Annotated in this window: 96 protein-coding genes, 4 tRNA genes, 1 pseudogene and 1 other annotated feature (1 of these 102 only partly in view); of the genes and pseudogenes, 42 read left to right on the top strand and 59 right to left on the bottom strand. The window is 55.1% G+C overall.

Going from position 1 to position 101,040, the window contains the following annotated elements:
- Positions 1–323: 323 nt before the first annotated feature.
- From clpB to rluD, 3 genes are all read right to left on the bottom strand, one after another.
- On the bottom strand, positions 324–2,897 hold the full coding sequence (clpB, locus tag ACUTQW_RS14955; RefSeq protein WP_006323719.1) for an ATP-dependent chaperone ClpB: 2,574 nt from the start codon (positions 2,895–2,897) through the stop codon (positions 324–326).
- Between the two features lie 130 nt (positions 2,898–3,027).
- Positions 3,028–3,759, bottom strand: a complete 732-nt coding sequence (yfiH, locus tag ACUTQW_RS14950) for a purine nucleoside phosphorylase YfiH (RefSeq protein WP_235196054.1) — start codon at positions 3,757–3,759, stop codon at positions 3,028–3,030.
- The gene (gene rluD, locus ACUTQW_RS14945) at positions 3,759–4,736 is read right to left on the bottom strand and encodes a 23S rRNA pseudouridine(1911/1915/1917) synthase RluD (RefSeq protein WP_004950391.1); all 978 of its coding nucleotides are present in this window, start codon (positions 4,734–4,736) and stop codon (positions 3,759–3,761) included. The genes yfiH and rluD overlap by 1 nt, the downstream gene beginning before the upstream one ends.
- A 131-nt stretch (positions 4,737–4,867) precedes the next feature.
- Here rluD and bamD point away from each other — a divergent pair, with 131 nt between their 5' ends.
- The 4 genes from bamD (at position 4,868) to pheA (ending at position 7,702) form a co-directional block, all read left to right on the top strand.
- Positions 4,868–5,599: an outer membrane protein assembly factor BamD gene (gene bamD, locus ACUTQW_RS14940; RefSeq protein ID WP_006323718.1), complete on the top strand. Its 732-nt coding sequence runs from the start codon at positions 4,868–4,870 to the stop codon at positions 5,597–5,599.
- Positions 5,600–5,912: 313 nt separating this feature from the next.
- A complete protein-coding gene (gene raiA / locus ACUTQW_RS14935) occupies positions 5,913–6,254 on the top strand; it encodes a ribosome-associated translation inhibitor RaiA (protein ID WP_004950387.1) in 342 nt (113 codons plus the stop codon).
- A 123-nt stretch (positions 6,255–6,377) separates the two neighbouring features.
- Positions 6,378–6,503, top strand: a sequence feature (Phe leader region).
- On the top strand, positions 6,379–6,426 hold the full coding sequence (locus ACUTQW_RS14930; protein WP_193378397.1) for a hypothetical protein: 48 nt from the start codon (positions 6,379–6,381) through the stop codon (positions 6,424–6,426). It overlaps the preceding feature by 48 nt.
- Positions 6,504–6,544: 41 nt before the next feature.
- A complete protein-coding gene (gene pheA, locus ACUTQW_RS14925; protein WP_004950385.1) occupies positions 6,545–7,702 on the top strand; it encodes a bifunctional chorismate mutase/prephenate dehydratase in 1,158 nt (385 codons plus the stop codon).
- 40 nt (positions 7,703–7,742) lie between these two features.
- Here the strand turns inward: pheA and tyrA are convergent, their stop codons facing one another.
- Entirely contained in the window at positions 7,743–8,864 is a 1,122-nt protein-coding gene (gene tyrA, locus ACUTQW_RS14920; RefSeq protein WP_020438487.1) for a bifunctional chorismate mutase/prephenate dehydrogenase, read from the bottom strand.
- 6 nt (positions 8,865–8,870) lie between these two features.
- Positions 8,871–9,944 (bottom strand): 3-deoxy-7-phosphoheptulonate synthase, encoded by a 1,074-nt coding sequence (locus ACUTQW_RS14915; protein WP_006323715.1) that lies wholly within the window; start codon positions 9,942–9,944, stop codon positions 8,871–8,873.
- Positions 9,945–10,509: 565 nt separating this feature from the next.
- Between ACUTQW_RS14915 and ACUTQW_RS14910 the strand changes: the two genes are divergently transcribed.
- Complete coding sequence (locus ACUTQW_RS14910; RefSeq protein WP_004950379.1) at positions 10,510–11,274, top strand: DUF481 domain-containing protein; 765 nt, start codon at positions 10,510–10,512, stop codon at positions 11,272–11,274.
- Between the two features lie 46 nt (positions 11,275–11,320).
- On the opposite strand, the gene ACUTQW_RS14905 is transcribed toward ACUTQW_RS14910, so the two are convergent.
- Positions 11,321–12,217, bottom strand: a complete 897-nt coding sequence (locus ACUTQW_RS14905; protein WP_006323712.1) for a phage repressor protein CI — start codon at positions 12,215–12,217, stop codon at positions 11,321–11,323.
- 229 nt (positions 12,218–12,446) lie between these two features.
- Here ACUTQW_RS14905 and ACUTQW_RS14900 point away from each other — a divergent pair, with 229 nt between their 5' ends.
- From ACUTQW_RS14900 to ACUTQW_RS14790, 23 genes are all read left to right on the top strand, one after another.
- Positions 12,447–12,755: a hypothetical protein gene (locus ACUTQW_RS14900; protein WP_006323711.1), complete on the top strand. Its 309-nt coding sequence runs from the start codon at positions 12,447–12,449 to the stop codon at positions 12,753–12,755.
- A 75-nt stretch (positions 12,756–12,830) separates the two neighbouring features.
- Positions 12,831–13,052, top strand: coding sequence for a TraR/DksA C4-type zinc finger protein (locus ACUTQW_RS14895; protein WP_020438486.1), 222 nt, complete (start codon positions 12,831–12,833; stop codon positions 13,050–13,052).
- A gap of 339 nt (positions 13,053–13,391) precedes the next feature.
- Complete coding sequence (locus ACUTQW_RS14890; protein WP_006323709.1) at positions 13,392–13,577, top strand: hypothetical protein; 186 nt, start codon at positions 13,392–13,394, stop codon at positions 13,575–13,577.
- 206 nt (positions 13,578–13,783) lie between these two features.
- On the top strand, positions 13,784–13,987 hold the full coding sequence (locus tag ACUTQW_RS14885) for a tail protein X (protein ID WP_037430256.1): 204 nt from the start codon (positions 13,784–13,786) through the stop codon (positions 13,985–13,987).
- A 3-nt stretch (positions 13,988–13,990) separates the two neighbouring features.
- The gene (locus tag ACUTQW_RS14880) at positions 13,991–14,209 is read left to right on the top strand and encodes an HP1 family phage holin (protein WP_006323707.1); all 219 of its coding nucleotides are present in this window, start codon (positions 13,991–13,993) and stop codon (positions 14,207–14,209) included.
- Complete coding sequence (locus ACUTQW_RS14875) at positions 14,193–14,705, top strand: lysozyme (protein WP_020438484.1); 513 nt, start codon at positions 14,193–14,195, stop codon at positions 14,703–14,705. The genes ACUTQW_RS14880 and ACUTQW_RS14875 overlap by 17 nt, the downstream gene beginning before the upstream one ends.
- Positions 14,706–14,774: 69 nt before the next feature.
- Positions 14,775–15,239, top strand: coding sequence for a phage tail protein (locus ACUTQW_RS14870; protein ID WP_006323705.1), 465 nt, complete (start codon positions 14,775–14,777; stop codon positions 15,237–15,239).
- Positions 15,240–15,327: 88 nt separating this feature from the next.
- Positions 15,328–15,963: a phage baseplate assembly protein V gene (locus tag ACUTQW_RS14865; RefSeq protein WP_006323704.1), complete on the top strand. Its 636-nt coding sequence runs from the start codon at positions 15,328–15,330 to the stop codon at positions 15,961–15,963.
- Positions 15,960–16,310 (top strand): GPW/gp25 family protein, encoded by a 351-nt coding sequence (locus tag ACUTQW_RS14860; RefSeq protein ID WP_235196053.1) that lies wholly within the window; start codon positions 15,960–15,962, stop codon positions 16,308–16,310. The genes ACUTQW_RS14865 and ACUTQW_RS14860 overlap by 4 nt, the downstream gene beginning before the upstream one ends.
- Before the next feature lie 4 nt (positions 16,311–16,314).
- Complete coding sequence (locus ACUTQW_RS14855) at positions 16,315–17,223, top strand: baseplate assembly protein (protein WP_006323702.1); 909 nt, start codon at positions 16,315–16,317, stop codon at positions 17,221–17,223.
- Positions 17,216–17,824, top strand: coding sequence for a phage tail protein I (locus tag ACUTQW_RS14850; RefSeq protein WP_006323701.1), 609 nt, complete (start codon positions 17,216–17,218; stop codon positions 17,822–17,824). Before ACUTQW_RS14855 ends, ACUTQW_RS14850 begins: the two co-directional genes overlap by 8 nt.
- Positions 17,821–19,893 carry a phage tail-collar fiber domain-containing protein gene (locus tag ACUTQW_RS14845; RefSeq protein ID WP_020438483.1) on the top strand — a complete coding sequence of 691 codons (2,073 nt, stop codon included), beginning with the start codon at positions 17,821–17,823 and terminating at the stop codon, positions 19,891–19,893. The genes ACUTQW_RS14850 and ACUTQW_RS14845 overlap by 4 nt, the downstream gene beginning before the upstream one ends.
- The gene (locus tag ACUTQW_RS14840; protein ID WP_144080230.1) at positions 19,890–20,603 is read left to right on the top strand and encodes a hypothetical protein; all 714 of its coding nucleotides are present in this window, start codon (positions 19,890–19,892) and stop codon (positions 20,601–20,603) included. Before ACUTQW_RS14845 ends, ACUTQW_RS14840 begins: the two co-directional genes overlap by 4 nt.
- 36 nt (positions 20,604–20,639) lie before the next feature.
- Positions 20,640–22,103: a phage tail protein gene (locus ACUTQW_RS14835; RefSeq protein ID WP_006323698.1), complete on the top strand. Its 1,464-nt coding sequence runs from the start codon at positions 20,640–20,642 to the stop codon at positions 22,101–22,103.
- Positions 22,100–22,648: a tail fiber assembly protein gene (locus ACUTQW_RS14830; protein WP_006323697.1), complete on the top strand. Its 549-nt coding sequence runs from the start codon at positions 22,100–22,102 to the stop codon at positions 22,646–22,648. Before ACUTQW_RS14835 ends, ACUTQW_RS14830 begins: the two co-directional genes overlap by 4 nt.
- Before the next feature lie 141 nt (positions 22,649–22,789).
- The gene (locus ACUTQW_RS14825; protein ID WP_006323696.1) at positions 22,790–23,959 is read left to right on the top strand and encodes a phage tail sheath protein; all 1,170 of its coding nucleotides are present in this window, start codon (positions 22,790–22,792) and stop codon (positions 23,957–23,959) included.
- Between the two features lie 13 nt (positions 23,960–23,972).
- The gene (locus tag ACUTQW_RS14820; protein ID WP_006323695.1) at positions 23,973–24,482 is read left to right on the top strand and encodes a phage major tail tube protein; all 510 of its coding nucleotides are present in this window, start codon (positions 23,973–23,975) and stop codon (positions 24,480–24,482) included.
- Between the two features lie 63 nt (positions 24,483–24,545).
- The gene (locus tag ACUTQW_RS14815) at positions 24,546–24,833 is read left to right on the top strand and encodes a phage tail assembly protein (RefSeq protein WP_006323694.1); all 288 of its coding nucleotides are present in this window, start codon (positions 24,546–24,548) and stop codon (positions 24,831–24,833) included.
- Positions 24,834–24,853: 20 nt separating this feature from the next.
- On the top strand, positions 24,854–24,988 hold the full coding sequence (locus ACUTQW_RS14810; protein WP_006323693.1) for a GpE family phage tail protein: 135 nt from the start codon (positions 24,854–24,856) through the stop codon (positions 24,986–24,988).
- Entirely contained in the window at positions 24,981–26,978 is a 1,998-nt protein-coding gene (locus ACUTQW_RS14805; RefSeq protein WP_020438480.1) for a phage tail tape measure protein, read from the top strand. Before ACUTQW_RS14810 ends, ACUTQW_RS14805 begins: the two co-directional genes overlap by 8 nt.
- A gap of 16 nt (positions 26,979–26,994) precedes the next feature.
- A complete protein-coding gene (locus tag ACUTQW_RS14800; RefSeq protein WP_006323691.1) occupies positions 26,995–27,459 on the top strand; it encodes a phage tail protein in 465 nt (154 codons plus the stop codon).
- Positions 27,456–28,547: a phage late control D family protein gene (locus ACUTQW_RS14795; protein ID WP_006323690.1), complete on the top strand. Its 1,092-nt coding sequence runs from the start codon at positions 27,456–27,458 to the stop codon at positions 28,545–28,547. The genes ACUTQW_RS14800 and ACUTQW_RS14795 overlap by 4 nt, the downstream gene beginning before the upstream one ends.
- 88 nt (positions 28,548–28,635) lie before the next feature.
- A complete protein-coding gene (locus ACUTQW_RS14790; RefSeq protein ID WP_004950376.1) occupies positions 28,636–28,854 on the top strand; it encodes a DNA-binding transcriptional regulator in 219 nt (72 codons plus the stop codon).
- 162 nt (positions 28,855–29,016) lie between these two features.
- On the opposite strand, the gene rplS is transcribed toward ACUTQW_RS14790, so the two are convergent.
- The 5 genes from rplS to ffh form a co-directional block, all read right to left on the bottom strand.
- The gene (rplS, locus tag ACUTQW_RS14785; protein ID WP_004950372.1) at positions 29,017–29,373 is read right to left on the bottom strand and encodes a 50S ribosomal protein L19; all 357 of its coding nucleotides are present in this window, start codon (positions 29,371–29,373) and stop codon (positions 29,017–29,019) included.
- Positions 29,374–29,427: 54 nt separating this feature from the next.
- Positions 29,428–30,195: a tRNA (guanosine(37)-N1)-methyltransferase TrmD gene (trmD, locus tag ACUTQW_RS14780; protein ID WP_006323688.1), complete on the bottom strand. Its 768-nt coding sequence runs from the start codon at positions 30,193–30,195 to the stop codon at positions 29,428–29,430.
- 52 nt (positions 30,196–30,247) lie between these two features.
- The gene (gene rimM / locus ACUTQW_RS14775) at positions 30,248–30,796 is read right to left on the bottom strand and encodes a ribosome maturation factor RimM (RefSeq protein ID WP_004950368.1); all 549 of its coding nucleotides are present in this window, start codon (positions 30,794–30,796) and stop codon (positions 30,248–30,250) included.
- An 18-nt stretch (positions 30,797–30,814) separates the two neighbouring features.
- Positions 30,815–31,063 (bottom strand): 30S ribosomal protein S16, encoded by a 249-nt coding sequence (gene rpsP / locus ACUTQW_RS14770; RefSeq protein WP_004932501.1) that lies wholly within the window; start codon positions 31,061–31,063, stop codon positions 30,815–30,817.
- Between the two features lie 216 nt (positions 31,064–31,279).
- On the bottom strand, positions 31,280–32,641 hold the full coding sequence (ffh, locus tag ACUTQW_RS14765; protein WP_006323687.1) for a signal recognition particle protein: 1,362 nt from the start codon (positions 32,639–32,641) through the stop codon (positions 31,280–31,282).
- 169 nt (positions 32,642–32,810) lie between these two features.
- Between ffh and ACUTQW_RS14760 the strand changes: the two genes are divergently transcribed.
- Positions 32,811–33,602: a cytochrome C assembly family protein gene (locus ACUTQW_RS14760; RefSeq protein ID WP_006323686.1), complete on the top strand. Its 792-nt coding sequence runs from the start codon at positions 32,811–32,813 to the stop codon at positions 33,600–33,602.
- A gap of 42 nt (positions 33,603–33,644) precedes the next feature.
- Positions 33,645–34,934, top strand: coding sequence for an HlyC/CorC family transporter (locus ACUTQW_RS14755; protein WP_004950356.1), 1,290 nt, complete (start codon positions 33,645–33,647; stop codon positions 34,932–34,934).
- Between the two features lie 69 nt (positions 34,935–35,003).
- On the opposite strand, the gene luxS is transcribed toward ACUTQW_RS14755, so the two are convergent.
- The 13 genes from luxS to pncC form a co-directional block, all read right to left on the bottom strand.
- Positions 35,004–35,519 carry an S-ribosylhomocysteine lyase gene (gene luxS / locus ACUTQW_RS14750; RefSeq protein ID WP_004950350.1) on the bottom strand — a complete coding sequence of 172 codons (516 nt, stop codon included), beginning with the start codon at positions 35,517–35,519 and terminating at the stop codon, positions 35,004–35,006.
- A gap of 166 nt (positions 35,520–35,685) precedes the next feature.
- Complete coding sequence (gene gshA / locus ACUTQW_RS14745; protein ID WP_037432191.1) at positions 35,686–37,248, bottom strand: glutamate--cysteine ligase; 1,563 nt, start codon at positions 37,246–37,248, stop codon at positions 35,686–35,688.
- Between the two features lie 82 nt (positions 37,249–37,330).
- The gene (locus tag ACUTQW_RS14740) at positions 37,331–37,759 is read right to left on the bottom strand and encodes a YqaA family protein (protein ID WP_037432190.1); all 429 of its coding nucleotides are present in this window, start codon (positions 37,757–37,759) and stop codon (positions 37,331–37,333) included.
- A complete protein-coding gene (gene yqaB / locus ACUTQW_RS14735; RefSeq protein ID WP_037432188.1) occupies positions 37,756–38,322 on the bottom strand; it encodes a fructose-1-phosphate/6-phosphogluconate phosphatase in 567 nt (188 codons plus the stop codon). Before yqaB ends, ACUTQW_RS14740 begins: the two co-directional genes overlap by 4 nt.
- Positions 38,323–38,498: 176 nt before the next feature.
- Positions 38,499–38,575 (bottom strand) — tRNA-Arg (locus ACUTQW_RS14730).
- Positions 38,576–38,624: 49 nt separating this feature from the next.
- Positions 38,625–38,701 (bottom strand) — tRNA-Arg (locus tag ACUTQW_RS14725).
- A gap of 60 nt (positions 38,702–38,761) precedes the next feature.
- Positions 38,762–38,838 (bottom strand) — tRNA-Arg (locus tag ACUTQW_RS14720).
- A gap of 3 nt (positions 38,839–38,841) precedes the next feature.
- Positions 38,842–38,934 (bottom strand) — tRNA-Ser (locus ACUTQW_RS14715).
- Between the two features lie 309 nt (positions 38,935–39,243).
- Positions 39,244–39,429: a carbon storage regulator CsrA gene (gene csrA, locus ACUTQW_RS14710; RefSeq protein ID WP_004950328.1), complete on the bottom strand. Its 186-nt coding sequence runs from the start codon at positions 39,427–39,429 to the stop codon at positions 39,244–39,246.
- 252 nt (positions 39,430–39,681) lie between these two features.
- The gene (gene alaS, locus ACUTQW_RS14705; protein ID WP_006323669.1) at positions 39,682–42,309 is read right to left on the bottom strand and encodes an alanine--tRNA ligase; all 2,628 of its coding nucleotides are present in this window, start codon (positions 42,307–42,309) and stop codon (positions 39,682–39,684) included.
- Positions 42,310–42,441: 132 nt separating this feature from the next.
- The gene (gene recX, locus ACUTQW_RS14700; protein ID WP_004950322.1) at positions 42,442–42,948 is read right to left on the bottom strand and encodes a recombination regulator RecX; all 507 of its coding nucleotides are present in this window, start codon (positions 42,946–42,948) and stop codon (positions 42,442–42,444) included.
- A 64-nt stretch (positions 42,949–43,012) separates the two neighbouring features.
- Positions 43,013–44,077, bottom strand: coding sequence for a recombinase RecA (gene recA / locus ACUTQW_RS14695; protein ID WP_235196052.1), 1,065 nt, complete (start codon positions 44,075–44,077; stop codon positions 43,013–43,015).
- 112 nt (positions 44,078–44,189) lie between these two features.
- A complete protein-coding gene (gene pncC / locus ACUTQW_RS14690; protein ID WP_235196051.1) occupies positions 44,190–44,678 on the bottom strand; it encodes a nicotinamide-nucleotide amidase in 489 nt (162 codons plus the stop codon).
- Between the two features lie 254 nt (positions 44,679–44,932).
- Between pncC and ACUTQW_RS14685 the strand changes: the two genes are divergently transcribed.
- Positions 44,933–46,318: an MFS transporter gene (locus ACUTQW_RS14685; protein WP_235196050.1), complete on the top strand. Its 1,386-nt coding sequence runs from the start codon at positions 44,933–44,935 to the stop codon at positions 46,316–46,318.
- 34 nt (positions 46,319–46,352) lie between these two features.
- Here the strand turns inward: ACUTQW_RS14685 and chbG are convergent, their stop codons facing one another.
- The 5 genes from chbG to ACUTQW_RS14660 form a co-directional block, all read right to left on the bottom strand.
- A complete protein-coding gene (gene chbG, locus ACUTQW_RS14680; RefSeq protein WP_235196049.1) occupies positions 46,353–47,114 on the bottom strand; it encodes a chitin disaccharide deacetylase in 762 nt (253 codons plus the stop codon).
- A 152-nt stretch (positions 47,115–47,266) separates the two neighbouring features.
- Positions 47,267–48,130 carry a transcriptional regulator ChbR gene (gene chbR, locus ACUTQW_RS14675; RefSeq protein ID WP_064799519.1) on the bottom strand — a complete coding sequence of 288 codons (864 nt, stop codon included), beginning with the start codon at positions 48,128–48,130 and terminating at the stop codon, positions 47,267–47,269.
- Positions 48,130–49,515 carry a glycoside hydrolase family 1 protein gene (locus tag ACUTQW_RS14670; protein WP_006323654.1) on the bottom strand — a complete coding sequence of 462 codons (1,386 nt, stop codon included), beginning with the start codon at positions 49,513–49,515 and terminating at the stop codon, positions 48,130–48,132. Before ACUTQW_RS14670 ends, chbR begins: the two co-directional genes overlap by 1 nt.
- 48 nt (positions 49,516–49,563) lie before the next feature.
- Positions 49,564–50,925, bottom strand: coding sequence for a PTS N,N'-diacetylchitobiose transporter subunit IIC (gene chbC, locus ACUTQW_RS14665; RefSeq protein WP_013811541.1), 1,362 nt, complete (start codon positions 50,923–50,925; stop codon positions 49,564–49,566).
- An 11-nt stretch (positions 50,926–50,936) separates the two neighbouring features.
- Positions 50,937–51,254: a PTS sugar transporter subunit IIB gene (locus ACUTQW_RS14660; RefSeq protein ID WP_006317708.1), complete on the bottom strand. Its 318-nt coding sequence runs from the start codon at positions 51,252–51,254 to the stop codon at positions 50,937–50,939.
- Between the two features lie 863 nt (positions 51,255–52,117).
- On the opposite strand from ACUTQW_RS14660, the gene mutS reads away from it, so the two are divergent.
- On the top strand, positions 52,118–54,673 hold the full coding sequence (mutS, locus tag ACUTQW_RS14655; protein ID WP_235196048.1) for a DNA mismatch repair protein MutS: 2,556 nt from the start codon (positions 52,118–52,120) through the stop codon (positions 54,671–54,673).
- A gap of 80 nt (positions 54,674–54,753) precedes the next feature.
- On the opposite strand, the gene rpoS is transcribed toward mutS, so the two are convergent.
- The 8 genes from rpoS to ftsB form a co-directional block, all read right to left on the bottom strand.
- On the bottom strand, positions 54,754–55,752 hold the full coding sequence (gene rpoS / locus ACUTQW_RS14650; protein WP_004950287.1) for an RNA polymerase sigma factor RpoS: 999 nt from the start codon (positions 55,750–55,752) through the stop codon (positions 54,754–54,756).
- 54 nt (positions 55,753–55,806) lie between these two features.
- Positions 55,807–56,793 carry a murein hydrolase activator NlpD gene (gene nlpD, locus ACUTQW_RS14645; RefSeq protein WP_006323651.1) on the bottom strand — a complete coding sequence of 329 codons (987 nt, stop codon included), beginning with the start codon at positions 56,791–56,793 and terminating at the stop codon, positions 55,807–55,809.
- 325 nt (positions 56,794–57,118) lie between these two features.
- Positions 57,119–57,745 (bottom strand): protein-L-isoaspartate(D-aspartate) O-methyltransferase, encoded by a 627-nt coding sequence (locus tag ACUTQW_RS14640; protein ID WP_006323650.1) that lies wholly within the window; start codon positions 57,743–57,745, stop codon positions 57,119–57,121.
- On the bottom strand, positions 57,739–58,500 hold the full coding sequence (gene surE, locus ACUTQW_RS14635) for a 5'/3'-nucleotidase SurE (protein ID WP_006323649.1): 762 nt from the start codon (positions 58,498–58,500) through the stop codon (positions 57,739–57,741). The genes ACUTQW_RS14640 and surE overlap by 7 nt, the downstream gene beginning before the upstream one ends.
- Before the next feature lie 249 nt (positions 58,501–58,749).
- Complete coding sequence (truD, locus tag ACUTQW_RS14630; protein WP_006323648.1) at positions 58,750–59,796, bottom strand: tRNA pseudouridine(13) synthase TruD; 1,047 nt, start codon at positions 59,794–59,796, stop codon at positions 58,750–58,752.
- 3 nt (positions 59,797–59,799) lie between these two features.
- Positions 59,800–60,273: a 2-C-methyl-D-erythritol 2,4-cyclodiphosphate synthase gene (gene ispF, locus ACUTQW_RS14625; protein ID WP_004950274.1), complete on the bottom strand. Its 474-nt coding sequence runs from the start codon at positions 60,271–60,273 to the stop codon at positions 59,800–59,802.
- Positions 60,274–60,283: 10 nt separating this feature from the next.
- A complete protein-coding gene (ispD, locus tag ACUTQW_RS14620; RefSeq protein ID WP_006323647.1) occupies positions 60,284–60,991 on the bottom strand; it encodes a 2-C-methyl-D-erythritol 4-phosphate cytidylyltransferase in 708 nt (235 codons plus the stop codon).
- Between the two features lie 3 nt (positions 60,992–60,994).
- Complete coding sequence (gene ftsB, locus ACUTQW_RS14615) at positions 60,995–61,315, bottom strand: cell division protein FtsB (protein ID WP_004950270.1); 321 nt, start codon at positions 61,313–61,315, stop codon at positions 60,995–60,997.
- Between the two features lie 406 nt (positions 61,316–61,721).
- On the opposite strand from ftsB, the gene ACUTQW_RS14610 reads away from it, so the two are divergent.
- The 3 genes from ACUTQW_RS14610 (at position 61,722) to ACUTQW_RS14600 (ending at position 64,018) form a co-directional block, all read left to right on the top strand.
- The gene (locus ACUTQW_RS14610; RefSeq protein ID WP_006323646.1) at positions 61,722–62,492 is read left to right on the top strand and encodes a basic amino acid ABC transporter substrate-binding protein; all 771 of its coding nucleotides are present in this window, start codon (positions 61,722–61,724) and stop codon (positions 62,490–62,492) included.
- 100 nt (positions 62,493–62,592) lie between these two features.
- Positions 62,593–63,312 (top strand): amino acid ABC transporter permease, encoded by a 720-nt coding sequence (locus tag ACUTQW_RS14605; RefSeq protein WP_044033777.1) that lies wholly within the window; start codon positions 62,593–62,595, stop codon positions 63,310–63,312.
- Positions 63,296–64,018, top strand: a complete 723-nt coding sequence (locus tag ACUTQW_RS14600) for an amino acid ABC transporter ATP-binding protein (RefSeq protein ID WP_020438444.1) — start codon at positions 63,296–63,298, stop codon at positions 64,016–64,018. The genes ACUTQW_RS14605 and ACUTQW_RS14600 overlap by 17 nt, the downstream gene beginning before the upstream one ends.
- Before the next feature lie 52 nt (positions 64,019–64,070).
- On the opposite strand, the gene ACUTQW_RS14595 is transcribed toward ACUTQW_RS14600, so the two are convergent.
- From ACUTQW_RS14595 to cysG, 5 genes are all read right to left on the bottom strand, one after another.
- Positions 64,071–64,388: a DUF3561 family protein gene (locus ACUTQW_RS14595; protein ID WP_004950268.1), complete on the bottom strand. Its 318-nt coding sequence runs from the start codon at positions 64,386–64,388 to the stop codon at positions 64,071–64,073.
- Between the two features lie 85 nt (positions 64,389–64,473).
- On the bottom strand, positions 64,474–65,103 hold the full coding sequence (gene cysC / locus ACUTQW_RS14590) for an adenylyl-sulfate kinase (RefSeq protein WP_004950265.1): 630 nt from the start codon (positions 65,101–65,103) through the stop codon (positions 64,474–64,476).
- A gap of 1 nt (position 65,104) precedes the next feature.
- Positions 65,105–66,550, bottom strand: a complete 1,446-nt coding sequence (gene cysN, locus ACUTQW_RS14585) for a sulfate adenylyltransferase subunit CysN (protein ID WP_062869661.1) — start codon at positions 66,548–66,550, stop codon at positions 65,105–65,107.
- Positions 66,551–66,561: 11 nt separating this feature from the next.
- Positions 66,562–67,470 (bottom strand): sulfate adenylyltransferase subunit CysD, encoded by a 909-nt coding sequence (gene cysD, locus ACUTQW_RS14580; RefSeq protein WP_004950261.1) that lies wholly within the window; start codon positions 67,468–67,470, stop codon positions 66,562–66,564.
- A 9-nt stretch (positions 67,471–67,479) separates the two neighbouring features.
- Positions 67,480–68,910: a siroheme synthase CysG gene (gene cysG / locus ACUTQW_RS14575; protein WP_020438442.1), complete on the bottom strand. Its 1,431-nt coding sequence runs from the start codon at positions 68,908–68,910 to the stop codon at positions 67,480–67,482.
- A gap of 260 nt (positions 68,911–69,170) precedes the next feature.
- On the opposite strand from cysG, the gene ACUTQW_RS14570 reads away from it, so the two are divergent.
- The gene (locus ACUTQW_RS14570; RefSeq protein ID WP_006323642.1) at positions 69,171–70,241 is read left to right on the top strand and encodes an aminopeptidase; all 1,071 of its coding nucleotides are present in this window, start codon (positions 69,171–69,173) and stop codon (positions 70,239–70,241) included.
- Positions 70,242–70,304: 63 nt separating this feature from the next.
- Here ACUTQW_RS14570 and ACUTQW_RS14565 read toward each other — a convergent pair whose 3' ends face one another.
- The 3 genes from ACUTQW_RS14565 to cysJ form a co-directional block, all read right to left on the bottom strand.
- Positions 70,305–71,039 carry a phosphoadenylyl-sulfate reductase gene (locus ACUTQW_RS14565; RefSeq protein WP_006323641.1) on the bottom strand — a complete coding sequence of 245 codons (735 nt, stop codon included), beginning with the start codon at positions 71,037–71,039 and terminating at the stop codon, positions 70,305–70,307.
- A gap of 69 nt (positions 71,040–71,108) precedes the next feature.
- On the bottom strand, positions 71,109–72,824 hold the full coding sequence (gene cysI, locus ACUTQW_RS14560; protein WP_004950249.1) for an assimilatory sulfite reductase (NADPH) hemoprotein subunit: 1,716 nt from the start codon (positions 72,822–72,824) through the stop codon (positions 71,109–71,111).
- Positions 72,824–74,623, bottom strand: a complete 1,800-nt coding sequence (gene cysJ, locus ACUTQW_RS14555) for an NADPH-dependent assimilatory sulfite reductase flavoprotein subunit (RefSeq protein WP_006323640.1) — start codon at positions 74,621–74,623, stop codon at positions 72,824–72,826. The genes cysI and cysJ overlap by 1 nt, the downstream gene beginning before the upstream one ends.
- Before the next feature lie 559 nt (positions 74,624–75,182).
- Here cysJ and queD point away from each other — a divergent pair.
- Positions 75,183–75,542 (top strand): 6-carboxytetrahydropterin synthase QueD, encoded by a 360-nt coding sequence (queD, locus tag ACUTQW_RS14550; RefSeq protein ID WP_004950240.1) that lies wholly within the window; start codon positions 75,183–75,185, stop codon positions 75,540–75,542.
- 29 nt (positions 75,543–75,571) lie between these two features.
- On the opposite strand, the gene queE is transcribed toward queD, so the two are convergent.
- Positions 75,572–76,243, bottom strand: a complete 672-nt coding sequence (gene queE, locus ACUTQW_RS14545) for a 7-carboxy-7-deazaguanine synthase QueE (protein WP_004950237.1) — start codon at positions 76,241–76,243, stop codon at positions 75,572–75,574.
- Positions 76,244–76,566: 323 nt separating this feature from the next.
- On the opposite strand from queE, the gene ACUTQW_RS14540 reads away from it, so the two are divergent.
- The 4 genes from ACUTQW_RS14540 (at position 76,567) to ACUTQW_RS14525 (ending at position 83,126) form a co-directional block, all read left to right on the top strand.
- Positions 76,567–77,904, top strand: a complete 1,338-nt coding sequence (locus ACUTQW_RS14540) for an MFS transporter (protein WP_037432173.1) — start codon at positions 76,567–76,569, stop codon at positions 77,902–77,904.
- Positions 77,905–78,349: 445 nt separating this feature from the next.
- On the top strand, positions 78,350–80,041 hold the full coding sequence (hutU, locus tag ACUTQW_RS14535; protein WP_004950232.1) for a urocanate hydratase: 1,692 nt from the start codon (positions 78,350–78,352) through the stop codon (positions 80,039–80,041).
- A complete protein-coding gene (hutH, locus tag ACUTQW_RS14530; protein WP_037432171.1) occupies positions 80,038–81,573 on the top strand; it encodes a histidine ammonia-lyase in 1,536 nt (511 codons plus the stop codon). Before hutU ends, hutH begins: the two co-directional genes overlap by 4 nt.
- Positions 81,574–81,734: 161 nt before the next feature.
- Positions 81,735–83,126, top strand: a complete 1,392-nt coding sequence (locus ACUTQW_RS14525; protein WP_006323637.1) for an amino acid permease — start codon at positions 81,735–81,737, stop codon at positions 83,124–83,126.
- A gap of 30 nt (positions 83,127–83,156) precedes the next feature.
- On the opposite strand, the gene ACUTQW_RS14520 is transcribed toward ACUTQW_RS14525, so the two are convergent.
- The 8 genes and pseudogenes from ACUTQW_RS14520 to rumA all read right to left on the bottom strand — a co-directional run.
- Positions 83,157–84,347 carry a methionine gamma-lyase gene (locus ACUTQW_RS14520; protein WP_064798655.1) on the bottom strand — a complete coding sequence of 397 codons (1,191 nt, stop codon included), beginning with the start codon at positions 84,345–84,347 and terminating at the stop codon, positions 83,157–83,159.
- A 36-nt stretch (positions 84,348–84,383) separates the two neighbouring features.
- Complete coding sequence (locus ACUTQW_RS14515) at positions 84,384–84,764, bottom strand: hypothetical protein (RefSeq protein WP_004950222.1); 381 nt, start codon at positions 84,762–84,764, stop codon at positions 84,384–84,386.
- A gap of 12 nt (positions 84,765–84,776) precedes the next feature.
- The gene (locus tag ACUTQW_RS14510; RefSeq protein ID WP_004950221.1) at positions 84,777–85,967 is read right to left on the bottom strand and encodes an NAD(P)/FAD-dependent oxidoreductase; all 1,191 of its coding nucleotides are present in this window, start codon (positions 85,965–85,967) and stop codon (positions 84,777–84,779) included.
- A 307-nt stretch (positions 85,968–86,274) separates the two neighbouring features.
- Positions 86,275–87,570 (bottom strand): phosphopyruvate hydratase, encoded by a 1,296-nt coding sequence (gene eno / locus ACUTQW_RS14505; protein WP_004950218.1) that lies wholly within the window; start codon positions 87,568–87,570, stop codon positions 86,275–86,277.
- 81 nt (positions 87,571–87,651) lie between these two features.
- Positions 87,652–89,289 carry a glutamine hydrolyzing CTP synthase gene (pyrG, locus tag ACUTQW_RS14500; protein ID WP_004950216.1) on the bottom strand — a complete coding sequence of 546 codons (1,638 nt, stop codon included), beginning with the start codon at positions 89,287–89,289 and terminating at the stop codon, positions 87,652–87,654.
- 378 nt (positions 89,290–89,667) lie between these two features.
- The gene (gene mazG, locus ACUTQW_RS14495; protein WP_004950214.1) at positions 89,668–90,462 is read right to left on the bottom strand and encodes a nucleoside triphosphate pyrophosphohydrolase; all 795 of its coding nucleotides are present in this window, start codon (positions 90,460–90,462) and stop codon (positions 89,668–89,670) included.
- Positions 90,463–90,588: 126 nt separating this feature from the next.
- Positions 90,589–92,820: a GTP diphosphokinase gene (gene relA / locus ACUTQW_RS14490; RefSeq protein ID WP_004950212.1), complete on the bottom strand. Its 2,232-nt coding sequence runs from the start codon at positions 92,818–92,820 to the stop codon at positions 90,589–90,591.
- A gap of 9 nt (positions 92,821–92,829) precedes the next feature.
- Positions 92,830–93,498: pseudogene (gene rumA, locus ACUTQW_RS14485) on the bottom strand (23S rRNA (uracil(1939)-C(5))-methyltransferase RlmD); the annotation flags it as partial.
- Between the two features lie 256 nt (positions 93,499–93,754).
- Here rumA and barA point away from each other — a divergent pair.
- Positions 93,755–96,481, top strand: coding sequence for a two-component sensor histidine kinase BarA (gene barA / locus ACUTQW_RS14480; RefSeq protein WP_037432168.1), 2,727 nt, complete (start codon positions 93,755–93,757; stop codon positions 96,479–96,481).
- Positions 96,482–96,511: 30 nt separating this feature from the next.
- Here barA and ACUTQW_RS14475 read toward each other — a convergent pair whose 3' ends face one another.
- The 5 genes from ACUTQW_RS14475 to ACUTQW_RS14455 form a co-directional block, all read right to left on the bottom strand.
- Positions 96,512–97,651 (bottom strand): glycerate kinase, encoded by a 1,140-nt coding sequence (locus tag ACUTQW_RS14475; protein ID WP_020438439.1) that lies wholly within the window; start codon positions 97,649–97,651, stop codon positions 96,512–96,514.
- Between the two features lie 101 nt (positions 97,652–97,752).
- Positions 97,753–98,676 carry a 2-hydroxy-3-oxopropionate reductase gene (garR, locus tag ACUTQW_RS14470; RefSeq protein ID WP_257784246.1) on the bottom strand — a complete coding sequence of 308 codons (924 nt, stop codon included), beginning with the start codon at positions 98,674–98,676 and terminating at the stop codon, positions 97,753–97,755.
- A complete protein-coding gene (gene garL, locus ACUTQW_RS14465; RefSeq protein WP_020438438.1) occupies positions 98,673–99,443 on the bottom strand; it encodes a 2-dehydro-3-deoxyglucarate aldolase in 771 nt (256 codons plus the stop codon). Before garL ends, garR begins: the two co-directional genes overlap by 4 nt.
- A 42-nt stretch (positions 99,444–99,485) precedes the next feature.
- Positions 99,486–100,826 (bottom strand): glucarate dehydratase, encoded by a 1,341-nt coding sequence (gudD, locus tag ACUTQW_RS14460; RefSeq protein WP_006323623.1) that lies wholly within the window; start codon positions 100,824–100,826, stop codon positions 99,486–99,488.
- A gap of 21 nt (positions 100,827–100,847) precedes the next feature.
- Positions 100,848–101,040 carry the 3' end of an enolase C-terminal domain-like protein gene (locus tag ACUTQW_RS14455; RefSeq protein WP_006323622.1) on the bottom strand. Its footprint extends 1,145 nt past the window's final position, so only the last 193 of its 1,338 coding nucleotides appear in the window; its start codon lies beyond the right edge, outside the window; the stop codon is at positions 100,848–100,850.

Genomic DNA, 101,040 nt, shown 5'->3' with positions numbered 1-101,040 from the left:
TATTACGCTTTTCACCCGAAGAGTCAAGCGTTTATTTCGCTTTTCTCTTACCGACCTGGCGACTGGTTCTCGTTAGAGGAGTCGTTGTTCCCGGTCAGTGGAGGCGCATTATAGGGAGTTCTCAGAAGGCCGCAACCCCTAAATGCAAAAAACCTTTCAAGCGCTCAAACATTAACCAATAATGGCTTTTTAGGATATTTATTAGCCTAAAAAGTGGGATTTTAGGGCTATGGAGGATGTAAATCTCACCAGCCCGGCAAAAAGTAGATAACAAAAAGGGAGCGGTATCCCGCTCCCCATTCTGTTATTACGCTAAATAGCCGTTATTGCCTGGCCACGATATGCTCGTTTTCCACATCCAGCGTAACCAGTTTGCCTGGGATCAGCTTGCCGGAAAGAATTTGCTGCGCCAACGGGTTCTCGATTTCCTGCTGGATAGCGCGTTTCAACGGACGCGCGCCATAAACAGGGTCGTAGCCGGTTTGGCCCAACAGTGCCAATGCCGGTTCGGTCATGGTGACTTCGTAACCACGCTCCTCAAGACGTTTGTACAGACGCGCCAGCTGAATCTTGGCAATCTCGGCAATATGCTTCTGGCCAAGCGGATGGAACACTACCACCTCATCTATACGGTTGATGAATTCCGGACGGAAATGATGAGTAACCATTTCCATAACCGATTCTTTCATCTGCGCATAGTTCATCTGACCAAAGTGTTCCTGTATCAGATCAGACCCAAGGTTAGAGGTCATGATCACCACGGTATTGCGGAAATCAACGGTACGGCCCTGACCATCGGTCAGACGCCCGTCATCCAATACCTGCAGCAGGATGTTGAACACATCCGGGTGCGCTTTCTCCACTTCATCCAGCAGGATCACCGAATAAGGTCGACGGCGCACGGCCTCGGTCAGATAACCGCCCTCTTCATAACCAACGTAGCCCGGAGGTGCGCCCACCAGCCGCGATACCGAATGTTTCTCCATAAACTCGGACATATCGATACGCACCATCGCATCGTCACTGTCGAACAGGAACGACGCCAGCGCTTTGCACAGCTCGGTTTTACCCACCCCGGTAGGGCCAAGGAACAGGAACGAGCCTATCGGCCGGTTAGGGTCGGACAATCCCGCACGGCTGCGGCGGATTGCATTGGATACCGCAGTGACCGCCTCATCCTGGCCAATCACCCGGGAATGCAGCTCCTGCTCCAGACGCAGCAGTTTGTCACGCTCGCCCTCCAACATTCTGGCTACCGGAATACCGGTGGCGCGCGCCAGCACTTCAGCGATTTCCGCGTCAGTCACCCGGTTGCGCAGCAGCTTCATGGTTTTGCCTTCGGCCTGCGTAGCGGCGGCGAGCTGTTTTTCCAACTCAGGGATCTTGCCATACTGCAGTTCGGACATGCGCCCCAGATCGCCGACGCGACGCGCCTGTTCCAAAGTGATCTTGGCCTGCTCCAGTTCCGCCTTTATATTCTGGGTGCCGGAGAGCGAAGCTTTCTCGGCTTTCCACTCTTCTTCCAATTCTGAATATTCGCGCTCTTTCTGCTCCAGCTCGCTGCTGAGCATTTCCAGGCGTTTCTTACTGGCGTCGTCCGACTCTTTGTTCAGCGCCTGCTGTTCCAGTTTGAGCTGAATAATGCGGCGTTCCAACCTGTCGAGCGATTCCGGTTTGGAGTCCATCTGCATACGGATACTTGACGCAGCCTCATCGATCAGATCGATAGCCTTATCCGGCAACTGACGATCGGAGATATAGCGGTGCGACAGCGTGGCCGCAGCAACTATCGCCGGGTCGGTGATCTGCACATGGTGGTGCAGCTCATAACGCTCCTTCAAACCACGCAGAATAGCAATGGTATCTTCGACGCTCGGCTCAGCCACATAGACTTTCTGGAAACGACGTTCAAGCGCCGCATCCTTCTCTATATACTGACGGTATTCGTTCAACGTGGTCGCGCCAACGCAGTGAAGTTCCCCGCGCGCCAACGCAGGTTTAAGCATGTTGCCGGCATCCATTGCGCCATCGGCCTTGCCCGCGCCGACCATAGTGTGCAATTCATCGATAAACAGAATGACGCTGCCTTCCTGTTTTGACAGATCGCTCAGTACGCCTTTCAGTCGCTCTTCAAATTCACCGCGGTATTTAGCCCCGGCGATCAACGCCCCCATGTCGAGGGACAACACGCGTTTGTGCTTCAGGCCTTCCGGCACTTCACCATTAATGATGCGCTGCGCCAGACCTTCGACAATCGCAGTTTTACCCACGCCAGGCTCACCGATCAGCACTGGGTTATTCTTGGTACGACGTTGCAACACCTGAATGGTACGGCGGATCTCTTCGTCACGGCCGATAACCGGGTCAAGCTTGCCCTGTTCGGCGCGCTCGGTCAGATCGATAGTGTATTTCTTCAACGCCTGACGCTGATCTTCAGCACCCTGATCTTCCACGCTGTCACCACCCCGCATTTGCTCAATGGCCTTACTGATTTTATCGGCTGTTGCTCCGGCGGCTTTCAGCAGATCGGTCAAAGTTCCGCGATCTTCAAGCACCGCCAGGACGAACAGTTCGGAAGAAATGAATTTGTCCGCCCGCTTTTGCGCCAGCTTGTCGCACAGGTTCAGAACGCGCACCAACTCATGGGACGGTTGAACGTCGCCACCGGTGCCTTCAACCTGAGGCAGACGAGACAATGCCTGTTCGATTTCGGTGCGCACGCGCCCGCTATCGATACCGGCTGAAGTTAATAATGGACGAACCGTGCCCCCTTCCTGAGTGAGCAGTGCGCTCATCAGATGTAACGGTTCCATAAACTGGTTGTCGTGCCCAAGGGCTAAGGATTGGGCATCGGCGAGGGCAAGCTGGAATTTGTTGGTAAGACGATCCAGACGCATAACACCTCCAATGTAGGTCAAAATTGCTACTGGAGATTAAATGAGGTCATCCCTCAAATTTTCAAGGTTATTTCGACACTATATTATCAGTACAACGTTATGCGTCAGCGGACCGTCCTAATTCAATAGGTTATATCAGCCAGATTAAACTTGCCATACGTCCGGTTATTCCATCGCGTCGATAGGAGAAAAAATGACTGATTTCGCTAACCGTACAGCGATCACCGCCGTAGATCAGTTCTACGCCGGCGCGCTGCAGGCGCTGACGAGCCAGCAGATAGATATCTGCCAGAAACTTATCGCCGTGCGGAGTGAAAGCGGCAGCTGCGACGCTATCCACCGCAATAAATGCGGCGCGGACCTCTGGCCCCACTTCGAACTGCTGCGGACCGATTGCCGGACCAAGCCAGGCGCTGATATGGCCCGGCTCAGCGGTAAATGCCGCCAGAGTCTGTTCCAGCATGCCATTGCAAAGCCCGCGCCAACCGGCGTGGGCAGCGGCGATTTCATCACCGGCATGTGAGCAGAACAACACCGGCAGGCAGTCCGCCGTCATCACTGCGCACACCTGCCCCGGCACATTGCTGTAAACCGCATCCGCACACAGATCGGTTGGGGTTTGCCCATCCAGCCGCACTACGCGGGTACCGTGAACCTGCTCCAGCCAAAGCGGCATCTGCGGCAGGCTCACGCCCGCCGCCAGCCGGTCACGGTTACGCTTCACCGCAGACGCCGCATCCCCGACATGGGTGCCGAGGTTGAGCGAATCATATGGCGGAAGACTAATACCGCCACCACGAGTGGTGCTGCAGGCTTTTACCCCTGCAGGCAACGGCCAATCAGGCAGGATAAAGGAATCCATTACCAATTCATCTGATCTTTGAATTCTTCGGTATCGACCTTCAGCGCGTTAATCAGATCGACCATATCCTGCGGCAACGGCGCATGCCACTCCATCTGGATACCGCTGATTGGATGATACAAACGCAGCATGGTGGCGTGCAGCGCCTGGCGATCGAAACCGCGCAGCGTAGCAATAAATGCCTCCGAAGCGCCTTTCGGCGGACGTGGGCGGCCACCGTAAAGCTGATCGCCTACCAGCGGATGATTGATGTGCGACATATGCACGCGGATCTGGTGGGTACGACCGGTTTCCAGACGCAGACGCAAACGGGTATGCGCACGGAAGTGCTCCATAATGCGGTAATGCGTCACCGCCGGTTTGCCCATCGGGTGCACCGCCATATGCGTGCGCTTGGTGGAGTGGCGTGAGATCGGCTCTTCAACGGTACCACCGGCGGTCATGGTACCAATAGCGACCGCTTCGTATTCACGGGTGATTTCACGTGCCTGCAATGCCTCGACCAGGCGGGTTTGCGCAGGAACGGTTTTCGCCACCACCATCAAGCCTGTAGTGTCTTTGTCCAGACGGTGCACGATGCCGGCACGCGGCACGTCAGCAATTTCCGGGTAGTAATGCAGCAACGCATTGAGCACAGTGCCGTCCGGGTTACCGGCGCCAGGGTGCACAACCAGATCGCGAGGCTTATTGATCACTAAAATATCACTGTCTTCATAGACGATATTCAGTGCGATATCCTGCGGTTCCCAACGGGCCTCTTCTTCTATCTGGGCATCGATGGCGACCGTCTCTCCCCCCAGCACTTTCTCTTTCGGTTTGTTCGTCGTTTTGCCATTAACCTGTACCCGATCATCCAGGATCCATTCTTTTATGCGAGATCGCGAATAATCAGGGAACAATTCGGCCAAAGCCTGATCTAAACGTTGTCCGAGTTGAGATTCGGCCACCGTTGCGGTGAGTTGTACTTGTTGTGCCATATGCAGCTTCTTCGTTAACGTTGGGTTTTCACGGCGATGCCGTTTAATATAATGTGCTATTGTACCTGGTCTTTGTCGGGAGCTTAACGGACAGTCTCCCGGAATAACACCCTGAGGATAATCAAAACGTCATGACGCGTATGAAATATCTGGTGGCGGCAGCCACGTTGAGCCTGGCGCTGGCAGGTTGCTCCACATCCAAGGATGCGGTTCCCGACAACCCACCTTCGGAAATCTATGCTACTGCCCAGCAAAAACTGCAGGACGGTAACTTTAAGGGCGCGATTACGCAACTCGAAGCGTTAGATAACCGCTATCCTTTCGGGCCGTACTCCCAGCAGGTTCAGTTGGACCTGATTTATGCCTATTATAAATCTGCCGATTTACCGCTGGCTCAGGCGTCTATCGATCGTTTCATGCGTTTGAACCCAACGCACCCGAACATCGACTACGTGATGTACATGCGTGGTCTGACCGATATGGCGCTGGATGACAGTGCGTTGCAAGGCTTCTTCGGGGTCGATCGTTCAGACCGCGATCCACAGCATGCTCGCGCTGCTTTTCGCGATTTCAGCCAGCTGATTCAGCAATACCCGACCAGCCAGTATGTAACCGATGCCAACAAGCGTCTGGTGTATCTGAAAGACCGCCTGGCCAAATATGAGCTTTCGGTGGTGGAATACTACACTAAACGCGGTGCTTACGTCGCGGTCGTTAATCGTGCCGATCAGATGTTGCGTGAATATCCGGATACCCAGGCCACGCGCGACGCCTTACCCCTGATGGAAAACGCTTACAAACAGCTGCAATTGAGCGGCCAGGCCGACAAAGTGGCCAAAGTGATTGCCGCCAATCCGTCATAAGCGGATTAGCGATGGCAGAAAAGCAAAACGGCAGCTTCGGCTGCCGTTTTTATTTGCTGCGGATTTGGTCATGATTTGAAAAATACACAAGCAAAAACACGGCATTAGCAAGATTGCACAACCGCTTATCCGTTCAATAATGCGCGTTCTGCCCGCAAGACTCAAGCGTTAGATGACCGATTCAAATGCTGAATCACAGATTGAACTAACTTTGCAAAAAGTGACAAAAAAACGTGATTTTCATCACGCATTTAAGCAAAAAGCGCGGTATGCTGGGCTCATCCAAGACGGAAAGACAGAAGAGGTAAGTTATATGACATTGAACATTACCAGCAAACAAATGGATATCACTCCCGCAATCCGCAGTCACGTCGAAGACCGTCTCACCAAACTGGAAAAATGGCAGGCCCAGCTGATTAACCCGCATATTGTTTTATCCAAAGAACCTAAAGGGTTTGTAGCAGACGCCACCATTACCACCCCTAACGGCCCGCTGGTCGCCAGCGCAAAACATGAAGACATGTATACCGCCGTTAACGATCTGATCGCCAAGCTGGAGCGTCAGTTGAATAAGGTGCAGCACAAAGGCGAAGCACGCCGCGCCGCCGCCAGTGTGAAAGACATCGTTCCGGAAGTTGAGCCGGAACAGGAATAACCGTTTAGCGGCTATTTCACTTCAAACGCGCCTGAGGGCGCGTTTTTTGTCTGGGGTTTTTATTGACAGAGATAAAAGCCTGCGGTTACTTTAAAACCTGTCTCACGCCTATTTTGGATAACGCATGGCCCGCAAACCGTTTTTCTTCGCATTCTTTTTTACCTTCCCCTGATTGGGAGGCGTTTCGTCGTGTGATAAAGAATGCGAAGACGAACAGCAAAGCCTCCTGAAACAGGGGGCTTTTTTTATGGCTATTTACGACGTATAAAAATACAAGGCAGAAGCTGATTATGACTGACAACCCATTACTCGTGCTGCGCGAACGCATCAGCGCATTGGATCTCAAACTGCTGGCCCTGCTGGCGGAGCGCCGTGAGCTGGCGGTGGAGGTCGGGAAAACCAAATTGCATTCCCATCGTCCCATCCGCGATAAAGAACGCGAGCGAGATCTGCTGGATGCGTTAATCGCCGCCGCCAAACCCTACGATCTCGACGGTTTTTACGTAACCCGCCTGTTCCAGCTGATTATCGAAGACTCGGTATTGACCCAGCAAGCGCTGTTGCAGCATCAGCTTAATCAAATCAGCCAACATTCGGCCCGCATTGCCTTCCTCGGGCCGAAAGGATCTTATTCGCACCTGGCCGCGCGCCAATACGCCGCCCGCCACTTCGACCAACTGATTGAGTGTGGTTGCCATAAATTCCAGGACATTTTCACCCAGGTCGAAACCGGTCAGGCGGATTACGCCATCCTGCCGATTGAAAATACCAGTTCCGGCTCGATCAACGACGTCTACGATCTGCTGCAACACACCAGCTTGTCGATCGTCGGCGAACTGACCAATCCTATCGATCACTGTGTCCTGGTAGCTGGCGACACCGACCTGAACCAGATCGAAACCGTGTACAGCCACCCGCAGCCGTTCCAACAGTGCAGCCAGTTCATTAACCGCTACCCGCACTGGAAAATCGAGTACTGCGAAAGCACCGCGGCGGCAATGGAAAAAGTCGCCAAGCTAAACTCACCGAAAGCTGCGGCATTGGGCAGCGAGGCTGGCGGCGCGCTGTATGGTCTGCAGGTACTGGAACACAACCTGGCGAACCAGCAGCAGAACATTACCCGCTTCATCGTGTTGGCGCGCAAGGCTATCGAGGTGTCGGAACAAGTACCGGCCAAAACCACGCTGATTATGGCCACCGGCCAGCAGTCAGGCGCGCTGGTTGAAGCGCTGCTGGTGTTACGTGACAACGGCATCATCATGACCAAACTGGAGTCCCGTCCAATTAACGGCAATCCATGGGAAGAGATGTTTTATATCGATGTGCAGGCGAACCTGCGTTCTGAAGCGATGCAAAAAGCCTTGAAAGATCTGACGCCGATTACCCGTTCGCTGAAAGTACTCGGCTGCTATCCCAGCGACAGCGTGGTACCGGTCAATCCGTCCTGAATGAAATAAAAAAGGGTTCGGCTAGCCGAACCCTGATAACTTATTGCCGACTGTCGTTCGCCTGCCGCAGCAGCGAACGGCTTTCCACCAGGAAGCGTTGGGCGTAATCGCCAAACCAGTCTTCCACCTTCTGGAAGCTCTGGATAAACGCCTGTTTATCCCCGTGTTCCAGTAGCTTTATCGCCTCGCCAAAACGCTGGTAGTAGCGTTTAATCAGCGCAATGTTCTCTTCCGACGACATGATGATATCCGCATACAACTGCGGATCCTGAGCAAACAGTCGCCCGACCATCGCCAGTTCCAGCCGGTAGATTGGCGAAGAAAGCGCCAGCAGTTGTTCCAATTGAACGTTCTCTTCCGCCAAATGCAGCCCATAGGCAAAAGTCGCGAAATGGCGTAGCGCCTGGATAAACGCCATATTCTGATCGTGCTCAACTGCGCTGATGCGGTGTAAACGAGCGCCCCACACCTGCAACTGCTCCAGCAACCACTGATAGGCTTCCGGTTGGCGTCCATCGCAATACACCACGACCTGCTTGGCCACGCTGCCTACATCCGGCCCGAACATCGGGTGCAGTCCCACCACCGGGCCACCATGTGCCGCAAGCATGGCATTCAGCGGACGATTTTTTACCGAAGCCAGATCGACAAGAATACAATCCGCCGGCAACGGCGGCAGCCGCCCAATCACCTGTTCGGTCACGTGAATAGGCACGCTGACGATCACCATGCCGGCATCCGCCAACAATGCGTCGGCCTGCGGCCAATCTTCCTGATCCAACACCTTGACCTGGTAGCCGGACAGCGTCAGCAGACGGTTGAACAACCGCCCCATTTGACCGTTACCGCCGATAATCACAATCGGGCGCAGCTGCGGACACAGGGTTTTAAAGCCTTTGTCATTCTCGCTGACGTAAGACTCGCGCATCACGCGGCGCAGTACGTCTTCGATCAGATCCGGCGGCACGCCAAGGTTTTCCGCTTCTTTACGGCGCGAGGCCAGCATCGCCGCCTCACGCTCGGGAACGTACACCGGTAAACCGTGGTGGCTTTTAACTTCGCCCACTTCCGCCACCAGTTGCAGGCGTTTCGCCAGCAGCTCCAGCAGCGCTTTATCCACTTCGTCGATTTGATCGCGCAACGCGGTCAGTTCAGCCACCATAACTTACTACTCTCCAGTGCGTGCCGTCAGCGCAGCGCCGAGTTCCTGGTGCATATGGCGCAGCAGCGTCTCTGTACTCTCCCAGTTAATGCAAGCGTCAGTAACAGAAACACCGTAGCGCATATCTGCACGTGGCTGCTCGGAAGACTGGCTGCCTTCGTGCAGGTGACTTTCCAGCATAATGCCGGTAATCGAACGGTTACCCGCTTTGATCTGCTCAACCACGGACTCGGCAACCGCCGGCTGACGGCGATAGTCTTTATTCGAGTTGCCATGGCTGCAATCTATCATCAAGGATGGGTGGAGTCCCGCATCCTGCATCTGTTTTTCGCAAGCCGCAACGTGCTCGGCGCTGTAGTTTGGCGTTTTGCCGCCGCGCAGGATCACGTGGCCATCCGGATTACCCTGAGTTTGCAACAGGCACACCTGACCCGCCTGATTAATACCGACAAACCGGTGCGGCATTGCCGCTGCGCGCATGGCGTTAATTGCCGTACCCAGACTGCCATCGGTACCGTTTTTGAAACCTACCGGCATTGACAACCCTGAAGCCATCTCACGGTGAGTTTGTGATTCTGTAGTACGGGCACCAATCGCTGACCAACTGAACAAATCGCCCAGGTATTGCGGGCTGTTCGGATCCAAGGCCTCGGTCGCCAACGGCAACCCCATCCCGACCAGGTCAAGCAGCAGGCGACGCGCGATGTGCAAACCTGCCTCAACGTCAAACGAACCATCCATGTACGGATCGTTAATCAGGCCTTTCCAGCCGACCGTAGTCCGCGGTTTCTCAAAATAGACACGCATAACGATATACAGCTGATCGCTCAATTCAGCCGACAGGGTTTTCAAATGACGGGCGTAATCCAGTGCCGCATCCGGATCGTGGATAGAGCAAGGCCCGCACACCACCAGCAGACGGTGATCGCGCCCCTGCAGAATATCGGCGATGGTTTTGCGCGCAGTGGCGATTTCATTTTCATCGCTGGCGCTAAGCGGGAACTGGTTCTTCAGTTCTTCCGGAGTGATCAGAATTTGTTCTGCACTGATATGTACGTTATTGAGCGCGTCTTTTTGCATGATGCTATTCCTGTCGTTTTGCCGTTATGCGTAAGCGTGATGAGAACGTTGAGCGTTTCAGAGCCTTACCCTACCACGAACTGTAAAGTTTTCAATCCGAAATCCGTAAATAAAAAATTACCACCACAAGGCACCATCAAAAACCCAGGATGTCGCCAGTAAAAAAATACACTCATTACATTGATTTTAAATAAATAAAAATAAACTCAACCAATTTTTCCGGTTCTGATTTACGGCCTATTGTTTTGAACACCTCAGGCGACAACCGTAAACATTATTGTACACAAAACATTACAGCGCATGACGGGCAGGAACAGAGCTTCAACGGGGCTATGACAGCCGGTTTTGTTGCCCACTGGCGACAATCTCGTCTAAAAACCCATCAGACCTTAAGGACACTTAGCATGATATGCCAACGGGAGGGGTTAATTAAGTAGAAGAAAAGTGAATAAGTGAGGATGAAAAATTTAAAACTTAAGCTAATCACGGCTATTTTTGTCGCAATGCCGAATCGTTATAATGTGACCGTTATCACCTATAATCACTCTTAACAACTGGATCCAAAATGCTCTCTTTACGCGCTCGTCGCGCTATTCCGCTAGTCATCAGCTGCTTGACTGCCTTCACCAGCGTTTCAGCCTTTGCCGACAATACGCTTTTCACCGCGATGGACGATCCGGCCACCGCTAAAAAACCGTTTGAAGGTAATGTCCAGGCCGGATACAACTCCCAGTCAGGCAACTCGCAAAGTTCGACCCTGTTGGCCAATACCAGCATGACCTGGTTTAACAGCGATGCTGCCTACAGCCTGTGGGGAGCGGCCAACAACACCACGTCTTCCAACGTGCGCTCATCGGAAAAGTATCAGGCCGGCGGCCGTACCCGTTATAACCTGTCCGATCGCAACTATCTGTTCGGTCAGGCAAGCTGGCTGAGCGATCGTTTCAACGGTTACGACTCTCGCTCCACCGCAACGGGTGGCTACGGCCGTCAAGTGCTCAACGGGCCACTCAGCGATTTACGGGTAGAATTTGGTCCGGGTGTGCGCCACGATGAATATCATGGCGGCGGCCGTTCAACGAAAGCGCTGGCTTACGGCGCAGCCAACTATTCATACCAGTTGACCGACACCACCAAGTTCTCCGAAGGCGTTTCGGCACTGGCCAACGAAGAAACCACGCTGAACTCCGAAACCGCATTGAGCGTTGCGATCAACGACAAGTTCTCGCTGCGCCTGGCTTACACCGTGACTTACAACAGTAAACCACCGGCGTCTGCGCCAAAAAATACCGACACCACGACCTCGGTCTCGCTGGTTTACGGTCTGTAATCCTTCCAAGCCTCACTCGACCAAGCCCATCATTGATGGGCTTTTTTTATGCTTGCGGGCTCAGCGTCAGCCAGACTATGCCCAGCGCTTTCAGTGCATCGGGAGAACATTGAAAATCCGTATGACCTCCACTCACCTGCACCTGATTGCCCGGCAGACGTGCGATATCATAGACGTCCAGGTTGCCGTCGATATCGATCAGCCAACGGCCATTGGCAATGTGCGTCACCGACAAATCCACCAGCCAGGATAACCGCCCGCCGTCGATATAGGCCGGTTGCACTACACTGGCCGGGATCAACGAACTGTCCGCCACCCATTCGCCCGCGTCTTTCAACTGCCCGGCGATCAATCGATATTTAGGCAAGGTTCGCCCTTTTGCAGGCGCGGCTTCAGCCCCTTTGTCGGCCCACATCTCTCCCTGGCCGGTCGCCAGCCACAACAAAGACACGCCGGTATCCAGAGCGCAGGTCACCACGATATCCCCAGGGAAATAGTTACGGCGCACCCAGGTGCTCATCGTGCCCGAAGAAATCCCCAGCAGATCCCCCAGTTCTTTTTGCAGACTGAAGCCATAGGCATCGAGAATACGACGAAGCACGCTCTTCCCACCCGAAGCAAGCACCCGATCATAAAGCGCTTTACCTTGCGCAGGCTGCACTGGCTTATGGGTATTTTTTGTTTTTGCAAGTTCGCCGTTCATTAACCAAGCCAAGTCTGCACCGGTGGCCAATGCACAGCTGATGATCACATAGCCGGGCACGCTGCCGCGCTGTTGCCAGCTGCTGATGTTATTTGGGGCTATCCCGAGGATTTCGCTCAGCTCCTTTTGCGTACTAACGCCATAAGATGAAAGGATCCTTTCAATCACTGCGCCCACAGAGGCATTATCACTCACAGTCTCTTCACGCATATCATCACCGATTAAAATCAAAATTTGCATTTACAAGTCGCATTTTGCGATCTAAAGTAGCATCAGATCGTTTGAAAAACGATTTTCATGTCACTTTAGTTAAGATGATGCGACATGATTGACGAAAATGCAAACACCGCATCATGCCAATAGCAAGTCTGTAGGTATCGGGTTCGATACTCTGTATTGCAGGTGCCCGGTGAGAATCGGACCTTGCTTTTGCAAGTAAAACGTCAATTCGCATGCCAAGGAGGTTGTCATGCTGCTGGCCACTGAAGAGCAACGGGCTATCGGCCTGCGGCGCATTGCAGAAATCCGCCGTACGCTGTTTGCCCGACAGACCAACCAGGCTGAGGAGATCTACAACACGGCACCGCTGCATTTGCGCCACACGTTGTGTTTTCACGCCGGCTTGACCGAAAGCCACTCGTTGCTGCCGTTGTTCCACGAAATGAGCTATTCCCAGCGACAGAAAATTGTTGCTGCGCTCAATGAATTTATTGCGCTGGGCAAGTCGCTGCCGCGCTATATCAGCGAAGAAGACTGCCAGCTAACGCAGAAAAAATAACCGTTGGTCATTCGAGGCGTGCAATCCGCCGGATGCCTCTCGGCCCAAATTCGCCCCTTGTCAGGAGAACATACCTTGGCTGACACCATTGATATGGCGCAGGAGCGCCAAGCGCTGATGCTCGAGAAGCAAATCGCGCACGCCAGACCGGCAATAACACAGACCTCGGCACTGTTTTGCATCGAATGCGAAGCCGCGATCCCGACGGCACGGCGCATCGCCATTCCCGGCGTAAGCCGCTGCGTGACCTGTCAGGAAATCGCAGAGGCCCAACAACGTCACTTTATTCGGCGCTAAAAGCCATGCTCTCCCTCCTCGCGCCGGTACGGGATCACCCCGCGCCACCCTATATTTGCGGGCGCAGTTCACCGAACGCCACCGGCGGCGGCTGAACCCACTGGCGCGATGGGGGACTCGTTTCGCACGCCAGTTATGGACACGCATTCAGCAACGGCAAGTCCTGCTCAGAAGGCGAGCATTGCCTTCAAGGCCCCTCTCGTACAATTTCTGCTAATCAATGACTGGGCATATTTTTACTGCACAAATGATAAGTCTGACCATTGACGCCTTTAGCGTTTTGCTTAATACTGTATAAATAAACAGTATACTTACTAGAGGGTAAAAACAGTGAATGTCATGGATAAACAACAAGTAACACTGTCCCGAATCCAGTTCATCGCCGATGTTTCACAAGCTGCACAATGCAGCTCCACCGAGTTACTGATCGCCATGTCACTGATCTCGGATCTCGCCGGCCAAGTACTGCCAGACAACGATTATCAAGAAATATTTTATCCGGCCGACAGGCAGGACCCCCGCTAGGCCAACGCCTGAATACGCCTAAACCCCCCTTTTTCCAACACCCGCAACCGGCGGGTGTTTTCGTTTCTGTCGCGCGCATTTTTCGCTTTAGTTGTGCCACCTCATCCACAACGCCATTGCATTGCCGGCTCTTACCGCGCGCGGGAAACTGATGAGCATTCGGGGGCCAGCCCCCTCTCACCCACTCACATCGCAGGATGGTAATGATGAAAATTTATGCACAACAGGGCGACACCATTGACGCGATTTGCTGGCGCTATTACGGCCGTACACAACGTCTGGTAGAGCAGGTCTATCTCGCCAATATCGGCTTGGCCAACGTTGGCCCGCTGCTGCCGCACGGTCACCCGATCGAGCTACCGGACCTGCCGGCGGCGGCGCAACGCGAAACCGTCAAACTCTGGGACTAAGCGATGGAAAAATTCACATCAACCTTCGCCTACATAGTGGCAGCCTGCCTGGCCTGGCTCGGACGACATTCTGCACAGGATATCGCCATTCTGGTCGGCGCAGCGGTCGGTGTCGGCACCTTCGCGGTGAATTGGTACTACCGGCGTAAAAGCTATCAGCTGTTGGAGTCATTAAAAAAAAACGGCCTGAAACCCGGAGTCTACGATGAACTCACTCGCTAAACGCTGCAGCGTGGCCGTTATTTTGGCGATCGCCGCCTTACTGCCGCAATTCGATACCCTGCAAACCTCCGAACAGGGATTACACCTGATCGCCGATTTTGAAGGCTGTCAGCTCGCCCCTTATCAGTGCAGCGCAGGCGTCTGGACCAGCGGCATCGGCCATACCGCCGGCGTGAAACCGGGTGCCGTCATCAGCGAACGTCAGGCGGCCGCCAATCTGCTCGACGATGTCCGCAACGTCGAACGCGGCATAGCTCGCTGCATCAATGTAGCGATGCCGCAGCAGGTTTATGACGCAGTCAGCGCCTTCGCCTTTAACGTCGGCGTCAATGCCGCCTGTAATTCCACCCTGGCCACCTTTATTAAACGCCGGCAATGGCAGGCAGCCTGCGATCAATTGCCGCGCTGGGTTTATGTCAACGGCGTCAAAAGCAAAGGGCTGGAACGCCGCCGCAACGCCGAACGAGCGTTATGCCTGCAAGGAAGCCGTTCATGACGGCGGCTTCTGGCGTTGCTTTCTTCTATTCATCCCCCCAAGCAGGCCCCGCCTGCCAGGAGACATATCATGTTAAAACCCGAGCAGTTGCGCACAGCGCTGGTCAACGCTCTACCTGCTCTGCAGGCGTACCCCGACAGGCTACGCCTCAGCCTCGATAACGGCCGCGTGGTTTCTACGCTGGGCGCTTCGCTGTCGTTCGAATACCAATACCAGCTCAACCTGTCGTTGAACGAACCGACAGCCAATAACGATCTGGTGATGGTCACCGTGCTGGCCTGGCTGCGCAGCCACCAACCGGACCTCCTCGCCAATCCCGAAAAACGTAAAAACGGCTTTGCATTCCAGCACGACGTCGCCTCCGCCGGTCAGCTCGATCTACAGCTACAGCTGACCGAACGCATCCTGGTTGAACAACGCGACGGTGCGCTGCACATCACGCCGCTGGCGGAACCGCCTGAGCCGGAGAACGTCATGCGATTCACCCAGGTTTATCTGCACGGTGAGCTGATCAGCCACTTTCAGCAGCCATAAATTTACCAGAGGAGCGGCTTCGGTTGTGCTGGCGTCAGCTAAACGCCGCGGCGTTGTCGCCCTCTTCACCCAACGGCATTCTTGAGAGATGAACACAGACAACTTCGATATTCAGCGCCTGGTGCGCAACCTGATACGCATCGGTACCGTCAGCGAGGTCGATCTCGACCGCGGGCGCTGCCGCGTCGCCACCGGTGGCAACCTCACTGACTGGCTTAATTGGCTGTCCGGCCGCGCCGGCGGTGCCCGTACCTGGTGGGCGCCCAGCATTGGCGAACAGGTGCTGGTGCTGTCACTGGGCGGCGAACTCGATACCGCTTTCGTGCTGCCCGGCATTTTTTCCGCTGCCAATCCGGCCCCCTCGGCTTCGGCGCAAGCGGCGCACATCACCTTTCCCGACGGCGCGGTGATCGAGTACGAACCGGCTGAGGGATCACTGAAGGCTATCGGCATCAAAAGCGCCACTATTGATGCCGCCGAGCAGGTGAACGTCACCGCGCCAGCCATCACCTGCCGCGCAACGAGCAAAATTACGCTGGATGCTCCCGAGGTGGAATGCACCCAGTTATTAACCACCGGAACCATCGCCATCCGTCAAGGCGGCTCGATGACCGGCGATCTCAACCACTCCGGCGGCAGCATCAGCTCCAACGGCATTGTAGTCCATACCCACACCCACGGCGGTGTGCAGAACGGCGGAGGCCAAACGGACAAACCAGCATGAACAACGCGAAATATCTCGGCATGAATCGAGGCTCGGGCCGCACGGTCACCGACCTTGAACATATTCGCCAGTCGGTGAGCGACATTCTGATCACCCCGATTGGCTCACGCACCATGCGCCGCAGCTACGGTTCTCTGCTGTCCGAACTGCTGGATCAACCGCAAAACGACGTGCTGCGGCTGCAGATTATGGCCGCCTGTTACAGCGCACTGCTGCAATGGGAACCACGCCTTCAACTGAGCGGCATCACCTTTAACACCACCATTGACGGAAAAATGGTGGTCGACATCACCGGCAATCGCACGGATACGCCGGATACCTTTTCTCTTTCTGTTTCAGTGAGCTGATACCATGGCAACCATTGACCTGAGCTTATTACCCGCCCCGACGGTGGTGGACTCTCTCGACTACGAATCGCTGCTGGCCGAGCGCAAGGCCACGCTGATTTCCCTCTACCCGGAAGAGCAGCGTGAAGCGATTGCGCGCACGCTGACGCTGGAATCGGAGCCAATCGTCAAACTGCTGCAGGAAAACGCCTATCGCGAGCTGATCCTGCGCCAACGTGTCAACGAAGCCGCACAGTCGGTGATGCTCGGCTACGCCGGCGGCAGTGACCTCGATCAGCTTGGTGCCAACTTCCAGGTTCAACGCCTGGTGGTGCAGCAGCCTGACGATACGGTCATCCCGCCGACCCCTGCGATTATGGAGTCCGATAGCGATTTCCGCGTGCGCATCCAGCAGGCGTTTGAAGGACTGAGCGTCGCCGGCTCCAGCGGCTCCTACGAGTACCACGGCCGCTCAGCCGATGGCCGGGTGGCCGACGTATCCGCTACCAGCCCCAGTCCGGCTAACGTGCTGATCTCAGTACTGTCGCGCGAAGGGAATGGCACCGCCAGCGCCGAGCTGATAGCCATCGTCGATAAAGCCTTGAATGACGAAGATGTGCGCCCCGTGGCGGACCGCGTCAGCGTTCGCTCCGCCACCATCGTCAATTACAGTATCGAGGCCACGTTATACCTCTACCCCGGTCCGGAAGCAGAACCGATCCGGCGTGCCGCCGAAGCCAAGCTAAAAAACTACATCAGTGCCCAACACCGCCTGGGACGCGATATCCGTCTGTCGGCAATTTATGCGGCATTGCACGCCGAAGGGGTTCAGCGGGTGGAGCTGAAAAGCCCTCCCGCCGACATCGTCTTGGATAAAACCCAGGCGTCATATTGCTCCGACTATCAACTGACCGTAGGGGGTTCAGATGAATAACCGTCTTTTGCCGGTTGGCTCATCAGCGCTGGAAGTCGCCGCAGCGGCCGCCTGCGCCGAGTTGGCCACAATGCCGGTACCACTGCGCGAGTTGTGGGATCCGGCCACCTGTCCGCTCAACCTGTTGCCCTATTTGGCTTGGGCGTTTTCGGTGGATCATTGGGATGAAGACTGGACGGAAGAAGCCAAGCGCAACGTCGTCTCCTCCGCTTTCTTCGTACACCGCCATAAAGGCACCATCGGCGCTATTCGCCGCGTGGTGGAGAACTTGGGATATACACTTTCCATCAAGGAATGGTGGCAATTATTAACAATACCAGGCTCATTCCAACTGGCAATTGAGACATATGATCTAGAACTGACTTCTGAAAATTTAGATGAAATTGAATTACTTATAAATGAAACAAAGCCTGTCAGTCGAAAACTTTTAGGCCTTACATTTCAACGAACCGTTTCCGGCCCTATTTATGTAGGAGCTCGAAGTTACGATGGCGAGCAGGTAACCGTATTACCTTACAATAGCGATCCTATTTTAGTCAGTGGAAACACTTATCCAACAGGCGCAATTACTATTATTGAAAGAAAGAGAGTAACATCATGAACAAATACTCGGTGATATTAACCAATCAAGGATTAACGAGACTCGCTGCTGTCACTGCCAACAATGAGAAACTATCTCTATCAAAGATGGCATTTGGCGATAGTGCGGGTGTTTTATCAAACCCCACGCCAGAACAAACGGCATTGATTAACGAAGTATATCGCACAGATTTAAGTGACGTATCTATTAATAATGACAACACACATCAACTTGTTATTAAAGCTATCATTCCCACTGATGTGGGTGGATGGTGGATACGTGAAATCGGGATTTATGATGAGAGCAACATTCTTATCGCCATTGCTAGTTGCCCCGAATCTTATAAACCAATATTGGCAGAAGGTGCAGGAACCGATCAGATTATTGAATTGACATTAACAGTCAGTAATATTGAAAAAGTAAACCTGACCATATCTCAAAAGGTATTAGCAACTAAAGATGATGTTCATAAGGAAATGTCCCTTGGAACAGCAAAAATCCTGCCAGACAATGGAATTTATCCTGGAGCAGCAAAGCTCCCTCTCGAAATATCGTCATCTTCAGGAAAAATTTCTTTAGGAATTAATGACAAAGGGGAGTTAATCTCCCCTGCAGGATTCTCTGAACTTTTAGGTATCAAAGTACTGCAATTCCCTGAGGATAGTGATTACCTTTTCGCAATTGATGATGAGTCTGGAAGGAACGCATTTGCTGTTGGAAAAGATGGGTCCGTAGAAATACTCGGTTTAAAGCTGGAAAGAGCAAATATTGAAAACCTTATTGAGATCGTTGATGAAAATAATTCAATTTCATCAGGAATTGACAACCTAGGTAATATCATCAACCCAGAGACTGCTAAATTTAACATCAAAAAAGATGAAAACTACGATTTCCCGGAAAGACTCCACATTATTGTTTACGGACAATCGCTATCAGTAGGTGCGCAAGGTACACCTATTTTATCGACACCCGTAAGTTCTACATTAATGTATGATACCGGTGTTATTAGCCTGGGTAAAAAACCAACTAATTTAATTCCATTAAAAGAAAATAGAGTTGAGACACTAGCATCAGGATTTGCCCATGGTTTTGTATCGCATATCGAACAACATTCATATGGTATGGCAGGGAGGGAACTAATCTTAAATGCTGCCGGCGTCAGTGGCGAGCGCATTCGCAATCTTGGAAAGGGAAAACCCGCCTATAATGATGTTATTAACCAAATTATCTGGTGCCAGGAATTACATAAAAAAGATGGAAAGGAATACTCTCCTGACTATATTATTTGGTTACAGGGTGAAGCAGATGCCGGAGATGGTATGTCCGGCGCGGAGTATAAAAAACTGCTATCACAACTTCGAAAAGATCTCGAAATGGATCTGGCCACAATTCGTGGTGATAAACCGCTATTGATGTTTACCTACCAAATGGCTTCCCATGGTTTTTATGTCGGTTCTGCCGAACATTCAAGTGTAGAAATTCCTTTAGCACATTTGGAAATTTCTCACGAAGATGAATATTTCCGCTGTTTTGGACCTAATTATATGTTTGCAGGTTCAGATAATGTCCATAAAACAAACCATGGATATCGCCAAATTGGATTGCAGGTAGAAAAAGCTATCAGACATGAAATGTTAACAGGAAGACCATTCAGACCATTAGAACCTAAAGTTGCACTCATGCTTTCAGAACGCGTCATTATGGTTGAGTTTAACGTTCCCGTGCCGCCAATGGTTTTCGATAACACCATCGTTAAACAATTACCTGACGGAGCTAATGGTTTCGAGGTTCACGATGATACAGGGCGTATCCCTATCGTCTCCACCGAAATAATTGGTGGTCATAAATTAAAAATAACTACAAATCGCAATTTGATTGGGAGTGTATTTGTTGCAGCTGGTTACACCCCTGACAATAGAGGAGAAATTACCGAAAATCGTTACAAAAGTTGGTTTTCCGGTCCAACCACCGGCGTAAGAACAACTTTAAGGGACTCTGACACAACAGAAACAGACCTTTCAGGTCTTGATGGAAAAAACTATTCACGCCATAACTACTGTGTACATTTTCATATGAGGGTTAAACAATGATTCCAGGATTACGTATTACAATCGCTAAAGACTTCAACAATCCATATCTTGAAAAATCAGCAACAGGGTCGTTACTTTCCTTGGCTGGTAATATGGCAATCTATGAAATGAGAGGAGTGTACGATCGCGGTCAAAACAGAAACCATCTCATTCTTAATAATTTAAACATTGATGATAAGGGTTTGAATTGCGACGGAATAGAACAGCATAACGCTTATACTGGTCTTATAGAGCCAGAAGAGTTCACCATGGTGACATCTATATATGTACCTGAAAACCCAACACAAACATCACAAATTTATAGCTCAATCGCAGAAACGGGGAGCCCATTATCTGGAACTCGTGTAGCCATTACCAATACAGGTGGACTCACAGCCTCTGTTGGTGCTAACCCACGGGTAGTTATCATGAGTTGCGGCCAAGGCGTAGGAGGATGGACTACCTTTAGTTTCACCGTTACTAATTCAGGCATGCGTTTACTGAGAATGACAGGACAAAAATATGAACAAGGATATGAAAACACTATCCGTATTCCTGCTCGCGTCCCTATCATTCTCGGTGGTGGCTATATGGCACCGCACAATATCGGCATTAAAGGGCACATCGGTGTTTTTGCTATGTATAACCGCTCCTTCACTGAAGCTGAACAAATGGATCTCATCCAAAAGACTAATTCTGTGATGAAAGATAAAGGCATCATAGTTGGCTGAAATCATTAAAGAAAATAAATAATAGCGAGAATTATTATGGGTACAAAATACTTCTGCCTGCTAACTAACAAAGGGGCTAGTAAACTAGCCTCAACTGTTGAAGGTACTAAAAAAATAAAAATTACTCAGATGGCAGTCGGTGATGGCGGTGGTTTCCTGCCTGCACCAAGCCCGTCTGCAACGTCTCTAATCAATGAGAACTATAGAGCTAGTCTAAACTCGTTGACAATCATTGCCGGGGAAGAAAACCAGTTATCTGCTGAATTGCTTATTTCTGAAAGCATCGGAGGCTGGTGGATCCGCGAACTGGGGCTTTACGATGATGAAGGTGATTTAATAGCTATCGGTAATTGTCCTGAAACTTACAAACCCAAAATGGTTGAAGGATCAGGCCGACGACAAAATATTCGGATGATTCTAGCCGTTAGTAGCATAGAAAAAATTAACTTGATAACGGATCCAAGTATCATCGTTGCTACCAGAGATTATGTTGATGATTTACATTTAGTAGTTTTGGAAAAACTATCAAATCACGAGAAATCACGAAATCACCCAGATGCCACCTTGCAAGCCAAGGGTCTCGTCCAGTTGAGCAACGACAGTAACAGTAGTAGCGAGACCCTCGCCGCCACGCCAAAAGCGCTAAAATCTGTAAATGATGCCGCCGTAAAAAAAACCGGCGATACCATTAGCGGCGGTCTAACGGTTAATGGCACCATCGAAACCAAATCGGGGCTGACCACTTCCTCGTTGTCGGTGAATGGATCAACCACTATTACTGGAGGACTTACGGCCAAGGCTAGTGTAGAACTTTACGGTTCTACTCCGTACATAGATTTTCACTATAATAATAACAATGGAGACTTTGACACCAGATTAATTAACGATAATAAAGGGGTATTGTCATTCCATGGTTCGGAATATTATGTAAATGGAAAACTGAGTGCAACGGGTGATATTTGGTTCGGTGGAAAAGTTAACATTGACGGCACCTCTAGTTTCTATGGTGGCGATTTTATTACCAAATCTGGAAATATAACTCTCGCTGACGGTAATCGGCAAACAAATGGCCTTCGGCTTCAAGGTATGGGAAACCTTTTCACCGATATTTACCATTATGAAAAATTCGGCAATTATCACGAATTCGGCATTCACGTTGCTAATGGTGGTGCTGATGGTTGGTTCACTTTCCGCAACAATGGTGAATTTCACGCTAATGGTGCAATCTTCGCTTCAGGCGCTGTTTTACAAACAGACGGTAATCTTAATGGCAGCGTTTGGGGAGGTTATTTAAACAATTATCTGGATCGAAACTATGTCCGTGACATCCGTCTGGCCAGTCGAGGAACGATTATTACTGATGGCAACATGACTGAGGCTCCCTCAGGAGCGGTAATTACCGGCGGTAATGGCAATGAAGGAAATGACGTTGGGTATATGTATTATCGAATGTTGCAAAAATACATTAACAATAACTGGTACACGGTGGCTTACGTATGAAAAATTTCGGCCCATTCTCTACTTATAAACCTGAGAAAGACACACCAGAGGCAGCTCTGGCGGAAAATTCAAACATATTATTCATTAAAGACAACGATGGGAATGAATGGTATGACGTACAGCGTCGCTTTAATGAAAAAACACTGAAGGTAGTTTTTGATACAAACGGGATCATATATAGCGCCAGTTATGACGCATCGAGTTTATGGCCAGTTAACGCCTATGTCGCTGAGGTTTCCGTCGATGATATTCCGGATCTATTTCCACTCCCAATCCAGGGCCTAGACTGGCAAGTTAATGGGGCAAAAATAGTACCGCGTACTTATACTGTCGAACAATTAAAAACCCAGGCTCAGAGAGATAAGGATATTTTGCTAAATCAGGCAGCAAAAGAAATAGCCCCTCTTAAGGATGCGGTTGATCTCAATATTGCCACTCCTGACGAGCAAGAACGGTTGAAAACCTGGATGCTCTATCGAGTGCTGCTTAGCCGGCTGGATCCCGGCACCGCCCCCGATATCGACTGGCCGCAGCCGCCGCAGTAACCCACTCAACGCCCCGCTCGGGGCGTTTTTTTTATCTTTATTTTTCCTGCTGTTGTACCAGATCCCATACATACCCAATGACGTGCGCCGCCGCACCGTGACGGGCATCCTGTTACTACCAACCACAAACGGAGTAATACTATGGGTGATTATCACCACGGCGTACGTGTCCTCGAAATCAACGAAGGCACCCGCGTAATTTCCACCGTCTCGACGGCAATTGTCGGCATGGTTTGTACCGCAGAAGATGCCGATGCAACCTTGTTTCCCCTCAACACCCCGGTGCTGATCACTGACGTTCTGGCCGCCAGCGGCAAGGCCGGGAAGAAAGGCACTCTGTCACGCTCGCTGCTGGCGATTGCCGAGCAGGCCAAACCGGTTACCGTCGTAGTGCGCGTGGCGGAAGGCAAAGACGAAGCCGAAACCACCTCCAATATCATTGGCGGTGCCGATGAGAACGGTAAGTATACCGGCATGAAAGCCTTGCTGGCTGCACAGGCTGAACTGGGCGTGAAGCCGCGTATCCTGGGTGTACCAGGCCACGACAACCTGGAAGTGGCTACCGCATTGGCCGGTATCTGCCAACAACTCCGCGCCTTCGGTTATATCAGCGCCTACGGCTGCAAAACCGTTTCCGACGCCATCAAGTACCGCGCAGGCTTCAGCCAGCGTGAATTGATGTTGATCTGGCCGGATTTTGTCAACTGGAACACCACCACCAACAGCAGCGACATCGCCTTCGCTACAGCCCGCGCGCTTGGCCTGCGAGCCAAAATCGACCAGGAAACCGGCTGGCACAAAACCCTGTCCAACGTCGGTGTGAACGGCGTGAGCGGAATTTCGTCCAGCGTGTTCTGGGATCTGCAAACCGTGGGTACCGACGCCGATTTGCTGAACCAGGGCTGCATCACCACCTTGATCCGCAAAGAGGGTTTCAAGTTCTGGGGCTCACGCACCTGCTCCGACGATCCGTTATTCCAGTTCGAAAACTACACCCGCACCGCGCAGGTATTGGCTGACACCATGGCTGAAGCGCACCTGTGGGCGGTTGACCGCCCGGTTACGCCAACGCTGATCCGCGACATGATCGACGGTATCAAGGCCAAGTTCCGCGAGCTGAAATCCGCAGGGCTGATCATCGATGGCGACTGCTGGTATGACGAAAACGCCAACGATAAGGACACCCTGAAGGCCGGCAAACTGTTTATCGATTACGACTATACCCCGGTTCCACCGCTGGAAGATTTGACCCTGCGCCAGCGCATTACCGACCGTTACCTGGCGAACTTCGCCGCGTCCGTGAACAGCTAAGGAGACCTGAATCATGGCACTGCCAAAAAAATTGAAATACCTGAACCTGTTTAACGACGGCTTCAACTACATGGGCGTGGTATCCGCCATGACCCTGCCGAAACTGACCCGCAAGCTGGAAAAATTCCGCGGCGGCGGCATGAGCGGTGCGGCGTCCGTGGACTTCGGTCTGGACGACGATGCGCTGGTTGTTGAGTGGACCATGGGCGGCATCGATGAGCTGGTGCTGAAACAGTGGGGCCGCGTAGATGCAGTGCCGCTGCGCTTTACCGGCTCTTTCCAGCGTGATGACACCGGCGAAGTTTCGGCACTCGAAGTGGTGATGCGCGGCCGTCACAAGGAAATCGACAGCGGCGACTTCAAGCAAGGCGAAGACACCGAAACCAAGGTTTCTACCGACTGTACCTACTTCAAGCTGAGCATCGACGGCAAAGAGCTGATCGAGATCGATACCGTCAACATGATCGAGAAAGTCGACGGCGTGGATCTTCTGGCGGCTCACCGTCGTGCCATTGGCCTGTAATTCATGACTTTAATGGCCAGCCGTGCGCTGGCCTTCTTTACCTGACTGATAATTGGAAATCCCATGGAACTGAATGCATCCCCAGAAAATACCGTTGTACTGGAAACCCCGATCAAGCGTGGCGATAGCGAAATCCGCGAAGTGCAAGTCACCAAACCCAATGCCGGCAGCCTGCGCGGCATCGGTTTGGCGGCCCTGGCCAACGCCGACGTTGACGCCCTGATCACCATCCTGCCGCGCGTCACCTATCCGAATCTGACCAAGGAAGAGTGCGTGCGCCTGGAACTGCCGGACCTGATTGCGCTGGCCGGCCAGGTGATCGGTTTTTTGTCGCCGAAGTCGGCCGAGTAAACATCGACCCCGTTTTGACCGTGGACGATCTGATGGCGGACATCGCAGTGATTTTTCATTGGCCGCCATCGGAGATGAGCTGCATGACGCTGACAGAGCTAATAGGCTGGCGCCACAGGGCGCTGCAACGCAGCGGAGTAAATACAGATGAGTAATACCGACAGCAAAGAGGCGTTGGCAAAAGAGGACGCCGCAGTCCGAAACCTCAGCAAAAAGCTGAGGTTAGAGCAGAAGAATTATTCTCAGTTAACCCAGTTACTGAAAATAAAAGAAGCACAGTCAGATATATTCCAGAAATTCGAGGAGATTAAAAAAACCCGTAACACTTTGCCCAAATTTCTATCTTCGCCCGAGGATATCGAAACAACACAACAAGTTAATCTGAATTACGTTGTGCAAAAGGCCCGTGGCGCCATCGCGTCATTCCAACAAAACCGGCTTGAACGACAACTACAGGCAAAAGGAATAGATACTGCGGATTTAGTCGGAGCCCAACAACAAGCCCAAAAAAAACTGGACGTGACTCAAAGTTATATTAACCATCATCGCGGTACCGGCCAAAAACTGCGTCAACAAAGACGCACTGAGGTACTTGATGATTTTCAAACCCGTCAGAATGGAATTGGAAAAATTCGCGACGTCAGTTCACAAGGCTTTGGCCTGGCCAACAAAGCCTTCCACACCGGTAAAAAATTACTGGTACCGGGGATAAAGTTTGAACAACAAATGTCCGGAGTACAAGCGCAGCTGGGATTAGATAGCGGCGATCAACGGCTGATCGCCCTGCGTCAGCAGGCGACCAGCAGAGCGGCCAAGGGGCAATCCGCACAGGATGTCACTCAGGCTCAATCCGCTCTGGCGAGCGCCGGCTATAACCCACAAGACGTTCTGGCTGCCGTTCCCGCCGCGCTGAACCTGGCCAAGGCTAGTGGTAGCAGCATTGATGAAGCAGTAAAAGCGCTGTCGGGCATCCAGCAGGCTTTTCAACTGCCTGCCGATCAGGCGGAAAACATCGCCGATGTGATGGCCAAGGCCAGCAGCAGTTATCAGTTGAGCCTTTCCGATCTCGATAAAAAAATGCAGGCCGCCGCTCCGGCAGCCCTAAAGAACGGCATGGGGCTGGAGCAAACCGCCGCGCAATTGGCGCCTCAGGGGCGTAGCCTGGGGAAAGTAGACGGTGCCGCTCAGGCTATCGTCACCGTCAGGGGTGACAATTTGGATGGGGATATCCAAAAGCTATTTGCCTCCTGGGACAGCCTGCGGATCAATTTGTTTGCCGGTCAAAGCGCTGCACTGCGGGAACTGACCCAAACGGCGACGCAATGGTTAGTGCAACTGAATTCCTGGGTGACCAATAACCCCGCACTGGCCAGTACCCTGCTACAAGTCGCCGGTGGGCTCACGTTACTGCTTGGTGGGCTTAGCGGCGTCAGCCTGATCGCCACCGAGGTACTCCAAGGGTTCACCATCATTAACGGCGCAATCTTCAAAGCTGGGCAAACCATGATTTGGCTGGGGCGCATGGCAATGGCCAACCCATTGCTGGCCATTATCGGCTTAATCGCGATCGCAGCTTTTGCGGTGATCGAAAACTGGGACAAGCTGGCGCCGTTCTTTAGCAACCTGTGGGAGAGTATCTCAGCCGGATGCAAAGCAATGAGCAAATATATTAACGACACCATTGATAGCTGGATAAAAAAATTCATGTCGCTGACTGACTTGCTCCCCGACTGGATGTCATTTGATGATAAAGACACCGGGGCTCGTCATACCGAAGGTGAAGGTGAAGGTGAAGGTGGCAACTCCTGGTTCGCCGGCATGTTCGATAACGGGGGAAATATTCCTGCCGGACAATTTGGCATCGTCGGTGAAAACGGCCCGGAGCTCGTCAGCGGTCCGGTACAAGTAACAGGCCGCCGCCATACGGCAGCCATGTCGGCGGCTTTGCTGTCGCTCAGCGCCCCCGTGATGGCGGCATCACCTGCATCTGTTGCACCCGCGCCCCAGATCCAAATCCCGTCTGTCACGATTAATGTCACCGCCGGTGCAGGTCAGAGTGAGCAAGATATCGGCCGCGAAGTCGCACGGCAATTTGAATTGCTGACGCGACGTCAGGCAGCCGACGCGCGCAGCCGAATGAGTTAATTGAGGAGAAAATACCATGATGCTTACCCTCGGCATGTTTGTTTTTATGCTGAAAACCGTGCCCTATCAGAGCATGCAGCGCAGCAGCGGTTTCCGTTGGCCAACCAACGCACGCATCGGCCAACGCCCGTCCGCGCAGTTTTTGGGCGCCGACAGCGAGAAAATCACACTGACAGGAGTGCTGATGCCGGAGGTCACCGGTGGAACGCTGTCGTTGATGGCGTTGCAGCTAATGGCCTCCCAGGGACGCGCCTGGCCGCTAATTGAAGGCAGCGGCATCATTTATGGCATGTATGTCATTGAGAGCATCTCTGAAACCAAAACCCAGCTTTTCTCTGACGGCAGCGCCAGGCAGATTGAGTTCACTATCAATTTGATGCGCATTGATGAATCACTGGTCAGTATGTTTGGCGATCTACGCCAGCAGGCCGTGGATCTGGCAGGGAAAACCATACAACACATTGGAGGGCTGCTGTCTTGATTACTCAAACTCCATTGCCTATCGGGGCGCAGGTCGCCCCGGATTATGCGCTATTTCTGCAGCAACAGAACGTGACGGAAACCTTTCGTCATCGATTGTTATCCCTGACCTTGACCGATCACCGTGGTTTTGCCGCAGATCAGTTGGTGCTTGAACTTGACGATGCCGATGGCCAAGTGGTGATGCCGACACGTAATCAGGTCATTACCCTGAAGCTGGGCTGGAAAGGTCAGGGATTAGTCGATAAAGGCAAGTTTACTATTGATGAAGTCGAGCATCAGGGGGCACCAGATAAACTCACCCTTCGCGCCCGCAGCGTCGACTTTAGAGGCTCGATGAACATCGCTCGCGATCATTCTTATCATGACAAGACCCTGGGTGAAATCGTCAATGAGATAGCAAACCGTAACCGTCTGGGCAATACACTGGCGGCTGGACTCGCCGAGATAAAGATATCCCACATCGACCAGACTCAAGAAACGGATGCCGCGTTCCTGACCCGACTGGCCACGATGAATGGTGCGGTGGCGGCCATCAAAAACGAGCGACTGCTGTTTCTCATTCCTGGCTTAGGGCAAACTGCATCAGGCAAATCCATTGCTCCGTTTATCCTGGCCCGTAATGACGGCGACCAGCACTACTTTAACCTGGCCGATCGTGGGAATTACACCGGCGTTCGCGCCAAGTGGCAGGATACGAAGAACGCCAAACCGCAGCAGCTAGCGGTGCAACGCCAACATGCCGCCTCTGACGAGGCAGAAAACCCCAACTATCTCGAGGGAGACAGTAATAACGTTTTCACTTTGCCAACGATTTATGCCAACAAGGAAAGCGCTATGCGGGCAGCCAGAGCGAAATGGGAACGCATCCAGCAGGGAAGCGTGCAGTTTTCTATCAACCTGGCGTTGGGCCGGCCCGAGCTTTATCCCGAGACGCCCATTAAGGTACGCGGATTCAAGGAAGCCATCGATCGGCAAAACTGGATAATCAATACGGTGGTTCACACATTGAACGCCAGTGGCTATGTCACAAAAATCGATCTCGATGTGCTGACTCAACGGGCTGAATTCGCCATTACCGAGGTCTAGTTTTATTTTGAACTTTAATCTTGCTTTTGCAAGCTATTAGGCTATTATAAGTCACATAACTTGATGCAGTCGAAAGGGGGATTCAACTATGATGCACTGTCCACTATGCGGTAACGTGGCCCACACTCGCTCCAGCCGCTACCTGAGCGAGTCGACCAAAGAGCGCTATCATCAATGCCAGAACATTAACTGCAGCTGCACCTTCGCCACGCACGAGTCCGTCGCGCGGGTGATCGTAAAGCCCGGTGATATCATCCCGGCCCAGCCGCACCCGGAGAAAGGCAAACAACGCGCTGCCGCACTCTAATGCATAGCCTGCGACAGCAGGCTTTTTTATGCCTTCCAAATACAACCTGAATATCGTCTTTGCGAAATAAAATCTTGCATATGCAATTCAAAAATAATAAGCATAAAAAAGGGGTTGGCATATTGCCAACCCCTTCATAGCTATTAACTTTCGGATGCAGCATTAGCCTACGCGGTTCAGACGCTCTTTGATACGAGCAGACTTACCAGTACGCTCACGCAGATAGTACAGTTTGGCTTTACGAACGGCACCACGACGCTTAACAGTAATGCTGTCGATTACTGGGGAGTGAGTCTGGAATACACGCTCAACACCTTCGCCGTTGGAAATCTTACGAACAGTGAATGCAGAGTGCAGACCGCGGTTACGGATAGCGATAACCACGCCCTCGAATGCCTGCAGACGTTTTTTGCTACCTTCAACGACCCATACCTTCACTTCCACGGAATCACCCGGACGGAATGCAGGTACGTCTTGCTTCATCTGCTCTTGTTCAATTTGCTTAATAATGTTGCTCATAATATGTCTCTTACCCTAGGTAAACTGATATATCGGTCCCGTCGAGCCAGATGCTCAGACGTTCCCTTCATAGTCCTGCTGCTTGGCCTGATGTTCCCGTTGGAACTCAGCCAGCAACACCGCTTGCTCGTCAGTCAGAGCTAGGCTTTCCAGAAGTTCAGGTCTTCTAAGCCAGGTACGGCCCAGCGACTGCTTTAAGCGCCAGCGACGTATCTCGGCATGGTTGCCCGACAGTAAAACCGGCGGAACCTCCATCCCTTCCAACACCTCAGGACGGGTATAGTGCGGGCAGTCCAGCAATCCATCGGCAAAAGAATCCTCTTCAGCTGAAGCCTGATGGCCCAGAACACCCGGTATAAAACGGGCGACGGAATCGATCAGGGTCATTGCCGGCAGTTCCCCGCCGCTGAGAACGTAATCGCCGATTGACCATTCTTCATCAATTTCGGTTTGGATTACGCGCTCGTCTATCCCTTCATAACGGCCACAAACCAGAATCATCTTCGAGTTGGCCGCCAGTTCGCACACGCCGGTTTGATCCAGCTTGCGCCCCTGAGGTGACAGATAAATCACCTTTGCTCCCTCGCCTGCCGCTGCTTTTGCTGCATGAATAGCTTCCCGCAAGGGTTGCACCATCATCAGCATTCCCGGGCCGCCGCCATAAGGGCGATCGTCCACGGTACGATGCCGGTCGTAGGTGAAGTCACGCGGACTCCAACACTGCACGCTCAGCAGGCCATTTTTTACTGCCCGGCTAGTCACCCCGTAATCGGTGATCGCGCGGAACATCTCAGGAAACAGGCTTACAATACCAATGAACACAAGCCAATCCCCATACCGTTATTCCACTTGTTTCGACCGTTTAATTCGGAGGTCAAAAACCAGGATCCCAATCTGCCTCAATCACGCGAGCAGTGAGATCGACTTTCTTGATAACCTGCCCATGAAGAAACGGGACCAACCGCTCCTTCATGCCGAACGCATCCTTCAGGTTAGCTTTCACAACCATCACATCATTCGAACCGGTTTCCATCATATCGACGACTTTACCCAGTTCGTAGCCGGTGGTAGTGACTACCTGGCAGCCCATAAGGTCTTTCCAGTAGTAATCATCACCTTCCAGCTCGGGAAGTTGTTCCGAATCCACGACAATCTCGCGATTGGTCAGTAGATTCGCAGCATCCCGATCGTCAACGCCTTTGACTTTGATGATCAGGTCCTGACTGTGGCGCTTCCAGTCTTCCAACTCGACAAGCTGCCATTGACCCGCCTGCTGGATAAACCAGGGCTGATAGTCAAAAATGCTTTCGGCATTCTCGGTGGATGAAAATACTCTGAGCCAACCACGGATGCCGTAAGTAGACCCCATTTTACCGAGTACAATCGGCGCGATCGGTGCTACCGGTTTGAGTTGCTTGCTCATTGCCACCACCGCGACAGATTAAGCTGCTTTCTTAGCGTCTTTGATCAGCGCGTGAACGCGATCAGAAACGGTTGCACCCAGGCCGACCCAATGTTCGATGCGGTCCAGGTCCAGACGCAGTGCTTCAGCCTGACCAGATGCGATCGGGTTGAAGAAGCCTACGCGCTCGATGAAGCGACCATCACGAGCATTGCGGCTGTCGGTCACTACTACTTGATAGAACGGACGCTTTTTAGCGCCGCCACGTGCCAAACGAATTGTTACCATAACATCCTCTTTAGTTAATAAAACAGCCGGGCCCCATTGAGGGAACGGGGCCCGGTTGCAATATAAAAAGCCCGAAAATTTTACTCATTTTGGCGCAAAAAGCAATCTAAAGCGTAGATCACCGTCAACTACTTTTTTCGGCCAGCACTATTTCGGGCGGTTTTTGCCGCGAACGGCAAATGCTTAAACACGCTCACCCCAGAGGGCAAGCGCCTGTCAGCGGCCTGGGAAGCCCGGCGGCATCATACCTTTCATGCCGCGCATCATCTTCGCCATCCCGCCTTTCTTCATCTTCTTCATCATGCGCTGCATTTCGTCGAACTGCTTTAACAAGCGGTTAACATCTTGCACCTGCATGCCGGAGCCCATCGCGATACGACGTTTGCGCGAACCCTTGATGATTTCCGGTTTGGCGCGCTCTTTCAGCGTCATCGAGTTGATGATCGCCTCCATGCGCACCAGCACTTTATCGTCCATCTGCGATTTCACATTGTCCGGCAATTGGCCGGCACCGGGCAATTTGCTCAGCATGTTCGCCATGCCGCCCATGTTACGCATCTGCTTCAACTGCTCCAGGAAGTCGGTCAGATCGAAACCGTCGCCCTTCTTCAGTTTGTTAGCCAGTTTTTCCGCTTGCTCGCGGTCAACCTTGCTTTCGATATCTTCGATCAGCGACAACACATCGCCCATGCCGAGAATACGTGACGCTACGCGGTCTGGATGGAATGGCTCCAGCGCATCGGTCTTCTCGCCCACACCGAGGAACTTGATGGGCTTGCCGGTGATGTGACGGATAGACAGCGCGGCACCGCCACGCGCGTCGCCGTCGACCTTGGTCAGCACTACGCCGGTCAGCGGCAGCGCCTCGTTAAAGGCCTTGGCCGTATTGGCGGCATCCTGACCGGTCATGGCATCGACCACAAACAGGGTTTCCACCGGCTTGATCGCCGCATGCACCTGTTTGATCTCGTCCATCATCGCTTCGTCTACGTGCAAACGGCCGGCGGTATCGACGATCAGCACGTCGTAGAATTTCAGCTTGGCCTGCTGCAATGCACGGTTAACGATGTCGATCGGCTTTTCTTTGACATCCGACGGGAAGAAATCGATGCCGACGCCTTCCGCCAACGTTTCCAACTGCCTGATCGCCGCCGGACGGTAAACGTCCGCGGAAACCACCAACACTTTTTTCTTCTGTTTTTCTTTCAGGAATTTGCCGAGCTTGGCGACGCTGGTGGTTTTACCGGCACCTTGCAGGCCCGCCATCAGCACCACAGCCGGTGGCTGCGCCGCCAGATTCAGCTCGGTATTCACTTCGCCCATCGCGGCAATCAGCTCGCTCTTGACGATCTTGACGAATTCTTGCCCCGGCGTCAGGCTCTTGTTGACTTCATGCCCCACCGCACTCTCTTTGACGCGGTTGATAAAGTCGCGCACTACCGGCAGCGCAACGTCCGCTTCCAGCAACGCCATGCGTACTTCACGCAGGGTTTCCTTGATATTCTCTTCGGTCAGCCGCCCACGGCCGCTGATATTGCGCAGTGTGCGCGACAATCGATCGGTTAAATTTTCAAACATCGTCTCATGCTCAACGTGTAATGACAGGCCGCTTTGGCGACACAATTGCGGCGATGATAACACGAAGCGTACAGGATCTCTGCCTCAGCGTTGGAGATCGGTTGGAGTGGAACGCGCTCAACGCTATACTGGCAATCCAATTAACCATGCCGAAGCAAAATTAAACGCTATGCCAGTTTTCTCCATTGTGGCTTTGATGGCCTACCTGCTCAGCCTTGGACTGATTATTCCCAGCTTGTTGCGGAAGAACAGCGCATACCGTCGGCTTGCTATCGTCTCGGCGGTGGTGGCGCTAATTTGCCATGCCATCGCACTGCAGCAACGTATCTTTGACGTCAGCGCCGGGCAAAATCTCAGCCTGCTGAACATCGGTTCCATCGTCAGTCTGATCATTTGTTCGATCATGACCTTTGTCGCTTCGCGCAATCGCGGCTGGTTCTTGCTGCCCATCGTTTATAGCTTCGCGATGATCAATCTGGCCTTCGCCAGTTTTATGCCGGGCGAATTCATCACCCATCTGGAAGCCAGCCCGGAGCTGATGGTGCATATAGGTCTGGCGCTGTTCTCTTACGCTACGCTGATTATTGCCGCACTGTATGCGCTGCAGCTTGCCTGGTTGGACTACCTGCTAAAAAACAAAAAGCTGTCCTTCAGTGCCGACATGCCGCCGCTGATGAGTATCGAACGCAAAATGTTCCACATCACCCAGATCGGCGTAGTGCTGCTCACGCTCACACTGTGCACCGGTCTGCTGTATATGGATAACCTGTTCAGTAAAGAGAACGTTCATAAAGCCGTGCTGTCCATTATGGCCTGGTTTGTGTACATCGTTCTGCTGTGGGGCCATTATCATGAAGGTTGGCGCGGACGCCGCGTCGTTTGGTTCAGCTTTGCCGGCGCTTTCTTGCTGACGCTGGCCTATTTCGGCAGCCGTCTGATTCAACAAGTCATGGTGCGCTAAGCCGCCTCAGGCCCTCTTTTCCCTTATATAAGGAATACCGCGTTGGAGCACGTTTCGACAGGGACCCTGATCATTATTCTGGTGATCATGATTGTGGTCTCCGCTTACTTCTCAGCATCCGAAACCGGCATGATGACGCTCAACCGCTATCGTCTCCGTCATCTCGCCAAGCAGGGTAGCCGCTCTGCCCGCCGGGTCGAGAAATTGCTGCAAAAACCGGATCGCCTGATTGGCCTGGTGTTGATCGGCAATAATCTGGTGAACATTCTCGCGTCGGCACTGGGGACCATCGTCGGCATGCGCCTGTACGGCGACCTCGGCGTAGCCATCGCTACCGGCGTATTGACGTTCGCCGTGCTGTTGTTCGCCGAAGTGCTGCCAAAAACCTTCGCGGCGCTGTACCCGGAACGCATCGCCTTCCCCAGCAGCTTTTTACTGGCGCCTCTGCAGAAGGTGATGTTCCCGCTAGTGTGGCTGCTCAATGGCATCACCACGCTGATATTGCGAGTGTTCGGCATTCGCACCAACGTGCGCGTCAGCGATGCGGTGAGCAAGGACGAGCTGCGCACCATCGTCAATGAATCCCACTCGCAGATTTCCCGTCGCAATCAAGACATGCTGATCTCGGTACTGGACCTGGAAAAGGTGACAGTCGATGACATCATGGTACCGCGCAACGAAATCGTCGGTATCGACGTCAACGACGACTGGAAGTCGATCATGCGCCAGCTTACCCACTCGCCGCACGGCCGCATCGTGCTGTATCGCAGCTCGCTGGATGACGCCATCGGTATGCTGCGGGTACGTGAAGCTTACAGGCTGATGACCGAGAAGAAAGAGTTTAACAAAGAGAATTTGCTGCGCGCCGCTGACGAAATTTACTATGTGCCTGAAGGTACACCGCTCAATGTTCAACTGGTGAAATTCCAGAGGAATAAAGAGAAAGTCGGCATCGTGGTTGACGAGTACGGTGATATTCAGGGGCTGGTAACGGTGGAAGATATTCTGGAGGAGATCGTAGGCGATTTCACGACCTCCATGTCACCCACGTTGGCGGAGGAAGTTAATCCGCAGAGCGACGGCTCCGTACTGATAGACGGTACTGCCAACGTGCGCGAGTTAAACAAGGCGTTCAACTGGACGCTGCCGGCCACCGAGGCTCGCACCATTAACGGCATGCTGCTGGAAGAGTTGGAAGAGATCCCCGAGATCGGTACCCGTGTGCGCGTAAGTCACTACGACGTCGATATCCTCGACGTGCAAGACAATATGATAAAACAGGTGCGGGTCACACCGATAAAGTCGCTGCAATCCAGCGTTCAACAGCGCTGACTGCCCGCCAGAAAGAGAAAAGACGCGAACCTCGCGTCTTTTTTTATCGCTAGAGCCTGTGTCTGTGAACTAGATATGCAGTTCCTGCAGCTTTTCTTTCGGCAGCGCCAGTTCTTCGTTGTGGTTCACTACCACGTCGTGATCGAGAATGTGCTTGGCGATTTCCTGCGCTTCTTCCAAAGAGTGCATGTGATAAGTCCCGCACTGGAACTCATTCAGCTCAGGAATTTTGCGCTGGTCAGTCACTTTCAGCACGTCGGACATCGCCGCTTTCCACGCATCGGCAACGCGCTGCTCTTCCGGCACGCCGATCAGGCTCATGTAGAAACCGGTGCGGCATCCCATCGGGGAGATATCGATAATCTCAACGCCCTGGCCATTCAGATGATCACGCATAAAGCCGGCAAACAGGTGTTCCAGCGTATGAATGCCGCGTTCTGGCATCACTTCCAGGTTCGGCCGACAGAAGCGCAGATCGAACACGGTGATGGTATCGCCATGAGGAGTTTTCATGGTTTTCGCAACGCGGACAGCCGGGGCTGCCATGCGGGTATGGTCTACGGTGAAGCTATCCAGCAGTGGCATTTCGTTACCTCCTCGTAAAAGAGTATTTATTTCGAAACTTTTTTAACTAACCAGGAAACCTTTTCCAACCCAGCGAGTCTGAGTATGTGAAAGACGCGCATTTGTTATCATCATCCCTGTCATCAGAGATGCATATTTGGCCACATTGATGTGGCCTTTTTCTTTTTCAGCCCCCGCCGTGTTGCTTCAGGAACTCTTCAAAGCTTAGCGTATCGCCGGCTTCTATGTTGCGTTGACGCTGCCATGAGGCTTCCTGTTCCTTCGCCAGATCGGCTTCGGTCAGAATTTCCAACGGCTCTTCCATCAGCATCTGACGGTACTTTTCAGCCAATTGCAGACCCACTTGGCCGGTTCCCTCTTCCTTCATCGCTTTCAGGATACGAGCAGAAAACGTCAGCTCCGGATCGTCAAACGCCGCAACCAGCTCATCGCAAACTTGCTGGTACTGCCGATCGCCGGCTTCGCTATCCAGCACCTCCGCTACGCGTCGCAGATCGTCAAACAACGCCTTACCGACTTTCTCCAAAGGCTTACGGCTGTCATCACAGCCCATGCCGATGGTCTGGCCAGGCTTGCGTCCTTCGAGGATCACACGATTCCAGTTCTTGCGCGTGCAAAGCAGTTCATCACTGTCCATCTCTGGCGCATCGGCCAGCACACACCACACCAGGAAGAGGTCCAGGAAACGCGCCTGCACCGCATCCACGCCGATTGGCGAGAACGGGTTGATGTCGAGCGAACGAACTTCGATGTATTCGATACCGCCGCGCAGCAGCGCATCTGACGGCGTCTCACCGCTTTTGGTCACACGCTTCGGCCGGATCGGCGCATACAGTTCATTTTCAATCTGCAGCACGTTACTGTTCAATTGCAGGTAACGATCGCCGTCCTTTACACCCAATTCGGCGAACTCTTCGGAAGGCGTGACAATCGCCCGCTTCAGACCGGCGACATAACTCTGCAGATCGTTGAAGGTAATGCCCAGATTGCTCTGAGATTTATTGGTGTAGCCCAGGTCACTCAACCGCAGCGAAGTGGCATACGGCAGATAGCACATACCCTGCTCGGTACGCTCGAACGGCAATGCGGTTTCACGCCCTTTCAGGAACGAGGAACAGATCGCCGGTGACGCGCCGAACAAATACGGGATCACCCAGCCAAAACGGTAGTAATTGCGGATCAAGCGGAAATAGCCCGCAGAAATCTGCTCTTTGCCGCTTTCTGCATCTTTAACGCCGGCCCATGCCTGCCAGAACTCCAACGGCAGCGAGAAATTGTAATGCACGCCGGAAATGGTCTGCATCAGTGCACCGTAGCGATTTTTCAATCCTTCACGGTACAGCGTTTTCATGCGGCCAATATTCGACGAACCGAACTGCGCCAGCTCAATGTCCTGCTCGGCTTCAATAAAGCACGGCATGCTGAGCGGCCACATGCGTTCATCACCCAGATTACGCGCCACGTGACGGTGGATATCACGCAGGAACGTCAGCAGGTGATCGAGGTTATCGTCAACCGGCGTAATAAACTCTAACAGCGCCTCGGCAAAGTCTGTGGTAATCCAGTGGTGCGTTAATGCCGCCCCCAACTTCTCCGGATGTCCGGTTGTCGCCAGTTTTCCGTCCGCGGTGACACGCAGCGTTTCACGCTCGATGCCGCGACGAATACCTTTTAATGCATGGGGATGGGCTTCCAACCAAGAAAGCGCCTGTGATACGTCCGGGATCAAATTGACCTCCCGCTTCTAAAAACAATAACTCGTAAGCATACTGAATCTGCACCCGAGTGAATATTGAGTTATATTCACTTCGTTAATGCCACCAGGTCATTCCCTGTAACGTTATCATAGTCAAAATGATGTAACGCAGCGCCTTTCCGATACACAGAAACAGCGCTACAGGGCCCCAGGGCATGCGCAGCCAACCTGCCAACACGCACAACAAATCGCCCACTACCGGCACCCAGCTGAGCAACAGCGCAGCCGGGCCGAAGCGTTGCATCCACCCGAGCGCTGTCTCCAGCCCCCGCTGCGGTTTCAACGCCGGTAACAAGCGCCCGATAATGACATTGGTCACCCCGCCGAGCGTATTCCCCAACGTCGCGGCCAACACCAGTAACTCCGGTGAGACGCGGCTGTTAGTCAGCAAGGCGACCAAAACAATCTCTGAATTTCCCGGCAACAGCGTCGCACTGAGGAAGCTGCTGCCGAATAGCGACATGACCGCCAGCGTACTACTCAAAGCGTGCGGACATCTACGACAGCCATATTGGCGCTTTTCGCCGCCTGAATACCGAAATCTGCGTCTTCAAATACCACGCATTTTTCCGGCGACACGCCAATCAGCTCGGCACAACGCAGGAAAGTATCGGGTTCAGGCTTGTGCCGCAGTACGTCATCGGCACCCACGATCGCATCAAAACAGTGGAACAGACCCAAATGGCGCAACAAAGACTCCGCCATGCGATGTTCACTGCCAGTACCTACAGCCATCGGGCGGCGACCTTGATAGGCTTTGACCACCTCAATCAGCGGCAGGGGCCGCACGGTATCCAACAGCATCGTTTCCACCGCGCGGGTTTTCTCCGCAGCCAGTTGATGGGGATCGAGATCGGCCTGATGGCGGGTAATAATCGACTGGGCAATACGCCAGCTCGGAGAGCCGTTCAACGCCACCATGGCCGCTTCATCAAACGTCATACCGTAACGGGCCAGCACCTCGTGCCACGCTTTGCGGTGCGTCGGCTCGGTATCAAGAATAGTGCCGTCCATGTCGAAGATCAGACCCTGATAGCGGTCGTACATCGTTACTCCATGATCGTTGAGGAAAGAAAACTACTTTAGCGTAAAGCCGGAAGGTTGTCGCTGATCGCGTAATGGCGGAATGTGCTCTGGGAAAAGTCCGGTGAGAAGAGAAGTGCGGAAAGTATTTTGCCGAAGCCGGAAAAGCGAAAAACCCGCCGAAGCGGGTTTTTCTTAGATGGTGCATCCAGGAGGATTCGAACCTCCGACCGCTCGGTTCGTAGCCGAGTACTCTATCCAGCTGAGCTATGGATGCATTACTGTTTTTGTTTTGTCTGCTTGAAGAACAAGTTTGACAGAAAGAATGGTGCATCCAGGAGGATTCGAACCTCCGACCGCTCGGTTCGTAGCCGAGTACTCTATCCAGCTGAGCTATGGATGCACAGGAATTCTTTTTTGATACCGTATGGTACGTTTTACTACCCCACCATACTGCAAAATATGGTGCATCCAGGAGGATTCGAACCTCCGACCGCTCGGTTCGTAGCCGAGTACTCTATCCAGCTGAGCTATGGATGCAAATGGCGGTGAGGCGGGGATTCGAACCCCGGATGCAGCTTTTGACCGCATACTCCCTTAGCAGGGGAGCGCCTTCAGCCTCTCGGCCACCTCACCATACGCTTCTTTCGAATTGTGCCTAACTTGCTTTAGAGAAGCTCATCGGCACTGCGTGGCGCACATATTACTTTCTCCGACTTTTAAGTCAAACAATTTTTCCCAACTCACGTGCGTTTGCGCAATTCACACTCAACATGGGCGATTTCAAGGCAAAAAGAGTGTTTTATCAACAGGCAGACAGGGTGAAACCGCAAACAAAGCGAATGGCTGCAATCGGGAAATGAGAAGATGAAAGCGGGAAAGGATAATGATGGGCACAAAAAAGCACAGTAGCGTCTCGCCAAGCAACGAGACGCTGCTTCGAAATCAGAAGGTCGTCTGTTGAGACTTCTCTGCCTGAATGCGCTGATAGATTTCTTCGCGGTGCACTGACACCTCTTTAGGGGCATTCACACCAATACGAACCTGGTTGCCCTTGACCCCTAACACTGTGACAGTGACCTCATCGCCAATCATGAGGGTTTCACCAACTCGACGAGTCAGAATTAACATTCTTTGCTCCTTGAAAGATTAAAAGAGTCGGGTCTCTCAGTTTCCCCGTCATTATCCATCATATGCTGCGAAAACGTAAGCCATCTAACCCACAATAAGTGTAAGCAGGCTTGGTCTCACCTCAGATAATAATAAGTTTAGCCGACCTGAAAAACTTTGTTCCCGGAATTGTAACTAAATTGTGTTAGCACAGGCTAAAAACGCCATAATCAGCAATGAGTTATGGCGTTTATAAGTGCTATTTATTTATATTCACAGTTTCGAAGCCACCCAGGCCTCTACGCTGTTTAAGGCCGCAGGCAGGGCACTGACATCAGTACCCCCGGCCTGCGCCATGTCGGGGCGCCCACCCCCTTTGCCGCCAACCTGCTGCGCTACGTGGCCGATCAACTCGCCGGCTTTCACCCGGTCGGTCAAATCTTTGGTCACGCCGGCAATCAGGCTAACCTTATCGTCAGCCGTAGTGGCCAGCACGATAATTGCGGAACCCAGCTGATTTTTAAGATCGTCAACCATGGTCCGCAGCATTTTCGCCTCAACGTTATCAAGCTGGCTGACCAACAGCTGCACGCCATTGACCTTTTTCGCCTGGCTGGACAACGAAGCGCTTTCCTGCGCAGCCTGCTGATCTTTCAACTGCTGCAGCTCTTTCTCCAGTGCGCGAGTACGATCCAGCACCGCACGCACCTTGTCCGTCAGGTTGCTATTGTCACCTTTCACCAGTTGCGCAACGTCCTGTAACAGATCGTTTTGCTGATGAAGGGTCGCAATCGCGCCCTCGCCGGTTACGGCTTCAATACGGCGAATACCCGCTGCGGTACCTGATTCGGTCAGAATGCGGAACAGGCCGATATCACCGGTACGGCTGGCGTGAGTACCGCCACACAGTTCGGTAGAGAAATCACCCATGGTCAGTACACGTACGCTGTCGTCGTACTTCTCGCCAAACAGCGCCATCGCGCCCTTCTCTTTGGCATCGTCCAGCGCCATCACTTCGGTTTGCACCGGCAGGTTACGACGCACCTGCTGGTTAACCAAATCTTCCACAACGCGGATTTGTTCCGGTTTCATCGCTTCAAAATGCGAGAAATCGAAACGCAGATATTTATCGTTAACCAGCGAGCCTTTCTGCGCCACGTGCTCGCCCAGCGTCTGACGCAGTGCGGCATGCAGCAGGTGGGTAGCTGAGTGGTTCAAACGAATACGGTTACGGCGGGCGATATCAATCTGCGCATCGACGCGATCCTTCACCTTCAGCACGCCATGGGACAACTTGCCCTGATGCCCGATAGCCTGGCCGTATTTCTGCGTATCGCTAACCACAAAGTCCGCGCCGGCGGCTTTCAGCACGCCTTTGTCACCAACCTGACCACCGGACTCACCGTAGAATGGCGTTTCATCCAGTACCACCACAGCTTCTTCACCCACGTGGATCTCATCCACCGGCTGGCCGTCGCGGAACAACGCCGTCACTGTAGCCTGCTGTTCTTCGTGGTCATACCCGCTGAACTGGCTGGCGCCATCAACGCGGATCATGCTGTTGTAGTCGGCACCAAAGCCGCTGGACTCGCGCGCACGGCGGCGCTGCGCTTCCATAGCTTGTTCGAAGCCGGCTTCATCCACTTTCAAACCGCGCTCACGGCACACGTCTGCGGTTAAATCGACCGGGAAACCGTAAGTGTCATACAGGCGGAAGGCGGCTTCTCCATCCAGGGTGTCGCCCTGCAGATTGGCCAGCTCTTCATCCAACAACGCCAGACCACGCTCCAACGTACGGGCAAACTGGTCTTCTTCGGTTTTCAACACTTTCTCAACCAGCGATTGCTGACGCTTCAATTCGTCGGCTGCCGGGCCCATGACTTCGATCAGCGGCGCAACCAGTTTATAGAAGAAGCTCTCTTTCGCGCCCAGCATGTTGCCATGGCGGATAGCGCGACGGATGATGCGGCGCAGCACGTAGCCGCGGCCTTCGCTTGACGGCATTACGCCGTCTGACACCAGGAAGGCGCAGGAACGGATATGGTCGGCGATAACACGCAGGGATTTGTTATCCAAATCAACCGCGCCGGTCACTTTCGCCACAGCGGTAATCAGCTTGCTGAACAGATCGATTTCATAGTTGGAGTTCACATGCTGCAGCACCGCGGCAATGCGTTCCAGGCCCATACCGGTATCTACCGAAGGCTTTGGCAGAGGCAACATAGTGCCGTCAGATTGGCGGTTGAACTGCATGAAAACGATGTTCCAGATCTCGATGTAACGATCGCCATCCTCTTCCGCGCTGCCTGGCGGGCCACCCCAGATGTGATCGCCGTGATCGTAGAAGATCTCGGTGCACGGGCCGCATGGGCCGGTATCGCCCATTTGCCAGAAGTTGTCGGACGCGAAGGCCGCACCCTTGTTGTCGCCGATACGGATAATGCGTTCCGCCGGTACGCCAATCTGCTTCTGCCAGATGTCGAAGGCTTCGTCATCGGTTTCATAGACGGTCACCCACAGCCTTTCTTTCGGCAGGTTAAACCAGTTTTCGCCGGTCAACAGTTCCCATGCGTAACTGATGGCATCGTGTTTGAAATAGTCGCCGAAGCTGAAGTTGCCCAGCATTTCAAAGAACGTATGGTGACGCGCGGTATAACCGACGTTCTCCAGATCGTTATGCTTACCGCCCGCACGCACGCAACGCTGTGAGGTAGTGGCGCGGGAATAGGCACGCTTGTCCAGCCCCAGGAAAACATCTTTAAATTGGTTCATGCCGGCATTGGTAAACAACAATGTCGGATCATTGTTAGGTACCAGGGAGCTGCTTGCTACAACCTGGTGGCCTTTACTATGAAAGAAATCGAGAAACGCTTGACGGATCTCAGCGGTGCTCTTGCTCATAATTTTCCCGGAAAGGCTAGAATAACGACACGTGAGCAAGAGCGCGACATCCTGACGATGGCATCTAGCTCACGAACAAAAAGTGGGGATAAGATAAATTTTCTTCAGAGGGAAGTAAAACCCCGTGTGCGCTCATTGCGCAAAATCACGGTAAATTGACTGAATTTCTTCCTGAAAGAAGCCCCGATAGAGCAGATAACGCTGCACCTTGGCTTTCTCTTTCCAGTCCGTTGGCAGCTCGTCGCCAAATTTACGCTGCGCCACCAGTTTGGCTTGTTCACACCAGTCGATATCACAGTCTGCCAGCGCCGTCTGAGTCAGCTCTTTATCCACGCCCTTTTGCATCAGTTCCGAGCGAATGCGCTGCGCGCCGTAGCCTTTACGGCTGCGACTGCCGATATAACTGCGGGCAAAGCGTTGATCGTCCAGCCAGTTGTGCTGGTAACAATAGGCAATAACCTGTTCGATAACGGCGGGATCTACGGGTTCTTCAGGAGGAGGCGCAGAGGGGCTGGGGGTCTTGGAGCCAAATCTGGCTTTCGCCATAAATGGCTGCGCCGCAAGTTTGCGGCGCAGTTCAGCTTCACTATGATCGCGTTGCGACAGCAGGCGCATTGCGCGGCTCAGCAAATCATTCATTATTCAAGCCTGATTTAATCGACGCTGGTGCGGCCTAAACGGCACGCACCAACCTCAACAGCGATTAAAACTCTTCGCTGGTTTCAGCTTCGCCATCATCGAAGCTTTCATTGGGAGCAGTAACCAGTTCACCGTTGCTGTGCAGCAGCAGATCGCGCAGTTTTTTGTCCAACTCAGCGGCAACAGCCGGGTTTTCTTTCAGGAAGTTGCAGGCATTCGCCTTGCCCTGACCGATTTTATCGCCGTTGTAACTGTACCAGGCACCGGCTTTCTCGATCATCTTGTGCTTAACGCCCAGATCGACCAGTTCACCACGGCTGTTGATACCTTCACCGTACAGAATTTGGAACTCAGCCTGCTTGAATGGCGCAGCGATTTTGTTTTTCACCACTTTGACGCGGGTTTCACTGCCCACCACTTCATCGCCTTCTTTAACCGCACCGATACGGCGGATATCCAGACGAACGGAGGCATAGAATTTCAGTGCGTTACCGCCGGTGGTGGTTTCCGGGTTACCGAACATGACACCGATTTTCATACGGATCTGGTTGATGAAGATCAGCAGCGTGTTGGCGTTTTTCAGGTTACCGGCCAGCTTACGCATCGCCTGGCTCATCATACGTGCCGCAAGGCCCATGTGTGAGTCACCGATTTCACCTTCAATTTCCGCTTTTGGCGTCAACGCCGCTACGGAGTCAACGATGATCACGTCAACCGCACCAGAACGGGTCAAGGCATCACAAATTTCCAGAGCCTGCTCACCGGTGTCCGGCTGGGAACACAGCAGGTTGTCGATATCGACGCCCAGTTTTTTGGCATAAATCGGGTCCAGCGCGTGCTCGGCATCGATAAATGCGCAAGTTTTGCCTTCGCGCTGTGCGGCAGCGATAACCTGCAGCGTCAGAGTGGTTTTACCGGAGGATTCCGGGCCATAAATTTCAACGATACGGCCCATTGGCAGGCCGCCCGCACCCAGTGCGATATCGAGTGACAGTGAGCCGGTAGAGATCGTTTCTACATCCATAGAACGGTCTTCACCCAGACGCATGATGGAGCCTTTGCCGAACTGTTTCTCAATCTGGCCCAGTGCCGCAGCTAACGCCTTTTGCTTGTTCTCATCAATAGCCATTTTTGCTCCTTCGTTTCGCAATGCCGGTGTTACCCCACACTGCCACGGAATGTATGTTGTGCAGGAAATGTCGCTAATTATACTGTATGGTCATACAGTATCAAGCCTAATTTTACAAAAATTCGTCAAGTGCGGTTTGCAGCGCGAAGATCGTCGCCTGAAGCCGCACTGCATCACGATCGCCGGCAAATTGCATCTTGTGCGCCAGCACCTGCCCAGAGCATTCGGCGAAACCAAACCATACGGTACCCACCGGTTTTTCCGCACTGCCGCCGTCCGGGCCGGCAATGCCGCTGACCGACAGCGCCAGGCTGGCCTGCGCCGCATGTAATGCCCCCTGCGCCATCTCGCGAACCACTTCCTCGCTCACGGCACCGTGGGCGGCAAGAGTCGCTTCCGCCACGCCCAACAACTCGTGTTTCGCCGCATTGCTGTAGGTGACAAACCCACGATCGAAGTAGGCGGAGCTGCCGGCAATGTCAGTAATGGCTTTGGCGATGCCGCCGCCGGTGCAGGATTCCGCACAGGTGATCCACAGACCTTTGGCCTTCAGTTTTTCCCCTACGGCAATGCTGAGTTCCCGCAGTTGATTTTCACTCATAACCCCTCCATAGCGAATCAGGTATATGCGCCCGATAGTAGCACTTATCAATGCCTGGCCGACGGCGCGTTGACATAAATGCGCAGTGCCTCGCAGGAGAGGCAGTGTTAAGCCGCGGGTCAAACTGCTAGTATCAAATGCAACGCGCGGGTTACGAGAGGCGTTTCCAGATGAGGGATCTCACAGGGCTGTCTGTCTATGCTGCCTGCATGGCTGGCCCCAGGCAAACCAGGACAAAAGATTAGGATGATAGAGTGAAAAAAACGTTAGGCGTCTTCTTTCCGTTGTATACCACCACCCTGCTGATGTTGCTGGGTTCAGGGTTGCTCACCACTTACATCTCCCTGCGCTTAACCTCAATCCACGTCACCGGCGCGCTGATCGGCGCGATTATCGCCGCCAACTACATCGGCCTGGTGATCGGCGGTAAAGTCGGTCATTTCCTGATTGCCCGCGTCGGCCATATCCGCGCTTACGTCTCCTGCGCCGGCATCATTACCGCCGCAGTGCTGGGGCACGGCCTGACGGAATACATTCCGGCCTGGGTGGTGCTGCGCCTGATTATCGGCCTGTGCATGATGTGCCAGTTTATGGTGCTGGAGAGTTGGCTGAACGACCAATCGGAATCCAATCAGCGCGGTAGGGTTTTCGGTTTCTACATGGCGGCCACCTACCTGGGCATGTCGCTGGGCCAGGTGGTTCTGATGCTGCAGACCAATCTCGGCATCACCACGTTGTTGGTGATCGCACTGTGTTTTGCACTCTGTCTGGTGCCAATCGCCCTCACCACCCGCACCAATGCGCGTCATATGTCACCGGCGCCAATGGAACTGCGCTATTTTATCGGCGCCATTCCCAAGGTACTGGCGACCACGCTGGTGATCGGCATGGTCGTCGGCTCTTTCTATGGGCTGGCGCCGGTCTACGCCAGCATGCAGGCGCTAACTACCCAACAAACCGGCCTGTTTATGGCGATCTCCATCTTTGCCGGGCTGGTGGCGCAGTTCCCGCTCAGTTGGTTGTCAGATCACTATAACCGTACGCTGTTGATGCGCATCAATGCCATTTTACTGATCGTGGCGGCGCTGCCGCTGGCTCTGGTACCACACATTGATTTTCCGGTGCTGCTGGTGGTGGGGTTTATCGTCAGCATGCTGCAATTCACGCTGTATCCACTGGTCGTGGCATTGGCGAACGATCTGATCGAACCTGAGCGACGCGTATCGTTGGCAGCCTGTTTGCTGATGGCATTCGGCGTCGGCGCCAGCATCGGGCCACTGGCGGTCGGTGCGCTGATTCAGCCTCTGGGCGGCAACATTCTGTATGCGTTCTTCTCGCTTTGCGGCGTGTTGTTGGTGGCCTTTAGCCGTACGGTAAAAGAAGACGAATCGCAGTTTGTGCAGGATGCGCCGTTACCGCATATTCCCCTGCCGGACAGCCTGACCAGTTCACCGCTTTCCCCGGCACTGAACCCAACCTTCGATGAGCAGATCATCCACGATACCATGCCGCCTCCGGAGGCCGCACCGGATCCGGTAGATGATCAACACAGCGAAACGCCGGCAGCGGAGGAGCCCATCCCGCAGGGCGCAGACCCCGATGAAGATACGGGGTTGAAAAAGGCCCACTCGATGCTTTAATCATCGGCCCCTGCCTGGAGCCGGTATCCGCGTATCACAGATCCAGGAAGGATCCCAGGCGGTAACCGCGCTCCGCAATCGCGTTTTTAATGCCTGGCGCGGTCAATACCTCCACCTCCGCCAGCCGCGGATAGCAGTATTTGCTCTCCAATAGGGTCTTATCCAGGAATGCCGGGTGGCACATCAACTCTACTGAGCCGACGCCGCGTTCGTCGGCCCGGTCAAGCACCTGCAAAAACAGGGCTTCGGATATAGCCTCGCCATAAAAACCCGAATCAAACCACTCGGTGCTGCGATCACAACGCAACGGAATGCCTTGTCGCTCCACTGCCTGGCGGTCAATGCGCAGCGGAATGGATTTGGACTGAGCGAAGGCTTCCACCAACGGATAGATCTGCGGCAGCATGTGTGCATGATGGTGGCTGTCGATATGAGTCGGCGCTTTACCGAAAACGGCCGTAAACTTGTCGTACTGCCCCACCAGCTCATTGTAGATTTCGTCCAAATCCAACATCGCAGACTCGGCCCTTTCCCACAGCCACTTACCCAATTCCCCCCACTCATTGACCAATGACGGCATGGCGGTCAAGGGGTGCCCATGAGTCAACACAAAGTGCAGCCCCACCTGCAGCCCAGGAAAAATCCTGTTTAACTGCGCCGCGTGGTGCACATCCTCGCCATTCACCATGGCGGTAGTTGAAGAGACCACCCCGTAGTGAAACGCCTCGATAATGCCGTAGTTCTGGCCCTTGCTCAGGCCAAAATCGTCGGCGTTCACTATCAGTAACTTTTCCATTTGGCATCCATTTAACAAATTTTTGGCAAGGGAAAGCCGTCCGTCAGGTACGGCAGGTCCCCTTCTCGTCTACAAAGAAACTTATTTCATCAGGCTATGAGTGGCCTGAAAGGTATTCGGAATATCGGCGTTAATGCTTATCGGGAGCGGCCCTAAATAGGGCCGTAGAACTTTTTTCGGTAATTACCCGGGGTGACTTCGGTGAGTCTTTTAAAGTTTTTAATAAACAGGCTCACGTCACCGTAACCTGAATCAAAGGCAATATCCGACACGGAATAGTTCGTCACCTCCAACTGCGTTTTGGCGAAATTGATGCGGATTTCATTAATCACCTGCATCGGCGTTTTATGGTAGTAACGCCGCATCGCCCGGGTCAGGTATTCCTGCGTTTTCCCCGACAGCTCAACCATATTCAGCAGCGCCTTTTCGCCAAACATCGCTTTATCATGCATGCCCGCCAGCGTGTTCTTCAGCCATTGGGGAATGTCATCGCCTTCGCCGCACTCTTCCTTGTAATGCCGGATGCGGCTGACGATATAAAAAGTCAGCGTTTCCAGGAACTCGGCAAAGTCATCTTCGCGAAACTGCGGAGAGCCGACCACCGACTCGATATAGGCCAAAAACTCGTTCTTGAGGCTGTAAGCCTGCGAGGCGACAAAACAGCGCGGTAAAAACTGCAGGTAATGCTCCTCAAAGAAGACCTTGCCGACCGCCACGTTGAAAATTTTCGCGGCGCCAAACTCGTAAAAGCTTTGGTGACGTGAGCCGATAGGGATAAAAACAAAGTCTCCCCGCTCCAGCAGCACCCGCTTGCCGTTGATCTCCTGATAGCATTTACCACTCAGGACAATGGTAAACTCATAGTAGTCATGCTGATGCAGCCCGGTCGCGCTTTCCACCTTGTTATAGATAAACAGATGAAAGTCTTTGCAGTTAAAAAAATCCTGCTCCCGAATCAGCTTAACGTCGTTCGCATTCAGCGAAACCTGATTATCAGTCACCGCATACGCTCCCATTAGTCGAAACCGTTTTGTCTGGCCGTTTCGGCAAACCAGTAGCCGCTCTTTTTAAGCGTGCGCCGTTGGTTTTCCCTATCCAGCCTGACTAATCCGTAGCGATTCTTATAGGCATTGAGCCAGGACCAACAGTCAATAAAGGTCCATAAGTGATACCCTTTGCACTGAGACCCTTCTGCCAGCGCCTGGTGCAACCATTTGAGATGATCGCGTATAAAGTCAATGCGATAGTCATCCTCCACCCGGCCGGAAGCGCCGATAAAGGCTTCCTCCCCCTCTACGCCCATGCCATTTTCTGAAATATAGCAGGGAATATTGCCGTAGTTTTCTTTCAGGTCCATCAGAATGTCATACAGCCCTTTTTCGTAGATCTCCCAGCCCCGGTGCGGGTTAATCTTCCGGCCCGGCATCTCATAGTAGCTGAACAGATCTTCCGGCATCGTCACCCTATCGGTGGTCCGAAAACCTTCTTTCGCTTTAACCCTGCGAGGCTGGTAATAGTTGACGCCCAGGATATCGACAACCCCGTCGGCAATCAGCTGTGCATCCTCAGGCTCGGTCTGTGGTTGCAGCCCGTTGGCTTTCAGCAAATCCACCAATTCTTGCGGATAACGCCCTTTTGTTACTGGATCGAGGAAGCTCTTGTTCAGCAGCAGATCCGCATAGTTGGCCGCCAAGAGATCTTCCTGGCGGGTCGAGCGGGGATAGGTCGGGCTCAGGTTCAAAATAATGCCTATCGTGCCCTCGTTACCCAGCGCTCTGAAATGACTCACCGCTTTGGCGTGCGCCAGAACGCTGTGGTAAGCCACCACGACGGCCCTTTTGAAATCGACCACGCACGGATAATGCAGGTCGTTCAGATAGCCCGCCTCAACCGGCACAATCGGCTCATTGAACGTGAACCAGTGGGTGACTCTGTCGCCGAACAGGGTGAAGCAAGTCTTGGCATAGCGAGCATAGGCTTCGACCACAGCCCGGCTTTCCCAGCCGCCTTTCTGCTGCATGCACAGCGGCATATCGAAATGGTAGAGATTGATAAATGGCGTGATGCCCTGCGCTAACAGGCTATCAATCAGCGCATTGTAGAAGGCGACCGCTTTAGGATTCACTTCGCCATCGCCCTCCGGGATCAGCCGGGACCAGGAGATGGACGTTCTGAAGGTGTTATGCCCAAGCGTTTTTAACAGCAGGATATCGTCGCGAAAATTGTCATAAAACGTGGACGCCTCGGAGGGACCCACCTGATGATGAAAACGTTCGGGGGCGATTTCATGCCAGTAATCGAAGATGTTCCGGCTCTTGCCATCCCGCGCAGAGGCCCCTTCCGACTGCGGCGCAGACGTGGCGCTTCCCCACCAGAAATCGTCAGCAAAGTGATATTTCATTCAAACGCCCCTAAAACCGGGGCAGCAGACGCTGCCCCATTCCGACAGTTAGAATTTCAGCGCCTTGGCGATATCTTCTTCGCTCTCGGTCGCCTGATCGATCTGGCTTTGCGCCTTGTTGGAAATCATTACGAACGGCAGGTAAATCAAGGTCGCAACGCCCAGGTTGAAGAAACTCAGCAACATGGCGACGATGCTGCCGTTGGTGTTGAAGAACGCCCCCAGCCCGACCGGCATGGTCCAGGGCGCAATGTTGGTGATGGGCGGGATCATCCCGGTGTAATAGGCCACCGTGGTGATAATCGTCAATACCGGTTGAACCAGGATGAACGGAATAAACATCACCGGGTTCATAATCACCGGCAGGCCAAACAGGATAGGTTCATTGATCTGGAAGATGCCCGACGGGGTAGCCAGCTTGGCAACCTGACGATAGTCTTCGCGGCGTGAGGCGATAAAGATGGCGATAATCAGCCCCAGCGTCGAGCCGGTCCCGCCAAGGTAAATGTAAGAGTCGACGAACGGCTTCGCCCACATGTGGAACTCTTTGCCCGCAGCAACCGCCGCCTCGACGGAACCGTACTTGTTGTAAAGCTCCACGTTCTCCAGCGCGAATGGCGTCATGATGCCACTGTCCAACGCCGCCAGCGCCATCGAGCCATGTACCCCGAAGAACCACAGCAGCGAGGAGAACATCACATACACCCACCCCACCACACTGCCCATTTTCGCCAGCGGAGCCGAGATGCTGTCCATAATGATTTGGTGGAAGTTGGTGCCCCACAGCGTCAGGCAATAAGCCAGCACGCCCATAATCGACAGGATAATAAAGCCGGGGATCAACGCGGAGAAAGAGCGCGATACCGAGGAAGGTACACTGTCCGGCAGGCTGATCACCCAATTGCGGCGCACCACAAAGGCAAACATCTCCGCCACCACCAGGCCGATCACCATACCGGAAATGATGTTGGCGCCCCCCAGCCAGTTCGCCCCCACGGCGTAGGCTTCACCCACGCTGAACGGCGTTACGGTCATGAAGGCCGCAACGGCCAACAACGCGGCTGCCAGCGGATCAACCTTTCTTTCCTCAGCTAACGCCATACTGATAAAAAAGGGCGTCATCAGGGACATGATCCCCAGGGTACCGTTATACACGCTGCCGCCGATGCTTTTCAGGCCATTCAGCGTTTCAATGGTGGATGCATCCAGCCGCACTCCCAGGGAGAAGAAGAACGATCCCTCACCGAAGCTGAGAAACACGTTGTTGATCAGAACGAACATCGCACCGGTCAGCGTCAGCGGCATTAACCGGATAAACCCGTTTTTGATGGCATTAACATGGGGTTGCTTACCAATTTTCACGGCAAAGGGCAGAATGACCTTTTCCAACGAGGCAATTAACGTATTCACGGCAACGCCCCTTATTGGTTAGCTTTTTTTATTGTGGCAACCGCCGCCTTCAGTACCCCAAGGCCATCGAGTTTGCCGTACAAAACGGAGTCGATCACTTCGACCGGCTTGTGCGGCAACTGTTTCTGTACTTCGGCAAGCGTGTAGGCAATCTGTGGCCCCAGCAGGATCACATCTGCCTCAGCGCCTTTCTCCGCAGCCAGAGCTTCGGGATAAGCGGCAATAATCACCGGCACCTCGTACTTCTCCGCTTGCGCTTTCATTTTTGAAACCAGCAGAGAGGTGGACATACCGGCAGAACAAAACAGATAGATTTTTTTCTTTTCCATACCAAGCACCTTGAGATAATCAAAAAAGCCACATGTCATTTGTATGCCAGATGCAATGACGATTGCCCTACGCACTTTCCTTGTGAAGACTCCATGAATGTTGCCCTGGTTGCGAACAGTATACGGAGCCGCGGGCGCGGATAAGTAATTCACCGCTCTACATAACCGTCTCTCCTTGACCTGACAGCTTGACCCTCTTCACATTTCGGGCAAAAAAATTATGTGATCGGCTTAACAAATAAATACACATGACGAAATAAAAACGAAGGGAACCATTAAATATTATCTATAAACAATAAGTTGTAAATACACATGCTATATATATGCCTTATCGGCGGCTTTGTCTTATAGCCTTCAAGGTAACAGTATAAAATAGTTCATAGTTGATTATGGCGCGGTACAGGGAGCATGCGAAAATCTGTAGCGAACAGGCATTCGCCAACGGAAAGGGAAAGTAAAACAGCGAAGGGAAAAATCATGGAACTTTGGTGCCGACCGGCAGATTGACCTGTAACTTCATCCTTTCATTGCAAGCCAACTTTGCGCAAAGCTTCCAATTTTTACCTGTGACAGCGGATTGCCCACTGGGCTAGTATAGCGGTGGAAAAAGGTCCTCTATTCGTAGCGCTTCAAGTAACACGCAAGCCTCATCATCTTGATGACCCGGGCGACAAAAATTTGCCAGCCTGTTTGCCTGTCATATAAGCTCCGTTTTAGACCAACTGATTGATTTACATGAGCTATCGTCTATTTTGCTCGCAACCCACAGATTTAGTGATTTTTTGTGAAACGGCGTGATACCTAATGATGACAATGAAGATCACAATTAAATTTAAATTCAATGGATTGGAAACAGTAATCTTATGAATAGCACCGACAAGCTCGATTCGCATACGCCGATGATGCAGCAGTACCTGCGCCTTAAAGCGCAGCATCCCGAAATTCTGCTGTTCTACCGTATGGGCGATTTCTATGAATTGTTCTACGATGACGCCAAACGCGCTTCTCAACTGCTGGATATTTCGCTGACCAAACGCGGCGCTTCGGCAGGTGAGCCAATCCCAATGGCCGGCGTGCCGCACCACGCGATCGAAAACTACCTTGCCAAGCTGGTTCAGCTCGGCGAGTCCGTCGCCATTTGCGAACAAATCGGCGATCCGGCGACCAGCAAAGGCCCGGTCGAGCGCAAAGTCGTGCGTATCGTCACGCCCGGCACCATTACCGACGAGGCGCTGCTGCAGGAGCGCCAGGATAACCTGCTAGCGGCGATCTGGCAGGACGCAAGAGGCTTTGGCTACGCCACGCTGGACATCAGCTCCGGTCGTTTTCGCGTCGCCGAACCGGAAGACATTGAAACCATGGCGGCCGAGTTGCAGCGCACCAATCCTGCCGAGCTGCTTTATCCGGAAACCTTTGAACACATGGCGCTTATCGAGAAGCGCCACGGCCTGCGCCGTCGTCCATTGTGGGAGTTTGAACCCGAAACCGCACGCCAGCAGCTTAACCTGCAATTTGGCACCCGCGATCTCACAGGTTTTGGCGTGGAACAGGCCCATCAGGCATTGCGTGCCGCCGGCTGTCTGTTGCAGTACGTCAAAGATACTCAGCGCACGGCATTGCCGCATATCCGTGGCATCACCATGGAGCGTCAGCAAGACGGCATCATCATGGATGCCGCAACGCGTCGTAACCTTGAACTGACCCAGAGCCTGTCTGGCGGCAGCGACAATACGTTGGCGGCCATTCTCGATCGCTCCGTAACGGCGATGGGCAGCCGTATGTTCAAGCGTTGGCTGCATATGCCGACCCGCGACATCAAGGTGCTGAACAACCGCCAGCAGGCGATTGGCGCGCTGCAGGATCTGTATGCCGATCTGCAGCCTTCGCTGCGGCAGGTGGGCGATCTGGAACGCATACTGGCGCGTCTGGCGTTGCGTACTGCCCGTCCGCGCGATTTGGCACGCATGCGCCATGCATTCCAGCAATTGCCGGATATTCACGCTCTGCTCCAGGGTGTGGAAACTCCGCATGTGCAACATCTGTTGTCGCAAGTCGGCCAGTTTAATGAACTGCAGGATCTGCTGGAACGAGCGGTGGTTGAAGCCCCGCCTGTGCTGGTGCGCGACGGCGGCGTCATCGCCCCCGGTTACAACAGCGAGCTGGATGAGTGGCGCGCATTGGCCGACGGCGCCAGCGACTATCTCGACCGGCTGGAGATCCGCGAACGCGAAAAGCTGGGGCTGGACACGCTGAAGGTGGGGTTCAACGGCGTGCACGGCTATTACATCCAGGTCAGCCGCGGACAAAGCCACCTGGTACCTATCCACTACGTACGCCGCCAGACGCTGAAAAACGCCGAACGCTATATTATTCCTGAACTGAAAGAGTATGAAGATAAGGTCCTGACCTCCAAAGGCAAAGCGCTGGCGATCGAGAAAGGCCTGTATGACGAACTGTTCGATTTGCTGCTGCCGCACCTCGGGGAATTGCAGCAAAGTGCCGCTGCGCTGGCTGAACTGGACGTGCTGGCTAACCTGACGGAGCGTGCGGAAACGCTGAACTATACCTGCCCGACCATGAGCGAGCAGCCGGGCGTACGCATTACCGAAGGCCGACACCCGGTGGTGGAGCAGGTGCTGAGCGAGCCGTTTATCGCCAACCCGCTGTCGCTGTCGCCTCAGCGTCGAATGCTGATCATTACCGGCCCCAACATGGGCGGTAAAAGTACCTATATGCGTCAAACGGCGCTGATCGTTCTGATGGCGCACATCGGCAGCTACGTGCCGGCTGCCAAAGCCGTTATCGGCCCGGTGGATCGTATCTTTACCCGCGTTGGCGCCGCGGACGATCTGGCCTCCGGCCGCTCTACCTTTATGGTGGAGATGACCGAGACCGCCAATATTCTGCATAACGCCACCGAGCACAGCCTGGTATTGATGGATGAAATCGGTCGCGGCACGTCGACCTACGACGGCCTCTCCCTGGCCTGGGCCTGCGCCGAGAACCTGGCCAGCCGCATTAAGGCCATGACGCTGTTCGCCACCCATTACTTCGAACTGACGACCCTGCCGGAGAAAATGGAAGGTGTGGTTAACGTTCACCTGGATGCGCTGGAACATGGCGACACCATCGCCTTCATGCATAGCGTGCAGGACGGCGCGGCAAGTAAAAGCTATGGTCTGGCGGTTGCGGCGCTGGCCGGTGTGCCGCGCGAGGTGATCAAACGCGCACGCCAGAAGCTGCGTGAGCTGGAGGCCATCTCCAGCCATACCGCCTCCGGAACCGTTGACGCCACACAGATGACGCTGCTGAATGAAGAAACCTCACCGGCGGTAGAAGCGCTCGAGGCGCTGGACCCGGACTCTCTGTCGCCGCGCCAGGCGCTGGAGTGGCTTTACCGCCTGAAGAAGATGGTGTAAACCCGCCAACGCTACGGGCATAAAAAAACGGTGAGCATTATGCTCACCGTTTTTATTTTGATGCGATTCAACTGCCGACGTTATTCGCGGAACAGCGCCTCAATGCTCAGGCCCTGCAACTGCAGAATTTCACGCAGGCGACGTAAACCTTCAACCTGGATCTGACGTACACGTTCGCGAGTCAGGCCAATTTCACGGCCCACATCTTCGAGCGTCGCCGCTTCGTAACCCAACAGGCCGAAACGACGAGCCAGCACTTCACGCTGTTTGGCGTTCAGTTCGAACAGCCACTTAACGATGCTCTGTTTCATGTCATCGTCTTGCGTGGTGTCTTCCGGACCGTTATCTTTCTCGTCAGCCAGAATGTCCAGCAGCGCTTTCTCTGAATCACCGCCCAACGGCGTATCGACGGAAGTGATACGTTCGTTCAGACGCAGCATACGGCTGACGTCATCGACCGGCTTGTCGAGTTGCTCGGCAATCTCTTCAGCGCTCGGTTCATGATCCAGTTTATGAGAAAGCTCGCGCGCCGTGCGCAGATAGACATTCAGTTCTTTAACGATATGGATAGGCAAACGGATGGTTCGGGTTTGGTTCATTATCGCCCGTTCAATCGTCTGACGGATCCACCAGGTTGCGTAAGTTGAGAAACGGAAACCGCGTTCCGGGTCAAACTTTTCCACTGCACGGATCAGGCCGAGGTTGCCCTCTTCAATCAGATCCAGCAGCGCCAGGCCGCGATTACTGTAGCGGCGGGCTATTTTCACCACCAGCCGCAGGTTGCTTTCGATCATTCGGCGGCGGGACGGCACGTCACCGCGCAGTGCACGCCGCGCAAAATAAACCTCTTCCTCTGCGGTAAGCAGCGGAGAATAACCGATTTCACCCAGATAGAGCTGCGTCGCATCCAATACGCGTTGGGTAACGCCTTGAGACAGCAACTCTTCTTCCGCTAAATCACTCTCACTGGCCTCTTCTTCGACCAGTGCTTTTTCGTCGAATGACTCCGCTTCCGTTGCGTTCTCGTCGAAATCCGCATCATCCTGTAACTCGTTAACTTTCAGCGTATTTTGGTTCATATGCTGCTCCTACCCGTGATACCGCGAGCAGAATATCAGCGTATTCTGCCCAATCTATCGCTGCGGAAGAAAACGCAGCGGGTTTACGGATTTCCCCTTGTAACGAATTTCAAAATGCAAACGTACTGAACTGGTTCCGGTGCTACCCATGGTGGCTATTTTTTGACCCGCCTTCACTTCTTGTTGTTCCCGGACCAGCATTGTGTCGTTGTGAGCGTAGGCGCTCAGGTAATCATCATTGTGTTTGATGATGATCAGATTACCGTAACCCCGTAAAGCGTTGCCTGCGTACACTACGCGACCATCGGCGGTAGCGAAGATAGGCTGCCCACGGGAGCCGGCGATATCGACACCTTTATTCCCACCTTCTGATGAGGAAAAGCTATCAATAATCTTACCGTCAGTTGGCCATCTCCAGCTACTCACTGGCGAGCTGTTACTGACGGTGCTGCTCACTGGTGGAGCAACGACCGGTGCGGTAACAGGTGCTGCTGCGGTGGTTGCCGCTACTGCACCCGCTGCAGGTAACATTTTACCTACATTCTGTTTACCCGAATTATCAGAATACGCGTTAGTTGATGGAGAATCAACCGTTGCAGTTTGTATCTGCGTAGTGGAAGGCGGCTTCGGAACACCGCCGCGGGTTGCGTCTGTCGCCGCCAGCATGCCACCGTTTCCGTTCGCAGAACCATTACCAAGCTGAATGCTTTGACCCACATTCAAACTGTATGGCTCAGGAATATTATTACGTTGCGCCAGGTCACGGAAATCGTTCCCGGTGATCCACGCGATGTAAAATAGCGTATCGCCTCGTTTTACCGTGTAGGTATTACCGCTGTAGCTCCCTTTGGGGATTGAATTGTAACTGCGGTTGTAAACGATACGCCCTTCAGGGCTGGCGTTTGCTCCGGCGTTGCCGGATGCAGCGGCTCCGCCACCGCCCACACTACTGATAGGGGCTGATGTCGATGCATCATTCGTACAACCCGCCAACCACAAACTCACCATCGTACACACCGCAACCCGGCGTAAAGTAATCATTGGGCTTCCCGTGCTCATGCTTCCCCCATGACAGCAATATCAGCGATATATCCAAAATACCCTTTACATCGTAGCTGAGCTTTTACCACTCTCTCAGTTTCTGCGATGAAAGGTGCCCGCGGCCGATCCCTGAATGCCAGGAAATCTCCTGCCGGAGCCTCAAAACAGCGCGCCAATGCTAACCACATTAGCGATGCCGCACCATAAGACAACTACGCAGAAAGGCAATTGTATTGAAAATTAACTTTATTGAAACGTTAAAACCTTAACCAGGCGTGATGAAAGTGCAACAGATTTCGTTTTACGCCTAAAATTCAGACAATCCTTAGGCCAGCTCACCCTTCACCAGCGGCACAAAACGCACCGCTTCGACGGTATCGATGACAAAATCATTACCCTGACGTTGAATACGCTTGAGAGTTTGGGTCTGTTCGCCCACCGGCAATACCAGAATGCCGCCATCGTCGAGTTGCTCCATCAGCGCCGGTGGGATCTCCGGCGGCGCTGCAGTCACGATAATGGCATCAAACGGGCCGCGCGATGCCCACCCCTGCCAGCCGTCGCCATGACGCGTGGACACGTTGTGAAGATCGAGCTGTTTCAAGCGACGCTTGGCCTGCCATTGCAGCCCTTTGATACGTTCGACGGAACAGACATGTTGCACCAGATGCGCCAGGATAGCGGTTTGATAGCCGGAGCCTGTACCGATCTCCAGGACTCTCGACGTTGGCGTCAGATTCAACAATTCGGTCATTCGCGCAACCATATAAGGTTGGGAAATGGTTTGGCCTGAGCCGATAGGCAGCGCAGTATTTTCATAGGCTTTGTGTTCAAGCGCTTCGTCAACAAAGCGTTCACGCGGTACCGCCTCTATCGCTTGCAGCAACCGTTCTTCCTGGATCCCCTGTTGACGCAGTTGCGTCAGCAATGTTTGCATACGCTTGTTCACCATTCCCCGCCAACCCCTGCTTTGGTTAACCACGTTTTTACCACGTCCTGGGCCGCATAGGCGGTTAAATCCACCTGCAATGGCGTAATCGCCACATACCCTTGCTCCACCGCGGCGAAATCCGTGTCTGGCCCGGCATCAAACTTATCACCCGGCGGCCCAATCCAATAGAGGTTTTGCCCACGCGGATCTTGCTGGCAGAACACTTTGTCGGCCGGGTGACGGCTGCCGCAACGGGTCACGCGAATGCCTTTGATCTGGTCCAGCGGTAAATCCGGTACGTTAATATTCAGAATTTTTCCCGTTCGCAACGGTTCACGCTGTAAAGCGCGCAGCACGCGGCAGGTGATCGCAGCTGCAGTAGCGTAATGCTGATGGCCATTCAACGACACGGCCAACGCGGGCAAGCCCAAATGGCGCCCCTCCATGGCGGCCGCTACGGTACCGGAATAAATAACGTCATCGCCAAGATTGGGGCCGGCGTTGATGCCGGAAACCACGATGTCCGGCGCAGGCTGCATCAGGGCATTCACGCCCAGATACACGCAGTCGGTCGGCGTTCCCTGCTGCACTGCAATGTCACCGTTGGGCAACGTCAGGGTACGCAGCGGTGATTCCAGCGTCAGCGCATTCGAAGAGCCGCTGCGATTACGATCGGGCGCCACAACCTGCACCTCAGCGAATTCCCGTAGCGCCGCCGCCAGCACCTGGATACCAGGGGCGGTAACACCGTCGTCATTACTCAGCAATATCCGCATAAGAGGTTGTCTTCTTTTATCTCTCTCACCCACGCAGCGTTTCACGCAGCCTGGCATTTAAATACCCGCAATAGCCGCCCAAAAGGCGGTACTTAACCAGCAGATATTATGTTTACTCCCCCCGGCGTGTCCAGTAACCAAGGGAAAGACGAATTTTGACCGTCCAGCCACTGGCAGGTCAAAAGCCCCCAAGTTTCGCGGTCACCATTCGCCAGACGAAAAAAAACCTGCGTCTGCAGGTTTTCTTTATTACTCGCTAATGTCCGCGTCACTGCTCTCTTGCCGCATGATTTCGCGCACCACGCTGGTGGCAAAACTGCCGGCCGGCAGCCAAAAACGCAATTCAACGGTGGCATCGTCCCACCAATTCCACTGCATCTTTTGCGGCTGCAGCAACAACGCGCGACGAGCCGGATCAACGCGTTCCCGCTTTAACAACGCCATCAGCTCCGGCTGTTCCGCCAAACATTGTTGTTCAACGTTCAGCGCTTCCCCGGCGGTGCCCGGTTCGCCGTCGCCCGGCAACGGTGCGGTAATCAACAGCTCACCGGCATCCAGCCGCTGCTGCAACTCAGCCAGTTCGTCCGGTTTGGCGACAAACCAACTGCCGCGGCCGGTAAGTTGCAGCGCATCCCCTTCCAGCACCGTGCGGTGCTGTTGATTGGCCAAGCGCCGGCTGGCGATCAGGTTAAACAGCGCGCTGCGGCTGGCGGAAAGATAAAAACTGCGCTTGCTGCGTTCTTTAACCCGGATCTCATCATTCGCCCAGCGACGCGCCATGACCAGGTTATTGCCACCGCGACCAAAACGCTGGCTGCCGAAATAGTTCGGCACGCCACCCGCCGCAATGGCCTGCAGGCGCTGTTCCACATCCTGTCGATCGGAGATCTGACGCAGCACCAGAGTGAAAGCATTGCCTTTCAGCGTACCGATGCGCATTTTTCGCAGATGGCGGGCACTGGCCAGCACTTCGCAGCCCTCCAGCGAGAACTGGCTGAAATCAGGCGTTTCTTTGCCCGGCAGATGCAGGCAGAACCATTGTTCGGTCACCGCATGGCGATCTTTCAGGCCGGCGTAGCTGACAGAACGGGCGTGAATGCCGGCGAAACGCGCCAGATAATCGGCGACAAACTGGGTGTTACATCCGTTCTTGCGGATGTTCACCAGCACATGTTCGCCTTCTCCGTCCGGTTCAAAGCCCAGATCTTCCACCACCACGAAATCTTCCGGGCTGGCTTTCAGCACGCCTGTGCTTTGCGGCTGGCCGTGCAGCCAGGTCAAATTAGCCATATCCATGCGTTATTCCTTGATCAACAAGGCAACCGCTTCGCAGGCAATGCCCTCGCCACGCCCGGTAAAACCAAGCTGTTCGGTGGTTGTGGCTTTCACGTTAACGTCGTCCATATGGCACTGCAGGTCTTCCGCCAGGAAAATGCGCATCTGCGGAATATGCGGTGCCATTTTGGGCGCCTGGGCAATAATAGTGATATCCAGGTTCCCCAGGCGATAACCTTTGGCGCGGATGCGTTTCCAGGCTTCACGCAGCAGCTCACGGCTGTCGGCGCCTTTGAAGGCCGGATCGGTGTCCGGAAACAGTTTACCGATATCCCCAAGCGCCGCCGCTCCCAGCAGGGCATCCGTCGCCGCATGCAGGGCCACGTCTCCGTCCGAATGGGCCAGCAACCCTTTTTCATAAGGGATGCGAACACCACCGATCACCAGCGGCCCTTCGCCACCAAATTTATGTACGTCAAAACCGTGACCGATACGCATGATGCGCTCCTTAATCGTCTAACTGGGTTAAATAGAACGCCGCCAGCGCCAAATCCTCCGGCCGCGTCACTTTAATATTGTCCGAGCGCCCGGCAACCAGCAGTGGGTGATAACCGCAATGCTCCAGCGCAGAGGCTTCATCGGTGACCGTCGCTCCGTCGTCCAGCGCGCGCTGCAAACAAAGCTTGAGCAATTGCAGCGGGAAGAGTTGCGGCGTCAGCGCATGCCACAGGTCCTGACGTTCAACGGTATGAGAGATAGCTGCGTGGCCGGGCTCCGCCCGCTTCATGGTGTCGCGCACCATTGCCGCCAGAATGCCGCCAACGTTGCTGTGTTCGGTGATCGCCAGCAGACGATCGAGATCTTCTGCATGCAAGCAGGGGCGTGCGGCGTCATGCACCAGCACCCAATCGGCCTCACCCGCCAATTGCAACCCGGCCATTACCGAATCGGCGCGCTGCCGGCCGCCAATGGTCACCCGTACTCGGGGATCCTGGGCAATAGGTAACTGGCCAAACTGCCGATCCTCAGGACCGATCGCCACAATCACCTGCGGAATGCGCGGATGACGCAGCAGGGCATGGATCGCATGTTCGAGAATGGTTTGCTTACCGATGGTCAAATACTGTTTCGGGCAATCCGCCTGCATGCGGCTGCCGATACCGGCAGCGGGCAGGACGGCAATCACCGAGGGAAAGGTGCCTGCAGAGTGATTCATTCGTTACTTTTGTACGTTATTTTGCGAGGAGGACGCCGCGTTGCGTCTTGATTGATCAGGAACCAGACGATAGAAGGTTTCACCGGGCTTAATCATGCTCAGTTCATTGCGCGCACGCTCTTCGATCGCTTCCTGACCACCGTTCAAATCGTCGATTTCGGCAAACAACTGATCGTTACGCGCTTTCAATTTAGCATTGCTGCCCTGTTGGAGCGCAACATCTTCATTGACCCGCACGTAATCGTGAACACCATTTTTACCCAGCCACAGTGAATACTGTAACCATCCGAGCAATGCCAGCAATAGCAGCGTAAGTTTTCCCATCTCCGCCCCCTGAAAAACCGACCAATCATCCCACAACTTTTCGTTGGACTCCACACTGAGAGCGGCATTCACCGCCAAATTCAGAGTAAGGATGAGAATTTACTGAGTTTATAACCTAAATTCGCGCTGAAAGCGGTAAAAAAAGCCCATTTCATCTCAGAAAAACCAACCAGCGCCCCCGCATTTTTCCCCTTCAGCGTTTTTTCCGGTTATGCAGCAAGAAAAACTGGCTACACGCTAATTTCACCAAAGCATTCGCCACCGGCAAGCACAAACTGCATATTTAACACCATTGAAAATTTCATCATTAGGTAGGAGTTGTATTTTTATTCATTAAATATTATTTTTATGCACTCATAGTGCATAAATAAATCCAATGAATCATTTCTAATTACCGGGGATAGCGATGTTTAAATCTTTAGTTGTGATTGGCGCCTGTCTGGCCGCCACCCTGTCGGCCTCAGTCCTGGCGGCTGAGCCTACCTACGTCGTCGGCTCTGGCGGCACCTACCGTCCGTTCGAATTCGAAAACAGCAGCAAACAGCTGGAAGGCTTTGATATCGATATTATCAAGGCCGTGGCCAAGGCCGAGAACTTTCAGGTCAAACTGGTGAATACGCCGTGGGAAGGTATTTTCGCAACGCTGAACTCCGGCGATCGCGACATCATTATTTCCGGCATCACCATTACCGACAAACGCAAACAAATGGTTGATTTCTCTGTACCCTACTTCCCGGCAGAGCAGGCTATCGTGGTCCCCAAAGACTCCAGCGTCGACTCTATCGCCGCCTTGAAAGCGCTGAAGGTCGGCGTAGTCAACTCCAGCACCGGCGACATCGTGGTGTCCGACGTGTTAGGCAAAAACAACACCGCCATCAAACGTTTCGACAATACCCCGTTAATGCTGCAAGAGCTGTATGAAGACGGTATCGGCGCGGCCGTGGGCGACGTCGGCGTGGCCAAGTTCTACATCAAAACTCATCCGGAAAAAGAGTTCAAACTGGTGTCCGATGCCAAATTCGAACGTCAGTATTTCGGTATCGCCGTGGCCAAAGGCAATGACGAACTGCGCGGCAAAATCAACGCCGGCCTGAAGAAAATCATCGCCGACGGCACCTACGCCAAAATCTACCAGACCTGGTTTGACAGCAATGTCCCCACGCTGCCCGCCGAATAATAGGCCGGCGCTCGTCAGCGCAGCAGCCTGAAAACTTTTTAAGAAGGAACCGACCTTGAATTTCCGTTGGGAGATAATCCAGGAGTACGCCCCGCTGTTTATGGAAGGCGCCTGGATGACCATCAAATGCACCATTATCTGCGTAATACTGGGCACCACCTGGGGGCTTATCCTCGGGCTCGGCCGCCTGGCACAGGCACCACACGGCATCTGGAAACCGATACTGCATTATGGCGTTCAGTGGCCGGTGCGCATCTACATCAGCGCCTTCCGCGGTACGCCGCTGTTTGTCCAGATTATGGTGGTGCATTTCGCGCTGGTGCCGCTGTTTATCAACCCTCGTGACGGTCTGCTGGTCACCAGCGGTCTGATGAGCACCGATTTCGCCCGCGCGCTACGCTCCGATTACGGCGCATTTCTCTCCTGCGTGGTGGCGATTACGCTTAACGCAGGTGCCTACGTCTCGGAAATTTTCCGCGCCGGCATTCAATCTATCGATCGCGGCCAGATGGAAGCTTCACGTTCGCTGGGCATGAGCTACGGCAAAACCATGCGCAAAGTGATCCTGCCGCAGGCGTTTCGCCGCATGCTGCCGCCGCTGGGCAACAATGCCATTGCCATCGTCAAAGACTCTTCGCTGGCCTCCGCCATTGGGCTTGCCGATCTGGCCTATGCCGCCCGCACGGTTTCCGGCGCCTATGCCACCTATTGGGAGCCCTACCTGACCATTTCGCTGGTCTATTGGGTCCTCACCTTCCTGCTTTCGCTGATGGTGCAACACATGGAAAAGAGGTTCGGGAAAAGTGATTCGCGTACATAACCTGCAAAAACAATTCGGCGAAAGCCACGTGCTGCGTGGTATTTCCTGCGAAATCGCAGCCAACGAAGTGGTCTGCGTCATCGGTCCCTCCGGCTCCGGTAAAAGTACCTTCCTGCGCTGCATCAATGCGCTGGAAACGCTGTCCGGCGGTGAGATCCTGGTGAACGGTTTTACCATACACAGCCAGAAAACCGATCTCAATAAAATGCGAGAAAGCGTCGGCATGGTGTTTCAACGCTTTAACCTGTTCCCGCATATGACGGTGCTGGAAAACATCATCATGGCGCCGATGGGGGTGAAAAAGCTGTCGCGCGCAGAGGCCATACTGCGGGCAGAAGCGCTGCTGCAAAAGGTGGGCCTGCTGGACAAAATTGACGCCTATCCCAACAGCCTGTCCGGCGGTCAACAACAGCGGGTAGCCATTGCTCGCGCGCTGGCGATGGAACCGAAAATCATGCTGTTCGACGAACCGACCTCCGCGCTCGATCCCGAGTTGGTCGGCGAAGTGCTGGCGGTGATGAAATCATTGGCGCACGAAGGCATGACGATGGTGGTGGTGACGCATGAAATGGGCTTTGCCCGTGAAGTGGCCGATCGGGTGTTGTTTATCGATCAGGGGATCATCCAGGAAGAAGGCATACCACAGCAGATTTTCAGCCAGCCGGCCAATCCACGCACTCAGGCTTTTCTGAGCAAAGTTTTGTAACCTTCGGCACGGCTTTGCAATGCTTCGGGCGCAGGTAACTGCGCCCTTCCCCTCACCAACCGGTCAAAAAGCTGAATACCAGCCAGAACAGGCACAGCACGATCACACCGGTCAGCAGCAACGTCAGCAGCAGCCTGCCGCGCAGCAACATGCTGAGCGTGATGCCAATCAGCACCGAAACCGGCATCAGAGCCAGGAAGAACGGCCAGGTGTAGAGCAGAAAGAACAGGGTGTTGGAACCGTAAACCAGAAACGGCACCGCGAACGCCAGCCAGTAGAAAACAAAGCCGCAGACGCCGCCCAGGAAAGAATACGAGGGTTCCTCTTTTTCAAGCGTAGAGTCGATCAAGACAGGCGAGACATTTTGCATAGTAATCCCTGGTTATTCGGCGCGCTCTGCGGCGAGCTTAGCGTAAAAAGCGTATGGCGCAAAAACGCCACACGCTTTTTTGAATTCAGGGTTTGATAATAGCCCGGCCACGCAACACGTCTAACAATTGCGCAATCAAATTTGTTACCAATTGTTGGCCATCAAGGTGAATATCAGGCTGCTGCGGCGCCTCGTAAACCGAGTCGATCCCGGTGAAATTACGCAGCTCGCCGGCACGTGCTTTTTTGTACAATCCCTTGGGATCGCGCGCTTCGCAAATCGCCAACGGGGTATCGACAAACACCTCGATAAAACGATCGCTATCGAGCAGTTCACGCACCATTTGCCGTTCGGCGCGATGCGGTGAAATAAACGCGGTCAGCACCACCAACCCGGCATCCACCATCAGCTTCGCCACTTCACCCACGCGGCGAATATTCTCACGCCGATCGTCATCGGAGAAACCCAGATCGCGGCACAAGCCGTGACGCACGTTATCGCCGTCCAGCAGATAGGTGCTGACGCCAAGCGCATGCAGAGCCTGTTCCAGCGCGCCGGCAACGGTAGATTTTCCCGAGCCGGACAGCCCGGTAAACCACAGCACCACACCCTTATGGCCGTTGCGGGCTTCGCGATCCGCACGCGTTACCGCATGCGGATGCCAGACCACGTTGTCATCATCCGGCCCGGTGGGCCGTTGTTGATCCTCGGTCACGTTATTTGCCCCCAAGCAGGTCGCGCGCACCCCAATGCGGGAAGTGCTTGCGTACCAAGGCGTTCAGTTCCAGTTCGAACGCGCTATGGTCCCCCGCCAGCGCTTGCGCACCTTGCAAGGTTTCGCGGATCAAGCCGGCGCCGACCGTAACGTTGCTCAAACGATCGATAAAGATCAGCCCGCCGGTATCATGGTTGCGCTGATAGCTGTCCAGCACCAGCGGCTCGTCGAAGGTCAGTTCCACCAAACCGATGCCGTTCAACGGCAGGGTATCCGCCTGATGCTGCGCCAGCGAGTTGATTTCTACCTGGTGGCGAATGCCTTCCACACGCGCTCGGGTCTTTTTACCCGCGACTTTGATGTCATAGCTCTGGCCCGGCAGCAGCGGCTTCTCAGCCATCCACACCACATCGACCAGTGCGCTTTGCGCCGCCTGCAGGGTTTCCCCGGCATCGACCAGCAGATCGCCGCGGCTGATGTCCACTTCATCTTTCAGCACCAGCGTAATGGCTTCGCCCGGCACTGCTTCCTGCAAGTCGCCATCAAAGGTGACGATGCGCGCCACGGTGGATTCCACGCCGGAAGGCAGTACCTTCACACGTTGGCCGACACGCACCACACCGGCCGACAGCGTGCCCGCGTAGCCGCGGAAGTCCAGATTCGGTCGGTTGACGTATTGCACCGGGAAGCGCAGCGGCTGCGCTTCACGCTCGCTGATCACATCCACGGTTTCCAATACCTGCAGCAGCGTAGGGCCGCTGTACCAAGGCATATGCACGCTTTCGGTCGCGACGTTGTCGCCGTCGAGCGCCGACAGCGGCACGAACTTGATGTCCAGATCGTTCGGCAACTGCTGCGCAAAGGTCAGATAGTCCTGCTTGAACTGCTCGAACACCGACTCTTTATAGTCCACCAGATCCATTTTGTTGACCGCCACCACCAGGTGACGAATCCCCAGCAGCGTAGCGATAAAGCTGTGTCTGCGGGTTTGATCCAACACCCCTTTGCGGGCGTCGATCAGCAGGATCGCCAGATCGCAGGTCGAAGCGCCGGTCGCCATATTGCGGGTGTACTGCTCATGTCCCGGGGTATCGGCGATGATAAATTTGCGTTTTTCGGTCGAGAAATAGCGATAAGCCACGTCGATGGTGATGCCTTGCTCGCGCTCGGCCTGCAGGCCGTCCACCAGCAGCGCCAGATCGAGTTTCTCGCCCTGAGTGCCGATGCGCTTGCTGTCACTGTGCAGCGTTGACAGCTGATCTTCGTAGATCTGGCGGGTATCGTGCAGCAAGCGGCCGATCAGGGTGCTTTTACCGTCGTCGACGCTGCCGCAGGTCAGGAACCGTAACAGGCTTTTATGTTGCTGCGCGTGCAGATAGGCTTCTACTCCGCCCTGGTCAGCGATTTGCTGGGCAATTGCCTGGTTTTGCGAAACTATAGTCTTCATCCGGCGGCTCCTTAGAAATACCCTTGACGCTTCTTCAGCTCCATCGAGCCGGACTGATCGCGGTCGATCATCCGTCCCTGGCGCTCACTGGTGGTAGATACCAACATCTCTTCGATGATCTCCGGCAGCGTTTCCGCCTCCGATTCCACCGCGCCGGTCAGCGGCCAGCAGCCCAGCGTGCGGAAGCGCACCATGCGTTGGCTGATCTCTTCGCCCGGCTGCAGATCGATACGATCGTCGTCCACCATCAGCAACATGCCGTCACGCTCTACCACCGGACGCGGTGCCGCCAAATACAGCGGCACGATGTCGATTTTTTCCAGGAAGATGTATTGCCAGATATCCAGCTCAGTCCAGTTCGACAGCGGGAACACGCGAATGCTCTCACCCTTGTTGATCTGGCCGTTATAGTTGTGCCACAGCTCCGGACGCTGGTTTTTCGGATCCCAGCGGTGGAAGCGGTCGCGGAAGGAATAGATGCGCTCTTTGGCGCGCGATTTTTCTTCGTCACGGCGCGCCCCACCAAAGGCGGCGTCAAAGCCGTACTTGTTAAGCGCCTGCTTCAGACCTTCGGTTTTCATGATATCGGTGTGCTTGGCGCTGCCGTGCACGAACGGGTTAATGCCCATCGCCACGCCTTCCGGGTTTTTGTGTATCAGCAGTTCAAAGCCGTATTCTTTCGCGGTGCGATCGCGGAATTCGTACATTTCGCGGAATTTCCAGCCGGTATCCACATGCAGCAGCGGGAAAGGCAACGTGCCCGGGTAGAACGCCTTACGCGCCAGGTGCAGCATCACGGAAGAGTCTTTGCCGATGGAATAGAGCATCACCGGGTTGCCGAATTCAGCGGCGACTTCACGGATGATATGGATACTCTCCGCCTCCAATTGCCGCAAATGAGTGAGTCGTTTTTCGTCCATAACAGATCCTTAAGCCAAATTCACGACGGCTGGGCGTGATACCCCTTCCGTCTGCGGTTGATGCCCAAACCAGGCGATTTGGTGATGCAGTTCCACCACTTCGCCGATCACCAGCAGCGCCGGTAACGGTGCCTGTTGAGCCAATTGTTCGAGTTGTTGCAAGGTACCGATCTGCACCTGTTGGTCCGCACGCGTGCCGCGGCTGATCACCGCAACCGGCGTGCTGGCCTCGCGGCCGTGGGCAATCAGGCGCTGGCTGATATCCGCCGCCTTCATGGTGCCCATGTAGATAGCCAGAGTCTGTCGCGCACGCGCCAGATCGGCCCAATCCAACCCGTCGCCGTCGGGGCGACAGTGGCCGGTAATAAAGGTCACGCTCTGCGCGTGGTCACGGTGCGTCAGCGGGATGCCGGCATAAGCCGTCGCCCCGGCCGCTGCGGTTACACCTGGCACAACCTGGAATGGAATGCCTGCGGCTGCAGCCACTTGCAGCTCTTCGCCACCGCGGCCAAAGATAAAGGGATCGCCCCCCTTCAACCGCACCACGCGTTTGCCCTGTTGCGCCAGTTCCACCAGCAGACGGTTGGTTTCTTCCTGAATCACCGAGTGTGCGCCGGCACGTTTGCCCACGCAGATGCGTTCGGCGTCACGACGCACCAAATCCAGGATTTCATCGCTAACCAAATGGTCATACAGCACCACATCGGCCTGCTGCATCACCTGCAGCCCGCGCAGGGTCAGCAACCCCACGTCGCCGGGGCCTGCGCCCACCAGCGCAATTTCACCCTGGGTGCCTTCGCGCCCCAGCGCAAACTGCTGCAAATCCTGCTCCAACTGCTGCTCCGCCTGCGCCTGCTGGCCATTGGCCACCAGCGTGGAGAAGCGGCCGCCGAAGATTTTCTCCCAAAAGCGACGACGTTCGCCGATCGAACTCAGCCGTTGCTTCACCTGGCCGCGCCAGCGCCCGGCCACCTCCGCCATCTGCCCCAGACTGGCAGGCAGCAGCGCTTCGAGCTTTTCGCGCAGCATGCGTGCCAATACCGGCGCCTGGCCGCTGGAAGAAACGGCCACCACCAACGGTGAGCGATCGATAATCGACGGGAAGATAAACGAGCAGCGCGGCTGATCGTCGACCACATTAGCCAGCACTCGGCGTTTATCCGCCTCGCTAAACACCTGGGCATTCAGCACGCTGTCGTCGGTTGCGGCAATCACCAGGAAAACGTCATCCAGCTGTTGCGCGGCGAACGCCTGCCCCAGCCAGCGGATATGCCCCTGCTGACGCTGATGTTCAAGTTCCGGTGAGAGCGACTGCGCAACTATCCGTATTTCAGCCCCGGCGCGCAGGAGAAGATCAACTTTGCGCGCAGCCACTTCGCCGCCGCCAACGACCAACACCGGGCGTTGTTTCAGGTCGGCAAATATAGGTAGATAGTCCACAACAGCCTTTTCGTAATGCGGGAAGATACTGTGACTATACGGGCTGAGATTTAGCCTCTGAAATGACGAAAAGGAATTAATAGTTCCTTTATGGAATATAGGCCGCATTGCATGGCTCAGGCGGTGATAAGCGGGGGGAAAGTTTGCGCGCCGATACCAAAATTAGGAGCCGAAGAAATTGTGTAATGCCGCGCGTCGTCTCATACTGGACACCGCAAAAAATCATCGGTATCGCCGATATCAAAGAAGGATTTTTCGGTATGTTCTCCCGCGTTTACCTGAAGACCGGCCTGCTGGCAGCAGCGCTCAGCGGCGTTTTCAGCGTTTCGGCCGCTCTCCCGGCAGTGAAAGAAGCCCCCATGGGGAAATTCGCCGCCGACCAGATTCGCCATATCGCCACCTATTTCCCCGGCCGCATGGCGGGCAGCCCGGCAGAATTGCTCACGGCAGACTACCTCAAACAACAATTCGGCAAGATGGGCTATCAGAGCGATATCCGCAGCTTCAACACCCGCTACCTCTACACCAGCAAAGACGGTAAAAAGAACTGGAATAACGTCACCGCCAGCTCGGTGATCGCCGCCAAAAATGGCAGCAGTCCGCAGCAGATCCTGATCGTGGCGCATTTTGATACTTACACCCCGCAAAGCGATACCGATCTGGACAATAACCTTGGCGGCTTGACGCTGCAGGGCGTCGATGACAACGCCTCAGGCGTCGGCGTAATGCTGGAGTTGGCGGAACGCCTGAAGAATATCCCCACCGCTTACGGCCTGCGCTTTGTTGCCACCAGCGCCGAGGAGATCGGTTCGCTGGGCGCACAGAACTACCTGCAACGCATGAGCGCGGAAGAAAAACGCAACACCGTACTGGTGATTAACCTCGACAGCCTGGTAACCGGCGATCGTCTGTACTTCAACGCCGGTCGCAATACGCCGCCGAAGATGGCCAAGCGGAGCCGCGATCGCGCCCTGGATATCGCCCACCGTTACGGCATCGCCGCCGCCATTAACCCTGGCAGCAAACAACGGCCGAAAGGCACCGGTTGTTGTTCCGATCAAGAGGTGTTTGATAACGCAGGTATGCCGGTGCTTTCGGTCGAAGCCACCAACTGGTCTCTGGGTGATAAAGACGGCTACCAGCAGCGCGCCGTCAGCCCCCATTTCCCGCAAGGCATAACCTGGCATCGCCCGCAGTACGACAACCTGCAGTATCTGGAACGTTATCTGCCGGGCAGGATCGACAAGCGCAGCCGCGAGAGCGTGCAGATCCTGCTGCCGCTAATCAAGGAACTGGCGCAGGCGCATCCGGTTAAAGCGCAGAAAAAGTAATATCCAGCAAAAATAACAAGGCCCGACAAACATTGCCGGGCCTTGAGCGGATGAACTGCAAACTTAGCCTTCGTGCAAGCCGCACTCACGCTTGAGGCCGAAGAAGCGGGTTTCTTCTTCGCTCATGCCCGGCTCCCATTTCTGCGTGGTATGGGTATCCCCAACCGACAGATAGCCTTGCTCCCATAACGGGTGGTAACTCAGGCCGTGGTCGGTGAGGTACTGATAAATCTTGCGGTTATCCCAATCGATAATCGGCAGAATTTTGAATACGCCACGCTGCACCGCCAGCACCGGCAAGTTGGCGCGGCTGCCGGATTGCTCGCGGCGCAGGCCGGCGAACCAGGTCTGCCCGCCCAGGGTCTCCAGTGCGCGATTCATCGGTTCAACCTTGTTGATCTGGTTGTATTTCTCGATACCTTCTACGCCCTGCTCCCACAATTTGCCATAGCGCGCCTCCTGCCAGGCAGGCGACTGCTCGGCACGGAACACCTGCAGATTCAGCTTCAGCTTGTCGACCAGTTGATCGATAAACTGATAGGTTTCAGGGAACAGATAACCGGTGTCGGTGAGGATCACCGGGATATCCGGCTTGATCCGGGTGACCAGATGCAGACACACCGCCGCCTGAATGCCAAAGCTTGAAGAAAGCACAAACTCGCCGGGCAGATGTTCCAACGCCCATTCCACGCGTTGCTCGGCAGAAAGGGTTTCCAGTTGACCGTTGACGGCCCCCAGCTTCAACGCCTGTCCGGACTTGGGCAACGCATTCAGCGCCGCCAGATCGAATTCAGCCATATTGCCTGCCTCCTGATTCTTGAACTCTACCGCGCTCACTTGGCCCTTCCAAATAGGGGCCAAACGGCGTCAGTCCCAGAAATCCTGCGCCGGATCCACAACCGGCCTGACAATGCCCGCGCGGATGGTGAAATCGCCAAAACCTTCGCCCACAGTGCGTTCTTTCGCCCAGCGGCCAACCAGTTGGTCGATCTCCTTGAGAATTTCTTCTTCGTTAATATTTTCACGGTACATGCGTGGAATGCGCGTGCCTTCACGGTTACCGCCCAAATGCAGGTTATAGCGACCCACCGCCTTGCCCACCAGGCCCAGTTCCGCCAGCAACGCACGGCCGCAGCCGTTCGGGCAGCCGGTGATACGCAACACGATGTGCTCATCACCCACGCCGTGCTGGTGCATGATCCCTTCCACCTTGGTGACGAACTCCGGCAGGAAGCGCTCGGCCTCCGCCATCGCCAGCGGGCAGGTAGGATAAGACACGCAGGCCATCGAGTTTTTACGCTGCTCGCTGATCCCGTCGTCGATCAGACCATGATCGCGCGCCAGGGCTTCGATCTTCGCCTTCTCGCTTTCCGGCACGCCGGCGACGATCAGGTTCTGATTGGCGGTCAGGCGGAAATCCCCCTTGTGGATGCGGGCGATCTCGGCGATACCGGTTTTCAAAGGGCGGCCCGGATAGTCCAGCAGGCGGCCGTTTTCAATAAACAGCGTCAGGTGCCATTGATTATCAATGCCTTTTACCCAACCGATACGATCGCCGCGCCCGGTGAATTCGTACGGGCGGATCGGTTCAAAGGTAATGCCGGCGCGTTTTTCCACTTCGGCGCGGAAGGTATCCACACCGACGCGTTCCAGCGTGTATTTGGTTTTGGCGTTCTTGCGATCGGTACGATTACCCCAGTCGCGCTGAGTGGTCACCACCGCTTCGGCTACCGCCAGCGTGTGTTCCAGCGGAATGTAACCGAATTCGCTGGCCTGACGCGCATAGGTCTTTTTGTTGCCGTGTTCAATCGACAAACCGCCGCCCACCAGCAGGTTAAAGCCCACCAGTTTGCCGTTCTTGGCGATCGCCACAAAGTTCATGTCATTGGCGTGCAGATCGACGTCATTCTGCGGCGGGATCACCACCGTAGTTTTGAATTTACGCGGCAGATAGGTGGCGCCGAGGATCGGCTCTTCGTCGGTGGTCGCCACTTTTTCCTGATCCAACCACACTTCCGCATAAGCGCGGGTACGCGGCAGCAGATGCTCGGAGATCTTCTTCGCCCACTCGTAGGCTTCCTGATGCAGCTCGGACTCCACCGGGTTCGAGGTGCAGAGCACGTTGCGGTTCACGTCGTTGGCGGTAGCCAGCGCGTCCAACCCCAGACGGTTCAGTAATTGGTGCACCGGCTTGACGTTGCCCTTCACAATGCCGTGGAACTGGAAAGTCTGACGGTTGGTGATGCGAATGCTGCCGTACAGCGTGCTTTCCTGCGCGAACTTATCGATGCCCAGCCATTGCTGCGGGGAAATAATGCCCCCCGGCAGACGGCAGCGCAGCATCATCGCATGACGCGGCTCCAGCTTCTGCTCGGCGCGCTCGGCGCGGATATCGCGGTCGTCCTGCTGGTACATGCCGTGGAAACGGATCAGCAAGAAGTTATCGCCGTTGAAACCGCCGGTCAGGCCGTCCTTCAAATCTTCGGCGATAGTGCCGCGCAGGAAGTTGCTTTCTTTCTTCAAACGCTCGGCATCGGCCAGTTTGCCTTCAACCACCAGAGGCCCCGGGTGTTTATCACTCATCAGTAAACATCTCGCTGATAACGGCGCTCAAGGCGCAGCTCACTTAAAAATTCATCCGCCAGCTCGGTATCCATGCCACCGTGCTCGGCCACCAGTTCCAGTAATGTGTTTTCCACGTCTTTCGCCATGCGGTTCGCATCGCCACAGACGTAAATGTGCGCGCCTTCCTGAATCCAGCGCCACACTTCAGCGCCCTGTTCGCGCAGCTTGTCTTGCACGTAAACTTTATGTTGCTGGTCACGCGACCAGGCCAAATCAATGCGGGTCAACAGGCCGTCTTTGACATAGCGTTGCCATTCAACCTGATACAGGAAATCTTCGGTAAAATGCGGATTGCCGAAGAACAACCAGTTCTTGCCGCTTGCACCCTCAACGTCACGCTGTTGCATGAAGGCGCGGAACGGGGCAATGCCGGTGCCGGGACCGATCATGATCACCGGAGTGTCCGGGTTGGCCGGCAGGCGGAAGTTGTCGTTATGCTCAATGAAAACCCGTACGTCGCCGTCTTCTTCCAGGCGATCGGCCAGGAAGCTGGAAGCGCCGCCGGCGCGGGCGCGGCCGTCGATATCGTAACGTACGACGCCAACGGTGACGTGCACTTCGTTTTCGGTCTCAGCCTGCGAGGAGGCGATGGAATACAGACGCGGCGTCAGTGGGCGCAGCAGGCCAATCAACTGCTCGGCGCTGAGATCCGCCGGGGCCTGGCGCACCATGTCGACGATCGGCGTATTGTGCGCGTAATGCTGCAACGCGGCTTTATCCGCCAACAGGCCAATCAATTTCTCGTCACGCGACAGCGCGGCATATTTATCGACAATCGGCGTGGTGTTTTGCGTCAGCTCGAAGTGGCTGCGCAACGCTTCAGCCAGCGGCAGGGTCTTGCCCTCCACTTCCACCGGCTCATCACCCTTCAGCCACAGCAACTGAACCAGTTCGTCCACCAACGCAGGATCGTTATCGAACCATACGCCCAGTGCATCGCCCGGTTTGTAGCGCAGGCCGGAGTCGCCGAGATCGATCTCGATGTGGCGCACGTCTTTATCGGAGCCGCGGCCGGTAATTTTTTGCTTCACTGCCAGTTGTGCAGTCAGCGGCTGTTCTTTGCTGTACGGGCTGCTGTCGAGCAGGTCAACCGCGCCACTAGCCAGCACGCCCGGTGCGGCGTTTTCCGCCGGCGCACGCGCTTTCAGCACATCCACTACCTGCTTGCGCCAGGCCGTGGCCAGCTCCTGATACTCCACATCGGCGTCAATGCGTTCTACCAGGCGCTCGGCACCCAACTCGGCCAGCTTGCCGTCGAAATCTTTACCGGACTGACAGAAATTCTCGTAGGAAGTGTCCCCCAGCCCGAATACCGCAAATGCGGTCTCGTTGAGTTTGGGTGCTTTCTTCGAGAACAGGAATTTATGCAGCGCAACCGCCTCTTCCGCCGGCTCGCCCTCCCCCTGCGTGGAGGCGACGATCACCAGCAAACGTTCCTGGGCAATCTGCTTGAACTTGTAGTCGCCGGCGTTCACCAGAGTGACGCTCAGCTTGGCGGCCAGCAGATCGTCACGCAGCTGCTCCGCCAGGCGGCGCGCATTGCCGGTCTGGGAGGCAGAAATTATCGTGATGTTGGCGGCAGCGGATGCAGCCGGCGCAATGGCTACGGCTCCAGGTTGTTGGTTAACCATTCCCCAGAAATAGCCTGACAGCCACGCCAGCTGCGTCGGTGAATATTCACCAATCGCCGCTTGCAGGCGCGCCAGCTGTTCGGGCGTCAGCGGGAGCAAAGATGTTGGAGGAGCCTGAGTCGTCATCGCAGTACTTATTTCCTTACTTATAGCCTATGAATTTCAAGCTGCAGCCGGGCGGCCAACTCGCTCACCCCAGGCGCTTACTTAGGTAAGCCACTGGGGTGAGCGAGTGCAGGTAACAACGCTGCAGTTTGAAAGGCAACGGGTATGGCACCTATCCAGCTAGGCGCTCGCCAATGTCAGTCGCTGTCTTTTCGTTCAGTCTGGGGTCCTGAAAAGATCAGGAGAGTTTGTAAGGTTACCGAGCACAATAGCAACGATTAAATAAGGGATAGCAATAAATAATAACCAAAATGACTAAGCGGTTTTTCTGGTAAGGGATAGTGGTTAAAACGCTAAAGAGCGTTTTTTATCCTTTTGAAAATAAAACGGTTTTTTTGGCGATTTTTGAATGAATCGCATTTACCGCTGATTACCCCATCCGATAGGTGCGGCGCGGACCAAACAAAAAAAGTGTTAACGCCGGTTTAACGGCGCGCGGCCAGACTAAAGCAGTATAAATGGCAAGCAGGCGAGCTTTCCGGTACTATGCGGCGGTTTTTGAGTCAATGAGGCCGTAATAATGGCAACCACGCTGTTTAAAGATTTTCAGTTTGAAGCCGCACACCGTTTGCCGCATGTGCCGGAGGGCCATAAATGTGGCCGTCTGCATGGGCATTCGTTTATGGTGCGTCTGGAAGTGACCGGTGAAGTGGATGCACACACCGGATGGGTGATGGATTTCGCCGAGCTTAAAGCCGTGTTCTCCCCGATTTGGGAGCGCCTGGATCACCATTATCTGAACGATATTCCAGGATTGGAAAATCCCACCAGCGAAGTGCTTGCCGCCTGGATCTGGCAACAGCTTAAACCCCAGTTGCCGGAACTGAGTGCGGTAATGGTGAAAGAAACCTGCAGCGCGGGATGCGTCTATAAAGGTTGAAGAAAGGGCGCTTTATAGCGCCCTGAATTTTATGCAATATTCAAATACTTATGCGTCTGCATCGACAAGCGCCAGTTGCGCGCAATGCAGGTTTCAATGCACAGGCGAGTCGCCTCTTCCTTTTGACTGATTGGTTGCAACGCGATAATCCGCGGTTTTTCATCGTGCAGCGTCGCCAGCAGCGCATCCAGCGCTTCAATATCACGCTCGCGTCCAACCGGATGCTTCACCTCGTCCGCACGTTGCAAGGCCTGATCCAACACCTTCATGCCGCCGCGCATATTCACCTTGGGGGAAACCGTCACCCAGGTTGTCGCCGAGCACTGGATCTCATGGGTACCGCTGGTTTCAATCTGGCAACCATAGCCATTTTCTTCCAGCAATTGGGTCAGCGGAGTCAGATCGTAAATGCACGGCTCGCCGCCGGTGATCACCACGTGACGTGCGGTATAGCCCTGCTGGCGCATGACGGCCAGCAGTTGCTCCGCGCTGGCGCTGCCCCAGGCATCGCTCTCTTCGGTTTTTACCAGGATCCGCTGCATATCCACTTCCCGATTGGCTTCCTTTTCCCAGGTATGTTTGGTATCGCACCAGCTGCATCCTACCGGGCAGCCCTGCAGGCGGATAAAAATGGCCGGAACGCCGGTAAAAAAGCCTTCGCCCTGCAAGGTTTGGAACATTTCATTAATCGGGTACTGCATCGGTTTCTCAATCAGGATAGGGAAAAAGCGATTATCTCAGATTACGGCCCGGCAACCAAACCGGCTAAATTGTATTAAATTTTATCTTCTGGCCATGGCCCAGCCTATCCCACCGTCTATCTGCTTCATTTATTACGTTTATCTGCGTCAACCGCCGCTTTGGCGATGCATCCTGCGGCGAAAAAACAACATCCAGATAACAAATCGGACAAATATATTTGACATGAACCGTTGCGACGCAGATGTATATACAGGCAAGCACAAGTCGGGCATCAGTTCCGGCAGTGTATCCACCAACATCATATCTGCGTTTAGAGGGTGCCATGGCTCATTCCACCGAGTTGAATATTCAGCAGGCCATCGACGACAGCAAATTCTCGCTGTTCCATTGGACTTTGATCATTTTGGGATTTCTGATCCTTGCCATTGATGGCTTTGACACTGCGGCAATGGGCTATATCGCCCCTTCGGTCGCCAAAGATTGGGGAATTGTGAAACAGGATCTCGGCCCGGTACTGAGCGCCGCACTGCTGGGGTTGTCACTCGGTGCGCTGGTGGCCGGGCCGATCTCCGATCGCATCGGCCGCAAGCGGGTGCTGGTGTTTTCGTGCCTGTTCTTCGGCCTGTCCAGCCTGGCCACCGCCTATGCCGGTTCGCTCAACAGCCTGACTCTGTGGCGCTTTCTGACCGGGCTGGGGTTGGGCGCGGCGATGCCGAACGCCATCACGCTGATTTCCGAATATGCGCCGCAGCGCTGCCGTTCGATGGCGATTAACACCATGTACTGCGGGTTCCCGCTGGGTGCGGCCGGTGGCGGCGCTATCTCATCGTGGCTGATCCCGGCCTACGGCTGGCACAGCGTGCTGCTGTTGGGGGCGCTTGCCCCGTTGATCCTGACGGTATTGTTGATCCTGTTCCTGCCGGAATCGGTGAAATACATGGTGAACCGCGGCAAGGACGTGATGAAAATCAGACGCATAGCCCAGCGCTTCGTCAGCCAGAATATTGATAACGTCACGCGTTTCTATCTGTATGAAGAGAAGTTGGCGGAATCAAAAACCAGCGTCGGCCTGCTGTTTACCCGTCCTTATCTGGCCGGCACGTTGATGCTGTGGCTAACCTACTTCATGGGGCTGGTGATTTATTACGTGCTGCTTAGCTGGATGCCGATCCTGATGCAGGGGTTGGGTTATCAGCTTGAACAGTCGGCCATTCTGACTTCGCTGTTCACCTTCGGCGGCACCCTCGGCATTCTGGTGGCCGGCTGGCTGATGGACCGCTGGAACGCCCATAAGGTGGTATCAAGCGGCTTTGTGATCACCGCCCTGTTGATTGTGGCGATGGCGACCGAGGACAGCCACATCGTGCTGCTGGGCACCTTTATCTTCCTGATGGGCATCACCATGAACGGCGCGCAGTCGGGCCTGCAAACGTTGGCCGCCACCTTTTACCCCACCCACAGCCGCGCCACCGGTATCGCCTGGATGCAGGGCATCGGCCGCTTTGGCGGCGTGGCGGGCACCATGATGGGCGCACAACTGCTGGCCATGCACTGGGAAGTGCAAAGCATCCTGATGTTCCTGTGCGTGCCGGCGCTGATCGCCGCCATCGCTACGGTATTCAAAATGACACGAAGAGCGGCGCTGCAACCGACGGCATAAGGCAACTCCCCGCCATGATGGGACACATGGATGTGTCCACCCCTTTGGGCCGACTGGACGTCGTTCCAGCTTGCTCCCGGCAAATGGGTCGGCGGGCGTTTTGCTGTCGGCGATATGATTTTTTTATCGCCACCGCTAACTTGTAATGGGTATGTAAAATTATTGTGATTTGACGCTCAAAAATGACCCATTTTTAATTCATTTTTGTTGAATAGCTCACTATTCTTCTGCCCCAACCTAATGATCTCAGCCCCACAAACACCATTATATTATTGATAATAAACAAAAATAACTTTCTCTTATGCCATTTACGGCATCCACTGGTCAGTGTTGCATATGCTTGTACATACAAGTATATGTTAATAAACCCTACGCATTGTTATGGCGTGATGATTAACCCCACCGCGCCATGGAATCTGCACCGATACTGTTTGAGGAAAATGCTGTGACTGCAAATAACAAAGTTCGCCATGTCGATGTACGCGCACCACGCGGCACACAATTAAATGCAAAAAGCTGGCTGACCGAAGCGCCGCTGCGCATGCTGATGAACAACCTCGATCCCGAAGTAGCGGAAAACCCACACGAACTGGTGGTGTACGGCGGTATTGGCCGCGCCGCGCGTGACTGGGACTGCTACGACAAAATTGTCGCCACCCTGAAAACGCTGGAAGACGACGAAACGCTGCTGGTGCAATCCGGCAAGCCGGTCGGCGTATTCAAAACCCACAGCAACGCGCCGCGCGTGCTGATCGCCAACTCCAACCTGGTGCCACACTGGGCTACCTGGGAACACTTTAACGAACTGGATGCCAAAGGCCTGGCCATGTACGGCCAAATGACCGCCGGCAGTTGGATCTACATCGGCAGCCAAGGCATCGTCCAGGGCACTTACGAGACCTTCGTGGAAGCTGGCCGTCAGCATTACGACGGCAGCCTGAAAGGCCGCTGGGTGCTGACCGCCGGTCTGGGTGGCATGGGTGGCGCACAACCCTTGGCCGCCACGTTGGCCGGTGCCAGCTCGCTGAACATCGAATGCCAGCAGAGCCGCATCGATTTCCGGCTGAAAACCCGCTACGTCGATGAACAGGCGACCGATCTGGACGACGCGCTGGCGCGCCTCAAGAAATACACCGCCGAAGGCAAAGCCATCTCTATCGCCCTGTGCGGCAACGCGGCGGATATCCTGCCGGAACTGGTACGCCGCGGCGTGCGTCCTGACATGGTCACCGACCAGACCAGCGCCCATGACCCGCTGAACGGCTACCTGCCGAAGGGCTGGAGCTGGGAAGAATACCGCCAGCGTGCGCAGACCGAACCCGCTCAGGTGGTCATCGCCGCCAAGCAGTCAATGGCCGAACACGTGGAAGCCATGCTGGCCTTCCAGAAGATGGGCGTGCCCACCTTCGACTACGGCAACAACATCCGCCAAATGGCGAAAGAAATGGGCGTCAGCAACGCCTTCGACTTCCCGGGCTTCGTACCGGCCTATATTCGCCCGCTGTTCTGCCGCGGCGTCGGCCCGTTCCGCTGGGCTGCACTGTCCGGCGATCCGCAGGACATCTACAAAACCGACGCTAAAGTTAAAGAGCTGATCCCGGACGACGAACACCTGCACCACTGGCTGGATATGGCGCGCGAGCGCATCAGCTTCCAGGGGCTGCCGGCGCGCATCTGCTGGGTCGGTCTGGGCCAACGCGCCAAGCTGGGTCTGGCGTTCAACGAGATGGTACGCAGCGGCGAGCTGTCCGCACCGATCGTGATTGGCCGCGACCACCTGGACTCCGGCTCGGTCTCCAGCCCGAACCGCGAAACCGAATCGATGAAAGACGGTTCAGACGCCGTATCCGACTGGCCGCTGCTCAACGCACTGCTGAATACCGCCAGCGGCGCGACCTGGGTTTCGCTGCACCACGGTGGTGGCGTCGGCATGGGCTTCTCGCAGCATTCCGGCATGGTCATCGTTTGCGACGGTACCGATGAAGCCGCCGAGCGCATCGCCCGCGTCTTGCATAACGATCCAGCCACCGGCGTCATGCGTCATGCCGATGCCGGTTACGACATCGCCATCGAATGCGCCCGCGAGCAAGGTCTGAACCTGCCGATGGTCGCCGCCACTCAAGGAGACAAAGCATGAAAGCGCTGACTATTCGCCCTGGCCAACTGACTCTGGCGCAACTGCGTGAGGTTTATCAGCACCCGGTCAACCTGACGCTGGATGACAGCGCTTATGCCGCCATTCAGCAAAGCGTTGCCTGCGTAGAACGCATCGTTGAAGAAAACCGCACCACCTATGGCATCAATACCGGTTTTGGCCTGCTGGCCTCCACCCGCATCGCCCGTGAAGATCTGGAAAACCTGCAGCGTTCTATCGTGCTGTCTCACGCCGCCGGTGTGGGCGCCCCAACCGACGACAACCTGGTGCGCCTGATCATGGTGTTGAAAATCAACAGCCTGTCGCGCGGTTTCTCCGGCATCCGTCTGGAAGTGATCCAGGCGCTGATGGCGCTGGTGAATGCAGAAGTTTATCCGCACATTCCACTGAAAGGCTCCGTTGGCGCCTCCGGTGACCTGGCTCCGCTGGCTCACATGAGTCTGGTTCTGCTGGGTGAAGGCAAGGCCCGTTATCAGGGCGAATGGCTACCGGCCACCGAAGCCCTGGCCAAAGCGGGCCTGAAGCCGCTGACGCTGGCCGCCAAAGAAGGCCTGGCGCTGCTGAACGGCACCCAGGTTTCCGCCGCCTTTGCCCTGCGCGGCCTGTTCGACGCGGAAGATCTGTACGCTGCGGCCACGGTCACCGGCAGCCTGACAGTGGAAGCCGCTTTGGGTTCACGCAGCCCATTTGATGCGCGTATCCATGCGGTACGCGGCCAACGTGGCCAGATCGACGCCGCCGCCGCCTACCGCCACCTGCTCGGCGAACGCAGCGAAGTGTCCGATTCGCACCGCAACTGCGAGAAAGTGCAGGATCCTTACTCCCTTCGCTGCCAGCCGCAAGTCATGGGTGCCTGCCTGACGCAGATCCGCCAGGCCAGCGAAGTACTGGAGATCGAAGCCAACGCGGTGTCCGACAACCCGTTGGTGTTCGCCGAGCAGGGCGATGTGCTGTCCGGCGGTAACTTCCATGCAGAACCGGTAGCCATGGCCGCCGACAACCTGGCGCTGGCGTTTGCCGAAATCGGCTCGCTGTCCGAGCGCCGTATCTCGCTGATGATGGATAAACACATGTCGCAGTTGCCGCCATTCCTGGTGGACAACGGCGGGGTGAACTCCGGCTTTATGATCGCCCAGGTGACCGCCGCGGCGCTGACCAGCGAGAACAAGGCACTGGCCCACCCGGCCAGCGTCGACAGCATCCCGACTTCCGCCAACCAGGAAGACCATGTCTCCATGGCACCGGCCGCAGGCCGCCGCCTGTGGGAAATGGCGGATAACGTGCGCGGCATTTTAGCCGTCGAGTGGCTGGCCGCCTGTCAGGGGCTGGATCTGCGCAAGGGCCTGAAAACGTCGGAAGCCCTGGAGCGGGCGCGCCGCACGCTGCGTGAACACGTCAGCTACTACGACAAGGATCGTTTCTTCGCCCCCGACATTGAAGCCGCCAGCCTGCTGTTGGCGGCCGGTCATCTGACATCGCTCATGCCAGCAGCGCTGCTGCCTAGCCAGGCATAAATAAAACCTCTACCCAAAGTCGTTGGCGTTGCCGCTAGCAACGCGGCGACTTCGAGTAAATAAGGGTTATACCACGCAGTTTGTTCTGTCCCGCCGGGTGCTTTCCATCCGGTGCGGATAGCGCGTGCCTGTTCGGCAATAAAAACTCAACGGGAAGCAACATGCGTAACGAAACAACACAACTCAGACGCGGATTAAACGCGCGGCATATCCGCTTTATGGCGCTCGGCTCGGCCATAGGTACCGGCCTGTTCTACGGCTCTGCCGGGGCGATTCAACTGGCCGGCCCCGCGGTGCTGCTGGCTTATCTGGTCGGCGGCGCGGCGGTGTTTATGGTCATGCGCGCGCTGGGTGAAATGGCGGTGCATCAACCGGTTTCCGGTTCGTTCGGCCACTACGCCAGCCACTATCTTGGCCCGCTGGCCGGGTTCCTCACCGGCTGGACCTATACCTTCGAAATGGTGATCGTCGCTCTGGCGGACGTCACCGCCTTCGGCATCTATATGGGGCTGTGGTTCCCGGACGTCGCCCAGTGGGTGTGGGTGCTCAGCATCATCATGTTTATCGGCGCGCTCAACCTGTGCAGCGTGAAAGTGTTCGGCGAAATGGAGTTCTGGCTGTCGCTGATCAAGGTCGCGGCTATCGTGGCGATGATCGTCGGCGGCGCGGCGGTGATGCTGTTTGGTTTCGGCCAGGCCCAGCATGCCACCGGCTTTAGCAACCTGTGGCAGCACGGCGGCTTTATGCCTAACGGCATCGGCGGCGTGATCGCTTCGTTGGCGGTAGTGATGTTCGCCTTCGGTGGCATCGAGATCATCGGTATCACCGCCAGCGAGGCGAAAGACCCGGCGAAGGTGCTGCCGAAAGCGATCAATGCGGTGCCGGTGCGTATCCTGCTGTTCTATGTGCTGACGCTGCTGGTGTTGATGGCCATCTATCCGTGGAACAGCATCGGCCAGAACGGCAGCCCGTTTGTGGAGATCTTCAGCAATCTGGGCATCAGCTCCGCCGCCAACGTGTTGAACGTGGTGGTGATCACCGCCGCCATTTCCGCCATCAACAGCGACATCTTCGGGGCAGGCCGCATGATGTACGGCATGGCGCAGGATGGTCAGGCACCGAAAAGCTTCTCCAAACTGACCGCCAACGGCGTGCCCTGGATGACGGTGCTGGTGATGTCTGTCGCCCTGCTGTTGGGTGTGGTGCTTAACTACCTGATACCCAAACAGGTCTTTATGATCATCGCCTCCATCGCCACCTTCGCGACCGTCTGGGTGTGGCTGATGATCCTGCTGTCGCAGGCAGCCATGCGCCGTACGCTGACGCCGCAGGAGGTCAGCAAACTGAGTTTCCCGGTTCCGTGGTGGCCGATAGCACCGGCGCTGGCGACGGTATTTATGCTGTTCGTCATCGGCCTGCTCGGTTACTTCGAGGATAGCCGTATCGCCCTGTACGTCGGGCTGGTGTGGGTGGCTTTCCTTACCCTGGCATACTGGTTGTGGGTGCGTAAAAAAGGCGGGGGTTCCCCCGTCACAAGCTCGCCTCAGTATTAACGCTCAAACCCGCCGCAGGCGGGTTTTTTATCACACCTGCGCCAGCGCCTGTTCGATATCGCCGCGCAAATCCTCTATGTCCTCCAGACCCGCCGACAAGCGAATCAATCCATCGCTAATATGATGGCGCTGACGCTCTTCCGCGCTGTAGGCCGAGTGGGTCATGCTCGCCGGATGCTGCGCCAGCGTTTCACAATCCCCCAGGCTGACGGCACGCAAGATTAACTGTAAGGCATTGAGGAAACGAATGCCCGCCGCCATACCGCCCTTGAGTTCAAAAGCGATCATGCCGCCAGGACGCGTCATCTGCCGCTGAGCCAAAGGGTACTGCGGGAAAGTCTCCAGCCCCGGATAATACACCTGCTCTACCGCAGGATGCTGAGCCAGCATTTCCGCCAGCCGTTGAGCGTTGCCGCAGTGGCGCTCCATGCGCAACGGCAAGGTCTTCAAACCGCGCAACAGCAACGCCGCATCCTGCGCCGACAGCACCGCCCCGTTCATGTCCTTCAGGCCGACCAGGCGAATATCTTGCGCCAGCGCCTCGCGGGTGATCGCCAACCCGGCCAGCAAATCCCCGTGGCCACCGATATATTTGGTGGCGGAATGCACCACGATGTCCGCACCAAGCGCCAGCGGCCGTTGCAAATAAGGTGTGCAATACGTGTTATCCACCAGCAGCAGCGCCTGCTGCCGGTGGGTAATCTCCGCCACTGCGGCGATATCGATCAACCGCATATTGGGGTTGGCCGGCGTTTCGCAGTACACCAGGCGGGTACGTGGCCCCATGGCTGCGGCCAGTTTTTCCGGCTGCGTCAGATCGACGTGCGTAACCTTGACGCCAAACCGCGCCAGCCCCTGATGAAAATAGCTGAAAGTGCAGCCATAAATGGTTTCATCGACGATCAGCTCATCTCCCGGCGCCAGCAGCGTCCAGCAACAAGCGGTTATCGCCCCCATGCCGGAAGAAAACGCCACCGCCGCCTCCCCGCCCTCCAGGTTGGCTATCCGCTGTTCCAGCAGATTTAGCGTCGGGTTGGCGATGCGGGAATAAAAATAACCCGGCTCACTGCCGGCAAAGCAGGCGCCGCCGTATTCTGCCGTGGGAAAGGCAAAGGTCGAACTCATAAAGACCGGTGGGCAAAGCGCCCCCAGATATTGCTGAGGATCGTAGCCGTGGTGGATCGCACGTGTGGCAAAGGCGTGTTGGATAATGTCAGACATAACAACTCCTTACCTGATCGAGTAAAACAATTCCCGTTATTCCGCAGTGGCGTCAGGCGGCAGCGTGCTCATGCGCATACGCCCACCGATGATTTGCAAGGTACGCAGCACCAACATCAGGCCCAACAAGGTATCCGGCTGGCGCAATAAGGCATACAGCGAACGAAAATTGGCAGGCGGCGGATCCAGCTGCATTTCCGTGTGCGCCATCCGCAGCGCCATGCCGCCTTCCCATCCTGCGGCTACTACGCCTTCAAATAGGCCAGCCAGCTTTTCCACCAACGCGTTATCCGCGATATCTACCCCATCTGACAGCAACGACAGCAGATCGACCACGTTATCGAGCCGCCCACCGGCCAGCAGCGGTGCCAGCTTCTCCAGCAGTGCCGTCAGGGGTTCATTTTCAGATGCGTTCATCAGTGCCCCTCGTTATATCAGCCCGCGTACTGTCGCCCAGTAGAGGCCGCGGTTAAACACGTTGCGCAGCATGCCGCCCATCTTGGTCGGCGGCGTCGGCAACACATCATGCCGATAGTCATAAACCAACGGCATACCGGCGTGCAGCCCCATCTGGGCAATTGCCTGCACCTTGCCGTCGTAGTGGCTTACGGTCTGGCCCAGCCTCAGTTCAGCCACAATGTTATCGGCGATCACCGGCGCCTGATTGTGGCAGGAGCCGCCGGCTTTGCTGACGGGCAGATCCACCGTATCGCCGATGACATAAACCCCCTGCTGCCCGTAGACCTGCAATGTCTGGTGATCGGTCGGCAGCCAGCCTTCACCATTTTTAATATCGCTCAGCCCGGTATTGCGTACCGCTTCGACCGCACGGATCGGCGGTGTGGCCATCAGTATGTCGAACGGCTGCTCCTCGCCTTCGGCGGAGTAAGCCACCTGTCGCTGCGTATCCACCCGGTTGAGGGTAAAACCACGTTGATGGCGAATATCTCGCGCCGCGAAAATCGCGGGTAAGGCTTCGGCGGTAGGGCGCTGTAGAAACAGACAATTACGCAGCAACTGTGAAACGCTGGGATAGGTATAAACAATCTCAATCGCCTTACGCACGCCGCGCCGGCGCAGGTAATCATCAAGCATCAGCGTGGTCTCAATCGGCGCGATGCCACATTGGTGTGGCACGTTGGGCGTTTCAGGGAAGGAGACGGTAATAAAAATGCGGCCTTTTTCGATCGTCGCCAACTTTTGTGCCAACTGCCGGGCCGCCTGATACTGATAGAAGTGATCCCCCGCCTGCGCCAACCCCTCGATACGCTCAGGCCAAGGCACGCAACCGGTAGCAAACACCAGAAAATCGTACGCATATTGTTTGCCGCTACGGGTATGGATCACCCGCCGAGATAAATCGAACCGCTCCGCTTTATCCACAACAAACTTAATTTCCGGGCTCAGCAAACTTTGTTGCGGACGCATTAACTCCTGTTTAAAAAAGGCGTTAAATGCCACATACATAAATGCCGGTTTATAGTAATGAATCGGAGAATCCGAAATCATTAATAACTCGACCTTATTATTCAATATCTCCCGGTGTAATTTAGTGGCCAGTAAATTGGCCAATATCGTCCCACCGGTTCCACCGCCGACAATCACAATCCTGTTCCGCATTAAGCCCTCGCCCAGCCGCCCATAGGGCAGCAATTCTGTTAGGAAAATCACGGAGGCAGGAAAACGGATAATAGCTCTGCCTTGCAGGCAGTCTAGTAACTAAAAAATATAAAGCAATTAAAATCTGAATATGTAAATGGGAATTTTATTATTATAATTAAATTATAGCGTTAAAAACCACTATTTAAATATTAATCAAATATCAATAAATAACACACTATTACTCACGTAAATAATGAATGCTGAAAAATAGCGATAAAAAAACCCGCCGCAGCGGGTTTTTATTCAACAACGAACCAAGCCGTTATTACTGACCTTTAACTTCTTTCAGGCCGTTGAACGGTGCGCGGTCGCCCAGCGCTTCTTCGATACGGATCAGTTGGTTGTATTTAGCAACGCGGTCAGAACGGCTCATGGAACCGGTTTTGATCTGGCCAGCCGCAGTACCTACCGCCAGGTCGGCGATGGTTGCGTCTTCGGTTTCACCTGAACGGTGAGAGATCACCGCGGTGTAACCTGCGTCTTTCGCCATCTTGATAGCAGCCAGAGTTTCGGTCAGAGAACCGATCTGGTTGAATTTGATCAGGATGGAGTTAGCGATGCCTTTATCGATGCCTTCTTTCAGGATCTTGGTGTTGGTAACGAACAGGTCGTCGCCCACCAGCTGGATTTTGTCGCCCAGCACTTTGGTCTGGTATGCGAAACCAGCCCAGTCAGATTCGTCCAGACCATCTTCGATAGACACGATTGGGTACTGTTTGGTCAGGTCTTCCAGGAAGTGAGTGAACTCTTCGGAAGTGAAGGCTTTGTTGCCTTCGCCGGCCAGAACGTATTTACCGTCTTTGTAGAACTCGGAAGCTGCACAGTCCATCGCCAGGGTCACGTCTTTACCCAGCTCGTAACCTGCCGCTTTTACCGCTTCAGCGATAACAGCCAGCGCTTCGGCGTTGGAACCCAGGTTTGGCGCGTAGCCGCCTTCGTCGCCTACAGCGGTGTTCAGGCCTTTGGCCTTCAGCACTTTAGCCAGGTGATGGAACACTTCAGAACCGATGCGAACGGCTTCTTTCAGGGTCTTCGCGCCAACCGGCTGAATCATGAATTCCTGAATGTCGACGTTGTTGTCAGCGTGCTCGCCGCCGTTGATGATGTTCATCATAGGCAGTGGCATAGAGAATTTGCCTGGGGTGCCGTTCAGTTCAGCGATGTGCTCATACAGCGGCATGCCTTTGGAAGCAGCAGCCGCTTTGGCAGCAGCCAGGGAAACCGCCAGAATGGCGTTTGCACCGAATTGGGATTTGTTTTCAGTGCCGTCCAGGTCGATCATGATCTTGTCGATGTTAGCCTGGTCTTTGGCATCTTTACCCAGTACTGCCTGAGCAATCGGGCCGTTTACTGCAGCAACGGCTTTCAGTACGCCTTTACCCAGGAAACGAGACTTGTCACCGTCACGCAGTTCCAGTGCTTCACGGGAACCGGTAGAAGCACCTGACGGCGCAGCAGCCAGGCCTACGAAACCGCCTTCCAGATGCACTTCGGCTTCAACAGTCGGGTTACCGCGGGAGTCGATGATTTCACGACCGATGACTTTAACGATTTTGGACATTAGGTTTTCCTCAGTACAAGTTAAACTAAAACTCCAGACAAACAACGCGCGGTTCTCACCGCGCGCCGCTTACCAAATATTTTATTTCACCTGGCGCTTCTGGTGCTCACCAGCGGCCTTCACAAAGCCGGCGAACAACGGATGACCATCACGCGGCGTTGAAGTAAATTCCGGGTGGAACTGACAAGCGACAAACCACGGGTGATTCGGCAGTTCAATAATCTCAACCAGCTTGTTGTCTGCAGAACGGCCGGCAACGAGCAGCCCGGCGGCTTCGATCTGCTTCAACAGCATGTTGTTGACTTCATAACGGTGACGATGACGTTCAACAATGGTCGGTTCGCCGTACATCTTGCGCACCAGGCTATTGTCTGTCAGGTGGCATTGCTGGCCACCGACACGCATCGTGCCACCCAAATCGCTTTCTTCAGTGCGCACTTCGACGTTGCCGTCTTCGTCACGCCATTCGGTGATCAACGCCACCACCGGGTACTTGCAGTCTGGCACAAACTCGGTTGAGTTGGCGTTCTCCATACCCGCTACGTTGCGGGCGAACTCCATCAGCGCCACCTGCATACCCAGGCAGATGCCCAGATAAGGGATGTTGTTTTCACGCGCATAACGCGCGGTCATCACCTTGCCTTCTACGCCACGGTAGCCAAAGCCGCCTGGGATCAGAATCGCATCCAGACCTTTCAGCACTTCCACACCGCGGGTTTCGACATCCTGCGAGTCGATCAGCTTGATGTTCACGGTCAGACGATTTTTCAGACCGCCGTGTTTCAAGGCTTCAATCACCGACTTATATGCATCCGGCAGTTCGACATATTTGCCGACCATGCCGATGGTCACTTCGCCGCCCGGATTGGCTTCTTCAGAGATCACCTGTTCCCATTCGGCCAGGTTCGCTTCCGGTGCGTTGAGGCTGAATCGTTTACAAATATAATCATCCAAGCCCTGAGATTTCAAGAGGCCCGGGATTTTATAAATAGAATCAACGTCTTTCAGGGAGATAACCGCTTTTTCCGGCACGTTGCAGAAAAGTGCGATTTTCGCGCGTTCGTTAGCAGGAACTGTGCGATCGGAACGGCAAATCAGCACATCAGGCTGAATACCGATGGAAAGCAGCTCTTTAACGGAATGCTGAGTAGGTTTGGTTTTCACTTCACCGGCGGCAGCCAGGTACGGCACCAGCGTCAGATGCATGTACAGAGTGTGCTCGCGGCCCACTTCTACCGCCATCTGGCGGATAGCTTCCAGGAACGGCAGCGATTCGATATCGCCGACGGTACCGCCCACTTCAACCAACACCACGTCGTGGCCTTCGCCACCTTCGAGAATGCGTTCTTTGATCGCATTGGTGATGTGCGGGATAACCTGTACGGTGGCGCCCAGGTAGTCGCCACGGCGTTCTTTACGCAGAACGTCGGAATAAATGCGACCCGTGGTGAAGTTGTTGCGGCGCGACATTTTGGTGCGGATGAAGCGCTCGTAGTGACCCAAATCCAGATCGGTTTCTGCCCCGTCTTCGGTGACGAAAACTTCCCCATGCTGAATCGGGCTCATGGTGCCCGGATCCACGTTGATGTACGGGTCCAGTTTCATGATGGTAACGTTGAGGCCACGGGCTTCGAGAATAGCCGCCAGAGAGGCTGCGGCAATGCCTTTACCCAGAGAGGATACGACCCCGCCGGTCACAAAAATATAATTAGTTGTCATGCTGAACCTGAGAGTTTAGGTTTAAAGACGATGGAAGTACCAAGACGGGAAAGTAGTATACCCGAACCTCTCCAGACCTACAAACGATCGTTTTACTGTCCATCATCTCTGTCACCACCGGGAGTTCATCAGGGTTTAATCCGCGGGCACCTTGCTTACTGTCTTTTTAAAACAATGAGTTAGCATGGAAAATTTTCTTTTACCGCCGTTTCATGGCACTAAAACACCTTAAATTTCAGTTTGTTGGCATTTTCTTGCCGTTCTCTCGTCGTTCAGCAAACCAGGGCTCTGAGCTTAACCGTTTCAGCTTGAGCGAACCTTGTCGCCGATCAACATTACGACCCTGGCCGAACAACTTTAGGACAACGCCGAACGGGATTAGTTTTCCTGACGTTTAACCTGTTGCCACGCCTCTTCCATCTGCTCCAGCGTAGCCTCTTCCATCTGCAGCCCGCGCTGTTTGACAATCTCTTCCACCTGCCGGAAACGACGTTCGAACTTGCGGTTGGCCGCCTGCAGCGCGTTTTCCGCCTTGTGCCCGAGATGGCGCGATAAATTCACCGTAGCGAACAGCAGATCGCCGATTTCCTCTTCCAGCTTCTGTTCATCAACCACCGCTTGCTTGGCTTCATGCATCACTTCGTCGATCTCTTCGTACACCTTGTCCAATACCGGCCCCAGGGTATGCCAGTCGAAACCGACCGAGGCGCAACGCTTCTGGATTTTGTGCGCCTTCATCAGCGCCGGCAACGCCTGCGGGATATCGTCCAGCGCGGAATGCAGCGCCTTCTCGGCGCGTTCGCCGGCCTTCAACTGCTCCCAGCGGGCCGCTACCGCTTCGCTATCCGCCGCATCGGCATCGCCGAAGATGTGCGGATGGCGGCGTTCCAGTTTGTCGCTGATGGCGTTGCACACTTCATCGAAGTCAAACAGCCCCTGCTCCTGGCCCATCTGGGCGTAAAACACCACCTGGAACAGCAGATCGCCCAACTCATCGCGCAGATCGGCGTAATCCTGGCGCTCAATGGCGTCCAGCACTTCGTAGGTTTCTTCCAGCGTGTAAGGCGCGATGGTGGCGAAGGTCTGCTTGCGGTCCCATGGGCAACCGTTCTGCGGGTCGCGCAGCGTTTTCATGATGTTCAGCAGGCGCTGCAGCGGGGTGGATTGGGTCATAAAAAGATCTCTGAGAAAGAATGGGAGCGCATTTGTGCGTCCGCCGGATTAGTCGCCAATGGATTTCGGGCCGTATCGGTGTTCGCTTGCAGCCAACAACGATACGGCTCGAAAGACGCAGGGGATTTAGCTGCCGTGCAGGCGCTTGGCGTCAATCACGTCCGGCAACTGATTCAGCTTGGCCAGCACCCGGCCCAGCACCTGCTGGTTGTAGATTTCAATGTCCATGTCGATGGTCGCCAGCTGCTTTTTGGTGTCGCTCCGGCTGGCCACGCCCAGCACGTTGACCTTTTCATTGGCCAAAATGGTGGTGATGTCGCGCAGCAGGCCGCTGCGATCGTTGGCCATCACACGCACCACCAGCGAATAACCGCTGGAATAGCTTTCGCCCCACACGGCGTCAACGATGCGTTCCGGCGCGTGCGACTGCAAATCCACCAACTGATCGCAGTCCGCACGGTGGATGGAGATACCGCGCCCCTGGGTGATAAAGCCGACAATATCGTCGCCCGGGATCGGCTGGCAGCAACGGGCGATGTGGTGCATCAGGTTGCCTACCCCTTCCACCACTACCCGGCCGTTGTCCTTGCTGCGGGTCGCCGGCGGCGCTTTATGCTGCACCAATTGGCGCAACGCTTCGCGATCCTGCTCCTCGGCGCTCGGTTTGTTGAACTTGCCTTGCAGGAAGTTCACCATCTGATTCAGGCGGATATCGCCGCCGCCAATCGCCGCCAGTATTTCATCCAGCGAGTTCATGTTGTATCGCGGGATCAGCAGCTTCTCGGCCTCTTTCAGACTGATGCCAAGGTGCTCCAGCTCGCTGTCCAGCATCTGGCGGCCGGCGAGGATGTTCTTGTCGCGATCCTGCTTGCGGAACCAGTTATGGATCTTGGAGCGCCCACGGCTGGTGGTGACATAGCCCAGGTTAGGGTTCAGCCAGTCGCGGCTCGGGTTCGGCTGCTTCTGGGTGATGATTTCAATCTGATCGCCCATCCGCAACTGGTAGGTAAACGGCACGATGCGCCCGCCAATCTTGGCGCCGATGCAACGGTGGCCGACGTCGCTGTGAATATGATAAGCAAAGTCGAGCGGCGTGGAGCCGGCCGGCAGATCCACTACATCGCCTTTCGGGGTAAACACGTAGACGCGATCGTCGAACACCTGGCTGCGAACCTCGTCGAGCATCTCGCCGGAGTCCGCCATCTCTTCCTGCCAGGCGATCAGCTTGCGCAGCCAGGCGATGCGTTCTTCATAGCCGGAGCGAACCGTCGCTACCGCGCCTTCTTTGTATTTCCAGTGCGCGGCCACGCCCAGTTCGGCATCTTCATGCATCTGCCGGGTACGGATCTGGATTTCGAGCGTTTTGCCGCGCGGGCCCAACACCACGGTGTGGATAGACTGGTAGCCGTTGGGTTTCGGGTTGGCGACATAGTCGTCGAACTCATCCGGCAGATGGCGGAAGTGGGTATGCACAATCCCCAGCGCCGCATAGCAGTCCTGCAAACGCTCGACCACCACGCGCACCGCGCGCACGTCAAACAGCTCGTCGAAGGCCAGCGCCTTCTTCTGCATTTTGCGCCAGATGCTGTAGATATGTTTCGGGCGGCCGTAAATATCCGCTTTGATGCCTTCGTCGCCCATCGCATTTCGCAGCGAGGCGACGAAGTCATCGATAAACTGTTCGCGATCGATGCGACGTTCGTGCAGCAGTTTGGCGATGCGCTTGTATTCATCCGGGTGCAGGTAACGGAAGCAGAAATCTTCCAGTTCCCATTTCAGTTGCCCGATGCCGAGGCGGTTGGCCAGCGGCGCATAGATATTCGAACACTCTTTCGCCGCCAGCACGCGCTCGTCTTCCGGCGCATCCTTCACTTCACGCAGGTGGGCGATACGCTCCGCCAGCTTGATCACCACGCAGCGGAAATCCTCCACCATAGCCAACAGCATGCGACGCACGTTGTCGACCTGTTCGGAGGCCATGGAGTCGTTCTGGGTGGCTTTCAGTTGGCGGATGGCGTCCATATCGCGCACGCCGTGCACCAGGTAGGTGATGCCCTTGCCAAATTCTTCGGTCAGGGTTTCTTCCGGCACGATGCCGGCGTCCACCAGCGGGAACAGCAGCGCAGCGCGCATGCTGTCGTTGTCCATGCTCAGCGTGGAGAGGATTTCCACCATTTCCAGCCCGCGCCACAACAACAGCGGTGCATCGGGATGGTTCTGGGTCTGTTGCTCACAGTAGCGCCAGGTTGCGGCTAATCGCTCACATGACTGCGGGTTAGGTAGCCCCAAGCTGGCAATCCACTCGTCGAGAGCAAATTCACCAGCCGTGTTCAGATGTGCACTTCTTACCGCAACCATACCCTCTCCCTACTTTGCAGCGACCCCAGGCGTGTTGTCGTTAATAAACAGCGCCATTGACTCAAGATGCCCCGTATGCGGAAACCTATCCAACATCCGCACACGTGCAAGACGATAACCGGCGTCCAGCAATATTTTGCTGCCGCGTGCCAGCCTGGTAGGGTTACAAGAAACATCCCCCCCGTTCTGGCGCCAGTTTTACACTATGTGACATCGCGCCGACCGTACCCGCACGGGCAAGGTCCAGCATCACTTTATCAAATCCTTGTGCTGCCCAAGGTTGCCGCTCAACGTCCTCTTCCAGATTTTCATGGAAGGAAAGAAGGGGGCATTATTCAGTTTATTCTTATGTGCATTATATTGCCCATTCGCTACCAGCGTGGCAATACCTTCTATCCCCAACACCGCGGCGGCAGGGTAAAGTTGGCCCATGCCGCAGAACAGGTCCAATACCCGATCATTGGGCTGAATGTCGAGCCATTCAAGGGCCTGCGCTGCCATTTGCTGATTTACTGTGTCATTTATCCCAATAAAGTCACGCGGACTGATGTCTAAGCGTAGCCCGCCGACCTGATAATACGGCGTTTCGCCACACGGTTTTTCGCCCCTGTCGCTGTCGGGCACCCAATAAACGGTTACGTTTTTTGGCTGCGCAAAGGCCGGTAACGCCTGGCGATCCTCATCTTTTTTCTTCCGTCAGCTGGATTTCCGCCTGCCAGCCCGGCAAGACTCCCCGCACAAACACGTCTTTGCCGTTGTGGCGTACCACGCCAGCCCAAAGGGATCGAGGTCGCTCACCCTTGCGGTTAACATTTGCAGACTTTGCCGGGTCGTCACGCAGCGTTTGGGAGAGTAGAATTGCACCATATTTGCCGATTGCGTGCCGGCTCATTAAAGTAGAGTGAGTTCGGCAATTCTCCCACATTGGAATCCCATGACCAAATACAGCTTGCGTGCGCGCATGATGATCCTGATTCTGGCCCCAACGCTGTTGATTGGTCTGCTGCTCAGCACCTTCTTCGTGGTGCACCGTTACAATGAGCTGCAAGAACAGCTGGTTGACGCCGGCGCCAGCATCATCGAACCCTTGGCGGTGGCCAGCGAGTACGGCATGACATTCCGCAGCCGCGAGTCGGTCAGGCAGTTGGTCAGCCTGCTGCACCGCCGTCATTCGGATATTGTGCGTTCAATTACGGTGTTCGATGCGCAGAATAATCTGTTTGTCACCTCCAATTATCATCACAATTTCGCCCAATTGCAGTTACCGAAAGGTGTGCCAATGCCCACCGATCTGATGCTGACGCGGCGCGGCAACTCACTGATCCTGCGCACGCCGATCCTTTCGGAGAGCCAGTACCCGGATCAAAACGCCACCGACCCGGTTCCTCAGGACAACAACCTAGGCTATGTGGCGATCGAACTTGATCTTCAATCGGTGCGGTTGCAACAGTATAAAGAGGTGTTTGTTTCCACCCTGCTGTTGCTGCTGTGCATGTGCATTGCCATCCTGTTTGCATACCGTCTGATGCGCGACGTGACCGGCCCGATCCGCAATATGGTGAACACCGTTGACCGCATCCGCCGTGGCCAGCTCGACAGCCGCGTTGAAGGCTTTATGCTCGGCGAGCTGCATATGCTGAAGAACGGCATCAACTCGATGGCGATGTCGCTGACCGCCTATCACGAAGAGATGCAGCAGAATATCGACCAGGCGACTTCGGACCTGCGCGAGACGCTGGAGCAGATGGAGATCCAGAACGTCGAGCTGGATCTGGCGAAAAAACGCGCTCAGGAAGCGGCGCGTATCAAATCCGAGTTTCTGGCGAACATGTCGCACGAGCTGCGCACCCCGCTCAACGGTGTGATCGGCTTTACCCGCCAGATGCTGAAAACCGAGATGAGCGTCACCCAGACCGACTATCTGCAAACCATCGAGCGCTCGGCCAACAACCTGCTGACCATCATCAACGACGTGCTGGACTTTTCCAAGCTGGAAGCCGGCAAACTGGTGCTGGAGCACATTCCGTTCTCGCTGCGTGAAACGTTGGACGAAGTGATTGTGTTGCTGGCACCCAGCGCGCACGAGAAAGGGCTGGAATTGACGCTGGATGTGCATAATGACGTGCCGGAGCAGGTAATCGGCGATTCGTTGCGGTTGCAGCAGATCATTACCAACCTGCTGGGCAACGCGATCAAATTTACCGAAACCGGCAACATCGATATCCGCGTAGAGCTGCGTGGCTTGCAGGAACGTCAGGTCGAACTTGAAGTGCAAATCCATGACACCGGCATCGGTATATCAGAACGGCAGCAGTCGCAGTTGTTCCAGGCGTTCCGCCAGGCGGACGCCAGCATTTCGCGCCGCCACGGCGGCACCGGTCTGGGGCTGGTGATCACCCAGAAGCTGGTAAAAGAGATGGGCGGCGATATCTGCTTCCACAGCCAACTGAACCGAGGTTCAACCTTCTGGTTCCACATCACCCTCGAGCTGCACGAGGGCATGTTGTCGTTGCCGCCGAGCCTGCCGGACCTGCGCGGCAAGACGTTGGGGTATATCGAAGCCAACCCGATGGCGGCGGAAGCCACGCTCAACATGCTGAGCGTCACCCCGCTGGTGATCACCCATTCGCCTACGCTGGCTCAACTGCCGAAAAAAGATTACGACTTCTTGCTGGTGGGGGTGCCGATCCCGTTCCGCGACAACCTGGCGCAGCACGAAGGCAAACTGATGGCGGCGCTGAAGATCGCCGACCGGGTGATTCTGGCGCTCCCCTGCCAATCGCAGATCAACGCCGAGCAGCTTAAACAGCAGGGCGCTATCGGCTGCCTGATCAAACCCATCACCGGCAACCGCCTGTTCCCGCTGCTGCGCATGGAAACGCCGCAGCGCCTCATCGCCGCGCCGGAACCCAAACGCCTGCCATTGACGGTGATGGCGGTTGACGATAACCCGGCCAACCTGAAACTGATTGGCACGCTGCTGGCTGAACAAGTGGAAAAGACCCTGCTGTGCGAAAGCGGGGAAGAGGCGCTGGCGCTGGCGCGCGATAACGTGCTGGATCTGATCCTGATGGATATCCAAATGCCGAATATCGACGGCATCCGCACCAGCGAACTGATCCGCCAACTGCCGCACCACAACTCTACGCCTATCGTCGCGGTTACCGCCCATGCGGTGAGCGGTGAGCGCGAGCATTTGCTGCAAGCGGGAATGGATGACTATCTGGCCAAGCCGATTGATGAAGCTATGCTGACCCGCGTGCTGGCCCGTTATTACAGCGGCGAACCGGCCGCCGAGCCCTTGCTGTCGTTAGACTGGCCGCTGGCGTTGCGCCAGGCGGCGAACAAACAGGATTTGGCGCGCGATCTGCTGCAGATGCTGCTCGACTTCCTGCCGCAAGTCAGCGAACGGGTGCAGGCGGTGCTGGACGGCACCCCAGACGACAGCATTCTCGATTTGATCCATAAATTGCACGGCAGTTGCAGCTACAGTGGCGTGCCGCGCATGAAGCAACTGTGCTTCTACCTTGAACAGCAGTTGCGCAAGGGCGTCGGCAACGACGAACTGGAGCCGGAATGGCTGGAACTGCTGGATGAGATCGAACTGGTGAGCCAGGCAGCCCGCAGCCATCTGGAGAACGATCGCCCAGCGACAAGCTGAGGGTTGCCCCCTCAGCATGATTAGCGGAACCTATATCTGCTGCGACAGCCTTATGGTCGCCGCAATATTGCGTGCGGTCATGCGCACGTTGTCGGCGGCATTCTCCAGCGCTTCCTCGAGCGTGCAGATGCTGTACAGCACGCTGAACACCGCATCCAGCCCGTGCTGATGCACCACGCCGACGTCGGCCGTCAGGCTGCCGGCGATGCCGATCACCGGCTTGTTGTAGCGCTTGGCGACGCGCGCCACGCCGATAGGCACCTTGCCGTTGATACTCTGACTGTCGATGCGTCCTTCCCCGGTGATCACCAGCGTCGCGTCGCGCACCAAGGCGTCCAGCCCCAGCGCTTCGGTGACGATCTCAATCCCCTGACGCAGATCGGCATGGCAGAACGCTAACAGCGCGGCCCCCATACCGCCGGCCGCGCCCGCACCGGGTACTCCACCCACCTCAATCGCCATATCCTGCGCGATCACCTGCGCATAGTGCAGCAGGCAGCGATCAAGCTGCGCCACCATCTGTGGCGTAGCCCCTTTCTGCGGGCCGAAAATCGCCGAAGCGCCTTCTTTGCCGGTTAACGGGTTAGTGACGTCACAAGCGACCTCGAATTTGCACTGGGCAATGCGCGCATCCAGCCCGCTGACGTCGATCGCGACGAGGCGTTCCAACTGCGCACCGCCAAAGCCAATGTCGTCGCCGTTTTTATCCAGCAGCCTCGCCCCCAGCGCCTGCACCATGCCGGCGCCGCCGTCGTTGGTGGCGCTGCCGCCGATGCCGATAATGCAATGTTTTACGCCGTGATCCAGCGCCGAACGGATCAGTTCGCCGGTGCCATAAGAGGTGGTGTTCAGCGGGTTGCGCTGCCGCCCCGGCACCAGTTCCAACCCGCTGGCGGCGGCCATCTCGATAAAGGCGCTCTGCTCATCGCCGGACAGGCCGAAAAAGGCCCGCACCTTTGCGCCCAACGGCCCGGTGACGTCGACATCCACTTTACGCCCGCCGGTGGCGGCCACCATCGCCTCCACCGTACCTTCCCCGCCGTCGGCTACCGGCAGTTTGATGTACTCGGCATCAGGAAATATCTCGCGAAAACCCGCTTCAATCTGGGTCGCCACTTCCAGTGCCGACAGACTTTCTTTGTATGAGTCCGGCGCGATCACTATTTTCATATACGGTCCGTTTCCTCGACTGCACTCGTCCTTTGATTCGCCAACCGGCGCGTTGGCGCCCTCGGCAGAGGCAGAGCCTGCTCCCCTGACCAGGTCGCCCCCTATCGGCTCACTTCCGCCTTGGCTAATTTCTCATAATAGCAGGCCAGCGCACTGTGATCCGACGCCCCCAGTCCATCGGCCCGCAGCGCCTGCATCATTTCCATTACTGCGGCGGTGAGCGGCAGCTGTGCACCGACGCCGTGCGAGGTATCCAGCGCGTTGGCCAAATCCTTGATATGCAGTTCAATGCGAAAGCCCGGCTTAAAATTACGATCCATCACCATCGGCGCTTTGGCGTCCAGCACCGTGCTGCCGGCCAGCCCGCCGCGAATGGCCTGATAGACCAGATCCGGGTTGACACCCGCCTTGGTCGCCAGCACCAGCGCTTCGGACATCGCGGCGATATTCAGCGCCACAATCACCTGATTCGCCAGCTTGGTGACATTGCCGGCCCCGATCTCCCCGGTGTGTACGACCGAACCGGCCATCGCTTTCATGACCGGCAGACAGCGCTCGAATACCGCCTTGTCGCCGCCAACCATGACCGACAAGGTCGCATCGATGGCCTTCGGCTCACCGCCGCTCACCGGCGCGTCCAGCATGGCAATCTGTTTTTCCGCCAGCGCAGCGCTGATTTCACGGCTGGCAAGCGGCGCAATCGAGCTCATGTCGACAAGCACGCTGCCCGGCCTGGCGCCTTCGATAATGCCGTCCTTGCCCAATGCAACCTCTTGCACCTGCGGCGAATTCGGCAGCATGGTGATCAGAATATCGCTTTGCTCAGCCACCGCTTTCGGCGTCTCGGCGGCAGTGGCGCCCAACGCAACCAGCTCGGCGGTGGTCTGAGGATGATGATTGAGCACCACCAGCGAATAACCGGCTTTCAGCAGATTTTTACTCATGGGTTTGCCCATGATACCCAGGCCAATAAATCCAATTTTCATAAGGTTAACCTCTTTGCAAAGTGGAAAGCAGAACGTTATTTTTTAAACCTGTCGCACAGCGCCTGGGTGGCTGCGCGGAACACCCCAAGATCGCTCCCAACCGCGACAAACGTGGCCCCCCATTCCAGGTAGCGGCGCGCATCGTCCTCAGCCGGCGCCAGTATGCCGCTCGGTTTGCCGTGCGCCTTGGCGCATTCAAAGATATGGCGGATCGCCGCCTGTACCTGCGGATGATTGGGCTGGCCGAGGTAGCCGAGCGCCGCCGATAAATCGCTTGGGCCGACAAAGATGCCGTCAATGCCGTCCACGGCGGCAATCTCATTCAGGTTATCCACCCCGGCCTGGTTTTCTATCTGGACCAGTACGCTGATGTTGTCGTTGATGGTGGTGAAATAATCCACCACCGTGCCGTAACCGTTGCTGCGATGAGAGACCGACACGCCGCGAATGCCCGCCGGCGGATAACGGGTGGAAGCTACCGCCAGCCGTGCCTGTTCCGCGTTTTCCACAAAGGGGATCAGGAAGTTGTAAAAGCCGATATCCAGCAGGCGCTTGATAATCACCGGTTCGTTGCACGGCGGCCGCACCACCGCTGCGCTGTCGCTGTCTTTCAGCGCCATCAGTTGCGGCACGAAAGTGGTGATGTCGTTAGGCGCGTGCTCGCCGTCCAGCACCAGCCAGTCGAAACCGGCCAGCCCCAGCACCTCGGTAGATATCGGGTTGCCCAGCGCCGACCAGCAGCCAATCAGGGTTTCGCCCTGCAACAGGGCCTGGCGGAAGCGGTTGGGGAGAAGGCTAGTCTTCATGGCGTTTCCTTGGGTTAAGATTGAAATGTTATGCACCGGGTGTTAACGCACCAGGCATGGGCGCTTGGGATCAAAAACCCAGTCCGGCACCAGATACTGCATGCCCTGAGCATCGTCTCGGGCACCCAGTCCGTTGGCCTTGTACAACTCATGGGCCTTCATCAACCGATCGCGATCCAGCTCTATACCCAGCCCCGGCTTCTTCGGCACCTCAATGCGGCCGCCGACAATCTGCAAGGGTTCGCGGGTCAGGCGCTGATCGCCCTCCTGCCAGATCCAATGGGTATCGATAGCGGTGATTTTTCCCGGTGCAGCGGCGGCGACATGGGTAAACATCGCCAGCGAAATATCAAAGTGATTATTGGAGTGAGAACCCCAGGTCAGCCCAAACTCGTGGCACATTTGCGCCACCCGCACCGAGCCTTGCATTGTCCAGAAATGTGGGTCCGCCAGCGGAATGTCCACCGACTGCAATTGCAGCGTATGGCCCATCTGCCGCCAGTCGGTAGCGATCATGTTGGTGGCGGTCGGCAGGCCGGTGGCGCGGCGAAACTCCGCCATCACCTCGCGGCCGGAAAACCCTTGCTCGGCGCCGCAGGGATCTTCCGCATAAGCCAGCACGTTGCGCAGTTGCCTGCCAAGGGAAACCGCTTCGTTCAGAGACCAGGCACCGTTGGGATCAAGGGTAATGCGCGCCTGCGGAAAACGCTCGGCCAGCGCGGTCACCGCCTCAGCTTCCTCTTCCCCGGCCAGCACCCCGCCCTTGAGCTTGAAATCGTTGAAACCGTATTTTTCATAGGCCGCCTCCGCCAGCCGCACCACACTCGCCGGCGTCAGCGCCTCTTCATGCCGCAGTCGGTACCAGTCACAGCGCTCATCCGGTTGGCTGCGATACGCCAGCAGCGTCTTGTTACGGTCACCGAGGTAGAACAGATAGCCGAGCATTTCCACCGAATCACGCTGTTGGCCGTCCCCGAGCAGCGCCGCCACCGGCACGTCGAGAAACTGTCCGAGCAAATCCAGCATCGCCGCCTCAATGCCGGTCACCACGTGAATGGTGGTGCGCAGATCGAAGGTTTGCAGGCCGCGCCCCCCGGCATCACGCTCGGCAAAACGGTTACGTACCGCCGCCATCACGTTTTTGTATTCTCCCAGGGTTTTGCCCACCACCAACGACTGGGCCTCTTCCAGCGTCTGGCGGATTTTCTCGCCGCCCGGCACTTCGCCCACGCCGGTGTGGCCTGCATTATCCTGCAGGATCACGATGTTACGCGTAAAAAACGGCGCATGAGCACCGCTCAGGTTTAGCAGCATGCTGTCATGGCCGGCGACCGGCACGATCTGCATGGCGGTTATTTTGGCTGCGGCACTAAGTGAAGTCATAAGGTTATCCTTTAAGAAAAATCAGCGACCAAAGGCCGGGCGTTTGGCATCGAACTGCCAGCCGGGAACCAGGTATTGCATGGCAACCGCGTCGTTGCGAGCGCCCGACGGAAGCCGCTGGTGCAAACGATGCGCCTGTTCCAATGCGGCCCAATCCAGATCAACGCCCAGCCCCGGTCGATCCGGCACGGCAATGCGGCCGTCGACGATTTGC

It is taken from the genome of Serratia sp. TSA_7, assembly GCF_052692135.1.
This window is presented reverse-complemented; position numbering and strand designations above follow the sequence as displayed.

Excerpts from the sequence above, each read along its gene's own strand:
- ACUTQW_RS14520 (WP_064798655.1), bottom strand. The coding sequence starts at position 84,347 with ATGTCTGACATTATCCAACACGCCTTTGCCACACGTGCGATCCACCAC.
- cysI (WP_004950249.1), bottom strand. The coding sequence starts at position 72,824 with ATGAGTGATAAACACCCGGGGCCTCTGGTGGTTGAAGGCAAACTGGCC.
- ACUTQW_RS14875 (WP_020438484.1), top strand. The coding sequence starts at position 14,193 with ATGAACTCACTCGCTAAACGCTGCAGCGTGGCCGTTATTTTGGCGATC.
- recA (WP_235196052.1), bottom strand. The coding sequence starts at position 44,077 with ATGGCTATTGATGAGAACAAGCAAAAGGCGTTAGCTGCGGCACTGGGC.
- ACUTQW_RS14825 (WP_006323696.1), top strand. The coding sequence starts at position 22,790 with ATGGGTGATTATCACCACGGCGTACGTGTCCTCGAAATCAACGAAGGC.
- clpB (WP_006323719.1), bottom strand. The coding sequence starts at position 2,897 with ATGCGTCTGGATCGTCTTACCAACAAATTCCAGCTTGCCCTCGCCGAT.
- ACUTQW_RS14835 (WP_006323698.1), top strand. The coding sequence starts at position 20,640 with ATGGGTACAAAATACTTCTGCCTGCTAACTAACAAAGGGGCTAGTAAA.
- bamD (WP_006323718.1), top strand. The coding sequence starts at position 4,868 with ATGACGCGTATGAAATATCTGGTGGCGGCAGCCACGTTGAGCCTGGCG.
- rluD (WP_004950391.1), bottom strand. The coding sequence starts at position 4,736 with ATGGCACAACAAGTACAACTCACCGCAACGGTGGCCGAATCTCAACTC.
- ACUTQW_RS14850 (WP_006323701.1), top strand. The coding sequence starts at position 17,216 with ATGAATAACCGTCTTTTGCCGGTTGGCTCATCAGCGCTGGAAGTCGCC.
- ACUTQW_RS14915 (WP_006323715.1), bottom strand. The coding sequence starts at position 9,944 with ATGCAAAAAGACGCGCTCAATAACGTACATATCAGTGCAGAACAAATT.
- garL (WP_020438438.1), bottom strand. The coding sequence starts at position 99,443 with ATGAAGACTAGCCTTCTCCCCAACCGCTTCCGCCAGGCCCTGTTGCAG.
- ACUTQW_RS14890 (WP_006323709.1), top strand. The coding sequence starts at position 13,392 with ATGGATAAACAACAAGTAACACTGTCCCGAATCCAGTTCATCGCCGAT.
- ACUTQW_RS14790 (WP_004950376.1), top strand. The coding sequence starts at position 28,636 with ATGATGCACTGTCCACTATGCGGTAACGTGGCCCACACTCGCTCCAGC.
- surE (WP_006323649.1), bottom strand. The coding sequence starts at position 58,500 with ATGCGGATATTGCTGAGTAATGACGACGGTGTTACCGCCCCTGGTATC.
- ffh (WP_006323687.1), bottom strand. The coding sequence starts at position 32,641 with ATGTTTGAAAATTTAACCGATCGATTGTCGCGCACACTGCGCAATATC.
- ACUTQW_RS14860 (WP_235196053.1), top strand. The coding sequence starts at position 15,960 with ATGAACAACGCGAAATATCTCGGCATGAATCGAGGCTCGGGCCGCACG.
- yfiH (WP_235196054.1), bottom strand. The coding sequence starts at position 3,759 with ATGGATTCCTTTATCCTGCCTGATTGGCCGTTGCCTGCAGGGGTAAAA.
- ACUTQW_RS14640 (WP_006323650.1), bottom strand. The coding sequence starts at position 57,745 with ATGGTGAACAAGCGTATGCAAACATTGCTGACGCAACTGCGTCAACAG.
- ACUTQW_RS14855 (WP_006323702.1), top strand. The coding sequence starts at position 16,315 with ATGGCAACCATTGACCTGAGCTTATTACCCGCCCCGACGGTGGTGGAC.
- pheA (WP_004950385.1), top strand. The coding sequence starts at position 6,545 with ATGACTGACAACCCATTACTCGTGCTGCGCGAACGCATCAGCGCATTG.
- ACUTQW_RS14515 (WP_004950222.1), bottom strand. The coding sequence starts at position 84,764 with ATGAACGCATCTGAAAATGAACCCCTGACGGCACTGCTGGAGAAGCTG.
- ACUTQW_RS14900 (WP_006323711.1), top strand. The coding sequence starts at position 12,447 with ATGCTGCTGGCCACTGAAGAGCAACGGGCTATCGGCCTGCGGCGCATT.
- nlpD (WP_006323651.1), bottom strand. The coding sequence starts at position 56,793 with ATGATTACTTTACGCCGGGTTGCGGTGTGTACGATGGTGAGTTTGTGG.
- ACUTQW_RS14815 (WP_006323694.1), top strand. The coding sequence starts at position 24,546 with ATGGAACTGAATGCATCCCCAGAAAATACCGTTGTACTGGAAACCCCG.
- ACUTQW_RS14540 (WP_037432173.1), top strand. The coding sequence starts at position 76,567 with ATGGCTCATTCCACCGAGTTGAATATTCAGCAGGCCATCGACGACAGC.
- queD (WP_004950240.1), top strand. The coding sequence starts at position 75,183 with ATGGCAACCACGCTGTTTAAAGATTTTCAGTTTGAAGCCGCACACCGT.
- ACUTQW_RS14800 (WP_006323691.1), top strand. The coding sequence starts at position 26,995 with ATGATGCTTACCCTCGGCATGTTTGTTTTTATGCTGAAAACCGTGCCC.
- csrA (WP_004950328.1), bottom strand. The coding sequence starts at position 39,429 with ATGTTAATTCTGACTCGTCGAGTTGGTGAAACCCTCATGATTGGCGAT.
- cysD (WP_004950261.1), bottom strand. The coding sequence starts at position 67,470 with ATGGACGAAAAACGACTCACTCATTTGCGGCAATTGGAGGCGGAGAGT.
- ftsB (WP_004950270.1), bottom strand. The coding sequence starts at position 61,315 with ATGGGAAAACTTACGCTGCTATTGCTGGCATTGCTCGGATGGTTACAG.
- tyrA (WP_020438487.1), bottom strand. The coding sequence starts at position 8,864 with ATGGTGGCTGAACTGACCGCGTTGCGCGATCAAATCGACGAAGTGGAT.
- ACUTQW_RS14570 (WP_006323642.1), top strand. The coding sequence starts at position 69,171 with ATGTTCTCCCGCGTTTACCTGAAGACCGGCCTGCTGGCAGCAGCGCTC.
- ispD (WP_006323647.1), bottom strand. The coding sequence starts at position 60,991 with ATGAATCACTCTGCAGGCACCTTTCCCTCGGTGATTGCCGTCCTGCCC.
- ACUTQW_RS14880 (WP_006323707.1), top strand. The coding sequence starts at position 13,991 with ATGGAAAAATTCACATCAACCTTCGCCTACATAGTGGCAGCCTGCCTG.
- queE (WP_004950237.1), bottom strand. The coding sequence starts at position 76,243 with ATGCAGTACCCGATTAATGAAATGTTCCAAACCTTGCAGGGCGAAGGC.
- ACUTQW_RS14820 (WP_006323695.1), top strand. The coding sequence starts at position 23,973 with ATGGCACTGCCAAAAAAATTGAAATACCTGAACCTGTTTAACGACGGC.
- ACUTQW_RS14605 (WP_044033777.1), top strand. The coding sequence starts at position 62,593 with ATGGAAGGCGCCTGGATGACCATCAAATGCACCATTATCTGCGTAATA.
- chbR (WP_064799519.1), bottom strand. The coding sequence starts at position 48,130 with ATGGGAGCGTATGCGGTGACTGATAATCAGGTTTCGCTGAATGCGAAC.
- ACUTQW_RS14830 (WP_006323697.1), top strand. The coding sequence starts at position 22,100 with ATGAAAAATTTCGGCCCATTCTCTACTTATAAACCTGAGAAAGACACA.
- barA (WP_037432168.1), top strand. The coding sequence starts at position 93,755 with ATGACCAAATACAGCTTGCGTGCGCGCATGATGATCCTGATTCTGGCC.
- ACUTQW_RS14760 (WP_006323686.1), top strand. The coding sequence starts at position 32,811 with ATGCCAGTTTTCTCCATTGTGGCTTTGATGGCCTACCTGCTCAGCCTT.
- luxS (WP_004950350.1), bottom strand. The coding sequence starts at position 35,519 with ATGCCACTGCTGGATAGCTTCACCGTAGACCATACCCGCATGGCAGCC.
- ACUTQW_RS14610 (WP_006323646.1), top strand. The coding sequence starts at position 61,722 with ATGTTTAAATCTTTAGTTGTGATTGGCGCCTGTCTGGCCGCCACCCTG.
- rplS (WP_004950372.1), bottom strand. The coding sequence starts at position 29,373 with ATGAGCAACATTATTAAGCAAATTGAACAAGAGCAGATGAAGCAAGAC.
- ACUTQW_RS14840 (WP_144080230.1), top strand. The coding sequence starts at position 19,890 with ATGATTCCAGGATTACGTATTACAATCGCTAAAGACTTCAACAATCCA.
- ACUTQW_RS14865 (WP_006323704.1), top strand. The coding sequence starts at position 15,328 with ATGAACACAGACAACTTCGATATTCAGCGCCTGGTGCGCAACCTGATA.
- ACUTQW_RS14845 (WP_020438483.1), top strand. The coding sequence starts at position 17,821 with ATGAACAAATACTCGGTGATATTAACCAATCAAGGATTAACGAGACTC.
- ACUTQW_RS14870 (WP_006323705.1), top strand. The coding sequence starts at position 14,775 with ATGTTAAAACCCGAGCAGTTGCGCACAGCGCTGGTCAACGCTCTACCT.
- ACUTQW_RS14805 (WP_020438480.1), top strand. The coding sequence starts at position 24,981 with ATGAGTAATACCGACAGCAAAGAGGCGTTGGCAAAAGAGGACGCCGCA.
- gudD (WP_006323623.1), bottom strand. The coding sequence starts at position 100,826 with ATGACTTCACTTAGTGCCGCAGCCAAAATAACCGCCATGCAGATCGTG.
- alaS (WP_006323669.1), bottom strand. The coding sequence starts at position 42,309 with ATGAGCAAGAGCACCGCTGAGATCCGTCAAGCGTTTCTCGATTTCTTT.
- yqaB (WP_037432188.1), bottom strand. The coding sequence starts at position 38,322 with ATGTACGACCGCTATCAGGGTCTGATCTTCGACATGGACGGCACTATT.
- ACUTQW_RS14670 (WP_006323654.1), bottom strand. The coding sequence starts at position 49,515 with ATGAAATATCACTTTGCTGACGATTTCTGGTGGGGAAGCGCCACGTCT.
- ACUTQW_RS14595 (WP_004950268.1), bottom strand. The coding sequence starts at position 64,388 with ATGCAAAATGTCTCGCCTGTCTTGATCGACTCTACGCTTGAAAAAGAG.
- ACUTQW_RS14525 (WP_006323637.1), top strand. The coding sequence starts at position 81,735 with ATGCGTAACGAAACAACACAACTCAGACGCGGATTAAACGCGCGGCAT.
- pyrG (WP_004950216.1), bottom strand. The coding sequence starts at position 89,289 with ATGACAACTAATTATATTTTTGTGACCGGCGGGGTCGTATCCTCTCTG.
- chbG (WP_235196049.1), bottom strand. The coding sequence starts at position 47,114 with ATGGAAAAGTTACTGATAGTGAACGCCGACGATTTTGGCCTGAGCAAG.
- mazG (WP_004950214.1), bottom strand. The coding sequence starts at position 90,462 with ATGACCCAATCCACCCCGCTGCAGCGCCTGCTGAACATCATGAAAACG.
- recX (WP_004950322.1), bottom strand. The coding sequence starts at position 42,948 with ATGAATGATTTGCTGAGCCGCGCAATGCGCCTGCTGTCGCAACGCGAT.
- ACUTQW_RS14565 (WP_006323641.1), bottom strand. The coding sequence starts at position 71,039 with ATGGCTGAATTCGATCTGGCGGCGCTGAATGCGTTGCCCAAGTCCGGA.
- ACUTQW_RS14910 (WP_004950379.1), top strand. The coding sequence starts at position 10,510 with ATGCTCTCTTTACGCGCTCGTCGCGCTATTCCGCTAGTCATCAGCTGC.
- ACUTQW_RS14660 (WP_006317708.1), bottom strand. The coding sequence starts at position 51,254 with ATGGAAAAGAAAAAAATCTATCTGTTTTGTTCTGCCGGTATGTCCACC.
- rpoS (WP_004950287.1), bottom strand. The coding sequence starts at position 55,752 with ATGAACCAAAATACGCTGAAAGTTAACGAGTTACAGGATGATGCGGAT.
- cysN (WP_062869661.1), bottom strand. The coding sequence starts at position 66,550 with ATGAAGACTATAGTTTCGCAAAACCAGGCAATTGCCCAGCAAATCGCT.
- eno (WP_004950218.1), bottom strand. The coding sequence starts at position 87,570 with ATGTCCAAAATCGTTAAAGTCATCGGTCGTGAAATCATCGACTCCCGC.
- pncC (WP_235196051.1), bottom strand. The coding sequence starts at position 44,678 with ATGAGTGAAAATCAACTGCGGGAACTCAGCATTGCCGTAGGGGAAAAA.
- ACUTQW_RS14885 (WP_037430256.1), top strand. The coding sequence starts at position 13,784 with ATGAAAATTTATGCACAACAGGGCGACACCATTGACGCGATTTGCTGG.
- ispF (WP_004950274.1), bottom strand. The coding sequence starts at position 60,273 with ATGCGTATCGGTCACGGTTTTGACGTACATAAATTTGGTGGCGAAGGG.
- mutS (WP_235196048.1), top strand. The coding sequence starts at position 52,118 with ATGAATAGCACCGACAAGCTCGATTCGCATACGCCGATGATGCAGCAG.
- cysJ (WP_006323640.1), bottom strand. The coding sequence starts at position 74,623 with ATGACGACTCAGGCTCCTCCAACATCTTTGCTCCCGCTGACGCCCGAA.
- ACUTQW_RS14905 (WP_006323712.1), bottom strand. The coding sequence starts at position 12,217 with ATGCAAATTTTGATTTTAATCGGTGATGATATGCGTGAAGAGACTGTG.
- rimM (WP_004950368.1), bottom strand. The coding sequence starts at position 30,796 with ATGAGCAAGCAACTCAAACCGGTAGCACCGATCGCGCCGATTGTACTC.
- ACUTQW_RS14475 (WP_020438439.1), bottom strand. The coding sequence starts at position 97,651 with ATGAAAATAGTGATCGCGCCGGACTCATACAAAGAAAGTCTGTCGGCA.
- relA (WP_004950212.1), bottom strand. The coding sequence starts at position 92,820 with ATGGTTGCGGTAAGAAGTGCACATCTGAACACGGCTGGTGAATTTGCT.
- raiA (WP_004950387.1), top strand. The coding sequence starts at position 5,913 with ATGACATTGAACATTACCAGCAAACAAATGGATATCACTCCCGCAATC.
- rpsP (WP_004932501.1), bottom strand. The coding sequence starts at position 31,063 with ATGGTAACAATTCGTTTGGCACGTGGCGGCGCTAAAAAGCGTCCGTTC.
- ACUTQW_RS14510 (WP_004950221.1), bottom strand. The coding sequence starts at position 85,967 with ATGCGGAACAGGATTGTGATTGTCGGCGGTGGAACCGGTGGGACGATA.
- hutH (WP_037432171.1), top strand. The coding sequence starts at position 80,038 with ATGAAAGCGCTGACTATTCGCCCTGGCCAACTGACTCTGGCGCAACTG.
- truD (WP_006323648.1), bottom strand. The coding sequence starts at position 59,796 with ATGGATATGGCTAATTTGACCTGGCTGCACGGCCAGCCGCAAAGCACA.